This is a genomic window from Campylobacter sp. MIT 99-7217 (genome assembly GCF_006864365.1).
Classification (GTDB): domain Bacteria; phylum Campylobacterota; class Campylobacteria; order Campylobacterales; family Campylobacteraceae; genus Campylobacter_D.
In genome coordinates, this window is record NZ_QHLJ01000004.1 from 57,057 (window position 1) to 170,549 (window position 113,493).

120 protein-coding genes, 2 tRNA genes and 1 pseudogene (2 of these 123 running past the window's edge) are annotated in these 113,493 nt (G+C 34.2%); 49 read left to right on the forward strand and 74 right to left on the reverse strand.

Going from position 1 to position 113,493, the window contains the following annotated elements:
* The 8 genes from DMB92_RS04530 to DMB92_RS04565 form a co-directional block, all read right to left on the reverse strand.
* A protein-coding gene (locus DMB92_RS04530) for a metallophosphoesterase (protein WP_142681870.1) crosses the window boundary here: on the reverse strand, positions 1-924 show its 5' portion. 273 nt of this gene lie to the left of the window's left edge; only the first 924 of its 1,197 coding nucleotides appear in the window; it begins with the start codon at positions 922-924; its stop codon lies off the left edge, out of view.
* A gap of 8 nt (positions 925-932) precedes the next feature.
* Positions 933-1,142 (reverse strand): alkylphosphonate utilization protein, encoded by a 210-nt coding sequence (locus DMB92_RS04535; protein ID WP_142681871.1) that lies wholly within the window; start codon positions 1,140-1,142, stop codon positions 933-935.
* Between the two features lie 16 nt (positions 1,143-1,158).
* A complete protein-coding gene (queF, locus tag DMB92_RS04540) occupies positions 1,159-1,545 on the reverse strand; it encodes a preQ(1) synthase (protein WP_142681872.1) in 387 nt (128 codons plus the stop codon).
* Positions 1,546-1,681: 136 nt separating this feature from the next.
* Positions 1,682-2,620, reverse strand: coding sequence for a thioredoxin-disulfide reductase (trxB, locus tag DMB92_RS04545; protein ID WP_142681873.1), 939 nt, complete (start codon positions 2,618-2,620; stop codon positions 1,682-1,684).
* 153 nt (positions 2,621-2,773) lie between these two features.
* Positions 2,774-3,088, reverse strand: a complete 315-nt coding sequence (gene trxA / locus DMB92_RS04550; RefSeq protein ID WP_142681874.1) for a thioredoxin — start codon at positions 3,086-3,088, stop codon at positions 2,774-2,776.
* 60 nt (positions 3,089-3,148) lie between these two features.
* Positions 3,149-3,487, reverse strand: coding sequence for a YraN family protein (locus DMB92_RS04555; protein ID WP_142681875.1), 339 nt, complete (start codon positions 3,485-3,487; stop codon positions 3,149-3,151).
* Positions 3,488-4,750: a homoserine dehydrogenase gene (locus DMB92_RS04560; RefSeq protein WP_142681876.1), complete on the reverse strand. Its 1,263-nt coding sequence runs from the start codon at positions 4,748-4,750 to the stop codon at positions 3,488-3,490.
* A gap of 75 nt (positions 4,751-4,825) precedes the next feature.
* On the reverse strand, positions 4,826-5,014 hold the full coding sequence (locus DMB92_RS04565; protein ID WP_142681877.1) for a hypothetical protein: 189 nt from the start codon (positions 5,012-5,014) through the stop codon (positions 4,826-4,828).
* Between the two features lie 136 nt (positions 5,015-5,150).
* On the opposite strand from DMB92_RS04565, the gene DMB92_RS04570 reads away from it, so the two are divergent.
* From DMB92_RS04570 to DMB92_RS04580, 3 genes are read left to right on the forward strand one after another with little or no spacing between them, the layout of a single operon-like run.
* The gene (locus tag DMB92_RS04570; RefSeq protein WP_142681878.1) at positions 5,151-5,756 is read left to right on the forward strand and encodes a hypothetical protein; all 606 of its coding nucleotides are present in this window, start codon (positions 5,151-5,153) and stop codon (positions 5,754-5,756) included.
* Positions 5,753-5,956 (forward strand): hypothetical protein, encoded by a 204-nt coding sequence (locus DMB92_RS04575; RefSeq protein ID WP_142681879.1) that lies wholly within the window; start codon positions 5,753-5,755, stop codon positions 5,954-5,956. Before DMB92_RS04570 ends, DMB92_RS04575 begins: the two co-directional genes overlap by 4 nt.
* A gap of 8 nt (positions 5,957-5,964) precedes the next feature.
* Complete coding sequence (locus DMB92_RS04580) at positions 5,965-6,282, forward strand: V-type ATPase 116kDa subunit family protein (protein ID WP_142681880.1); 318 nt, start codon at positions 5,965-5,967, stop codon at positions 6,280-6,282.
* Between the two features lie 24 nt (positions 6,283-6,306).
* Here the strand turns inward: DMB92_RS04580 and DMB92_RS04585 are convergent, their stop codons facing one another.
* Together DMB92_RS04585 and dnaG are read right to left on the reverse strand one after the other, a co-directional pair.
* A complete protein-coding gene (locus tag DMB92_RS04585; RefSeq protein ID WP_142681881.1) occupies positions 6,307-7,509 on the reverse strand; it encodes an LL-diaminopimelate aminotransferase in 1,203 nt (400 codons plus the stop codon).
* Positions 7,510-7,589: 80 nt separating this feature from the next.
* A complete protein-coding gene (gene dnaG, locus DMB92_RS04590; RefSeq protein ID WP_142681882.1) occupies positions 7,590-9,371 on the reverse strand; it encodes a DNA primase in 1,782 nt (593 codons plus the stop codon).
* A 63-nt stretch (positions 9,372-9,434) separates the two neighbouring features.
* Here dnaG and DMB92_RS04595 point away from each other — a divergent pair, with 63 nt between their 5' ends.
* The 10 genes from DMB92_RS04595 to DMB92_RS04640 all read left to right on the forward strand — a co-directional run bounded on the left by DMB92_RS04595 (position 9,435) and on the right by DMB92_RS04640 (position 18,180).
* On the forward strand, positions 9,435-10,409 hold the full coding sequence (locus tag DMB92_RS04595) for a tetratricopeptide repeat protein (protein ID WP_142681883.1): 975 nt from the start codon (positions 9,435-9,437) through the stop codon (positions 10,407-10,409).
* The gene (rnhA, locus tag DMB92_RS04600) at positions 10,396-10,833 is read left to right on the forward strand and encodes a ribonuclease HI (RefSeq protein ID WP_142681884.1); all 438 of its coding nucleotides are present in this window, start codon (positions 10,396-10,398) and stop codon (positions 10,831-10,833) included. Before DMB92_RS04595 ends, rnhA begins: the two co-directional genes overlap by 14 nt.
* Positions 10,830-11,504 carry a ribonuclease III gene (gene rnc, locus DMB92_RS04605; RefSeq protein ID WP_142681885.1) on the forward strand — a complete coding sequence of 225 codons (675 nt, stop codon included), beginning with the start codon at positions 10,830-10,832 and terminating at the stop codon, positions 11,502-11,504. Before rnhA ends, rnc begins: the two co-directional genes overlap by 4 nt.
* Positions 11,501-12,589, forward strand: coding sequence for a chorismate synthase (gene aroC, locus DMB92_RS04610; protein WP_142681886.1), 1,089 nt, complete (start codon positions 11,501-11,503; stop codon positions 12,587-12,589). The genes rnc and aroC overlap by 4 nt, the downstream gene beginning before the upstream one ends.
* The gene (cutA, locus tag DMB92_RS04615; RefSeq protein ID WP_260604752.1) at positions 12,590-12,907 is read left to right on the forward strand and encodes a divalent-cation tolerance protein CutA; all 318 of its coding nucleotides are present in this window, start codon (positions 12,590-12,592) and stop codon (positions 12,905-12,907) included.
* A gap of 111 nt (positions 12,908-13,018) precedes the next feature.
* Positions 13,019-14,836, forward strand: coding sequence for a threonine--tRNA ligase (thrS, locus tag DMB92_RS04620; RefSeq protein ID WP_142681887.1), 1,818 nt, complete (start codon positions 13,019-13,021; stop codon positions 14,834-14,836).
* Positions 14,833-15,351, forward strand: coding sequence for a translation initiation factor IF-3 (gene infC, locus DMB92_RS04625; protein ID WP_142681888.1), 519 nt, complete (start codon positions 14,833-14,835; stop codon positions 15,349-15,351). The genes thrS and infC overlap by 4 nt, the downstream gene beginning before the upstream one ends.
* Positions 15,352-15,363: 12 nt before the next feature.
* Positions 15,364-16,590 carry an Eco57I restriction-modification methylase domain-containing protein gene (locus tag DMB92_RS04630; protein ID WP_142681889.1) on the forward strand — a complete coding sequence of 409 codons (1,227 nt, stop codon included), beginning with the start codon at positions 15,364-15,366 and terminating at the stop codon, positions 16,588-16,590.
* A complete protein-coding gene (locus DMB92_RS04635) occupies positions 16,571-17,089 on the forward strand; it encodes a GIY-YIG nuclease family protein (RefSeq protein WP_185900162.1) in 519 nt (172 codons plus the stop codon). The genes DMB92_RS04630 and DMB92_RS04635 overlap by 20 nt, the downstream gene beginning before the upstream one ends.
* Positions 17,089-18,180 (forward strand): DNA adenine methylase, encoded by a 1,092-nt coding sequence (locus tag DMB92_RS04640; protein ID WP_142681890.1) that lies wholly within the window; start codon positions 17,089-17,091, stop codon positions 18,178-18,180. Before DMB92_RS04635 ends, DMB92_RS04640 begins: the two co-directional genes overlap by 1 nt.
* 19 nt (positions 18,181-18,199) lie before the next feature.
* Here the strand turns inward: DMB92_RS04640 and DMB92_RS04645 are convergent, their stop codons facing one another.
* From DMB92_RS04645 to DMB92_RS04685, 9 genes are all read right to left on the reverse strand, one after another.
* Complete coding sequence (locus tag DMB92_RS04645; RefSeq protein ID WP_142681891.1) at positions 18,200-19,468, reverse strand: citrate synthase; 1,269 nt, start codon at positions 19,466-19,468, stop codon at positions 18,200-18,202.
* 93 nt (positions 19,469-19,561) lie between these two features.
* The gene (locus DMB92_RS04650) at positions 19,562-20,740 is read right to left on the reverse strand and encodes a cation:proton antiporter (protein ID WP_142681892.1); all 1,179 of its coding nucleotides are present in this window, start codon (positions 20,738-20,740) and stop codon (positions 19,562-19,564) included.
* A 134-nt stretch (positions 20,741-20,874) separates the two neighbouring features.
* Positions 20,875-21,933, reverse strand: a complete 1,059-nt coding sequence (locus DMB92_RS04655) for an RsiV family protein (RefSeq protein ID WP_142681893.1) — start codon at positions 21,931-21,933, stop codon at positions 20,875-20,877.
* Positions 21,934-21,942: 9 nt separating this feature from the next.
* Positions 21,943-23,010 (reverse strand): peptide chain release factor 1, encoded by a 1,068-nt coding sequence (gene prfA, locus DMB92_RS04660; protein WP_142681894.1) that lies wholly within the window; start codon positions 23,008-23,010, stop codon positions 21,943-21,945.
* 6 nt (positions 23,011-23,016) lie between these two features.
* Positions 23,017-23,280 (reverse strand): 30S ribosomal protein S20, encoded by a 264-nt coding sequence (gene rpsT, locus DMB92_RS04665; protein ID WP_142681895.1) that lies wholly within the window; start codon positions 23,278-23,280, stop codon positions 23,017-23,019.
* Positions 23,281-23,398: 118 nt separating this feature from the next.
* Positions 23,399-23,890 (reverse strand): phosphatidylglycerophosphatase A, encoded by a 492-nt coding sequence (locus DMB92_RS04670; RefSeq protein WP_142681896.1) that lies wholly within the window; start codon positions 23,888-23,890, stop codon positions 23,399-23,401.
* Position 23,891: 1 nt separating this feature from the next.
* Positions 23,892-25,052: a sulfate adenylyltransferase gene (locus DMB92_RS04675; RefSeq protein WP_142681897.1), complete on the reverse strand. Its 1,161-nt coding sequence runs from the start codon at positions 25,050-25,052 to the stop codon at positions 23,892-23,894.
* Positions 25,030-25,917, reverse strand: coding sequence for a response regulator (locus DMB92_RS04680; protein ID WP_142681898.1), 888 nt, complete (start codon positions 25,915-25,917; stop codon positions 25,030-25,032). The genes DMB92_RS04675 and DMB92_RS04680 overlap by 23 nt, the downstream gene beginning before the upstream one ends.
* Positions 25,914-27,029, reverse strand: coding sequence for a bifunctional 2-C-methyl-D-erythritol 4-phosphate cytidylyltransferase/2-C-methyl-D-erythritol 2,4-cyclodiphosphate synthase (locus tag DMB92_RS04685; protein ID WP_142681899.1), 1,116 nt, complete (start codon positions 27,027-27,029; stop codon positions 25,914-25,916). Before DMB92_RS04685 ends, DMB92_RS04680 begins: the two co-directional genes overlap by 4 nt.
* A gap of 175 nt (positions 27,030-27,204) precedes the next feature.
* Between DMB92_RS04685 and DMB92_RS04690 the strand changes: the two genes are divergently transcribed.
* The gene (locus tag DMB92_RS04690; protein ID WP_142681900.1) at positions 27,205-28,311 is read left to right on the forward strand and encodes an Mrp/NBP35 family ATP-binding protein; all 1,107 of its coding nucleotides are present in this window, start codon (positions 27,205-27,207) and stop codon (positions 28,309-28,311) included.
* Between the two features lie 43 nt (positions 28,312-28,354).
* Here the strand turns inward: DMB92_RS04690 and DMB92_RS04695 are convergent, their stop codons facing one another.
* The gene (locus DMB92_RS04695; protein WP_142681901.1) at positions 28,355-30,622 is read right to left on the reverse strand and encodes an autotransporter outer membrane beta-barrel domain-containing protein; all 2,268 of its coding nucleotides are present in this window, start codon (positions 30,620-30,622) and stop codon (positions 28,355-28,357) included.
* A gap of 166 nt (positions 30,623-30,788) precedes the next feature.
* Between DMB92_RS04695 and DMB92_RS04700 the strand changes: the two genes are divergently transcribed.
* The gene (locus DMB92_RS04700) at positions 30,789-31,949 is read left to right on the forward strand and encodes a tetrahydrodipicolinate N-succinyltransferase N-terminal domain-containing protein (protein ID WP_142681902.1); all 1,161 of its coding nucleotides are present in this window, start codon (positions 30,789-30,791) and stop codon (positions 31,947-31,949) included.
* Between the two features lie 88 nt (positions 31,950-32,037).
* Here the strand turns inward: DMB92_RS04700 and DMB92_RS04705 are convergent, their stop codons facing one another.
* From DMB92_RS04705 to lgt, 7 genes are read right to left on the reverse strand one after another with little or no spacing between them, the layout of a single operon-like run.
* Positions 32,038-32,340 carry a hypothetical protein gene (locus tag DMB92_RS04705; RefSeq protein WP_142681903.1) on the reverse strand — a complete coding sequence of 101 codons (303 nt, stop codon included), beginning with the start codon at positions 32,338-32,340 and terminating at the stop codon, positions 32,038-32,040.
* Between the two features lie 44 nt (positions 32,341-32,384).
* Positions 32,385-34,214 (reverse strand): dynamin family protein, encoded by a 1,830-nt coding sequence (locus DMB92_RS04710; RefSeq protein WP_142681904.1) that lies wholly within the window; start codon positions 34,212-34,214, stop codon positions 32,385-32,387.
* On the reverse strand, positions 34,204-36,399 hold the full coding sequence (locus DMB92_RS04715; RefSeq protein WP_142681905.1) for a dynamin family protein: 2,196 nt from the start codon (positions 36,397-36,399) through the stop codon (positions 34,204-34,206). Before DMB92_RS04715 ends, DMB92_RS04710 begins: the two co-directional genes overlap by 11 nt.
* A gap of 30 nt (positions 36,400-36,429) precedes the next feature.
* Positions 36,430-37,155: a fumarate reductase iron-sulfur subunit gene (locus tag DMB92_RS04720; RefSeq protein WP_142681906.1), complete on the reverse strand. Its 726-nt coding sequence runs from the start codon at positions 37,153-37,155 to the stop codon at positions 36,430-36,432.
* Entirely contained in the window at positions 37,148-39,139 is a 1,992-nt protein-coding gene (locus tag DMB92_RS04725; RefSeq protein WP_142681907.1) for a fumarate reductase flavoprotein subunit, read from the reverse strand. The genes DMB92_RS04720 and DMB92_RS04725 overlap by 8 nt, the downstream gene beginning before the upstream one ends.
* A 12-nt stretch (positions 39,140-39,151) precedes the next feature.
* Positions 39,152-39,901, reverse strand: coding sequence for a fumarate reductase cytochrome b subunit (locus DMB92_RS04730; protein ID WP_142681908.1), 750 nt, complete (start codon positions 39,899-39,901; stop codon positions 39,152-39,154).
* 51 nt (positions 39,902-39,952) lie between these two features.
* On the reverse strand, positions 39,953-40,783 hold the full coding sequence (gene lgt / locus DMB92_RS04735; RefSeq protein WP_142681909.1) for a prolipoprotein diacylglyceryl transferase: 831 nt from the start codon (positions 40,781-40,783) through the stop codon (positions 39,953-39,955).
* Between the two features lie 103 nt (positions 40,784-40,886).
* Between lgt and DMB92_RS04740 the strand changes: the two genes are divergently transcribed.
* A complete protein-coding gene (locus tag DMB92_RS04740) occupies positions 40,887-41,648 on the forward strand; it encodes a hypothetical protein (protein WP_142681910.1) in 762 nt (253 codons plus the stop codon).
* Positions 41,649-41,722: 74 nt separating this feature from the next.
* Positions 41,723-42,433: a tetratricopeptide repeat protein gene (locus DMB92_RS04745; protein WP_142681911.1), complete on the forward strand. Its 711-nt coding sequence runs from the start codon at positions 41,723-41,725 to the stop codon at positions 42,431-42,433.
* Here DMB92_RS04745 and DMB92_RS04750 read toward each other — a convergent pair whose 3' ends face one another.
* Both DMB92_RS04750 and DMB92_RS04755 read right to left on the reverse strand, forming a co-directional pair.
* Complete coding sequence (locus DMB92_RS04750; protein WP_142681912.1) at positions 42,434-43,090, reverse strand: potassium channel family protein; 657 nt, start codon at positions 43,088-43,090, stop codon at positions 42,434-42,436.
* Positions 43,087-44,430: a TrkH family potassium uptake protein gene (locus tag DMB92_RS04755; protein ID WP_142681913.1), complete on the reverse strand. Its 1,344-nt coding sequence runs from the start codon at positions 44,428-44,430 to the stop codon at positions 43,087-43,089. The genes DMB92_RS04750 and DMB92_RS04755 overlap by 4 nt, the downstream gene beginning before the upstream one ends.
* A 180-nt stretch (positions 44,431-44,610) precedes the next feature.
* Here DMB92_RS04755 and DMB92_RS04760 point away from each other — a divergent pair.
* A tRNA-Phe gene (locus DMB92_RS04760) sits at positions 44,611-44,686 on the forward strand.
* 41 nt (positions 44,687-44,727) lie between these two features.
* Here DMB92_RS04760 and DMB92_RS04765 read toward each other — a convergent pair.
* The 10 genes from DMB92_RS04765 to moaC form a co-directional block, all read right to left on the reverse strand.
* The gene (locus tag DMB92_RS04765; protein WP_142681914.1) at positions 44,728-47,085 is read right to left on the reverse strand and encodes a flagellar protein; all 2,358 of its coding nucleotides are present in this window, start codon (positions 47,083-47,085) and stop codon (positions 44,728-44,730) included.
* Between the two features lie 44 nt (positions 47,086-47,129).
* The gene (locus DMB92_RS04770) at positions 47,130-47,846 is read right to left on the reverse strand and encodes a hypothetical protein (protein WP_142681915.1); all 717 of its coding nucleotides are present in this window, start codon (positions 47,844-47,846) and stop codon (positions 47,130-47,132) included.
* Positions 47,847-47,867: 21 nt separating this feature from the next.
* Positions 47,868-48,560 carry an ATP-binding cassette domain-containing protein gene (locus tag DMB92_RS04775; RefSeq protein ID WP_142681916.1) on the reverse strand — a complete coding sequence of 231 codons (693 nt, stop codon included), beginning with the start codon at positions 48,558-48,560 and terminating at the stop codon, positions 47,868-47,870.
* Complete coding sequence (locus DMB92_RS04780) at positions 48,550-49,284, reverse strand: ATP-binding cassette domain-containing protein (protein WP_142681917.1); 735 nt, start codon at positions 49,282-49,284, stop codon at positions 48,550-48,552. The genes DMB92_RS04775 and DMB92_RS04780 overlap by 11 nt, the downstream gene beginning before the upstream one ends.
* A complete protein-coding gene (locus DMB92_RS04785; protein ID WP_142681918.1) occupies positions 49,271-50,056 on the reverse strand; it encodes an ABC transporter permease in 786 nt (261 codons plus the stop codon). The genes DMB92_RS04780 and DMB92_RS04785 overlap by 14 nt, the downstream gene beginning before the upstream one ends.
* The gene (locus DMB92_RS04790) at positions 50,053-50,991 is read right to left on the reverse strand and encodes an ABC transporter permease (RefSeq protein ID WP_142681999.1); all 939 of its coding nucleotides are present in this window, start codon (positions 50,989-50,991) and stop codon (positions 50,053-50,055) included. The genes DMB92_RS04785 and DMB92_RS04790 overlap by 4 nt, the downstream gene beginning before the upstream one ends.
* A 21-nt stretch (positions 50,992-51,012) precedes the next feature.
* A complete protein-coding gene (locus DMB92_RS04795) occupies positions 51,013-52,563 on the reverse strand; it encodes an ABC transporter substrate-binding protein (RefSeq protein ID WP_142681919.1) in 1,551 nt (516 codons plus the stop codon).
* A gap of 97 nt (positions 52,564-52,660) precedes the next feature.
* Positions 52,661-53,776 (reverse strand): hypothetical protein, encoded by a 1,116-nt coding sequence (locus DMB92_RS04800; protein WP_142681920.1) that lies wholly within the window; start codon positions 53,774-53,776, stop codon positions 52,661-52,663.
* 10 nt (positions 53,777-53,786) lie between these two features.
* On the reverse strand, positions 53,787-54,050 hold the full coding sequence (locus DMB92_RS04805; RefSeq protein WP_142681921.1) for a DUF493 domain-containing protein: 264 nt from the start codon (positions 54,048-54,050) through the stop codon (positions 53,787-53,789).
* Positions 54,028-54,501, reverse strand: a complete 474-nt coding sequence (gene moaC, locus DMB92_RS04810) for a cyclic pyranopterin monophosphate synthase MoaC (protein ID WP_142681922.1) — start codon at positions 54,499-54,501, stop codon at positions 54,028-54,030. Before moaC ends, DMB92_RS04805 begins: the two co-directional genes overlap by 23 nt.
* Before the next feature lie 94 nt (positions 54,502-54,595).
* Here moaC and DMB92_RS04815 point away from each other — a divergent pair, with 94 nt between their 5' ends.
* Together DMB92_RS04815 and DMB92_RS04820 are read left to right on the forward strand one after the other, a co-directional pair.
* Positions 54,596-54,766: a highly acidic protein gene (locus tag DMB92_RS04815; protein ID WP_142681923.1), complete on the forward strand. Its 171-nt coding sequence runs from the start codon at positions 54,596-54,598 to the stop codon at positions 54,764-54,766.
* Positions 54,767-54,837: 71 nt separating this feature from the next.
* Positions 54,838-56,154: an MFS transporter gene (locus tag DMB92_RS04820; protein ID WP_142681924.1), complete on the forward strand. Its 1,317-nt coding sequence runs from the start codon at positions 54,838-54,840 to the stop codon at positions 56,152-56,154.
* Here DMB92_RS04820 and DMB92_RS04825 read toward each other — a convergent pair.
* The 3 genes from DMB92_RS04825 to DMB92_RS04835 all read right to left on the reverse strand — a co-directional run bounded on the left by DMB92_RS04825 (position 56,148) and on the right by DMB92_RS04835 (position 58,497).
* Positions 56,148-56,624 carry a cysteine permease gene (locus DMB92_RS04825; RefSeq protein ID WP_142681925.1) on the reverse strand — a complete coding sequence of 159 codons (477 nt, stop codon included), beginning with the start codon at positions 56,622-56,624 and terminating at the stop codon, positions 56,148-56,150. The two genes, DMB92_RS04820 and DMB92_RS04825, sit on opposite strands and share 7 nt — an antisense overlap.
* Before the next feature lie 5 nt (positions 56,625-56,629).
* A complete protein-coding gene (locus DMB92_RS04830; RefSeq protein ID WP_142681926.1) occupies positions 56,630-57,502 on the reverse strand; it encodes an HDOD domain-containing protein in 873 nt (290 codons plus the stop codon).
* Positions 57,503-57,717: 215 nt separating this feature from the next.
* Positions 57,718-58,497 carry a HugZ family heme oxygenase gene (locus DMB92_RS04835; RefSeq protein WP_142681927.1) on the reverse strand — a complete coding sequence of 260 codons (780 nt, stop codon included), beginning with the start codon at positions 58,495-58,497 and terminating at the stop codon, positions 57,718-57,720.
* Positions 58,498-58,707: 210 nt separating this feature from the next.
* Between DMB92_RS04835 and DMB92_RS04840 the strand changes: the two genes are divergently transcribed.
* From DMB92_RS04840 to DMB92_RS04860, 5 genes are all read left to right on the forward strand, one after another.
* On the forward strand, positions 58,708-59,688 hold the full coding sequence (locus tag DMB92_RS04840; protein WP_142681928.1) for a FecCD family ABC transporter permease: 981 nt from the start codon (positions 58,708-58,710) through the stop codon (positions 59,686-59,688).
* The gene (locus DMB92_RS04845) at positions 59,685-60,473 is read left to right on the forward strand and encodes an ABC transporter ATP-binding protein (protein WP_142681929.1); all 789 of its coding nucleotides are present in this window, start codon (positions 59,685-59,687) and stop codon (positions 60,471-60,473) included. Before DMB92_RS04840 ends, DMB92_RS04845 begins: the two co-directional genes overlap by 4 nt.
* The gene (locus DMB92_RS04850) at positions 60,473-61,279 is read left to right on the forward strand and encodes an ABC transporter substrate-binding protein (RefSeq protein WP_142681930.1); all 807 of its coding nucleotides are present in this window, start codon (positions 60,473-60,475) and stop codon (positions 61,277-61,279) included. The genes DMB92_RS04845 and DMB92_RS04850 overlap by 1 nt, the downstream gene beginning before the upstream one ends.
* A 138-nt stretch (positions 61,280-61,417) precedes the next feature.
* Entirely contained in the window at positions 61,418-62,620 is a 1,203-nt protein-coding gene (locus tag DMB92_RS04855; RefSeq protein WP_409513393.1) for a putative transporter, read from the forward strand.
* 34 nt (positions 62,621-62,654) lie between these two features.
* Positions 62,655-63,695: an ATP-binding protein gene (locus DMB92_RS04860; RefSeq protein ID WP_142681932.1), complete on the forward strand. Its 1,041-nt coding sequence runs from the start codon at positions 62,655-62,657 to the stop codon at positions 63,693-63,695.
* A gap of 30 nt (positions 63,696-63,725) precedes the next feature.
* Here DMB92_RS04860 and DMB92_RS09535 read toward each other — a convergent pair whose 3' ends face one another.
* The 3 genes and pseudogenes from DMB92_RS09535 to purM all read right to left on the reverse strand — a co-directional run bounded on the left by DMB92_RS09535 (position 63,726) and on the right by purM (position 67,059).
* Positions 63,726-64,658 (reverse strand): methyl-accepting chemotaxis protein, encoded by a 933-nt coding sequence (locus DMB92_RS09535; RefSeq protein WP_409513394.1) that lies wholly within the window; start codon positions 64,656-64,658, stop codon positions 63,726-63,728.
* A 210-nt stretch (positions 64,659-64,868) separates the two neighbouring features.
* Positions 64,869-65,744: pseudogene (locus tag DMB92_RS09540) on the reverse strand (cache domain-containing protein); the annotation flags it as partial.
* A gap of 325 nt (positions 65,745-66,069) precedes the next feature.
* Positions 66,070-67,059: a phosphoribosylformylglycinamidine cyclo-ligase gene (gene purM, locus DMB92_RS04870; protein ID WP_142681934.1), complete on the reverse strand. Its 990-nt coding sequence runs from the start codon at positions 67,057-67,059 to the stop codon at positions 66,070-66,072.
* Positions 67,060-67,119: 60 nt separating this feature from the next.
* On the opposite strand from purM, the gene coaE reads away from it, so the two are divergent.
* The gene (gene coaE / locus DMB92_RS04875; protein ID WP_142681935.1) at positions 67,120-67,704 is read left to right on the forward strand and encodes a dephospho-CoA kinase; all 585 of its coding nucleotides are present in this window, start codon (positions 67,120-67,122) and stop codon (positions 67,702-67,704) included.
* On the opposite strand, the gene ccoS is transcribed toward coaE, so the two are convergent.
* Positions 67,699-67,905, reverse strand: coding sequence for a cbb3-type cytochrome oxidase assembly protein CcoS (ccoS, locus tag DMB92_RS04880; protein WP_142681936.1), 207 nt, complete (start codon positions 67,903-67,905; stop codon positions 67,699-67,701). The genes coaE and ccoS overlap by 6 nt on opposite strands.
* Positions 67,902-70,250: a heavy metal translocating P-type ATPase gene (locus DMB92_RS04885; RefSeq protein ID WP_142681937.1), complete on the reverse strand. Its 2,349-nt coding sequence runs from the start codon at positions 70,248-70,250 to the stop codon at positions 67,902-67,904. The genes ccoS and DMB92_RS04885 overlap by 4 nt, the downstream gene beginning before the upstream one ends.
* Before the next feature lie 116 nt (positions 70,251-70,366).
* On the opposite strand from DMB92_RS04885, the gene rho reads away from it, so the two are divergent.
* Entirely contained in the window at positions 70,367-71,659 is a 1,293-nt protein-coding gene (gene rho / locus DMB92_RS04890; protein ID WP_142681938.1) for a transcription termination factor Rho, read from the forward strand.
* A 2-nt stretch (positions 71,660-71,661) separates the two neighbouring features.
* Positions 71,662-73,212, forward strand: a complete 1,551-nt coding sequence (locus DMB92_RS04895; protein ID WP_142681939.1) for a DNA polymerase III subunit gamma/tau — start codon at positions 71,662-71,664, stop codon at positions 73,210-73,212.
* Here DMB92_RS04895 and DMB92_RS04900 read toward each other — a convergent pair.
* From DMB92_RS04900 to DMB92_RS04910, 3 genes are read right to left on the reverse strand one after another with little or no spacing between them, the layout of a single operon-like run.
* Positions 73,209-75,341 (reverse strand): heavy metal translocating P-type ATPase, encoded by a 2,133-nt coding sequence (locus DMB92_RS04900; protein WP_142681940.1) that lies wholly within the window; start codon positions 75,339-75,341, stop codon positions 73,209-73,211. The genes DMB92_RS04895 and DMB92_RS04900 overlap by 4 nt on opposite strands.
* Positions 75,341-75,544 carry a heavy metal transport/detoxification protein gene (locus DMB92_RS04905; protein ID WP_142681941.1) on the reverse strand — a complete coding sequence of 68 codons (204 nt, stop codon included), beginning with the start codon at positions 75,542-75,544 and terminating at the stop codon, positions 75,341-75,343. The genes DMB92_RS04900 and DMB92_RS04905 overlap by 1 nt, the downstream gene beginning before the upstream one ends.
* Positions 75,541-76,479 (reverse strand): cation diffusion facilitator family transporter, encoded by a 939-nt coding sequence (locus DMB92_RS04910; protein ID WP_142681942.1) that lies wholly within the window; start codon positions 76,477-76,479, stop codon positions 75,541-75,543. The genes DMB92_RS04905 and DMB92_RS04910 overlap by 4 nt, the downstream gene beginning before the upstream one ends.
* Positions 76,480-76,579: 100 nt before the next feature.
* On the opposite strand from DMB92_RS04910, the gene thiD reads away from it, so the two are divergent.
* From thiD to DMB92_RS04925, 3 genes are read left to right on the forward strand one after another with little or no spacing between them, the layout of a single operon-like run.
* Positions 76,580-77,401: a bifunctional hydroxymethylpyrimidine kinase/phosphomethylpyrimidine kinase gene (thiD, locus tag DMB92_RS04915; RefSeq protein ID WP_142681943.1), complete on the forward strand. Its 822-nt coding sequence runs from the start codon at positions 76,580-76,582 to the stop codon at positions 77,399-77,401.
* A complete protein-coding gene (gene thiE, locus DMB92_RS04920) occupies positions 77,398-78,012 on the forward strand; it encodes a thiamine phosphate synthase (RefSeq protein ID WP_142681944.1) in 615 nt (204 codons plus the stop codon). The genes thiD and thiE overlap by 4 nt, the downstream gene beginning before the upstream one ends.
* Positions 78,009-78,653 carry a uroporphyrinogen-III synthase gene (locus tag DMB92_RS04925; RefSeq protein ID WP_142681945.1) on the forward strand — a complete coding sequence of 215 codons (645 nt, stop codon included), beginning with the start codon at positions 78,009-78,011 and terminating at the stop codon, positions 78,651-78,653. The genes thiE and DMB92_RS04925 overlap by 4 nt, the downstream gene beginning before the upstream one ends.
* Here DMB92_RS04925 and DMB92_RS04930 read toward each other — a convergent pair.
* Positions 78,643-79,566: a glycosyltransferase family 9 protein gene (locus DMB92_RS04930; RefSeq protein WP_142681946.1), complete on the reverse strand. Its 924-nt coding sequence runs from the start codon at positions 79,564-79,566 to the stop codon at positions 78,643-78,645. The two genes, DMB92_RS04925 and DMB92_RS04930, sit on opposite strands and share 11 nt — an antisense overlap.
* 277 nt (positions 79,567-79,843) lie before the next feature.
* Between DMB92_RS04930 and DMB92_RS04935 the strand changes: the two genes are divergently transcribed.
* From DMB92_RS04935 to DMB92_RS04955, 5 genes are all read left to right on the forward strand, one after another.
* Positions 79,844-80,914, forward strand: coding sequence for a Cj0069 family protein (locus DMB92_RS04935; protein ID WP_142681947.1), 1,071 nt, complete (start codon positions 79,844-79,846; stop codon positions 80,912-80,914).
* A 266-nt stretch (positions 80,915-81,180) separates the two neighbouring features.
* Positions 81,181-81,711: a DUF308 domain-containing protein gene (locus DMB92_RS04940; protein ID WP_142681948.1), complete on the forward strand. Its 531-nt coding sequence runs from the start codon at positions 81,181-81,183 to the stop codon at positions 81,709-81,711.
* Entirely contained in the window at positions 81,711-82,916 is a 1,206-nt protein-coding gene (locus tag DMB92_RS04945) for a DUF2157 domain-containing protein (protein WP_142681949.1), read from the forward strand. Before DMB92_RS04940 ends, DMB92_RS04945 begins: the two co-directional genes overlap by 1 nt.
* A complete protein-coding gene (locus DMB92_RS04950) occupies positions 82,903-83,403 on the forward strand; it encodes a GDYXXLXY domain-containing protein (protein WP_142681950.1) in 501 nt (166 codons plus the stop codon). Before DMB92_RS04945 ends, DMB92_RS04950 begins: the two co-directional genes overlap by 14 nt.
* A 24-nt stretch (positions 83,404-83,427) precedes the next feature.
* Entirely contained in the window at positions 83,428-84,798 is a 1,371-nt protein-coding gene (locus DMB92_RS04955) for an MATE family efflux transporter (RefSeq protein ID WP_260604754.1), read from the forward strand.
* Here DMB92_RS04955 and ybeY read toward each other — a convergent pair.
* The 5 genes from ybeY to dapF all read right to left on the reverse strand — a co-directional run bounded on the left by ybeY (position 84,770) and on the right by dapF (position 87,458).
* Positions 84,770-85,195: an rRNA maturation RNase YbeY gene (ybeY, locus tag DMB92_RS04960; protein WP_409513395.1), complete on the reverse strand. Its 426-nt coding sequence runs from the start codon at positions 85,193-85,195 to the stop codon at positions 84,770-84,772. The genes DMB92_RS04955 and ybeY overlap by 29 nt on opposite strands.
* Before the next feature lie 30 nt (positions 85,196-85,225).
* Complete coding sequence (locus DMB92_RS04965; protein ID WP_142681952.1) at positions 85,226-85,615, reverse strand: hypothetical protein; 390 nt, start codon at positions 85,613-85,615, stop codon at positions 85,226-85,228.
* 90 nt (positions 85,616-85,705) lie between these two features.
* Positions 85,706-85,930, reverse strand: a complete 225-nt coding sequence (locus DMB92_RS04970; protein ID WP_142681953.1) for a hypothetical protein — start codon at positions 85,928-85,930, stop codon at positions 85,706-85,708.
* 99 nt (positions 85,931-86,029) lie between these two features.
* Positions 86,030-86,734 carry a glucosaminidase domain-containing protein gene (locus DMB92_RS04975; protein ID WP_142681954.1) on the reverse strand — a complete coding sequence of 235 codons (705 nt, stop codon included), beginning with the start codon at positions 86,732-86,734 and terminating at the stop codon, positions 86,030-86,032.
* Positions 86,709-87,458, reverse strand: a complete 750-nt coding sequence (dapF, locus tag DMB92_RS04980) for a diaminopimelate epimerase (RefSeq protein ID WP_142681955.1) — start codon at positions 87,456-87,458, stop codon at positions 86,709-86,711. The genes DMB92_RS04975 and dapF overlap by 26 nt, the downstream gene beginning before the upstream one ends.
* Before the next feature lie 131 nt (positions 87,459-87,589).
* On the opposite strand from dapF, the gene DMB92_RS04985 reads away from it, so the two are divergent.
* Together DMB92_RS04985 and obgE are read left to right on the forward strand one after the other, a co-directional pair.
* Entirely contained in the window at positions 87,590-88,795 is a 1,206-nt protein-coding gene (locus tag DMB92_RS04985) for a saccharopine dehydrogenase family protein (RefSeq protein WP_142681956.1), read from the forward strand.
* Positions 88,796-88,890: 95 nt separating this feature from the next.
* Positions 88,891-89,922, forward strand: a complete 1,032-nt coding sequence (gene obgE / locus DMB92_RS04990) for a GTPase ObgE (RefSeq protein ID WP_142681957.1) — start codon at positions 88,891-88,893, stop codon at positions 89,920-89,922.
* Between the two features lie 42 nt (positions 89,923-89,964).
* Here the strand turns inward: obgE and DMB92_RS04995 are convergent, their stop codons facing one another.
* Together DMB92_RS04995 and DMB92_RS05000 are read right to left on the reverse strand one after the other, a co-directional pair.
* Complete coding sequence (locus DMB92_RS04995) at positions 89,965-90,666, reverse strand: NAD(P)-dependent oxidoreductase (protein ID WP_142681958.1); 702 nt, start codon at positions 90,664-90,666, stop codon at positions 89,965-89,967.
* 27 nt (positions 90,667-90,693) lie between these two features.
* Entirely contained in the window at positions 90,694-90,903 is a 210-nt protein-coding gene (locus DMB92_RS05000; RefSeq protein WP_142681959.1) for a molybdopterin-binding protein, read from the reverse strand.
* A gap of 133 nt (positions 90,904-91,036) precedes the next feature.
* Here DMB92_RS05000 and dapB point away from each other — a divergent pair, with 133 nt between their 5' ends.
* From dapB to DMB92_RS05030, 6 genes are all read left to right on the forward strand, one after another.
* Complete coding sequence (gene dapB / locus DMB92_RS05005) at positions 91,037-91,765, forward strand: 4-hydroxy-tetrahydrodipicolinate reductase (RefSeq protein WP_142681960.1); 729 nt, start codon at positions 91,037-91,039, stop codon at positions 91,763-91,765.
* Positions 91,766-93,106, forward strand: coding sequence for an amidophosphoribosyltransferase (gene purF / locus DMB92_RS05010; RefSeq protein ID WP_142681961.1), 1,341 nt, complete (start codon positions 91,766-91,768; stop codon positions 93,104-93,106).
* Between the two features lie 2 nt (positions 93,107-93,108).
* On the forward strand, positions 93,109-93,825 hold the full coding sequence (locus tag DMB92_RS05015) for a class I SAM-dependent methyltransferase (protein ID WP_142681962.1): 717 nt from the start codon (positions 93,109-93,111) through the stop codon (positions 93,823-93,825).
* 168 nt (positions 93,826-93,993) lie between these two features.
* Entirely contained in the window at positions 93,994-96,105 is a 2,112-nt protein-coding gene (locus tag DMB92_RS05020) for a methyl-accepting chemotaxis protein (protein WP_142681963.1), read from the forward strand.
* Between the two features lie 131 nt (positions 96,106-96,236).
* Positions 96,237-96,611 (forward strand): NINE protein, encoded by a 375-nt coding sequence (locus tag DMB92_RS05025; protein WP_142681964.1) that lies wholly within the window; start codon positions 96,237-96,239, stop codon positions 96,609-96,611.
* A gap of 11 nt (positions 96,612-96,622) precedes the next feature.
* On the forward strand, positions 96,623-96,844 hold the full coding sequence (locus tag DMB92_RS05030; RefSeq protein ID WP_142681965.1) for a hypothetical protein: 222 nt from the start codon (positions 96,623-96,625) through the stop codon (positions 96,842-96,844).
* A gap of 16 nt (positions 96,845-96,860) precedes the next feature.
* Here DMB92_RS05030 and pyrC read toward each other — a convergent pair whose 3' ends face one another.
* The 4 genes from pyrC to DMB92_RS05050 are packed head-to-tail and all read right to left on the reverse strand — an operon-like array spanning position 96,861 to position 100,003.
* A complete protein-coding gene (pyrC, locus tag DMB92_RS05035) occupies positions 96,861-97,859 on the reverse strand; it encodes a dihydroorotase (protein WP_142681966.1) in 999 nt (332 codons plus the stop codon).
* On the reverse strand, positions 97,849-98,097 hold the full coding sequence (locus DMB92_RS05040; RefSeq protein ID WP_142681967.1) for a replication/maintenance protein RepL: 249 nt from the start codon (positions 98,095-98,097) through the stop codon (positions 97,849-97,851). Before DMB92_RS05040 ends, pyrC begins: the two co-directional genes overlap by 11 nt.
* Positions 98,097-98,453: a diacylglycerol kinase gene (locus DMB92_RS05045; protein ID WP_142681968.1), complete on the reverse strand. Its 357-nt coding sequence runs from the start codon at positions 98,451-98,453 to the stop codon at positions 98,097-98,099. The genes DMB92_RS05040 and DMB92_RS05045 overlap by 1 nt, the downstream gene beginning before the upstream one ends.
* A gap of 14 nt (positions 98,454-98,467) precedes the next feature.
* On the reverse strand, positions 98,468-100,003 hold the full coding sequence (locus DMB92_RS05050; protein ID WP_409513396.1) for a phosphoethanolamine transferase: 1,536 nt from the start codon (positions 100,001-100,003) through the stop codon (positions 98,468-98,470).
* 135 nt (positions 100,004-100,138) lie between these two features.
* Here DMB92_RS05050 and DMB92_RS05055 point away from each other — a divergent pair, with 135 nt between their 5' ends.
* Positions 100,139-100,897, forward strand: coding sequence for an exodeoxyribonuclease III (locus DMB92_RS05055; protein WP_142681970.1), 759 nt, complete (start codon positions 100,139-100,141; stop codon positions 100,895-100,897).
* A gap of 14 nt (positions 100,898-100,911) precedes the next feature.
* Here DMB92_RS05055 and DMB92_RS05060 read toward each other — a convergent pair whose 3' ends face one another.
* The gene (locus DMB92_RS05060) at positions 100,912-101,475 is read right to left on the reverse strand and encodes a manganese efflux pump MntP family protein (RefSeq protein WP_142681971.1); all 564 of its coding nucleotides are present in this window, start codon (positions 101,473-101,475) and stop codon (positions 100,912-100,914) included.
* Between the two features lie 154 nt (positions 101,476-101,629).
* On the opposite strand from DMB92_RS05060, the gene DMB92_RS05065 reads away from it, so the two are divergent.
* From DMB92_RS05065 to DMB92_RS05080, 4 genes are all read left to right on the forward strand, one after another.
* Positions 101,630-101,704 (forward strand) — tRNA-Glu (locus DMB92_RS05065).
* 66 nt (positions 101,705-101,770) lie between these two features.
* Positions 101,771-102,169 carry a hypothetical protein gene (locus tag DMB92_RS05070; RefSeq protein ID WP_142681972.1) on the forward strand — a complete coding sequence of 133 codons (399 nt, stop codon included), beginning with the start codon at positions 101,771-101,773 and terminating at the stop codon, positions 102,167-102,169.
* A gap of 9 nt (positions 102,170-102,178) precedes the next feature.
* Entirely contained in the window at positions 102,179-102,727 is a 549-nt protein-coding gene (locus DMB92_RS05075) for a TM2 domain-containing protein (RefSeq protein ID WP_260604756.1), read from the forward strand.
* Positions 102,728-103,315, forward strand: a complete 588-nt coding sequence (locus DMB92_RS05080) for an IMPACT family protein (RefSeq protein ID WP_142681973.1) — start codon at positions 102,728-102,730, stop codon at positions 103,313-103,315. It abuts the gene before it with no gap.
* Here the strand turns inward: DMB92_RS05080 and cmeU are convergent.
* From cmeU to ccoN, 11 genes are all read right to left on the reverse strand, one after another.
* The gene (gene cmeU / locus DMB92_RS05085) at positions 103,312-103,563 is read right to left on the reverse strand and encodes a CmeU family protein (protein WP_142681974.1); all 252 of its coding nucleotides are present in this window, start codon (positions 103,561-103,563) and stop codon (positions 103,312-103,314) included. The genes DMB92_RS05080 and cmeU overlap by 4 nt on opposite strands.
* 12 nt (positions 103,564-103,575) lie before the next feature.
* Complete coding sequence (hemJ, locus tag DMB92_RS05090; protein ID WP_142681975.1) at positions 103,576-104,022, reverse strand: protoporphyrinogen oxidase HemJ; 447 nt, start codon at positions 104,020-104,022, stop codon at positions 103,576-103,578.
* Positions 104,023-104,087: 65 nt separating this feature from the next.
* Positions 104,088-106,901: a RecB-like helicase gene (locus tag DMB92_RS05095; RefSeq protein ID WP_142681976.1), complete on the reverse strand. Its 2,814-nt coding sequence runs from the start codon at positions 106,899-106,901 to the stop codon at positions 104,088-104,090.
* Positions 106,898-109,261: a PD-(D/E)XK nuclease family protein gene (locus DMB92_RS05100; RefSeq protein ID WP_142681977.1), complete on the reverse strand. Its 2,364-nt coding sequence runs from the start codon at positions 109,259-109,261 to the stop codon at positions 106,898-106,900. Before DMB92_RS05100 ends, DMB92_RS05095 begins: the two co-directional genes overlap by 4 nt.
* Positions 109,258-109,821 carry a hypothetical protein gene (locus tag DMB92_RS05105; RefSeq protein ID WP_142681978.1) on the reverse strand — a complete coding sequence of 188 codons (564 nt, stop codon included), beginning with the start codon at positions 109,819-109,821 and terminating at the stop codon, positions 109,258-109,260. The genes DMB92_RS05100 and DMB92_RS05105 overlap by 4 nt, the downstream gene beginning before the upstream one ends.
* The gene (locus DMB92_RS05110) at positions 109,818-110,396 is read right to left on the reverse strand and encodes a hypothetical protein (RefSeq protein WP_142681979.1); all 579 of its coding nucleotides are present in this window, start codon (positions 110,394-110,396) and stop codon (positions 109,818-109,820) included. Before DMB92_RS05110 ends, DMB92_RS05105 begins: the two co-directional genes overlap by 4 nt.
* A 94-nt stretch (positions 110,397-110,490) precedes the next feature.
* The gene (locus DMB92_RS05115; protein ID WP_142681980.1) at positions 110,491-110,709 is read right to left on the reverse strand and encodes a DUF4006 family protein; all 219 of its coding nucleotides are present in this window, start codon (positions 110,707-110,709) and stop codon (positions 110,491-110,493) included.
* Positions 110,709-111,587 (reverse strand): cbb3-type cytochrome c oxidase N-terminal domain-containing protein, encoded by an 879-nt coding sequence (locus DMB92_RS05120; RefSeq protein WP_142681981.1) that lies wholly within the window; start codon positions 111,585-111,587, stop codon positions 110,709-110,711. Before DMB92_RS05120 ends, DMB92_RS05115 begins: the two co-directional genes overlap by 1 nt.
* A complete protein-coding gene (locus DMB92_RS05125) occupies positions 111,587-111,850 on the reverse strand; it encodes a cytochrome c oxidase, cbb3-type, CcoQ subunit (RefSeq protein ID WP_142681982.1) in 264 nt (87 codons plus the stop codon). Before DMB92_RS05125 ends, DMB92_RS05120 begins: the two co-directional genes overlap by 1 nt.
* A gap of 5 nt (positions 111,851-111,855) precedes the next feature.
* The gene (gene ccoO / locus DMB92_RS05130; RefSeq protein ID WP_142681983.1) at positions 111,856-112,521 is read right to left on the reverse strand and encodes a cytochrome-c oxidase, cbb3-type subunit II; all 666 of its coding nucleotides are present in this window, start codon (positions 112,519-112,521) and stop codon (positions 111,856-111,858) included.
* 12 nt (positions 112,522-112,533) lie between these two features.
* Positions 112,534-113,493, reverse strand: partial view of a cytochrome-c oxidase, cbb3-type subunit I gene (ccoN, locus tag DMB92_RS05135; protein WP_142681984.1) — the 3' portion only. The gene runs 510 nt beyond the window's last position; the window shows 960 of its 1,470 coding nt (coding positions 511-1,470); its start codon lies beyond the right edge, outside the window — the gene reads right to left on this strand; the stop codon is at positions 112,534-112,536.

Sequence of the window (113,493 nt, forward strand, 5' to 3'; positions counted from 1 at the left end):
TCTAGCCTCTTTTGGAAAATAATTCAACCCTCCATGCGAGCAAAAGACCTTTTTTTCATGAAATTTATAATAAAAGCATTCCTTAAGTAAGGGATAAAAAGATCGTGCGTCTTTTGGAGCAAGCTTTTCTTTTTTTAAATCTTTGATAGTGTTTTCATTAAATTCTTTTGAGTTTGAGTTTTCTCCTCTTGCCCATTGTATCAAATGTCTTTCGTGATTTCCCTCGAGAAAAACAACATTTGGCAAATCCTTGATCTTTAAAAGCCATTTTAAAACCTTACCATTTTCAATACCTCTATCAAGATAATCGCCCAAAAATATATAAAATTCATCTTTTCTAATACTTGGAATAGCCTTTTTCAAAACGCTGAAACAACCTTGAATATCGCCTATATGATGAATTTTTTTGTAAGAACTAAGATCATGAATTTGATACAATATAGTTTCAAAATTTTCAGGATCTAAAATCTTGTATTTTTTTGGAATTCTCTCCTCCCTAAGTCTACGATCAACTTCATATAAGACTTGCTCAGGGATAAAAACACCACTTGTTTGGGCGCGTTGTAAATTTATGTGCCGTGTTTGTTCTAAAGAGCCTTGAAAATCAATAATATAAAACTGATACCTATACTTATCGCACAAGTCTTTATATCTTTTTAAAAGAGAATTATTTAGTATATAAGAATGAACGACACAAAACTCGCCCTTTTGCATACGCATTTGCAAAAAATCAAATAAACTTTGCAAAACTACACTAATACTTGAATAATTCAAGCTTTTAAAACCATTACTTAAGTAATGATAGCCGTTTGCTAAAAATCGTAAGTGATCAAGGTCTAAAAGATAGTCCTCAAGCTTATTTTGAGCGATAAATTCCTCTTGCCCATAAAAATAATTTCCCCTCAAAATAACTAAAGTACGCAAATTTTTTCTCAGATCTTTTTTAAAAATTCAGTTTTCAAAACAAGAGTACCAAATTTATCAACCCTTGCTTCTATCTCACTATCTTTAGAAGTGAGCTTGATATTTTTGATCGTTGTTCCTCTTTTTAGCGTCGTGCTTGCACCCTTTACCTTAAGATCTTTAACAACGCTTACGCTATCGCCGTTTTTAAGCTCTGTTCCATTTGAATCTTTTGCCATTTTTATCCTTTTGCATTTATCTTGGAACGACTAGATCGCTTCTACATTCTATGCTAGTATGCACATTTCCACGCGGATTAAATTCACCCACAAGCTTTATCCATTTTGGCTTTAATTTATCTTTTAAAACAGAATAAATTTCATTTATACTTGCTTCATGGCTGATATTTTTATACATGAAAGAATTGATATAAATTTTAATCGCCTTTAACTCAACCACCCATTTATCAGGGATATACTCAAGATGAAGCGTCGCAAAGTCAGGATAGCCACTTCTAGGACATAAACAAGCAAACTCAGGCAGGGTAATTTTGATGATATAATCATTTTCAGCCTTATTTTCCCAAAGCTCTAAATCCTTTTCTATGTCAAATTCTTTAATCTCTTTTTCCCCATAACGCATAAATTTTCCTTTATTAAAATTAAAGCGAAATTATAACTAAAAAATTTTAAAATATTTTTACTTTTTAAACTAAAATGATTTGAATGTAGAAGCGTTTGATCTTGTATATTGATTAAGGCTAGAAACTAGCCTTAAATCAATGCAAGCTTTCTATATAAGCCATAGCACTAAGTGCGGCTACAGCACCGTCTCCTGCTGCACAAATGACTTGTTTTGGCGCATCTTGTCTAAGATCGCCAGCTGCAAAAAGCCCTGCGACATTTGTTTGCATTTTAAGATTTACGCTAACTTGTCCGCCCTCTTGCATATCGCAAAGAAAGCTTCCATTTTCTTGCTTTAAAATTTCATTACGCACATTAAGTCCCACAAAGGTAAAAATTCCCGGAACCTTAAGATCTCTTATAGAGCCATCTTTTAGCTTAACTTTTACACCACAAACGCCGCTGTTATCGCCATACACCTCATCAATACTTGCATTTGTGATAAATTCAATCTTTTCGTTTTTCTTTGCTTTTTCAACGGTGCTTGGAGCTGCACGAAACTCATCTCTTCTATGGATAAGATAAACTTTTGAACAAATATTTGCAAGGTATTGTGCTTCTTCAAGAGCCGTATCGCCACCGCCTAAAACAGCTACTTCTTTATTTTTGTAAAAAAAGCCATCACAAGTTGCACAAGTGCTTACGCCTTTGCCAAAAAACTCATCTTCTCCCTTAAATCCTGCTCTTTTAGGTGCTGAGCCGGTGCAAACGATCACAGCCTTAGCCTGCTCAGTTTTTCCGCCCTCAAGCAAGATAGTAAAGCTTCCATCAGCATTTTTGCTTACCCTTTCAACACCTATCATTTCATGTTTTAAGCCAAAACGCATACATTGTTCATTCCAAGGCTCCATAAAAGAAATTCCGTCCATAACTTTTGCTACGCCCGGATAATTTTCTATTTCAGAACTTGAAGTGATTTGCCCACCGGGCATTCCCTTTTCAAACATCACGACATTTTTAAGTCCGCCTCTTGTAGCATAAAGTCCAGCACTAAGTCCAGCAGGACCTCCGCCAATAATCGCTAAATCTAACATAGTCTTTTCCTTCAATCATAAAATATTTTTGGGATATTATAGGGATTTTTTATTAATAAGTAATAAAATTTATTAATTAATATAAAATAAAATCAAGCAAATTTATAAAAAGTAACATAAAAATATCCCTACAAGCGTAGGGATAAAAACTAATTATAGCAAAGAGTTGAGCTTATCAGTGATAGCTTGCTTGCTTTGAGCACCAACTAATTGATCAACAACTTGTCCATCTTTTAAAAAGATAAGAGTAGGAATGCTTCTTACGCCATATTCAGCACCAAGTTCGCTTTCTTCATCTGTATTGACCTTGCAAATTTTAGCCTTGCCATCAAAGTCATTTGCAAGCTCATCGATAAACGGAGCAAGCATTCTGCAAGGTCCGCACCAAGGCGCCCAAAAATCAACTAAAGCCACACCGCTTTTAGCTTCGTCAAAATTTGCTTTTGTTAGTTCTATGTATTTTCCCATTTTTTCTCCTTTAAAATTAATTTGAAATCATATTTTAAACCAAAAAAGCAAAATATAAACTTAAAAAGTGATATTTTCTCTAAAATCTATCCTATTTTTTTCTATACAGATCAAATCAAGCTGAAAATCCCACTTAAAGCCGTGTTTTAGCATGTAAAAATCAATAGTCTTTAAAAGTTTTTCATACTTTTTTGCGTCCAAACGCTCGCTAACTTCATAGTCATTTTGCGTAAATTTTACTTCTATGAAATGCAAAATTTCATCTTTTTTAGCGATGATATCAATTTCTCCAAATTTAGAATGAAAATTCCTCTCCAAGATCTCAAATTTGTTCTGCTTTAAAAACTTACAAGCCTTATCCTCGCCCAAAATTCCACTCAAATACTCTTTAAGTCCCATTTACTGCTCAATGCGTATCATAAAAGGCTCAGCTTTCATAAATTCTTGTTTTTTTAGAATTGCAAGGAAATTTTGAACGCTTTTTTCAAAGGTGTGATGTGTGGTAAAAAACAAGGTGCTGTAAATTTCATCTTGTTTTGGCTTTTGTAAAAAGCTATCGATTGATATAGCATTTTCGCTCATAAGCTGCGTGATCTTAGATAAAACGCCGATCTTATCCTCCACCTTTAGCCTTAGATAATACTTTGTGCAAATTTCATCTTTTGGCACTAAGGTATAAGAAAGCTCACTAACAAAGCCAAGCACTGATTTTTGCTTGTTTGTCCTTGCAAATTCCATAAGATCGCTTATTACAGCACTTGCCGTGGCATTTCCCCCAGCTCCAGCACCATAATAAAGGCTTTCTTCAAGCATATCCCCGCCAACACTGATCGCATTCATCACGCCATTTACCTTTGCAAGCATTTCATCTTTAGGGATCAAGCAAGGATGAACGCGAAGTTCGACCTTGTCTTTTTGTGCCTTAGCTATGCCCAAAAGCTTGATCGTATAGTCAAATTCACTTGCAAAATACATATCCTCAGCCCCGATTTCATCGATACCTTGTATCAAAATATCCTCAGGCTTTGCCCTAACCCCATAAGCTATACTTGCAAGGATCAAAAGCTTGTGTGCAGCGTCAAAGCCCTTTATATCAAAGCTTGGATCAGCCTCAGCATAGCCTAGGTTTTGTGCTTTTTGAAGTGTGTCTTTGAAATTTACCCCACCTTTACTCATCGCACTTAAGATGAAGTTGCTTGTGCCATTGAGTATGGCTTTTAGGCTTAGGATATTGTTCGCACTTAGCCCTTCTTTTAAGATCTTGATGATAGGAATGCCACCTGCAACGCTTGCTTCATAGCCTAAAAAACTATCCTTTGCTAAGGCTTCAAGCTCGTAGCGATGATAGGCTAGCATGGCTTTGTTTGCTGTTACGACGGCTTTTTTACGCTTTAAAAGCTTACTTACTATCTCAAAAGGCGTTTCAATGCCTCCCATAAGCTCAGCAAAAATGTCTATGTCATCTCGGTTTATCACCTCTTCTATATCCGTGCTTATGGGAACTAAAGCATTTGGCTTCTTGCTTTTGGCAAGAGCTATCACAGGCTTTATGCTCACTCCACATCTAGCCTTGATGATCTTTTCATTTTCTATCAGTGCCTTAGCAACGGCACTTCCTACGACTCCATAGCCTAAAAGGGCGATTTTTAGTTCTTTTTGCATGATATGCCTTAAATTTATGGGAATTTCTAGGCGTATTTTAGCATAAAAAACAAAACCTAGCTTTGCTTTTGCTTCTTAGCCTTTGATAGTCTTGATTAAATCTTTAATTTCTTTATCGCAAAGCTCGTCTTCTTCTATTCGTTCAAGCATCTTAAAACCAGCTTCGATAATGGCAAAAAGCTCAGGTTTAGTGTATTTGTAGCGTTGTAGTGTCCTTGTGGTGATTTTAAGAATTCTTGCTTTATCTCTTTGAGTATATTTCATTAGTTTATAGCCTTGAATTTTTTAAAAATTTATTAGAATTTTTCTTTAAAGCAAACTAAGACAATAAGTCGTAAATTTATAAAATAATAAGAAATAATTTCGTATAATCAAGTTTTTAAATTTGCAAGGAGTAGAAATGAAAAAATTATTAAGGGTCTTTAGTATTTTTGTGGTTTTTTGTTTGTTGGGTTGTTCTATTTTAGATGAGCCTAATTCTTACAAGAAATCAAATGAGCCTAGTTTTAATCCTCATATAAATCCAAATGCAAGTTATGAATACAAAAATAGTGGCTTTGTTAAATTTTATGAGTCTTTTTATCTTGCTGATTCTTTAAAAGAATGTTATAAAAATATGCCAGAGCTATTTTTACAAGCAGGAGAAGAACCTATGCTTGTAAATTCGGTAGATAATGGAAAAGAATTTATTCCTCCTAATAATTTCTCAAAAAGATACGAATATATTCTTATAGGAATATCAAGTTATGCTTCTAATTTTTATGGCGAAGCACAAGAAGCCTTAGAAGTAGCTAAGGTTTTAAGGGCTAAATATGTAGGCTATGGCACAAGATTGCTTAATGAATATGACACGGTGCAAGGACAAAAGGTGCAAAGAAAAGCAATGGAAGCTGTATTTTTAATCGGTATGCCAAAAAATGAGTTTTCCTTTGAAACTTTCGCACAAAAATGTCCTTTACTAGATGAGGAATTATATGAAAAATTTCAAAAAAGGAATAAAAAATGAAAAAAATTTTATTTATATCAAGTTTAGTGCTAATTTTTATAGCACAAAGCAAGGCTTATTTTATAAATGGTAAGTATTTTACTCTTGAAAAATGCGAGTATGGAAATCTTGGTTATGAGTATGGCAACGTAGGCTACTATAAATCAAGCGACGGAGAAAGGGCTAAGGTCTTTTTTGGCACTTCTTGGTGTGAGTATTGAGTAGCTAAATGAAAAATTTACTTGCTACGCTTTTTGGCTTTGTCATTCTTAATTTTATTATTTATGCAGCTCAAGAGCTTTATCATTATAATGATGTGAAAAAATGCGAAGCAATGGAAAATGAAATGGAAATTTTAAAAGAACAGATAGAAAAATACGAACTTTTAGCGGACAAATACAAAAAAATCGATGAGATAAGTTATAATCAATACTCAAGGCTTATTGATGAATACAACGAACTTGCAAAAGATTATAACGAACTAGCTAAAAGTGCGTATTCTAGGTGGTGGCTTTTGCCTATACCTATAGGACATAAAGCCTTTTAAATTTCAAAGGCTTAAATTTAAGCCTTATTCTTTCAAATACTTCTTGATATTTCTAGCAGCTTGGCGGATGCGGTTTTCATTTTCTATTAGAGCTATTCTTACATACTCATCGCCAGCCTCGCCAAAGCCAAGTCCGGGACTTACTGCCACACTTGCCTTTTGTAAAAGCTGTTTTGAAAACTCAAGGCTTTTAAGGTGCATTTTGCTTGGTGGGAGCTTTGCCCATACAAACATGCTTGCACGAGGCTTTTTTAAGCTCCAACCAGCATTATCAAAGGCATCAAGCAAGACATCAAGCCTTTTAGCATAGGTGCTTCTTATGTCCTCAACGCATTCTTGAGGTCCGTCTAAGGCTATGGTCGCTGCTACTTGTATAGGCGTATACATGCCATAGTCAAACCATGATTTTATCTTTTTCAAAGCTGCCACTAACCTTTTGTTACCAGCGACAAAGCCCACACGCCAGCCAGCCATATTATAAGACTTTGAAAGGGTGTAAGTTTCCACAGCTACATCTTTTGCACCCTCGATCTCCAAGATAGAAGGCGTTTTATAGTCCTCAAAAGTAAGATCTGCGTAAGCTATATCGCTGATGATATAAAATCTTTCTTTTTTAGCCAAGGCAACAAGCCTTTCATAAAAGCTTTTTTCAGCCGTTATGGTGGTAGGGTTGTGAGGGAAATTTACGACTACAAATTTAGCCCTTGGAATGCTTTCATTAAGCGTTTTGCTAAGTGTTTCAAAAAAAGCGTTTTCATCAAGCTCGAATTTGTCATTATACTCTAAGCCCATTTTTGTAACATTGCCCCCAGCGATGATGAAAGCTTGAGTATGGATAGGATAAGCAGGAGTTGGCACTATGGCTACATCGCCGGGATTTATAACAGCTCTTGCTAAATTTACAAAGCCTTCCTTGCTTCCCATAGTCGCCACCACTTCGCTTTCAGGATCAAGCTCGACGCCGTATTTTCTTTTATACCAATTACAAGCTGCAAGGCGGAGCTTAAAAATCCCAGCCGAGACAGAATACCCGGAAGTTTTGTCTTTGTTCGCACTTTCGCAAAGTTTGTCGATGATGTGTTGAGGCGTTTTGCCGTCAGGATTTCCCATAGAAAAGTCTATGATATCCTCGCCTGCTCTTCTAGCAGCCATTTTGATCGCATTTACTTCTGCGAAAACATAGTTTGGAAGTCTTTCTATGGTATTAAAACGAATTTCATCAAACATAATGCACCCCTTAAATTTGTTAATTGTAGCTCATTTATCTAAAATTTGACTTTAAAAACACGAAAAACAAAAGCCTTTGTCTAAAAATTCTCATTTATACTAAGATCAAAATCATATTTTTGAAAACGCCGCCAAATTTCACTTAGCTTTGATTCATCTTTTTCTTGCTTGATAAAAATGAGGCTTTGAAGAAAAAAGGTTAAAAACTCCTCTTCTTCATTGAATTTTTTTCTCATTTTGTCGCTGTTTTTATCCAAAAAAATATACATTTGTTTTTTAAGTCCCAAGCTAAAGCTTAAATTTGAAATTCTATTTAAAAAGCCAAGATTGATCTTGCAAATAGCTAGAAAAAACTGCGTTCTTGTTTTTAAAGCCTGTATGCTTTCAAACTCAAGCATTTCTCGTATCAAACTATCTTCAATCCCAGCTTGATCAAGCACCTTTTCTAAGGTATTTTTATGTTTAAAGCAAGCAGTATCGCTGATTTGTAAAAAAAATTGTTGATAGCTTTTGTTTTCGTATAAGAATTTAAAAATTTCAAACTCGGCTAGATTGAGCTTTTCTAAATTTATTTTTTCAGGCTTTGAGCTTAAAAGCTTGGGGCTTGATTTTTGTTTTTGTACTAGCTTGATGAAATTTGATTCAACGCCAAGTAAATTTGCAACCAAGCTCGTATAAGTTTGCGCTACAAGGGGTTCGAGCAAAAAGGTGTATTTTTGGATAAGCTCAAGGGCATTTTGCTTTTCAAGAGCTGTATTTAAGCTCATCTTAGAAAGACTTTGCCTTATAAAAAACTCTCCAAGCTCTATACCCATATCAAGCATATCAAACAAAGCCTTGCTTTGCCCACTGCTTACAAGCTCGGCTGGATCTTTTCCGCCCTTTAAGATCACAACCTTGCCATCGATCTTATGAAGACTTAGCAAATGAGCTGATCTTAAGGCAGCATTAAGCCCTGCTTCATCGCTATCAAAGCAAAGTATGACCTTGCTTTCAAGCCTTTTGATAAGAGGTAAATGATCCTTAGTAAGAGCTGTTCCAAGCACAGCTACGGCGTTTTTAAGTCCAGCTTTATGAAAGGCAATAGCGTCCATATAGCCTTCGCAAATGATCATTTCTTTTTTTTTGATGATCTCATCTTTAGCAAGATGAAAGGCGTATAAAATGCGAGATTTATCAAAAAGACGGCTTTGTGGAGAATTTACATACTTAGCCATATTTTCAGCATTTAAAGTCCTACCTCCAAAGCCTATCAGCAAGCCCTTATGATCGTAAATGGGAAAAGAAATTCTTTGTATAAAGCTAGCATACACTTCATGAGGATTTTTTTGCTTGATCGCTCCTACTTCAAGGGCATCTTTAAAATCTATATTTTCATTTCTTAAAAGTCTTAGAGTTTCTTCGTTGCTTGGAGCAAAACCTAGCTCAAATTTTTTTATGTCCTCATCATCTAAATTTCTTGCATATAAATACCTCAAAGCTTCTTGGTGTTTGACAAGCTGGGATTTATAAAAGGCATTAAGTAGGGGCAAGATATGTAAAAAGGACCTTGTGTCTTCTTTTTTTTCGCTTGTATAAACAAGGGAAAAATTACTCCATGAAGCCACTTTTTCCACAGCTTCAGAAAAAGAACTTCGCTCTATATCTTGGACAAATTTAAAAACATCACCGCCTGCTTTACAAGCAAAGCAATGATAAAAGCCTTTGATCTGATTAATATGCATGCTTGGATTTTTATCATCATGAAAGGGACACACGCAAACAAAGCTTGCACCTTGCTTTCTCACTTCCACAAAATGAGAAATCACATCAACGATGTCAGCCTTTGATCTTAGCTCTTCTATACTTCTTTTTGAAATCATTGATAAAATTATATAAAGTTTTAGTATAATTTGACTTAAATTTGAGATATTAAAAGAAGCAAAATGGATTTTTTCTTTGTAGAATACCGCGATCCTGTCGTAGGACTCATCGTACTGATAGCCTTGATTTTGTTTGTGGCTTTGGGACATTATTTTTATAAAATGTTTGCGATTAAAGATGAGGCTAAAAATATCAACAATTTCATCAAACAATTTGAGATCAACAACGCCCACAAAGATCTTTTAAGAGCAAGTAGCCTTAGTCTTAACAATCTCATCTTTTTAGCCACTGTTTTTACCAAAAGTGGGGAATTTGAAAAAGCAACGCAAATTTACCTCATCGCCTTAGAAAAAACTAAGGATAAAGACGAACAAGAGCTTTTGTTTTACGATCTTGCGCAGGTTTATTTTAAGGCTGGTTTTTTGCAAAGAAGCGTTGAGGTCTTGCTCAATGCCCTTAAAATCCGTCCTCGCAATGAAAAGTCCTTAAAACTTCTTCGCATAGTCTATCTTAGACTTAAACAATACAAGGAAGTTTTAGAGGTTTTAGAATGCTTATTTGAGCTTGGTTTTGATGTGGAAGATGAAAAAAACTTCGCTAAAGCCTTGATGATCAAAGAGGGTAAAAAAAGCGAGCAAGAAAAGCTTGATGAGAGCTTGAAGCTTGATTTGAAATATGAAATTTTAAAACGATTTATTTTTGAAAATTATAAATTTGATATCTTTGTTCGGTTTGATCTCATCGTGGATTTGCTTTACAGAAGAAAGGAAGCGATTTTTATAAATGATCAAAACTACTATGAGCTTTTTTGCGCTCTTCATCTAACAAAAGAAAATAAAGCCCTTGTATTTAAAAACTCAAAACTTAAAATGCTTAAAATTTTAAAAGATAATAATTTCAAAGCAAGGCTAAGTTTTTCTTATATGTGCAAGGAGTGCAAAAATCAAATGCCTATCTTTTTTTATCACTGCCCAATTTGCTATGAATTTAACAAATGTCAAATTTTTTATGAGTTAAGAGATGATGAAAAAAATTGAAATTTATACAGACGGCTCTTGTCTTAAAAATCCGGGTTTTGGAGGCTGGGCTTATATCTTGCGTTATAAAAACAACGAAAAAGAAGGCTTTGGCGCACAAGCTGATACGACAAATAACCAAATGGAACTTCGTGCTATCATAGAGGCTTTAAAAGCCTTGAAAGAACCTTGCGAAATTTCACTTTTTACGGACTCAAATTTAATGGTGCAAAGTATCAATGAATGGCTTGAAGGCTGGATAAAAAAGGATTTTAAGGGCAAAAAAAATGTTTCTTTATGGAAAGAATACCTAGAAGCTGCCAAAACACACCATATCAAAGCTTTTTGGATAAAAGCACACAACGGACATGATGAAAATGAAAGGTGTGATTTTTTAGCAAGAACTGCGGCTTTAAATTTAGCCAAAACAAAGGAAAATGAATGAAAGATTTTAGCCTGCTTGAAAAAAATATAAACTATAAATTTAAAGACAAAGAGCTTTTAACTAGAGCTTTGACGCACAAAAGTATGAAAAAACCTTACAGCAACGAAAGGCTTGAGTTTTTAGGCGATGCGGTTTTAGATCTCATCGTGGGGGAGTTTTTGTTTCATAAATTTAAACACCAAAATGAGGGCGATTTATCCAAGCTAAGAGCTGCACTTGTAAATGAAAAATCTTTCACGCAAATAGCTAATAATCTTTGCTTAGGGGATTTTATCTTTATGTCAAATGCTGAGGAAAATAATGGAGGAAGAACGAAAGCTTCTATACTTTCTGATTGTTTTGAAGCCATTATCGCAGCCATTTACCTAGAGGCTGGCTTTTTAAAAGTAAAAGAGATCATCTTAGACTTGCTTGAGAAAAATTTTCCTCAAATTGACGCTCATCACTTGCTAAAAGATTATAAAACAAAACTTCAAGAACACACCCAAGCTCTTATGGCTGGAACGCCTGATTATGAGCTTGTGCGTGCTTTTGGACCTGATCATCAAAAACAATTTGAAATCGCACTAAAAATCAATGGCAAAGAAATGGCAAGGGCTATTGCAAATAGCAAAAAAGAAGCACAACAAGAATGTGCTAAAATCACACTTGAAAAGTTAGGAGTTTTATGAATACCTTTGGAACGAGGCTTAAATTTACAAGTTTTGGAGAATCACACGGAAAGGCAGTAGGTTGCGTGATTGATGGCATTCCTGCTGGGCTTAAATTTGACTTTGATTTTTTGCAAGCTGAGCTTGATAAAAGAAGACCCGGGCTTAATAAATTTGCCACACAAAGAAAGGAAAGTGATGAAGCTTTGGTTTTAAGTGGGGTTTTTGATGGGATTTGCACGGGTTCGCCCATAGCTATCGTTGTTTATAATGAAAACCAGCACTCCAAAGACTATGAAAATATCAAGGATATTTTTCGTCCCTCACATGCGGATTTTACTTATTTTCATAAATATGGCGTTAGGGATTATAGAGGTGGTGGGCGTGCAAGTGCTAGAGAAAGTGTAGCTAGAGTAGCAGCTGGAGCTGTAGCAGCCATGCTTTTAAAAGAATTTGATATCAGCGTTTTGAGTGGGGTTTTTGGGGTTGGAACTTGTGTTTCAGCCTTGAAAAATGAAGAATTTGACTTTGAAAACGCAAGCAAAAGCGAAATTTTTGCTCTTGATACGAATTTAGAAGAAAAATTTAAAGAAGAAATTTTAAATGCAAGAAATGCTAAAGATAGCGTAGGTGCGAGTGTTTTTACAAGGGTAAAAAATTTAAAAAAAGGACTTGGAGAGCCTTTATATGATAAGCTTGAAAGTAAGCTAGCTCACGCTTTAATGGGGATAAATGCCGTAAAAGCTGTAGAAATAGGCGAGGGCATAAACTCAAGTCGCCTTAGAGCCTCTCAAAATAATGACTTGATGAGGGATAATACCTTTTTAAGCAATCACTCAGGAGGCTTGCAAGGGGGCTTAAGTAACGGCGAAGATATAGAGCTTAAGACTTATTTTAAGCCTACACCCTCGATATTTTTACCTCAAGAAAGTTCAAATTTATACGGCGAAAATGTCATCTGCGAGCTAAAAGGCAGACACGATCCTTGTGTGGGAGTAAGAGGAAGCGTTGTTGTGAATGCTATGGTGCGTTTGGTGGTGGCTGATTGCCTGCTTTTGCATGCAAGTGCAAATTTAGCAAATCTTAAGAAAATTTATGGAAATTAAATGAAAATTCGTATCATAAAAACAACTTTTTCAAGCAAAGAAGAAGCAGAGAAAATCACTCAAATTTTACTTGAAAAACGCCTTGTAGCTTGCGTTCAAAGCAGTAAAATCAAAAGTTCTTATCTGTGGCAAAACAAACTTTGTCATGATAAAGAAATATTACTTAGCATAAAGACAACAAAAAGGCTTTGCAAGGAAGTAAAAAGGCTTATCATAAAACTTCATTCTTATGAAACGCCTCAAATTCTTACACTCAAGCCAAAAAAAGCAAATAAGGCTTATAAAATTTGGCTTGAAAGCGTGCTTAACAAAGAATAAAATGAAAATTTAGCCTTTTTTCCTAAAAAGAGACTAAATTTAAAAAAATCTTAAGCCTTTCAAGTTAAAATTATGTTTATTTTTAAAAACTAGGAGTTCAAAAAAACTTATATGAAAGACATCATCGCTTACAAAGATAGTGATAAAATCATCGATACACAAAGCATAGGCTCTTACAGCAATTCTAATAACTACGAACCCATTTATTTTAGCAATGATGAAGCAAGTCTTGAGGTGATCCGCCATTCTTGCGCACATTTGATGGCACAAGCCATTAAAAGCTTGTATCCTGAGGCTAAATTTTTCGTGGGTCCTGTGATAGAAGATGGCTTTTATTATGATTTTAGGGTTTCGCACAAGATCAGCCAAGAGGATTTAGAAAAAATCGAAAAAAAGATGAAAGAGCTAGCCGAAGCTAAGATAAACATCGAAAAATACAGCATTAGCAAGGAAGAAGCTAAGGCTAAATTTAAAGATGATGATTTAAAGCAAGAGGTTATGCTTCGCATTCCTGAAGGGCAAGTTGGCATTTATAAACAAGCTGAATTTGAGGATCTTTGTCGCGGTCCTCATGTGCCAAATACAAAATATTTAAGATTTTTCAAGCTTACAAGGATAGCAGGGGCTTATCTTGGAGGCGATGAAAAAAGAGAAATGCTTACAAGAATTTACGGCACAGCCTTTGCGGATAAAGAAAGCTTAAAAGAATACCTTTTTGTCATGGAAGAAGCCAAAAAAAGAGATCATAGAAAGCTTGGAAATGAGCTTAAGCTTTTTACTTTTGATGAACAAATTGGCGGAGGTTTGCCGCTTTGGCTAAATGCTGGAGCAAGAATGCGTTCAAAGCTTGAGCATATTTTGTATAAAATTCACCGCTTAAGAGGCTATGAGCCTGTTCGTGGTCCTGAGCTTTTAAAGGCTGAGGCTTGGAAAATCAGCGGTCATTATGAAAATTATAAAGAAAATATGTATTTTACTCAAATTGATGAGCAAGAATACGGCATTAAGCCCATGAACTGCGTGGGTCATCTTAAAATTTATCAAAGCGAGCTTAGGAGTTACCGCGATCTTCCTATAAAATACTTTGAATACGGCGTGGTTCATCGCCACGAAAAAAGCGGGGTCTTGCACGGACTTTTTAGGGTGCGTGAATTCACTCAAGATGATGCACATATTTTTTGTATGCCAAGCCAGATTAAAGAGCTTGTGCTTGAAATTTTAGACTTTGTAAGTTCCTTGATGAAAGCCTTTGGCTTTAGCTATGAAATGGAAATTTCAACCAAGCCTCAAAAGGCTATAGGAAGTGATGAAATTTGGGAGCAAGCTACAAGGGCTTTAAAAGAAGCTCTTGATGAGCAGGGGCTTAAATACGGCATTGATGAGGGTGGCGGCGCTTTTTATGGTCCTAAAATTGATATAAAAATCACAGACGCACTAAAAAGAAAATGGCAGTGTGGCACGGTGCAAGTTGATTTTAACTTGCCTGAACGCTTTGAGCTTGAATACAGCGCAGCTGATAATTCAAGACAAAGACCTGTCATGCTTCACAGAGCTATTTTAGGTTCTTTTGAACGCTTTATAGGCATTTTGACAGAACACTGTGCTGGGGAGTTTCCTTTTTTCATAGCACCTACTCAGGTGGGTATCGTGCCTATTAGCGAGGCTCATTTGGCTTATGCAAAGGAGATTAAAAAAGAGCTTTTGTTTATGGGCGTAGATAGTGAAATTTATGATAAAAATGAAAGTTTGGCTAAGAAAATCCGCACAGCTGAAAAGCAAAAACTGCCGATGATCTTGGTTTTAGGCGATGAGGAAGTGGCTAAAAAAAGCGTTGCTTTAAGGGATAGAAGGGCTAAGGAACAAAAAAATCTTAGCTTAGCTGAGTTTTTAACTTTAGTAAAGGAGAAATTAAATGAGGTGCATTTTTGAGTAAGGAAAAAGAAGTTTTGCTCAACGAAGAAATAAGAGCAGATGAGATCCGCTGTATAGGCGATGATGGCAAGGTTTATGGGATTATTAGTAGTGATGAAGCACTTGATATAGCAAATGGCCTAGGGCTTGATCTAGTCATGATAGCCCCTGATGCCAAGCCTCCTGTTTGTAAGATCATGGACTTTGGTAAATTTCGCTATCAGCAAGAAAAAAAACAAAAAGAAGCAAAGAAAAAACAAAAGGTTATCGATATAAAGGAAATCAAACTTTCCATAAAAATCGCTCAAAATGATATCAATTATAAGGTAAAACACGCTTTGGAGTTTTTAGAGCAGGGAAAACATGTGCGTTTTCGCGTCTTTTTAAAGGGGCGTGAAATGGCAAATCCTGAAGCAGGTGTGGCTATCTTAGAAAAAATTTGGACTATGATAGAAAATGTGGCTAGCAGGGACAAAGAGCCAAATTTTGAAGGCCGTTATGTAAATATGCTTGTAGTACCAAAGAGGACTTGAAAAAGGCTAATTATGCTTAATAATTTTAATGAAATTAAAAATTATTTTGACGCCTTAAATTTAGATACAAATCATTTTGAAAATTCCAATGATATTTGCACCCCTATGGACTGCGTGAAAGAAATGTTTGATTCTTTGCCTGAAGCTTTTTGGGATAAAAAGGATTTAAAAATTTTAGATTCTTGTTGTGGGAATGGAAATTTTCACGCTTATGCAGTTTTAAAAACCGAATTAAAAAATTTATATTTTAATGAAATTAATCAAAAAAGAATTCAAAATTTAAAGGCTTATTTTGGAAATGATATTAATCTTAGCGTGAAGGATTTTTTAGAATTTAACGAGGCTCCAAGCTATGATTTAGTTGTTTCAAATCCTCCTTATGCTAAATTTAATCAGGGCAAAAGGGTTTCTAAAAATCATAATTTAAGCAGGGATTTTATAAAAAAGGCTTTAAGTTTAACTAAAGATGGAGGCTATATACTTTTTATAGTGCCAAATAATTGGATGAGCTTTGCTGATAGAAACACCTTGCCGCAAGAACTTTGCAAGTATCAATTTATAGTATTAGATATTAATGGTGCTAAAAAATATTTCCCAAAAGTTGGCTCGTCTTTTACATGGTTTTTGCTTCAAAAAATACCAAATCAAAAATCTTTCAAGGTAAGAAATCATTATGTTTTTAAAGATGAACAGGTTGTATTTTTGGATAAAAATATCAATTTTATACCCTTATATTATTCGAATTTAGTAAGAAGCATTATCAATAAAACCCTAAATGATAAAACTCTTCCAAAATATAAAATCCAAACAAGTAGCAATTTACATAAATATACTCAAAAAGCTTTTTTAAGCCCTATTAAAGATGAAAAATTTAAATATAAGATCATACACACTCCCTCTCAAACGGTTTATTCAAAAAAAGAACATAAATATCAAAATGGATATAAGGTTTTTATCTCTTTAACCAATCAATATGAAAGTTTTATAGATGAATGTGGAATGACTCAATCCATAGCCTTTATAAGATGTAAAGATTTGCCTGAGGCTAAAAGGATTAAAGAAGAGCTTGATGAGCCTGTATATAGGTTTTTAAATAATATTACAAGATATGGAAATTTTAATAATGTTAGAATCTTGCAAAATTTTCCTCTACGAAGTAGTTTTAGCTTAAGCAAGGAAGAATTAAGCTTTATTGACAAATTTAACGAGGTGTATTACAGTGGCAAAAGCAAAAAATAAAAACATAGTTCCCATTAAAAATTTAGACCAGCTTGAAAAAGAGATAAATTTCGATAGTTTTGAACTTAAAAACGAGTTTATACATATTTGCAATCTAAGGCCTAATAAAGACCAAGAAAGACTTGATATAGAGATTTTAGATGAGCAAAAATGTAAAGAAAAGGGCTTTGTTTATATCTTTGTTATTAAAAATAAGATTTTTAAAATAGGGCAATCAATTACAAATATCAAGGGTAGAATCCAAAGTTATAATTGTGGTAAGGTAGAATATAGGATAAATGGCACCAACTCCACTACAAATTATTTTGTCTTACAAAGTTTATTGAGTATAAATGAACTTGTTGAAGTTTATGCCTTTTTTCCTCCAAAGCCTACTTATATTATCTTTGGACAAAGCTTTACTGATTCTTATCCTCCAAGCAAAAAGGCTGAAAATATTATTATTAAAAAATTTAAAGAAGAGCATAAAAAATTACCCATTGGTTGTACTCAAACCTAATGAAAGAAAATCCAGCCTTTTTAAAAGAACAAATCATCACTTATTTGGGCAATAAAAGAGCCTTGCTTGATTTTTTAGCTAAGGGCTTTTTGTATGCTAAAAAAGAGCTTAAAAAAGATAGGCTCATTTTTGGCGATCTTTTCAGTGGCTCAGGCATAGTAAGCCGCTTTGCAAAGGCACATTCTAGCTTTATTTTGGCTAATGATTTGGAGGCTTATTCAAGGCTTATTAATCTTTGTTATTTGGAAAATAAAAACGAAAATTTAGACCAAGAGCTTGATTTTTATCATCAAAAATTAAATGAAAATTTAGTGCTTGAAAAGGGCTTTATCTCAAGGCTTTATGCTCCAAAAGATGATGAGGCTATAAGGGCGAATGAAAGGGTTTTTTACACCAGCAAAAATGCTATGTTTTTAGATAGTATGAGGCAAAATATAGATAAAATTGTGCCCTTAAATTTAGCTCATTTTTTCATCGCCCCTTTGATTTATGAAGCAAGCGTTCATGCAAACACAGGCGGGGTTTTCAAAGGCTTTTACAAGGATAAAAGAGGTCTTGGTAAATTTGGAGGCGAGGCTCAAAATGCCTTAAAGCGTATAAAGGGGCAAATGAGCCTTAAAAAGCCCATTTTTTCAAATTTTAATTGTGAGTTTAGGGTGGAGCAAAAAGAGGTCTTAGCCCTTGCAAAAGAACTTCAAAAATTTGATCTTATCTATCTTGATCCTCCTTATAATCAGCATCCTTACAGCTCAAATTATTTTATGCTCAATCTAATCGCTAATTATAAAGAACCAAAGGAGCTTTCAAGGGTATCTGGCATACCAAAAAACTGGAATAGAAGCGCCTTTAATAAGGCTAAATTTGCTGAAGATGTGCTTTTTGAGCTTATTTTAAGCTTAAAGGCAAAGATTATTTTGCTAAGTTATAATTGCGAGGGCTTTGTAAAAAAAGAAAGCTTTGAAAAAAGGCTTAACAAGCTTGGAAAATGCTTTGTTTTAGAACAAGACTATCCAACCTTTAGAGCAAGTAGAAATTTAAGGCAGAGAAATATCAGCACAAAGGAGCAACTTTTCGTGCTGAAAAAAGCTTAGCAAGGGCTTTAACCCTTGCTTATATCATCTGTGTTTTTCCTAGATAAAGCTGTCTTGGACGAACAATTTTAAGAACTTCTTGTTCTTTTTGTTCGATCCACTGTGCAATCCAGCCCGGCGTTCTACCGATAACAAACAAAGTCGCAAACATTTCATTTGGAATACCTAAGGCTTTAAGTATAAGACCACTATGAAAATCCACATTTGGATAAAGATTTCTTTGGACGAAATAATCATCACTCAAAGCTATTTCTTCTATCCTAGAAGCAACTTTGATCAAATTCGTATCAATACCAATTTCATCAATAAGCTGATCTCTTAGCTTCTTAAGCACCTTTGCTCTTGGATCAAAGCTCTTATATACTCTATGTCCAAAACCCATTAAACGGAAAGGATCATTTTTATCTTTTGCCTTTTTAATAAATTCATCGACCCTGTCCACAGTGCCTATTCTTTCAAGCATACGGATCACGCCCTCATTTGCTCCCCCATGAGCATGACCCCAAAGAGCACCAATACCTGCACTAATACATGCATAAGGGTGAGCATGAGTTGAACCAACTCCGCGTACAACAGAAGTTGAAGCGTTTTGTTCATGATCAGCATGAAGCATAAAAACAGTATCTAAAGCCTTTATTTCGATAGGACGAAGCTCCACATGATCATAAGGATAAGTTCTTAGCATATAAAGGAAATTTTCTGTAAATCCACGATCTAAATTTGGATAAGCCATAGGAAAGCCGTTTTTGTAACGATAAGCAGTAGCGACTAAGGTAGGAATTTTAGCCACTATCCTTGCTGCCATTTCCATGTATTCTTCTTTAACATCCATATTTAAATGATCAGGATAAAAAGCACTTAAAGAAGCTACAGCTGCTTGCAAAACAGCCATTGGGTGAGCATTATCAGGAAAAGCATCGAAAAGCTTATGCATGCCCTCATGGATAAAAGAACGCTTCTTAAGCTCATATCTAAAAGACTCAAACCTCTGTGGATTTGGAAGCTCTTTATAAAGCAAAAGATGAATCACATCTAAAAAAAGTTTATTTTCAGCAAGCCATTCGATAGGATAACCCCTGTGCATCAAAATACCTTTTTCTCCATCGATATAGGTTATCTCTGACTTACAAGATGCCGTAGAAGTCAAACCCTCATCATATGAAAACATACCGGTTTGTTTATAAAAACTTGACATATCAACAACATTTGGTCCTACACTTGAATCAAGAACGGGAAATTCGTAGCTTTTGCCGTTAGTATTGTCTGTGAGTGTTACAGAATTTGACATTTTTGCTCCTTTTTGTTTTTATTATAGCAAAAAATGCCTTATGAATACAGAAAATTTAAAATGAAAAATAAATTTTTGGGCAAAAAAGTAACTCTACTTACTTTTTTCAACATTAGCTACGATTTTGATGAAACACATTACCACTATAGCCTGAAGAACAGCCGTTAAAATAAGAGTTGAATACAATACATCACTGATAAGCTTTGCACTTAAAGCTAGCGTAGCTGTAGCGATAAGTAAGGTAAGTGGCATAGAATGACTAAGAGCAAATAAAAGAGTATTTCTACCGCCTAATTTTTTGAGAAAAACACCAGAGCTAATAACCCTTAACCCTATCATAGCCACAAGCAAAATGAAGGAGTTTTCAAGAATCTCCACATTAAACAACATCTCAAGTTCAAAGGTTGAACCTATATAAATAAAAAATACAGGAATTAAAAAGCCATATCCAAAACTTGAAAGCTTGCGTTCTAAATCGTGTTTGTGATCAAAAAAAGTAGCAATAAAAGATCCGGCAACAAAAGCTCCAAGTGCGATTTCAAGTTTTGCTGCGATCATCATCACAATCACTAAAATAAAAATTGCCATACAAAATCTTATATCCTTCTCACTATTATCCTGCCAAGGCATTAAGACGATTTTAAGCTGAGGATACCACCAAAGTATGATTTTTAGAAGCTTGAAACTCAATAAACAAAAAGCTAAAAATAAAACCAAGTAAAGCAAATTTTGTGTGATTTGCCATAAAGTAGTATTTTCTTGCAAAAAAGCACCCATAATGGTAAGCAGTATAATGCTTACTACTTCAGCCAAGGTGGCTACGATCATAGAGATATTAAGCCACTCGCAATCCTTGCCAAATTCCTTAAACAAAATCGAAAGCAAACCCACACTCATCACAGGTAAAATAACAACGAACACATAAGTCGTTCCATAAAAGCTAACCAAGCCAACAGAAATAAGATAAAGCAAAGCAATATAAATCAAAGAACGCCTAAAAAGACTCTTTTTCATACCAAAAAAAAGCTTTAAATTAACCTCCATTCCAGCAATAAACATAAGATAATAAAAACCAACATTGGCTAAAAGCTTAAAATTTTGGCTATCTCCAACAAAACCTAAAAAGCCAAAAATAGCCCCCAAAATAATCTCTGTGGCTGAAATAGGCAAACGCAAAAAATTTGCAATATAAGGCGAAGTGAGTAAAATCACAGCAATAATAATAAGAATTTTTAAATCAATCAAAGCTTGAGCATCGATAACACTATGCAAACGCAACCTCTCATCTTTAAAACTTTTAAAGTCCGCAAAACTTGGTCAAAAAGCATCTATAAACCAAAGTTTAAAAACACGCATTCTAACAAAAATTTTTTAAATCAAGTTTAAGCTACAATGCTGTTTGCTACTTACTCAAACAAATAAGCCAAAGGACTTTTTTCATTAATAAAAGGTTTAAGCTCCTTAAATCCAAGCCTAAGATTAATATGACCCATAGCATAAGAAGCTAGTTCGTAAGGTTGCCACACAAGCTCAAGCCCTTCCTCATCGACAAAGAAAGTAGGAGTTAGCTCAAAATTATCATAATTTAAATCATAGCCATATTTTTCATCTAAGGATCTTAAAATAAATTCTAAAAAAATTTCATCTTGAGTATCTTTAAATAGATCTTTTGTTGAGTTTGAAAGCTCCTCGCCACTTTCCAAAGAAAATATCCTAGAACCTATAAAGCTTAAGCCGTGATTACCGCCAAGATATTCGTATTGATTAACTAAAAATAAAGCAATCTTGTCATCACTAAAATAAAGTTTATGATCATTGATAAATTCTACATTACTTTCATTTGAAAAACCTTGCTCTTTAAAAAAATCCTCCTGCTCTTTTTGGGCAAGTTGTCTTAGCTCTTGCAAATTTGAAACATTAAAGGATAAATTTGTATTAAGCTTTGAAACAGCTTCTTTTTCAAGTTTTGTACTATATGGTATAAATATAAAATTATCCTGCCTATGAAAAGATAATTTTTCCCCATTTATAAAGGTTTCTTGCTCAAAATCTTGTTTAATAAAATGAAGCTGATTAAGCTTTTTATCACTTAATTTTAAATCCATATCAAAGATCAAACCTTGAGTATCAAGCTTTGCCTTTAACCCTAAAATATCATCATCAAAATAAAAATTTCCTTGAAAACTTTGAGGTAAATACAAATTTTCAAGAGTAAAGCTTTTATTTTCGTCCATAAAGCCTTCAAAAAAGCCTTCAAATTGTGAAAATTTAGCTCCAACAGAATAAACATTTTCCTTAATTTTTAGAATTTCAACATACAAATCATACTCTTTAGAACCAACCTTACCCTCAAAAACATAAGACACGCCCTCATTAGGCTGTAAATTTTCCAAAGCTTGCCAGTCTTTATTTTGCGAGCTACAAGCAAGAAAAAACATAGTAATAAAGATCAAAAATACTCTCATAAAAATCCTTTATTCATTTTCATTTTCCAAAGCCAAAGCTTGATAATGAGCGATCAAAGGCTCGATCAGCTCATCAAATAAGCCATTTTCCATTATCGCATCAAGGCGGTAAAGCGTTAGGTTGATACGATGATCACTGATTCTATTTTGTGGATAATTATAAGTTCTAATACGCTCACTTCTATCCCCACTTCCTACCTGAGACTTCCTTGTTAGACTTTCTTTGGCTTGTTGCTCTTGCATTTTCATATCATAAAGCCTAGCTTTTAACACCTTCATCGCCGCTTCTTTGTTTTTGTGCTGATCTTTTCCGTCTTGATTTACAACAACAAGTCCCGTTGGTAAATGCGTGATACGAACGGCAGAATCAGTGGTATTTACGCTTTGTCCTCCATGTCCGCTACTTCTCATCACATCGATTTTAAGTTCATTTGGATTGATTTGAATTTCTATATCATCAACCTCAGGCATGATAGCAACTGTTATAGCTGAGGTATGCACCCTACCTTGAGACTCAGTTGCTGGCACTCTTTGAACGCGGTGAGTTCCGCCCTCAAATTTAAGCCTTGAGTAAGCTCCCTCGCCTTTTATCAAAATGATAATCTCCTTAAAGCCTCCAGCACTTCCCTCGCTTGAACTTACAATCTCCATTTTATAGCCACGAAGTTCAGCATATCTTGTATATGCCTTAAGTAAGTCCCCAACAAATAAAGCCGCCTCATCTCCTCCTGTGCCTGCACGAATTTCAAGAAAGATATTTCTTTCATCGTTTTCATCTTTAGGCAAAAGTAAGATTTTAAGCTCTTCTTCGATTTTGGGTTTTTGCTCTTCTAAATTTTTAAGCTCTTCTTTGGCTAAATCGCTAAATTCAGCATCGCTGAGTAAGGATTTATTTTCTTCGATTTGATTTAAGATAGAAAGATATTCTTTGGCTTTTAAAACTATGGGTTCTATTTTTTTTTGCTCTTTAGAAAGTGCAGTCATTTTCGCAATGTCTGCGACGAGAGTAGAATCGCTAAGAAGAGCATTTAGCTCCTCATAACGCTTAAAAAAAGGATCAAGCTTAGAAGCTAGCATTAAGGACTAAGAAATTTTATTGACTAAAAGAGCCAAGCGACTAACACGACGCGATGCGGTTTGTTTTTTCAAAAAGCCACGGCTTACCATTGCGTGAATGCTTTTGTTTGCTATTTTAAGAGCTTCGTTAGCTTTTTCTTTATCATTTGACTGAGCAGCCTCGCGAACGGCTCTTGTGATATTTTTAAGTCTTGTTCTGTAAAATCTATTTCTTTCAGTTTTTTTGATGGTCTGTCTTGCTCTTTTTTCAGAGGATTTGTGGTTTGCCATTTGTTTCCTTTGTCAAAAATAAAAAATGAAATTTAAAGGATAATTATATATAAAAAATATTAAAATTAAATTAATTTAAGCAAAATTTTATATATTTTCAAAATAAATTCAAAATAACTTAAAACAAATCTTGAATTTTTATATCCCAAAATAAAAGATCAAATTTAAGTAAAATTCCGCAAATAACAGCGGACAAAAGTCCTGCAAAAAGTCCTGCAAGCATATCATCAAGCATTACTCCAAGCCCACCTTTGACTTTTTTATCCACCTTGCCGATGATAGAAGGTTTTGTGATATCAAAAAATCGAAATAAAACAAAGGAAAGCACAAAGGCAAAAACACTTTCTCCAAAAATAGCCAAAGCAAGAAACACTCCAGCCACCTCATCAATGACGATATGTTTATCATCGTGTATCCCACTTGCCTTTTCATACTCATTAATCACGCTAATAGAAGCTATAAAGATCAAAAACGAAAGCAAAAATAAGGTTTGAATGCCTAAGTATTTGATGATAAAAAAAGCAGGGATCAAAGCTACTAGCGTTCCAAAAGTGCCAGGAGCCTTACTTACGCAACCTGAATAAAAAAAAGTTAAAAATAATTTTTGCATTTTATACCACAAAATGAGCTTGATGAAGCCTTAAAAGCTGACCATAAAATTCTTCATCTTTCTTGTGTTCCAAGATAGCTCCTGTTGGAAACAAGTCATTATAAATTCTTTGCATATTTTTAAAGCGATTTGGAAAAATTTGACTCAAAATGATTGATGAGACCTCTTCTCTCATAAAAATTGCTGGGGGAATGATCCCATGCCTTAGAAGCTCTTTTAAAGACCTTGCATTAAATTTAGCATGATGATGCGCTCCGTGTGGGCAGGATTTGGTACTGACTAAAATTTTACATTTTTCACAAAAAACAAACTCAGGCAAAATGACAACCTCTATCCCATAATCCCTAGCAAATTCATCAAGTATAGTTTTGGCTTGATTTTGATCATAGTGCATGCCAAGTCCCGTGTGATTTTGTCCAACTATCATCTTAGAACAGCCCAAACTTTTAGCAATAACACCCTCAAGTGCTGGATTTAGATGGGCGTGAAAGATATCAATATGTCTTAAAGGAAAAACAAAAATATGTTCATGAGGAAAATAATTTTGTATAACTTGATCAAGATACGCTTTTTTAAGCTCAAAATCAAAGCCATTTTCTTCATAAGATTCTATTAAAAAAATAACAACCAAATCAGCCTTATCAATGGTCCAACTAAAAATACGCTCATGACCCCTGTGTAAAGGATCTAAGCTTGTTACTAAAGCAGTGATTCTTTGGGCATTAAGCCTTTGTTTGACCTCGTTAAATTCCTCTTTAATTTTTTTGATATGAGAATCAAAAATTTCAAATTCTCCACTGATACAAATTTTACCGACATTATCAAGGGAGCAAATATGAGGTTCAAAGATATTAGTAACTTGTTTATTGTTTTTAAATTTGCTTTCAAGTTTTAGCTCTCCAACGACTCTTCCCTCACAGACAAGGTTTAAAATATCGCCCTTTCTTGCATGCAAAACAACCCTATCATCAAATTTAGGAGCAAAGGTTAGTGCATAAGGAGCTTTTTTGCCGTCTATTTTTCCATATTTTATAAATTCATCTTTTTCTTTTTCATTGATCAAACGCGTGCAAGTTCCAAGCATTTGCTCTTTTATGAGGCATAAAAGCTCATATTCGCTTTTTTGCAAGATGATATTTTTATTTTTTCTTTGTGAGTCCATATTTTTTCCTTTTTTCCCATAAAGATTTGCGTGAAATCCCTAGTTTTTTCGACAAATCCGTATCAGGAAAAACACTTTGATAATTTACAATAATAAATTTAACATACTCATCAATAGTAAGAATTTCATTTTTCTCTTTTGGATTTTTATCATCATGACTAAGCTCAAGCGTATGTATATCCGCATGTTCAATCTTTTCATCACTAAAAATCAAAACATTTCTTTTTTTACTTTCTAAAAGAACTCTTTGCTGATCCTCAGTTTTAAGGCTTTGAAATTTATCTAAAAAATATAAATTATTTTCTTTGTAGCGTTGAAAAAGATTATCTAAATTTGAAATATTTTCAAGATTAATATAATTTAAAAACAATTCATGAGCCTTTGCATAATGAAAAGCAAAAAAATCAGCATTAATTTGCTTGCGTGTTTTCAAGATCAAAGGAAGCTTGATTTTTTTATAGTCAAAATGAGAAATTTTAGCCTCACTTAACTTTGAGTTGATATAGGCAAGATAGGATTGATTTGATTGCTCTAAGGCTCTAAAATACTGATGGTGTTTGATTTTACGCAAAAGTTCTTCTATCATAAAAGGCTTTTGTATATAATCACTCACACCAAGCTTTAAAGGCGTTACAACAGTATCAACGCTGATATAAGAAACAAGCAAGATGATGATACTATTTCTACGCTTTTCTGCAAATTTTAAAAAATCACTCACAGCCGAAGAAAGTAAAATCACTTCATAGTGCTTATTTTCAACCTGAGAAACAGATGCTGCGATGTCGCATTGATACCCAGCATCACCTAGTTTATTGCTCATGCTTTGTGCTAGATAAAGCTCATTTTCTACAATTAAAACTTTCATATTTTCGTCCAATCAAAATATTTTAAATTTACACTACAAAAAACGGCAATGCCTTCTTTTCTCCCAACAAAGCCCAAATGTTCAGTTGTTGTTGCTTTGACATTCACTCTAAATTCGCTTAGATCCAAATTTTTAGCTAAATTTTGAGCGATTTTTTCTTTAAAGCTACCTATTTTTGGAGCTTGTGCGATGATAGTAAGATCAACATTGACAAGCTCAAAACCAAATCCCCTAACCAAGGCATAACATTGCTTTAGCAGATTCATAGAATTTGCGTTTTTAAATTTCATATCCGTATCAGGAAAATGCTCGCCTATATCGCCAAGCCCAGCTGCTCCTAAAAGTGCATCCGTTAAAGCATGTGCGATCAAATCCCCATCAGAATGAGCCTTAACGCCCATTTCTTCATGCACACAAACCCCACCTAGTATCAGCTTTCTTTTTTCACCAAATTCATGCACATCAAAGCCATTTCCACTAAAAAATTCATTTGCAGGAGCTTTAAGCTGAAGCTTTTTAAGATCTTCTTTGTAAGTGATTTTTCTCGTATTTTCATCACCCTCAACAAACCAAACCTTACCTCCAACTCTTGAAATAGCCGTGCTATCATCTGTAAATTCTTCATCTAAATTTAAAGCTTTTAAAAGCAGACTTGTGCGTGAAAGTTGCGGGGTTTGTATCAGTTTGATCTTTTCTCTTTGCAAGGCTTCATCGCCGTAAAGAGTCGTATCGCACACCTTTAAAGCAGGGGTAATGCAATCAGCCTTATCAATGTTTTCAACTAATCTCAAAAACAAATCCTTATCCACCAAAACCCTTGCCACATCACTCACCATAACAAATTCACTTTGCACTTTTTCAAGGGCATTTTTTAAAGACTGAGCCCTTGTTTTTCCACCCTCAACAAATTCATAAGAAGGAGCAAATTTTTTCATATAAGAAATGTTACTAGAAGTAACAATTATCTTTTTAAAAGGGAAAAAAGAGCTTAAATTTTTTGTAGCAACCAGCCATAAAGGCTCATTATCTAAACGAATAAACTGCTTTTTTACAGGGAGATTAAACCTTGTAGAATCCCCAGCTGCAAGCATTATCAAGCTAATATCAGGCATTTATATCCTCAAAAAAATAAAAATTGTTACTATATTATACACAAAAAAACTTTATTTAACTTTTATTTGTTTTTAAAATTACAATTTAGGCTAAATTTAATAATGTAAAAAAGCTAAATTTTATGATTTTTGAGTAAAATTTGGCTTTAAAAACTCTTATTTTAAGGAATGTATCATGATAGAAAAGATTAAAGAAAGATTATCTAAGGTAACCTATCCCGGTTTTAAAAGAGATATAATGAGTTTTAATTTTGTTAAAGACATTCAAGTACAAGATGAAAAAGCCTTTATACAAATCGAGATAGTCTCAGCAAATAAAGAAGTTGCCAAAGAACTTCAGCAAGGCGTTGAAGAAGCTTTAAAGGATTTAAATTTAAAAGAACTAAAGCTTGAGATCAAACAGCCAGAACCTCCAAAAGAAAGGAGTAATTCTCAAAGTGGTAAAAATATCGCTCCGCAAATCAAAAATTTCATCATGATTTCAAGCGGAAAAGGTGGGGTTGGAAAAAGCACCACGAGTTTAAATTTAGCCGTATCCTTAGCAAAAATGGGTAAAAAAGTTGGCTTGCTTGATCTTGACATTTATGGACCAAATATCCCAAGAATGCTTGGACTAAGCGAACAAAGACCTGAGGTTATAGGCACAAAGATTAAACCCATGCAAGCTTTGGGCGTGCATATGATGAGTATGGGCGTTTTGATCGAGCAAGGACAAGGGCTGATGTGGCGTGGAGCGATGATCATGAAAGCTGTCGAGCAACTTTTAACTGATGTGCTTTGGGACGAGCTTGATGTATTGATCTTAGATATGCCTCCAGGAACTGGTGATGCACAAATTAGTGTCGCACAAAACATACCTATAACAGCTGGAGTTTGCGTAAGTACTCCGCAAATGGTTTCCCTAGATGATAGCAAAAGAGCGCTTGATATGTTTGAAAAGCTTCATATACCAGTAGCTGGCGTGATAGAAAATATGAGCGGATTTTTATGCCCTGATAATGGCAAAGAGTATGAAATCTTTGGAAAAGGTGGTGCTGTAGAACTTGCGAAAGATTATAAATGCGAGGTCTTAGCACAAATTCCTATCGAAATGAGCATAAGAGAGGGTTCAGATAGCGGAAAACCTGTGAGCTTTTATCTGCCTGAAAGCGTGAGTGCAAGAAGATATCAAGAAGCTGCTGAAAAAATTTGGAATTTCATCGAAAAGGTAAATCAAGAAGGCGGAGCAAATAACGCAGCCATTCAGCCCGTGATGAATGGAAAAAGTGCTTGCTCAAGCTAAAATCTAGCTTTTATATCCCTTGGAAAAGGGATATAAATTGAGCTTAGTAATTGTATTTAAGTCCAAGTTGTCCGCTTAAATAAGTTTCATTTTTCTTATCAACCTTACCTGCTAAAATTTGTTTCGCACCAAGACCTAAATTTGCACTAAATTTCTCGCTAAAATCAATACTTCCACCAAGTATAAGCTGGGCATAAGTTTTCTTTTTATTATCAGCTTCTACACTCGTAAAAAAGGCGTTATTTACAGCTAAATTTGCTGTATAATCCCCGCCTTCATTATAAACAAATTGTTCTATCTTAGGGCTAGCAAAGAAATAAGAGCTTTCACTCATATAAGCTCTTAACTCAGCTCCAAGCTCTGCACTGATAGAATTATTTGTGATTTTATCGATATTTTTAGCAATAAGCCCTGCTTGAGTATATCTTGGAGTATGACTAAGATAATAATTTGCTCCCACAAAAGGCTTCACAGAAAAGCTCTCACTTCCAAAAAGCTTACCTAAATTTGCTGATAAGCCTAAATTTGTCCCCATAAAATCAGCCTCATACACTCCTGTTATATCAAGACTATTTTGTCTTGTAGGGCTAACTTGAGTATAAATTTTTATATGAGTTTCCATATCGCTTGCAAAAGTAAAATTTGAGTAAATTCCTACTTGGAAATTATCACTTTTCTGCTCTAAATTTTTATCTTTTATCTTTGCATTTGCATAACTAAAATAAATCCCCCAAAGTGCATTTTCTCCTATCTTTTCAGCACCAACAGTAGCTCCTGTCATAGCACCGCTATTGCCATCTATGATATTATTTCCACCAAAAACATTAGCCCAAATACTTTGTGAATTTTCGCTTACATAAGACATCTTCATATCACTTGCGATTTTATTTGAGCTGGCAAATCTTAGCTTACTAAGCTTAGAAGCGTAGTTTCCATAAGGATTATTAAGCATAGCTACTCTTTGTCCTATGGACACATCATTAGCTACATTCATGCTTGTATTTACACCACTTACACTACTATTTAGATTGCTCACGCTTTTGCCTGTATTTTCGGTATTTTCTTTGATATTTTTAGCCAGCTCAATCCCTCCTCTACTGACCAAATCAGCACCTATACCATTAGGCAAGGCTGATGCTATAGAGCGAAGAGCTAAAACAGCTGTTTTATCCTCAGTGCTTAAATTTGGAGCTACTAAATTAACATAAGCTTCATCATCAAATAACCCACCGCTCGCCTCAGCTTTATCAATAAGATCTTCAAGCTTGATTTTTTCATTTTCTAAAGATTTTTTAGCCAAATCCCATTCTGCTTGAGTCTCTCCGCCAGCTAAATCCTCATCTCCAGCTTCTATCAGGCTTTCTATGGATTTTATATCTAATTTAACTTGATTTAAAGGATTTTTTGCTAAATCATTAAGCTTAGAACTCATCACAAGGCATTTTTGCCCAGCACAATCAACCACGGCTAAATTATAATTCAAAAATTTTTCCGCTCCTAAAATATCATTAAAATCAACCCTAGCAAAAAGAGTTTTCACATCATAAAGACTTAATTTCGCTCTTGTTGCCTCATCAACATGATCAAGCAAGTTTTTAAAGAGCAAAATATTTGCTTCATTGCTTGATAAGTCATTAAAACTTTTTGCTTGCATAAGAGTGGTATTAGAAAATTCTAAATCGCTAAAATTAAGTCTTGGTACGATAAATAATGAATTTTCGATATGAGCATTTTGACTAACCCTTATAGAAGTTCCATAAATCCAAAGAGATGTTTTCTCAGCTTCAAAATCTCCATTGATTAAAAGATCTCCTCTTAAATTTCCCATTCCCGGTAAATTTCCATTATAAACTTCGATAGATGATTCTTTACCTGTATTGTTAAAAGATGGGGTGGTAGTGCCTGATAAATATAAATTAGCATTGATCACAGAAGCTCTATCTATATACAAAGATATATCATCAACACTTATATCATTTGCCGTAGCACTGAGGTTACTAAGATAGACGCCGCCACTGTGATTATTAACAAGCTCAAGATCGTATTGTTTGTCTAGATTTATATTTAGGGCATAATCGCTATAATTAGCTGTATCTTCTAGTACTTCAGGAAAATCATCAATTTGAAAATTTATCTTCAAATTATCGTTTTTATAGGAATTTTTAAGACTTGTTGTTTTGTTTGTCACATCAAAATAATCATTAATATTTGTTTGATTTGTTAGAGTAAAATCAGCACCAAAACTTGTTGTATAAAGCAAACTTGCCACACTAAAACTAAGAAAAATTTTTTTCTTCAGTCTTCTTTTCATTCAATCTCCTTTTTTAAGTAAAATAGCTACGATTATACCCCCCCCCCTTAATATTTCCTTAAAAAATGTTTAAATTTAAAAATTTCTAAAATTTAAAAAGCTAAATAAATTTTCAAGCCCTTTTTGTTATAATGCTTATTTTTTAAAACTTAAAACAAGGACTAAAATGATAAATTCTAAAGATGATTTTATGCTTTTGCTAAAACAAATCGAGCAAAGACCAAACTACAAAAAACCAAAAGCCTTTGGTATCGCAAGGCTTGACAGAGGACAACTGAACAAAAACAAAATTCTACAAGCAAGCTTTGGACTTGTAAATTTCGAGCAAAACTACGGCTCAGCGGCGGTTCTTTTGGAAAGTTTTATGCAAAGAGGCGTTGAGATAGACTTTTCTCAAAGCGAATTTGTGATGAGCCTAAGCATGGCTGATATCGACTTTGCTCTTGAGTGCTTTAAGCCTTTTTTGGACGAGGACGGACATCAAAATATCGAGCTTTTAAAGCTGGTTAAGGATAAATTTAAAGATGATGAATTTGCCTTTGTTTGTATGTTTGAGGATAAAGAGCCGCAAAGTGTGGAGTGTATTTATCTTAAGCTTTATTTGCTTTCTTTGAAAAAAGTGCCTTTGAGAAGCTTAAATTTAAACGGGGCTTTTGGCAAGCTTTGCAACGCTGCTTGGAGCGATAACAAGCCTATCGAACTTGAATGGCTAAGAGCAAATGAAATGCGTCTTAAAATGAGCAATCAATACCCAAGGATTGATTTTGTCGATAAATTCCCAAGATTTTTAGCCCACATTATCCCAGAGGATAATACGAGAATTTTAGAAAGCTCTAAGGTTCGAATGGGTGCGGTGCTTGCAGGAGGCACGACTATAATGCCAGGAGCTGCTTATGTGAATTTTAACGCAGGAACTACAGGTGCTTGCATGGTAGAAGGACGCATTAGCTCAAGCGTGGTTGTGGGTGAGGGTACTGATGTTGGCGGTGGTGCTAGTATTTTAGGCGTTTTAAGTGGCACAAGTGGCAATGCTATCAGCGTCGGTAAGGCTTGTTTGCTTGGGGCAAATTCGGTTACCGGCGTTCCTTTGGGGGATAATTGCATAGTTGATGCGGGCATTGCTGTGCTTGAGGGAACAAAATTCGCACTTAAAGATAAAGATGAGCTTGCAAAACTTAATCCAAATTTTGACTTTTCAAAAGAAATTTACAAGGGTATCGAGCTTTGCGGTTTAAATGGACTACATTTCCGCCAAGATAGCCAAAGTGGTAAAATGATCGTAGCTTTAAATAAAAAGGCTGTGAAGTTAAACGAGGCTTTACATTAATACTAATCAAGGCTTAAGCCAAATGAAAGCTTAAGCCTTAAAATACTGATAAATTCTTATTTTACCTCGATTTATCCAAACCAAGCTTTTATCTTGCTTGATTATTTTTATCGATCAAGTCAAAAAGCTTGTTGATCTGATTTTTTTCTATCTGCTTAAGCCCATCTTCATAAACTTTTGTTTGAGCGTAAGAAATAAAGCTATTTTTAGCCTTTGAGATATCAAGATCTAAATTCTCAAAAGAACTTGTTTTTTGTTCTTGCTCCTCTTCTTCTTTTTTGAGCTTATTTAAAGTGGCTTGAAACTCATCTGCGTTCAACTCTTTTTCTTTGATCTTTGAAGAGGTGCTAAATACTCTATCATAAGAGTTTTCATTGATTTTGTCTAACATATTTTACTCCTTTTTGCAAAATATAAGCAAAAAGCATTCCAAAATCACAGAGTATTTAAATTTTCTTTCACTTTTAAGATCAGCTCCAAACGGCGTTTAAGCTCTTTTTTTTGATCCAAAATCAAGCCTCTTTTTTCTTTAATAAGCTTGGTTATACTTTCAAAATACTGCTTTATGATCCTTGAAATCACCGGTTTATCCACAAGCAAAGCCTCAAATTCGTAAACATTAAGCTCAGTTAAAACCCTTTCATAAATTTCACTTTTTTTAGGATAAAACAAAGAAAACTCCGTGCTATCAAGCTCGTAAAATGTGCGACTTTCATTGATCTTACGACTAAAAAAGCTAAGGGTGAGCTTGGTGGCGTTTTCGTAGTTTGCAAAGGCTTTGAGATTAAGCTTTTCTAGGAAAAGATCAAGTTCTAAGGTATTTTTAAACAAAGCATTTTCAAAATCCTTTAAAAAATGCTCCTCGCTTGCATTACAAAAGGCTCTTAGCTCGCCAAAATTTGCCTCACTTTGCAAGATATCATCTTTTTGGATATTTGAAAACCTAGCTTTGAAAAGCAAAATTTCATTTTGCAAGCTTTCAAAGCTTGTATTCAAGCCTTGTTTAAGATCTTTAAAAGAGCTTTCAAGCTCAAATTTGATCTTTTTAAACTCCTTATTCATCACATCAGTATGATAAAACATCGCTAAAAACGCATCATCGCTTGAAATAAAAGGCGTTTTATACTCAAATCTTGCATACAAATCTTTTTTCAAAAAGCCCTTAGCCTCCTTGTAATAAAAGGCTTCCTTTTCTTTTACAAAAGTAAAAATCTCAGTTGAAATCCGCTCGCTTATGCCCTTTAAAAGATCTAAAATTTGATGATTTAAAATCTTCACCCTAGCAAGCATTTGCAAAGAAAACTCTTCTAAATACTGCTCATAAGCCTTAAATTTAGCCTCAAGCTCATCAAAAACGCTTTCAAAAAGTGCATTTTCTTGCTCTAAAATTTCACAAATTTCAAGTAGCTTTCTTTGGGTAAAATCTTGCTTTAAAGCCTTTGTATCAAGGCTTTTTAAGAAATTTAGCAAGGCGTTAAAATTTGAATGCTCATAACTTTTTTCACTTTGTGCCTGCTTACAAGAAATGGCAATGACTTCTTTAAAATACTTTGAAAACACGCTTTTAGCATAGTTTAAGACATTTTCAAGCTCGGCTTCATTAAGCTTATCTTTTTGATTTAAAACGCAAATGCTAGAGCTTCCCAAGAGCCTTAAATTCGCCTTTATCGCATCTTCTTCGCTTTTTTTGCCTGCATTATCAATAAGGCTTAGCCAAATGGCTGCGTGCGTGTTTTTAAGCTCTTCAAAGGTCGTTTGCGTATCTATTTCATTAGCATTAAGCCCCGGAGTATCCACAAGAATGATATTTTCAAGCAAAGAAATAGGTGCGTAAAGGTGCAAACTCTTAGCTTCTTTTAAGCCCTTTCTTTGATCAGTATAAAGCTCAAGCTTGCTTATATCGGTGATTTCATCGCTTCCATCTTCAAATTCAACCCTCAAAAAATACTCTTTTGCAAAGTGTAAAAAAGTGGGCTTAAAAGTAACAGGCACAGCACCTGTGGGCAAAACTTCTTTTTTTAAGATCAAATTTAAAAGGCTTGATTTTCCGCTTGAAAACTGCCCGATGATCGCTACTTGAATATTTCTTTCAAGGCTAAAAACAAGCTCTTTAAGCTCCTTTTTCAAAGCAGAACTCAAATGCATAAAAGGCTCATTTAAGCTTTGACACAAAGCCTTAATGCGTCCTTCAAAACTTTCATCAAAGCTTTGCTTGTAAGCCTTTTCATAAGCGTTTATAAAATCATTTAAGATATTAATTTGCATTCAAAAGCTCCTTTGAAAGCTCGTTTAGTTTGGCGATTTTTTCTAAATTTGCTTCAAGGCTTAAATTTGAATTTAGGCTTTTATCGTTTAAATTTTGCAATGTTTTTTCAAGGCTTGCAAGCTTCTCATTTTGTAAGTTTTCATGAATTTTAAGCCTTTGTTCTAAAAAGTAAAAAAAGCTTGCGTTAATGTTTAAATCCTTTAAAAGCTTTTCAAGCTCAAAGCTTTTAAAGCCCTCATTTATGCACTCATCTAGGTTTTTTTCAAGGATATAAATTTCATTTTTTTCCTGAATGATTTGTGAAATTTGCATTCTTAAAAGCATAAATTTCTCATCACTAAAAATATCTTCTATGCTCTTGCTAAGCTTGGTTTTAAACTCCTCAAAGCCATTTTCAAAATCATCTTTTAAAAAGTCATATTTTAAACTCAAATTCATCTTTAAATCATCGATTTTTTTGAGATTTTCAAATTTTATCTCCCTTAAAATATCGCTAATGCCATCTTTTACGCTGATATCAACGATATTTAAAATGCGTGTAAGATTTGGTTTTAAAGACTTTTCTTTGAGATATTTTAGCTCATCAAGCAATCTTTGCTTAAGCTTTTTAGCCAAAAGCAAGAGTAAATTTTCCACGCCAAATTTTGTATTTTCAAGTTTTAAAATGCTTGCTTTAATCTCATCTTTTGCCTTTAAAAGTGCTTCTTTTTGAGCTTTTAGCTCTAAAAATAGTCCTTGACTTTGCTCGTGAAGTCCTTGGGTGCTTTCTAAAATAAGCTTGTTTTGAAGCTCGTAAGCATTTAACGAGTTTTTAAGCTCTAAAAGCAGTTCTTTTTTATAAGAAGCAAGCATAATCTTGCTTTTTTCGCCCCTAAAAAGCTCTTTAAACAAATACTCCTCAAGCTCCTTAAGACCACTTTTTTCAAAGTCTTGTTTGCTTGCTAAGCCCTTATAAAAATCGCTCGCCCTTTTTGCGCTCACACACAAAAAATCAATCTTTTCAACCAAATTTTCATTCACGCCCTCAAGGCTTAAAAGCCTTTTTTTAAGGCTTTCTTTGGTGTAGCTAACCACCTCATCAAGCTCTTTTTGACTGAGCAAATCAGCCTTAGTTAGCACAATCAAAAATTTACTAAGACGAGAGTTTAAAAGGCAGGAAATAAGAAACTCAGAATCCTTTTGTGTAAGGCTTTGCGAGGCATTCATAAGGTGGATTAAAAAATCACTTTCTTTGAGGTATTCTTGAGTTAGGATTTCTCTTTGAACCACCACATCATCAAGTCCGGGAGTATCTACAATGCAAATATTTTCTTTTAAAAAGCTCAGTTTGCTTTGAATTTCTATCTTTTTGATAAGGGCTGAAAGTTCATTTTTAGCCGAACTAAAATGCTTAAGCTGGGCTAAAGAGCTTTCCTTGATCAAGCCCTCATCTTTTACAAACTCGCTTAAATCAAGCCTTTTTTCAAGCCCAGCTAAAAAAGCCTTTAAATCCTCGTTAAATTCAGCATTTTTAAGGATATTGTCCCATTCTTTTTTATCCCAAAAATAAATTTTTACCTCGTTTGAATCTCCGCCTTTGAGTATCGTTAAATTCGCCGTTTCAGGGATATTTGAAACGCCTAGAAAATCCTCTTTCAAAAGAGCGTTTAAAAGGCTTGATTTGCCAGCATTCATCACGCCTGTAATGGCTACATTAAACTGAAGGCTTTTAAATTTCTTTAAAATTTCTTCAAGCCTTTTTTTTGCAAACTCATCAAAACAAAGCTCCAAAAGGCTTAAATTTATACTTTCAAGCTCTTTTAAATCGCTCTTAAAAACAGCCTTTGCGGATTTTTTATCAATGTTTAGCTCTTGAATGAATTTTATTATCAAGGAATTATTTGAAATTTTTTCTAAAATTTTTAATGCTTTTAAAAGATCTTCTTTGTCTAAAAAGCCTTTTTTAAGTAAATTTAGCGTGCAAATTTGAGCATTTTGGAGATTAAAAATATCCACTCTTAAATCAATTTTTTTAAAAATTTCATTAAATTCTTTTAAGAGAAAATATCTTTCATAATTTTCATTATTTGCACTTAAAATAATAGCCGCACTTGCTTCATCAAGAGCGTTTTTATCTTTAAAATTTGCTTCAAAGTCCAAAAACTGCAGGTGATTTTGCCAAAGTTGTTCAAGGAGTTCTTTCATAGGAGTTTCCCCTTAAAAAAGGGGAAATTGTTATTTGTTTCTTTGAGCCACAAGTTGTCTTCTCATGTAAGCAATTTTACTTTGAAGTGGCAGCTGTTTAGGGCAGTTATCCTCACAAGCAAGCAAAGACATACAACCAAAAACGCCATCATCATCGCCCACAAGCTCGTAAAAATCCTCTACACTTCTATGATCGTGTGGATCTTGCAAATAACGAGCTGTTCTTAAAAGCCCTGTTGCTGCGATGAAATTTGGACGCATAAGCTTGGTTGCACAGCTTGCAACGCAAATTCCACACTCGATACAACGATCAAGCTCAAAAGTTTCATCAGCCACGGCTGGTTCGATCTTTTCTTCTATCTTGGAAATATCGGTTTCTTTTTCGTTATGCACCCAGCTTTCCACTCTTTTACACATAGCCTCAAACCACTCGCCTGTATTTACGCTCAAATCCTTGATATGTCTAAACGCTGGCATAGGCATAAGCTCTATAACACCATCTTCATAGTCTTTTGTCAAGGTCTTGCAAGCAAGTTTTGGAACGCCGTTGATCATCATCGCACAACTTCCACAAATTCCAGCCCTACAAACAAAGTCAAAGCTAAGATCAGCGTCCATTTTTTCGCGGATCAAAGTAAGGCAAACAAAAACCGTCATAAAAGGAGTTTCCTCAAGCTCATAGCTCACAAAATGTGGCTTTGAAATTTTGCTTAAAGGGTTATATTTAAACGCTTTTATTGTTAATTTTCTACTCATAATCCACTCCTATTCTTTGATTTAAGGCTTTGTATTTTGGCTGTAATTCATAAGGCATTAAAGCGTGCTGAATTTCATGACGGCTTTTGCCCTCGCTTTCCATTTTTTCGCGAATCGTATCAACTTCAGCTTGTCTTTTTTCGCTGAGTGGATTTTCGATGATATTACCTTTTGCGCCGTATCCTCTAAAGGCTGGTGGCATTTCCATTTTCATAATGTCAAGCTCATCATATTCTACATGTGGTAGAGTATCGCCTTCTTTCCACGAAGTAAGCGTTCTTTTCATCCAGTTTAAATCATCTCTTTTTGGATAATCCTCTCTGTAATGTGCACCCCTGCTTTCTGTCCTTAAAAGAGCACCATAAGCTACGCAAAGAGCGACTTTAAGCATTCTTGGAACTCTGTAAGCTTCTTCAAGCTCTGGATTTGCAGCGTCAAGTTCTTTAGCATGAACCTTTACATCTAAAGATTTTTTATAAAGTTCTTCAAGCTCATCAACAGCTTCTTTTAATCCCTCGCCTGTTCTAAAGATAGCCACTTTATCCCACATGATTTCTTTCATTCTATTTTTGATCTCAAAGACATTGTGTTTGCCCTCTTTTTGAGTAAGAGACTTAAGATAATCATACTCTTTGCTTAGAAAATCCTTGACTAAATTTGTATCAATGCTTTCGCCGTTATTTTTACAATAATCAGCAAAATAATCTCCCACAATCATACCCGCAACAACGGTTTCAGCACATGAGTTTCCACCCAAGCGATTAAAGCCGTGCATATCCCAGCAAGCTGCTTCTCCGCACGCAAAAAGACCATTTAACCACTGACTTTCGCCTGTTGGCTTGGTGCGAATTCCACCCATAGAATAATGCTGCATAGGTAAAACCGGAGCCCAACCCTTAGGACCCTCATCAGCTGGATCAATGCCATTAAAGGTTTTGCAAATATCTTGAACATCGCGTAGATTTTTTTCCACATGAGCGCGTCCTAAGATCGAAATATCAAGCCATAAATGATCCCCATAAGGACTTTTTACGCCTTTTCCTTTGCGGATATGTTCCATCATTCTACGACTTACAACATCACGGCTTGCAAGCTCTTTTTTTTCTGGCTCATAATCAGGCATAAAGCGATATCCATCAACATCACGCAAAATTCCACCATCTCCACGACAACCCTCAGTAAGCAAAATTCCACTTGGAACGATAGGGGTTGGGTGAAACTGCACCGCTTCCATATTTGAAAGCCTACAAAGACCTGTTTCAAGAGCGATAGCTGCACCTGTTCCCTCGCAAATCACCGCATTTGTAGTTTGTTTGTAAATTCTACCATAGCCACCTGTTGCTATCATGGTGCCACGAGCCACATAAGCGATAAGTTGTCCGTTTGTAAGATCTCTTGCGATAACGCCTATACATCTTTTGCCATCGTGCATTACACGCACAGCTTCCATTCTGTCGATAATTTTAACTTGATTTTTAATCGCCTCATTTGCCACACCATAAAGCATACAATGCCCTGTTGCATCGGCTATGAAACAGGTTCTCCACTTTTTAGTTCCGCCAAAATCCCTTGCGTTGATAAGTCCGTGTGCTTCTTCTTTTTCTTCTATTACCGTTTTTTGAGCGTTGATAACAACTGTTCTAGGTCCTTTTGTAACCCTAGTCCAAGGAACGCCCCATGCTGCAAGCTCACGCACTGCTTTTGGAGCTGTTTGAGCAAACATTCTTGCTACTTCTTGATCACAACCCCAATCGCTTCCCTTAACTGTATCTGCAAAGTGCAAATCTTCATTATCGCCCTCGCCTTTTGCACCATTTCCCAAACTTGCTTGCATACCGCCTTGCACAGCAGCTGAGTGCGAGCGTTTTACCGGGCAGATACTTAAAAGAGTTACACTTTGCCCACTTTTTGCTACCTCAATGGCTGCTCTAAGTCCTGCTAAACCACCACCTATAACCAAAGCATCGCTGTATTGTATATTCATAATATCTACTCCTTATTGATTTTGCATATAGGTTGGCACATAACGAGAACCTACTTGATGATCACTTAAGCCTACTTTCAAATACGCTACCATAGTAAGCAAACCAAGAACGATAAAAAATACACTCACAGCCCATTTTAAAGCCTTAAGTTTTTTGCGACTTTTTCTTGCATCACTTCCTTCAAACCAACCCCATTTAACACAAAGCCTATAAAGTCCTATACCTCCATGAAGTTCTACTGCAAAAAGCAAGATGAGATAAAAGGGCCACATTTGAAGCATTCTCTCGCCTGAACCGTAAGGATCTATAGTTTGCGGATAAAAAAACATCATTCCCAAATGAAAAGACGCAAAAAAGAATAAAATAAAGCCTGTGATAAACTGCACAAACCATAAATTTGTATCCCCATGTTTAATCAGCTTCATTTGTGTACGCAAAATTTGGTATTGCCTAAAATTAATAGGAAATTTCCTAACAGCTGCTCCTGCATGCACAATAAACACCACAAAAACAATGAATACAATACAGGATACCACCCAAGGCTGAGGTTCGCCAAAGATAAAGTTTCCTTCAAACATCTTAGCAATTTGATACATAAAATCATTACTGATGATGATAGTTGAGACAAAAAACATATGCCCCCACATAAAAAGCCCCAAGAAAAGTCCTGAAGCACTCTGGATAAAATCAAGCTTTGCTGGGAGCTTGCTCTTTTTACCCTCCTCACTTCGACCCAAAAAACCCTCGATAATTTGGCTCATTTTTTCTCCTTTGTAAATTATCAAAATTGAGAAATTATAGTACTATAAGCCTTAAAAGAATTTAAATTTTTTGTTTAAATTTGATTTAAGATAAATGTAAAGTAAATAAGTTACAAAAAGCAAAATGATACTTAAAATTTGTCCCATACTTAAATTTAAAGCCAAAAGCCCAAGATTAAAATCAGGTTCTCTAAAAAACTCGCAAATAAACCTTGCTACGCAGTAACTTGCCATATAAATAAGTATAAGCTCTCCATCAAATTTTTTCTTATATCTTGCAAAATAAATAATGATAAAAATAACAATTCCTTCTAAAAAAGCCTCATAAAGCTGAGAAGGATGTCTTAAAGCTCCATCAACAAAGATCCCCCAAGATACATCGGTAATGCGTCCAAAAAGTTCTTGATTTAAAAAATTCCCTATCCTGCCAAAAGTATAAGCCAGAGGCACAGAAAGTGCGACTAGATCAAGATAAAGCCATAAATTTTGTTTCTTTTTTTTACAAAATATAAAAGTTGCGATAAAAAATCCCGCAACAGCACCATGAAAGCTCATTCCACGAATGCCTACAAAATTGCCATTTTGATCAAAGGGATTAAAAATTTGCCAAGGCTTTGTAAGATACCAAAGCGTATGATCATCATAAATCAAAATATAACCAAGTCTAGCTCCTAAAATCACCCCAAGTTCAACCCAGATAAAATAACTATCAAGCATTTTATCACTGATTTTGATCTTATCTTTTTTAACAAAATATTTTGCGATAAAAAGTGCCAAAAGCAAAGCAAAAATATACATCAAACTATACCAATGCACCTTTAAACCAAATAATTCAAAAGCAACTACATCAAAATTTGAATAAATATTTTGCCAAAATTCCATACATAAAACCTTAATTTTTTAAATCAAAGTCCAAAATATAGCAAAAAAACACTTAAATTTGATATAATCATAAAATATTAAAATCATCAAGGTTTGTTATAATATGAAAAATTTGATTTGCTTATTTTTTATTTTATTTTTTGTTTCTTGTTCAAACTCAAATTTTACCTATATGCCCTTGCCAAATTTCAAGGCTCAAGTGAAAGAAAGTGGCGCTGATTTAACAGCTAGTGTTGAGCTAAAGGATATACAAATTCAAAGAGTAAGTGAGTATTCTAACGAATTTGAAAGCTCTGTTTTAAAAATCCGTATTGATGAGGAGATAGAGCTTTTAAAAGAAAGGCTCAAAAGCCAAAGTGAAGCTATTTTGCGTACTAAGGGTTATAAGGTGGTAAAAAATAATGCTGATTATGAGTTTTCTAATACGCTAAGCATTATCATCAAGGAAAGTAATATACAAAAAAATAAAGAACTCCTAAGTGGAGAAGCTATAAATTCAGATCTTAATATCAGTTTTCATTCTGAAATGCTTTTGCGAAATAAAACTAATTCTGCTCATACAAAAATTTCAAGTCAAACCAGCCTTCAAGATCCTATAAACATCAGTTATCCTTTTCAAAATGATCAGGGCGTACAAATGTTTAAAACAACAATCAGTAGCGTTGCAACGCAGATCAATAAGAGCTTAGAACACGAGGTTTTTGAAATAGATAAGATCTTTATATCTTTTTACAAAAACAGCCTTACCACTCTTTATCACAATCTCAAAAGTCATGATAATGCAAATGAGGATAGTCAAATTCCATATGATGATGGACAAATTGATTCTACAATTCATGAAGATGGGGTAATTATCTTTGAATAGCTTGGAAATGAAAACCTTGCTTGAGAGCAGTAATCTAGTTTTAATATTAACCATGATACAAAAAAGGAAATGATATGAAAAAAATCTTTTTTCTCAGTGTATTTACGAGTATTTTATTTGCAGCGGTAGTAAATTTAGACGAGGGCTTAAAGGCGTATGAAAACAAAAACTATAACAAGGCTCTAAGTATATTCAATGAGTTATGCAAGAAAAACTCAAGTGCCAAGGCTTGTTATTCTATCGCTTTTATGTTTGAAAATGGCGAGGGCGTTGATCAAGATAATGAACAAGCAAAAAGTTATTACAAACTTGCTTGTCAAAACAAGCTCTCTTCAGCCTGCTTTAATCTTGCCTTGCTCATGATAGAAGATGAAGATGATGAAAATGAAACCAATCTCACTCTTTATAGAGCTTGCTCCTTAAGTCATAGCCTAGCTTGTGAAAGACTTGGTATCATTTATGAAGCTAAAAAAGATGGGGATTTAGCCGTTGAGTTTTACACGAGAGCTTGCCAGCTTAAAAATGCACCGGCTTGCTTTAGGCTTGGGGATCTTTACAAAAAAGGCTCTTTAGTCAAACAAAATACAAGAACAGCTATAAGAACTTATGAAAATGCTTGTGAGCTTAAATTTGGAGAAGCTTGTTATGTAGTGGGTAGGTATCATCAAGAGGAAAAAAAGGATAACACTCTTGCCAAAAGATACCTTGGAAAAGCATGCGATCTAAACCACCTAGAAGCTTGCGAAGCTTATAAGCAAATCAACACAGCAGCAGATACACGCTGATCATTTGACTGAGGAGTTTTCCTCAAGCTCCTTTGCCGTACCAAATAAAATAATGCTATCTCCCATATAAGCCGTAGTTGTTTCAAGCTCAGGCAACAAATCCCAATCCCCTGTTCCTCTTCTAAAACCTATAACCCTCATATTTTGTGCAATATTTTTTAAACTTTTTCCAGCAAGCTTATCTGTAATTTGAATTTTTACAGCACGAAGAACATTAGCAGAAAGATCAATCACTTCAAATTCAGGGTGGATTAAAAACTCTTTTGCAAGTCTTGTCGCACTTTCTTTTTCTGGATAAATCACCTTTAGTGATCCAAGTTTAGATAAAATTTGTCCGTGAATTTGAGAGGTTGCTTTTGCAATCACAGTTTCAACGCCTATATCTTTTAAAGCCATAAGAGTTAAGATACTTTTTTCAACATTTTCTCCAATGCTTACTATGACCACATCGATATTATGAAAACCTGCTTCTTTTAAAGCTGTTGTATTTGTAGAATCTAAAATATAAGCACAAGTTGCCCTATCTTGAAGCTGAGTTAATCTTTCTTCCAATCTATCAGCGATGACAACGCTTTCTCCAGCATTAATAAGCTCCGTTGCTACAACCGAACCAAATTTACCAAGTCCTATAATCCCGTATGTTTTCCCACTTTTCATAAATAAACCTTTCCTTGTGGATATTTAATATATTTATCCTTTTCTTGAGTAAAAATCGCCATTAAAAAGGCAAAAACACCAATACGACCACTGATCATTACGGCAATGATCACTAGTTTACTTGGATCACTAAAAAGTGCACTCAAAGAAAGAAAATGCCCATCTCCTACCGAAACTCCAACAGTAGCAAAGGCTGAACTTGTTTCAAAAAGAACGGCAATAAAACGATAATTACTCTCTAATAAACTCAAAGTTAGAGCAAAAATCACGATATACACCCCAGATCCAACAGCTATCACGAAAGCTTTTTTAATCACATCATCGCTTAATTCTGTATTAAAAACCCTCACGCGACCATTTTTGATAACCCAATAAGTATAAATCAAAAGCACTGCCACAACAGTAACCTTAACACCTCCAGCCGTTCCACCAGGTCCGCCACCAATGATCATAAACATAGAGCCAAAAAATAAACTTGCGTCCTTAAAAGTGCTAATATCTAAGGTGTTAAATCCTGAAGTTCGGTAATTTACCGCCGTAAAATAAGAACTTAAAATCTTATCAAAAAAAGATAGCTCCCCAATACTTCTTGGATTATTATACTCAAAACAAAAAACAATAAGTGTAGCACAAAATATAAGAAAAATAGTTGATACAAGCATAATTTTTGTATGCAAACTTAGACTTAAAAGCCTTTTTCTTTGAAATAAATAAAGCTCTAAAAGCACAAAATAACCTATCCCGCCAATAATAATAAGCCCACTAATAACAAAATTTAACCAAAAATCACTTCTATAAGGTATAAGTCCTGTTTCTAAGGTGCTAAATCCCGCATTATTAAAGGCATTAATAGAATGAAAAAAGCCATGCCACAAAGCCTCTTTAAAATCCATATGCAAAGCAAAGCAAAGTGTAAGTAAAACTCCGCCTATAAGCTCAGCAAGAAACACAAATAATAAAATTTTCCTAAGAAAATCAATAACCCCTTCCATATGAGGATAAATCAATGCTTCTTTAAGCATATTTCTTTCAGCAAAACCTATTTTTTTACGGATTAAAATATAAAAAAATATTCCAAGTCCCATGTATCCAAGTCCGCCAATTTGAACCAAAAATAAAATCACCAGCTGACCATAAAAGGTAAAATCAAGAGCTGTATTTTTAACTATAAGTCCTGTCATAGAAACAGCTGAAGCACTCGTAAATAAAGCATCGATGAAGCTTATATCAACCTTGCTCATGCCATCAAGCTTAAGCAAAAAAGCTCCCAGCAAGGCAAGAATGATATATCCAAAAAGTAGCCAACGAACACTTCGTCTATCAAAATTAATTTGCTTCAAAAAACAAACTCCAAATAAAAAGTAAATTTTTTAAAAACATTAATTTTAACACAAAATAATAAAATTTACCTTGTTTTTAGACAATATGCTTTCATTTTCATAAGCTTTTTTAAATTTTTATTTAAGTTTTTATTTTATTTTAAAAATTTTAAGATATAATTTTGTTTTCACTCAAAAAGTGGTTGGATAGCTCAGTCGGTAGAGCAGCAGACTGAAAATCTGCGTGTCGGCAGTTCGATTCTGCCTCTAACCACCATTAAATCTTGCATTGATATCCCATGTTCTAAATTTAAAAATTTACTGCAAGGCTTGTATTTTTTCTGTACATAGGTTTTTCCAATCAGACTGCACATCAATACCTATACAATTTTGCAAACTTGCATTTTGCTCAGCTCTATTATTTAAATTTTCATAAAACTCACTTTGGGCATAAAAAGCTCTAGCCTTATCTTCTGGTTTTAGTGCTTTGATTTTAAGAAGATCTTGAAGCACACTCAAAGCTTCAGTGCTTTGATTGCTATCTTTTAGAGCTGAAAGATAGATAAATTCAAGCTGGGGAGAATACAAATTCACGCCTTTTAAATTTTGATAATTTATAGCCTTGGGTGCATAGCTTAAGATACTTGTTCTTAGATTATGATTAGAACAATACAACAAAAACTCATAATATAATTCAACCATTTTAAAGCTCATAGGAAAACTTTCTAAGCTTTCTAAAAGAGCGACAGCTGCATTATAATCTTCCCTACGAAGTAAGGCTAAAAATTTAAAATAATACGCATTAAATTTTTCATCATCACTTTTTAAGGTTCTGGAATTAATCACACTATCGCTTAACTTAATAGCCTCGTCGTAGTTTTTATCACTAAGATCAAGCTCAGCCTTTTGAAGATCGTAATAAATCTCATCTTCCATTCTATTTTTGTCTATATACGCCTTAGCTTGTTCTATTTTTTGCGTTCTTTTAAAACAAGTGAGCATTTGCTTTTTATTTGGTATTTCCTGACCTATCTCATAAGCTACAAATTCATCAAATAATGCCACAGAGGCTATACAATCATCTCGCAACAAAAGAGCACTAAGCTTTGCTGTGGCTGCGTTACTGAGCATATTTTTAAGTTCTTGATTGTTGTATTTTTCAATCTCATCTTTATAATCAATAACCGCATCTGTGTTATTTTCATCAAAATACAATTTCACATCATAAAATAAAGCTTTTGCCGAGATTTCATTGCCGTATTTACTCATAAGTTCTTTATACCTTTCATGTAAAAAAGTTGAGTTATTATCAGCTATATTAAAAAACACATTATCGCTTGCTTCTTGTATCAAAGGTGTAAATTCGCCATTTGGAAATTGATCGAGATACATATCAAGATAGCGTTTTGCCTTTTGATAATCATGAGTATTGCTTAAAGCTAAAGCCGTATTTTTCAAAACCTGTTCATAATCTTCATCTATACTCTCAGTTCCCTTATATGCAAGCTCATAAATTTGAGCACTCAGCCCGTATTGCTTATTATCATAAAAAGCCTTTGCTAAATTTGTAGCTCTGGCTCTGTCTTGACTAAAATAGTTTGGATTTGACTTGAGTATTGTTTGGGCTTGTTCTATGGCTTTATTCATTTGCCCATCAACGACTTCATTTCGTGCCAAACTCACACCAGCACGACTTGCAAGATCCAAATCCTTGGTATTAAAATAAATTTGTTCATAAAAAGTATTTGCCTCTTCTCTTTGCCCAAGTCCTTGTATATAATCAGCATAATCAAGAGTCCCAAGCTCGGTAAAATAATGTCCCGGATGCTCATCTCTTAAAATTTGCATAGCATAATCTGCATTTGACCTTTGCTCCAAAGCCATGTAAGTTCTCATTGATATATACAAAGATTCGACATAATTTCTATCATTGCTAAAACGCCTGTTCCAAGCTTTAATCTCTTCTATAAGTTGTTCGAGTTGCTCTTGATTTCTAAAATCAGGCGTATAGGTATAAAGCTGATTTTCAGCCCTGATCTTATAAAACATAAACTCGCTCATAAAAATACTACTTGGATAGCGAGCGATAGCATTATTTGCATCTGTAACAACTTGGGTATAATTTTTCTTATCATACTCCTCTTTTATGCGTATAAAGGTATTTATATCCGCACTTTGAGGGATATGCACGGGATTTGAATTTAAATCCAAAGCCCCTATGAAAGGAGTATCATTACTTGAAAAACTAATATCAAAATCAAGCCCATCATACTGCCTTACAAAAGGCAGTTCTTTAGAAAAAACAAAGGTAAAACTTGTAGAATTATTATCAGAAAAACTTTGAACCTCTTTTGAATTATAAATTTCTTGAGAAAGATCATAAATTTTAGCTGGAATTTTTGGATAAACAAAGATATTTATACTTTGATCAGCCTTAGTAAAATTAATATCAAAGGCTTCAAAACTTTGATTTTTAAGCCCTGTTAGCACCTCTCCATCAATTTGACATCTAAAATGCCGATCTTCTTCCACGATCACTTCTTCACACACAAAAGCTTGAGAATCTCGAAAATGAAGAACCCAAAACGGAACAGAATGATCCTCGCCTGTATTCAGCACTATATCAAAACCAAAAGCACAAACAAAGCTTAGAAATATCAATCTTACAATTTTCATAGCAAAATTATATCCACAAAAATTTAAAATAAAGCAACAAGCTTTTACAAGTTTTTTATCTGCGAAATTTGTGCTTTTAAAAAATCATAAGCTTGCGTTTGAAAATCACAAAAGGCTATAATGCCCTGCAAGCTTTCATTAAGTTCTATCTTGCAAGTCCTTTCAAAAAAAGGCGTTTGAAGTAGAATTTCACTTTGATCCTTTGTTTTTGCAAGTTGTAAAAACTGCTTTGAAGCTTGTAAATTTGAAACCTTTGCATTAAAAAGCACTAAGCCATCGTAGTTATCAAGCTCTTTAAGTTCTTTAAATTCACTCAAAACCTCAAGTTCGCCCTCATCTTCATCGCTATTTGCCACCTTGAGTTTAAATTTCTTACTTAAAAAATTTATAAAAAATACAATATTTTCATAGTCCTTATGAAATTTCAAATTTGTATCAAAAACAATATATTCAGCACCTTGTAAAAAATCCAAAAGCTCGCTTGCTTCTTCTTCTCCAAAGCAACTTTCAGCACTTAAATACCCCTCATCTAAGCTCAAAAATTCCTTTTCAAAACCAAGCTTTGCAAGCAAGGCTAAAACAAAGGCTGTGCTTGCGATCTCGCATTTAAAAAAACTTGCCTTAAAATCCCTATCTTTAAGAGCTGAAACATAAACATTTGCCTCGTTATTGATCTTGTCAAAAAAAGACCTTTTTTTCAAACTTGGCATATCTAAAAAACACAATGCTTTTTTATCTTTTGTATATTTTTCTAACTTCATTTTAAAACCTTTGGGGCTATTTTACTTAAGTTTTTCTATATCAAAGCTTAGATTGAGTTTTTTTGGCTTAAATTTCTCAAAAAGCCCTTCTTGGTGCGTGATGAAAATATAACTTATAGCTTCATTTTCTTGTCTTTTTTTAAGATAAGAAAGGATTTTTTTACTTGCTAGGCGGTCAAGCGAGGCACTTAGCTCATCTAAGATAAGAAAATTTGGCTTTAAGATCAAAGCTCTTAAAAGCCCAAGCCTCATAGCCTCTCCCGTGCTTAAATTAGCAGATCTTAGCTCAAGCAAGCCCTTATCAAGCTCAAAAAGTTCTAAAAGCCTAACAAGATCTTTAGGATCTTTTTTTAAATTAAAATTTTCATAGACCTCAAAGAGCAAATTTTTAACCCTTTTGTGAGGATTTAGGGCAAGTTTTTGTTCTTGAAAGACATATTGAATTTTCTTTCTTAAAAGCCTTTGTTCTTCAAAGCTTAAATTTAGCAAATTTTGCCTGTTTAAAAAAAGCTTGCCAGAACTTGGCTTTTCAAGCATAGCAATGATCTTTGCTAGGGTGCTTTTTCCGCTTCCACTTTCTCCTTTGATGAGTAAATTTTCTCCTAAATTTAAACTCAAACTAAGCTCTTCAAAGAGAAAATTTTTTTCCTTTTTAAGATAAAAATGCTTTCTTAGCTCATAAAATTTAGAGATCTTAACAAGCTCAAGCCTCATTAAAATCCCTCAAAAGCTCTTTTGCATAAGCAGATTTTGCCTGCTTAAAAAAGTCTTCTTTCAAAGCAAACTCAGCCACCTTTCCCCTTTCAAGCACCAAAATTTCATCACTTAGTTCTTTGATAAAATGAAGATCGTGCGAGCTTAAAACCAAATTTAGTTTTAGATCCTTTAAAAGCTCTATTAAAGCTTTAGAGTTTTTCTCATCTAAAAAGCTATTTAGCTCATCACAAAGAAGCATTTTAGCCCCACAAGCTAAAACTAGGGCAATTTGCACCCTCATAGCCATTCCCCCACTTAATTCATGAGCATAAGAATGCCAAATGAGCTCCTTTTTTTCTAAATTTAACCTTTCAAAATGCTCAAAAGCCAGCCTTTTAATCTGCTTTGAATCAAGTCTTGTATGAGTTTTCAAAGTGATATTAAAAATTCTTCCTATATCAAGATGAGGATAAAAGCTTGCCTTAGCGTCTTGAAAAATAAGGGCTATGTTTGAGCGAAGCTTGCTTAAATTTTGTTCTTTTAAGATATCCTGTCCTTGCACTTTTAAAAGCTTAGCACTTAGGGTGTTTTTTTCAAAAAGCTTGATAAAACACTTCATAAGGCTTGTTTTACCGCTGCCACTTGCTCCTATAATGCCAAGGTTTTTATGGCTTTGAAAGCTGATATTTTCTAAAATTTGCTTGCTTCTTATTGTTAAATTTAAATTCTCAACCTCTATCAAAAGCTAGTCCTTTTTGGGCTAAATTTGCAAGGCTTAAAAGAGGCATGATAAGCATTAAAAGAGCAAGCAAAGGAAAAATAATCTGCCACCAAGAACCTGTGAAAAAAGCCTTGCTCGCCTCATTTAAAAGAGTGCCTAAGCTTGCTTCTCCAAGTTTTACGCCAAGATTAAAAAAACTTAGCGTTGCTTCATTGCTTATGGCGTGGGCTATGTTGAGTATAAAAAGGATCAAAATCAGGCTAAAACTTGCTGGCATAAGCTCTTTTAAAAGAGCCTTAAATTTAGTGCTTCCAAGTGCTATGGCACAAAGATAAAAATCGCTTTTGCTAAGGCGTTTAAGCTCGCTATCAAGGCTTTTTGCTATGATACACCAATGAGTTAGGGCAAGGATTATTATCATAGTGCTTAAATTTCCTTCAAAAAAGCTTTGAAAAAACATTACCAAAAGTAAGGTCGGAAAGGCTAAAAAGGCGTCTAAAATCCTCATAAAAAAATTATAAAAATAAAGTCTTGCTAAAAAAACATAAAAAATAGCGATAAATAAAGCCAAAAAAGAAGACACAAAGCCCACTAAAAAAGAAATTCTTAAAGCCAGTGCAAGCCTAGTAAAAAGATCTCTTCCAAGGCTATCAGTGCCAAAAAAATGCTCTAAACTTGGGGCTAAATTTATAGCTTCAAGATTGATTAAATTTGCATTATCACTAAACAAAGGCACGGCTAAAGCGTATAAAAAACATAGGGATAAAGCAGCTAAAGACAAGCTTATTTTCAAATCAAAGCCTTTCTAGGATTTATCATCATGGCTAAAAGTTCTGTTAATAAATTTATAAAAACCACAGCAAAAATGCTTAAAACACTCAAAGCCAAAATCACAGGATAGTCCTTAAAAAGCACACTTTCAATAAAAAGTGCTCCAACTCCAGCATAAGAAAAAACCTGCTCTATCACATAAGCATTCATCAAAAAGCCCACAGCACTTGCTCCAAAATAAGTAATGATAGGAGACAGGGCATCTTTTAACACAAAATGAAAATAAATGCGTTTTTTGCTAAGCCCTCTTGCAAAGGCTGCTTCTATGAAGCTTTGATTTAGGCTTTGTTTAAAAGAAGTTCTTGCTATCCTTAAAAAAAGAGCCAAATGGCTTAAAACAAGAGCTAAAACAGGCAAGATGAGGTGTAAGAATAAATCATTTAAGCTTTCTTCGAAAAAAGGCTTACTCGTGCCAGAACTTGGCAAAATCCCCAAATACACACTAAAAAATAAGATAAGCACTAAGGAAATCGCAAAGCTTGGCAGGGCAAAAAAGCTAAGACAAAGAGCATTTAAAGCCTTGTCAAAGAAGCTATTTTCATACATAAGGGATAAAAGTGCCAAAAAAATAGAAAGCAAAAACAAAAGTACAAGGGCTGTAAGGGCTAGTCTTAGGCTATTTGGAAAAGCCTCTTTTAAAAGCTCATTCACACTTTGACCGCTCAACAAAGAATGTCCAAAATCAAAACTCAAAGCTCTTTTAAGCCAGCTAAAATACTGCTCTAAAAGGGGTTTATCTAAATTTAAATTGCTTTGTATTTCTTTTTGTAATTCCTTGCTGATATTTTGAGGCGAGCTTGCAAAAACCACGCTACCCTTGCTAAAATGCACCAAAGCAAGGCAAAAAAAAGAAAAAATTATGCTAAGAAATAAGGCCCAAAATAGCCTTTTAAGGATCAAAAAAAGCAAGTTTTTACCTCAAAGCTTTTTCCACTCATATAAATTCCAAGTAAAACCAAGCCCGTGATGTCCTAAAATATGAGGCTTTATGCCCTCAATCTCACTTTTAAAAGCTAAGGCAAAGTCCAAATACACCAAAAACAAAAAGGGAGGATCTTCTTGCAAAGCCTTGATAAATTTAGCATACTCAGCCTTTCTTTTAAGTTCATCAAGGCTAGTTCTTGCCTCTTGTAAGCTTTGATCGACTATTTTATTTTTATAATGTCCAAAATTCCAGCCCTCTTCATTATCCTGAGAGCTTTCAAAGACTCTAAAGGTGTGCAAATCAGGATCATTTGGGCTTCCCCAGCCCACTAAAAAGCTATCTATTTTAGTATAATCAAAGCTCCCACTTGGCTTTGCAATAGCCTTTAACTCAATGCCAAGCTTTGAAAAATCACTCTTTAACAAATTTACTAAAGCCACACGCAAAGAATCATTACTCATAGCATAGGCTTCAAAACTAAGCTCAAGCCCATCTTTTTCCAAAATGCCTCTTTGATTTTTCTTCCAGCCTGCCTTTTGTAAAATTTGCTCTGCTTTTTTTGGATCGTATTTAAAATCTATAAAGTCCTTTGAGCTTGCCCAGCTCTTTTCTAAGGGCTGATTTGCCTTGCTTCCAAGTAAATGAAGCAAGTTTTTAACAATGCTTTCTTTATTAACAGCGTAATTTAAGGCTCTTCTTACTTCAATTTGCTTTAAAACAGGGTGATTGAGATTATACATTAAGGCTCTATAATCTGCGCTTTTTTCTATCAAAAGCTTAAATCTTTTATCATTTTCAAAGCTTTTTACGCTCTCAAAGCCTATCAAACCAGCGTCAATTTCCCCACTTTTAAGCTGGGTGCTAACTAAATTCGCATCCTTTATAAATTTAAAAATGAGCTTTTTACTTTGCACCTTGCCTAAGTGGTAGTTTTCATTTGCTTCAAAGCTTATAAACTCTCCTTTTTTCCACTGCTTAAATTTAAAAGCTCCTGTTCCTATGGGATTTTGATTAAAACTTGCTGTGTTAAGATCCTTTCCTTGCAGTAAATGGCTTGGAACTATACCAAGACTTAGGACATTAAGCATTGCTACAAAGGGCTTTGAAAGGGTGATTTTAAGCTCATAATCATTGATGATCTCAACGCTTTTAATGTCTTTAAAATTGATCTTTGCAGCAGAGTTAAGCTTAGGATCTTTGAGTGCTTCAAGGCTAAATTTCACATCTTTTGCACTAAATTTAACCCCATCATGCCAAAAAACATCTTGCCTTAGCTTAAAAATGTATTCTAAGCCATTTTTACTAATGTGCCAAGAAAGGGCTAAATCAGGGGCGATTTTCATATTTTCATCAAAACGCGTTAGTCCTGAAAAAATTTGAGCCAAAGCCTCATCATGATCCTCGCTAAAAAGAGGATTTAAACGCAGAGGTTCATTTTCAACGCCGATGATCAAAGTATCCTTTGGGGTCTTTGCAAGGGCTAAATTTGCACTTAAAAGGCTTAAAATGAGAACTTGAAATAAGAATTTAGAAAAAAAAGACAAGCTATACTCCTTTTTGTCTTAAATTTTGTTTTAAGATTTTTATCAATTATAGGAGAAAAAAACTTTTTTTGTAAGCCTCTAGGGGGGATAAGAAAAATTACTTTTTGATCAAATTTTTAGCCCTTTGCCACAAATTTATGCCAAGTTGCTTTGCCTCGCTTAGATTAAAATCCTTGTATTTTTCAGAAACAACCTTTTCTAGATCTGTGATTTCTTTTTTAAAGACATTGATTTTATTTTGCGTGAGCTTGCTAAAATCATCGATTTTTGGATTTTTCTTAAGATCGTTTATGGCTAAGACAAGTTGTTCTCTGCTTTCACTAGCAAGCCTTTTTAGTTTCGCAAACAAAGTATCAAGCTCATTTTCAAGCATATCTTGAAGTATATCTTTAGCAGGATTTACCTGTTTTTGAACGCAGGTTTTTAAAAGCAAGATATATTCATCTTCTATACCCACAAGTTCCTTTTCTTTAAGACTTAAATCCTCTTCCAAAAGGCAGTAAGCAAAGCTTTTTTTAAACTTTTCTATCCCAAGTTCGATACCCTCTTGCACGCCCCTAACTACGCCCTTACAAAGTGCTTTTGAGTAGCTTAGATACTCATTAGCTAGCTCAAAAGCTGTATTCAGTATGATTTGTGAGCTTTTTAAAATTCTTTCTTTTTCAAAATTTCCCTCAAAAATAGCCCCATAAATCAAATGCTTAGAAATTTCGCTACTCATAAGCTCTATATCCTCGCCCTTTTCAAGCATAGTGATAAAGGCACTTTCAGCTGTTTCTTTTAAAATTCCAAGTGCTTCAACCTCATATAAAAAAGCCTCATTAATGCCATTTGTTACCTCATCTTTGAATTCTGATTTTTCAAGATTGTTCTTAAGCTCGTAGAAATTTTTACTGATTTTGTTTTTGATGAGATTTTTTTGCTGATCGATCTTGCTTTGAAGTAAGGATCTTTCTTCAAGGTATTGATAAAGCGTATTTTGATCGCTGTTAATTTTTGATTTGATGATTGCTTTGATCACCTTTGTAGCATTTTCTTGATTGAGCAAATCAAGCTTTTTTAAAACGCCTAAAAACTCTATCAAAAGTGCATTTACGGCTATGTTAGATGAGCTTTTGCTAATGAGATTATAAGTTAGATCTTCTATGATCAAACCAGCCTTTTCTTTGCAGTTTAAAAGTGTATTTTCAAATATAATCAAACTATTTTCCATGATTTTCCTTTCACAACACAAATTTAGCTTTTGCTTTTAATTTTTCAAAAATTTCAAGTCTATCTTTTTTGCTATCTACATAAACGCTAAGCAAGTAGCTTTGGTATTTGCCACTTGTGCTTGAGTTTGAATGCTTGTATTTAAATTCCCTTTGTCCTAAAATTTCTTCAAAGCTCTCGCCAGCTTTAATCCCGACATCAAAAATCACCTTATAATCCCAAAAAGTAGGGTAATTGATGATAGGCTCTTGCTTAAGATCGCATAAATTTACCACTTTTACCCCCTTCTTTGCTTTCAAGCACGATTTGGCTGATTTGCATACTTTTATCAATGGCTTTTACCATGTCATAAATCGTTAAAAGCCCCACGCTAACTCCTGTTAAAGCTTCCATTTCAACGCCTGTTTTGCCCTCGCATTTAACCAAAACTTCAAGCTTAAAACCGCACAGTTCCTGAAGCTCCACTATATCCGTTTCAACCTTAGAAATCATTAGCGGATGGCACATAGGGATCAGCTCGCTTGTTTTTTTAGCCCCCATGATCGCCGCTACAACAGCAGTTTGCAAAACAGGACCTTTTTTAGCGGTGTTTTCTTTGATAGCCTTGAAAGCTTCTTCATTCATCGTGATGATCCCACTTGCCTTTGCTATTCTTTGTGTGATATTTTTTTCGCTGACATCGACCATTTTTGGGCGATTTTTTTCATCTAAATGAGTTAAATTCAAAATGTTTTCCTTATAAAAATTTAAAAAATTATAGCAAAATGAATAAAATTTAAGCTAAAATTATCAAGATAAACTTTAAATTTAAGGTAAAATAATGAACTACGAAGATGATGATTTCTCAAATTTAGACGATGAGGATATTTTAAGCTATGATGATGAAGAAGAGCAAGAATATGCTAGGGGAGAAAAGAGAAATTATAACTACGATGATGATGATTACAGCTTCGATGATGACTTCGAAGATGACAGCTATGAAATGGACTAATTTTATACTAAATTAAGTTTTATAAAGTTATAATCAAGCTTTCACAAAATTTACAAAGGAGGGCTTGATTTATGAAAGCTACAAAACAACTTAGCAGGAAAGAAGTAAAAATTCTAGGGCTTTCATCTTTGGGTGGAACTTTGGAATTTTATGATTTTATCATTTTTGTTTTCTTTGCGGGTATCATTTCTCAGCATTTTTTTCCAGCTGAACTTAGTGATACTTGGAAACTCATCAACACTTATGGAATCTTTGCCGCAGGATACTTAGCGCGTCCTTTGGGTGGCATTGTTATGGCACATTTTGGGGATAAATTTGGGCGTAAAAATATGTTCATGCTAAGCATTTTACTTATGGTTATCCCAACCTTTGCCTTAGCTATCGTGCCAACTTATGAAGTCATAGGCTTTGTAGCACCGATTTTTTTGATTTTGGTTAGAATTTGTCAGGGCATTGCTGTTGGTGGAGAATTGCCCGGAGCTTGGGTTTTTGTGCATGAACACGCTCCACAAGGGCAAAAAAACACTTATCTTGGCTTTTTAACAGCCTCTGTTACGGCTGGAATTTTGCTTGGCTCTCTTGTGTATTTGCTCACTTACAGCCTTTTTGATAGCAAAGAAGTGCAAGAATGGGCTTGGCGTGTGCCTTTTGCTTTGGGTGGGGTTTTTGGTATTATTTCTGTTTATTTGCGTCGTTTCCTTGAGGAAACTCCTGTTTTTCAGCAAATGAAAAATGATGATTCTTTAGTTAAATTTCCACTTAAAGAAGTGCTTAAATACTCTAAATTTGGCGTTGTTATCTCTATGCTCATCACTTGGGTTTTAACTTGTTGTATTTTGATTTTTATACTTTTAATGCCAAATTTCGTAAGCTCAATGCCTGAATTTGCTTTCACGCCTTTTGAAAAAACTTATTTTCAAATTTTAGGGCTTGTAGCCATAGTAAGCTCTATCATTTTAAGCGGCGTGCTTGCTGATAAATTGCCTCCGCATAAGGTTTGCATAGCCTTTGCTCTTGGCTTTGCTTTTTTTAGCTTTTTGTTTTTTATGGAACTTTATGCTGAAAGTAAAAGCATTGTAAGCGTCATCGCCTTATACTTTTTAACCTGCTTTTGTGCTGGGATCATGAATTTTTGCCCTGTTTTTATGAGCGATGTTTTTGAGCCTCGTGTGAGATTTAGCGGAATTTCTTTTGCTTATAATATCGCTTATGCTATAGCAGGTGGCTTTACTCCACAGCTTGCAAGCTATTTTCATACCTATGCTTTGAAAAATCCTCAAAGCCTCATAGGAACTTATGGGCTTAGTGCTTATGTGCTTTTAGTCGCACTTGTAGCCTTGATCTCCGCTTTTTTAATGGCTTCAAGATATAAACAAAAAGCTCAGTAATATCCCACACACAAGCTTGAAGTGAGTTTTATCCTCTTTTCAAGCGGTGTGGGGCTAAAAAAATGACATTTTTCGATATAAATGTATTTATCATAGCTTAAATTTAAAAGATCGTAAAATGCCTTTAAATTGACAAATTTTATCCCACAAATTTCTTTTAGCTCGAGCAAATGATAAATTTGCGAGTTATTTTTTTCTACCAGATGAGAAGGTGCAAGCGTGGTAAAAGAACAAAAAGCGCTCGCAAGCGTAAAGCCATTTAAATCATCGCAAGAACTTAAAGCTTGGTAGTGTTTTGGCAATATACAAGATTTATGTAAAAAAATGGTTCTTGTGCCTTGATACCTAGCTACATACGCATTTTTCCAAAATTTATAAGCATTTTTTGAAATATTTGCAAATTTATGAAACTGAGCATTTAAAACATAATCATTCAAAAAAGCATTTGGCGGTAAAACAATGCTAGTCATAAAAACTAGATTTCAAGTGCTTGCTTGAGATTATTCCTTGCAAAATCAGGTAATTTAGATGTGAAATTATCAATATTAAAATCCACGCCCTGAGTCTTTGCCTCTTTGATAAGATTTAAAGCTACATTAATTTTAAATACTGAACCACCATCATAAGGCGAAAAGATATGATTTGTAATCGCTAGAGCATAGGCGCTTTTTTTGATTTTATTTTCAGCCGCATGCGGAGTATTAATAAAACAAATCGTTTCAATCAAACTTTCATCAAAGCCCCAGCGATAAAATAAAAATCCAAGAAAAGAAATATGATCAACACCTAAAAAATCATTCTCTACCATATCTATATTTTGAAAATTATGCTCCTTTAAGGCACGCAAAAAATCTTTATCTTTCTTATTTTCAATCAAGAAATTTGAGAAAATAATCATACCAAATCTCAAAAGCATAGCACAAGGGATAAGAAAATATGAAAGTTGTTTATCTTCATGAGAAAGCCAATCAGAGACAAATTGCACTTCGGCACTACAATTACTCAAAAATTTATCTGTATTTAAACCATAAGCTGAAACATCAGCTTTCTCTCCCTTCAAAGAATCAGCTACGATCATATTTTTAACATTGACAGCACCAAGCAAATTTACAGCTTGCTGTATAGTAGTGATTTGACGAGAAAAGCTATAAAATGGCGAATTCGCAAGTTGCAAAAGTTTAGCCGTTACAATAGGATCGCCCTGAATAATCTCTGCAACTTTATTGATCTGAAGATGAGAACCCTCCTGTTCTACATAAAGTTTTAAATCTCTCACGGTCTTAGGTAGAGGAGGAAGCTTTTGCACCTGCTCTAGCAAGAGTTCATTCATATCTTGAGCTTGTTCCATATCTGTCCTTCTTTCATATCAACACAAGAAAAATATATAATTTTTAAAATGTTATAATTATAACTCATTTTTGTTTCCTTGTAGTTTAAATTTTTAAAAAAATCATCTTTTATAAAATATTCCTTAAAAAATTTAAAGAATAAACAAAAACATCGTCATAATTTTTTATGCAAAAATATGTGAAGATTCAAGCAGGTAAAAAACCTGCTTGAATATTAGGAATGAGAATGTCCACCAGCTCCGTGAGCCTTGCCGTGTCCATGAGGTTTATGCGGATTGTTGCCCTTTACATGCTCAAGTTCGCCATTTGCATGAATTTTATAAGCTTGCCCAAAGCCCTTAACAAAGCTTCCTTCCTTATAATTTAACTTCACAAGATGAAAATCAAGCATATTTCTGATCATCTTAATCCCGCCATCAGAATCATTTTGTCTTTCAAATTCATCATAAATGGCATCAAATTCAGCTCCTCTAGGTAAAAATTCGGCTTCAACGCGATATCTTATCCTTTTTCTTAGGATCATCGACGCTGCTTTTTCCTCATCTTCAACAAACAATACTTCTATGTTTTTTGGATTTTCTTTGATACTCTTGTAGTGATCGGCAACCTCGCTGATATAGATATAATCTCCTTTTTGAGTTTGTACCAAAGGAGCATAAGTGCATTCTACACCATTTGCACCCTGAGTTGCTAAACAAACTGAACCAAAGCCAGCTTTAAATTTATCAAGTTCGGCTTGAATTTTATCAAGTGTTTTTTTAACGCTAGAGCAAAGTTCTATGATAGCATCTTTTAAAGTTTCTTCATTTGCCTTTTTTGGAAAAGGAATACGCAAATCTTTTCCCCCATTATAAACAATATCAAGACCTTCAAAATCAACACCTTTCAACTCTACCTCACTAACCTCATCAACCGATGCATACTTTTTACATAAATCCACTAAATTTTCTTTATGATGTCCGTTCATATGAGAAATAATACTTTCAAAACTCATCTTTAAAACTCCTTTTTTGGTTTTATGAAAATTAAATTACAGATGATAACGAACATTGCTTTAATAAGAGCTTAAAATATATAAAATATAAATTGTAATTCTCAATATTTAAATTTAAAGAAAATTTTAAACAAAAAAAGTATAGAATTCATAAAACTTTAAAATAACATAAAATTTCACAAAAACACTATAAATGGACAAAAGGACAAAATGCTTTTAAATCGTATATTTTTAACCTATGCCTTAATACTATTTGCTTATATAACCCTTTTTTTCATCTCTTTAATGATAGGAGAAGTAAATTTAAATCTCATAGATATTTTTACAGCACTCTTTACAAATGAAGATGAGACTTTATCTCTTATCGTTAATGAATCGCGCCTACCAAGAATCATCATGGCTATACTCATAGGAATGCTTCTAGCAAGCTCAGGAAGCGTAACGCAAACCGTTTTTGCAAACCCCATAGCCGATCCTTATATCATCGGCATAGCTTCAGCTGCAACCTTTGGAGCTGTTGTGGCGTATATGTTTAAAATTCCTGATTATTATTTTGGAATTTTTGGCTTTGTTTGTTGTTGTGTTTTTTCTTTGGGAATTTTTAAAATTTCAAAAAGAGCGTCTATTGCTACCTTGCTCATCATAGGCATTGCTGTATCTTCTTTTTTAGGAGCAATCACTTCTTTATGTATTTATTTTATAGGAGAAGATTCTTTTAGGATAGTAACTTGGCTTATGGGATATCTTGGGCTTGCGAGCTGGGATAAGGTTTTGATCATAAGTTTGCCTTTGATTTTTTGTTTGTTGTATTTTTATTTTCATAAAAATGAGCTTAATATCATTTTAAGTGGCGATGAAGAAGCAAGAAATTTAGGCGTTGATGCTGAAAAGCTCAAGATAAATTTGCTCATCGTCTCTTCTTTTGCGGTTGCTTTTGCGGTTGCTTTTAGTGGGCTTATAGGCTTTGTGGGACTTGTTATCCCTCATATTATCCGCTTAATGCTTAGAAATTACAACAATGCCATCGTTTTACCACTTTGCACCCTACTTGGTGGGCTTTTTTTGCTGCTTTGTGATACCTTGGCAAGAACGATTATAGCTCCTGTTGAACTGCCTATTGGAATTTTAACAGCCTTTTTTGGTGCGCCTGTATTTTTATACCTTGCTCTGAAAGTAAGGAGGTTTTTATGAGTGCTGAGTTAAATTTACGCATTCATGATCTTTGCTTTGATTATGGTCATGTTTGTATGCTAAAAAATATCAATTTAGAAGTTTTTAGTGGGGATTTTTTGGGTATTTTAGGACCAAATGGTTCTGGAAAAAGCACCCTAGTAAAAAATATACTTGGGATCTTACATGCAAAAAGTGGAGAAATAGAAATTTTTGGTAAAAATCTCAAATCATACTCTATCAAAGAACTTTCCAAAATCATAGGCTTTGTTCCACAAAAATCAGCCCTTTTTGTGCCTCTTTTAGTCGTTGATGTCTTGCTTATGGGAAGATACTCACAGCTAAAGCATTCTTATTCTAGCTATGATGAAAAGGATTTACAAGAAGTTGAAGCTCTTGCAAAAAAGCTTAATATACAAAATTTTCTTCAAAGAAATATACTTTCTTTAAGTGGGGGAGAATTTCAAAGGGTACTTCTTGCAAGAGCCTTGCTTAAAAAACCTAAAATTTTACTTCTTGATGAGCCAACAAGTGCTTTGGATTTAAACTATGCCTTGGAACTTTTAAGCGAATGTGAGAATTTGCTGAAAGAACAAAATATCAGCGTGGTCGCTATCTTACATGATTTAAATTTAGCAAGTCTTTTTTGCAACAAAATCATCTTTTTAAAAGACGGAGAACTTCGCTATCAAGGTAATGTTCAAGAACTTTTCAAAAAAGAAATTTTAAAAGAAATTTATGATTTAAATTGTGAAGTTTTATATCATGATAACAGACCTTATATCTTAACTTTAAAGGAAAAATAATGAAAAAGATTGTTATATTTTTCTGCCTTGCTTTTACTCTTTTATGGGCAAAGCAAGAACGCTTAGTTGTGCTTGATCCAGCGAGTATAGAAATTATTTATATGCTAGGTGCTGAAGAAAGTATCAAGGGTATTGCGACCTTGCAACAATCAAATATCTATCCTGAGGAAAAAACTAAAACACTCGAAAGTGTAGGAACTTTCTCAAATCCTTCTATAGAAAAAATAGTCGCTCTAAAGCCAAGCTTAGTGATTTTAAGTTCTTATTCTTTAAAGATAGAACAAAATTTAAAACAACTTGGACTAAAAACCATTTATCTTGAAGCAAAAAGATTTGATGATATGTATAAAAATATACAAACCCTAGCCAAACTCCTAGATAAACAAAAAGAAGGAGAGGCTCTCATTGCAAAAACTAAAGAGGAATTAAAAGGCCTCAGCCAAAATCCTATCAACAAAAGTGGGATTTTTCTTTTCTCAAGTAATCCCCTCATGGCTTTTTCAAGTAATTCTTTAATCGCTGATATTTTACAAATCATCGGCATTAAAAACCTCACGCCACAAAGTCAAATACAAAGACCTATCATATCAAGTGAATACATTTTGACCCAAAACCCTGATATGCTGATCTTAGGGATTCAAGCTACAGACATTGACGAACTTACAAGGCGAAATCCTTTGCTTAAATCCACAAAAGCTTATAAAAATAAGCGAATTTATGTGTATCCAAAAACGCATACCCTACTTCGTCTTAGTCCAAATATCATCGATCAGATCAAAAATTTAAAAACCGCCTTAGAAAAATAAAGTAAAGCCTAAAGGGCTTTACTATCTTAAGACTTTAAATTTAATAATAAATATTATATTATAAACTTGAATTAATTTTATTTATACTACAATAAGATTTTTTATTTTCAAGGAGCTAATTTGTTTAAATCCTTTTTTATGTCGGCTAAATGGGCTTTATGGGCTTATTTGGGGCTAGCTTTGTTGCTTGCTTTTTTGTATTTGCAAACCAGCTTAAATGTAGCCATAAATGAATGGTATAAAGACTTTTATGATGTGCTTCAAAAGCCAAAAATAGAACAAAAGCTTGAGGGCAATGCCCAAGAAGAACTTAACACAAGTAAGAATTTAGAACAGATCCAAAAGCAAGAAGAACTCGCTGCAAGCAAGCTTGAAAACTCAAATTTCTTAAACAAATCCTCGCTCATTTTTTATCAATATCTTATCCGTGAATTTTTCGATAAATCAAGCATTAGCGGACAGGATTCTTATAGTATCGATGATTTTTATTTACTTGTGGGCGTTTTTTTATGTATAGCCTTGCCTTATGTTTTAATAGCAACTATAAATATTTATTTTGCAAGTCTTTATGCTTTAAAATGGCGTGAAGCTATGACCTTTGAATACCTTAAATTTTGGAAAAATAAAGATGACAACATAGAAGGAAGCTCGCAAAGAATTCAAGAAGATATTTATAATTTTTCTAAGATAGTAGAAAGTCTTGGGCTTGCCTTTGTGCGTGCTTTGATGACGCTAATCGCATTTATCCCTATACTTTGGGCATTGAGCGAGCCTATATCTAAGGCTTTGTTTGTAAATTTAAGCGATGAAAGTGCTTTTAGCTTTCTTAAGTCTATCGATGGGCTTTTGGTTTATGTGGCTTTGTTTATTTCTCTTGGAGGGCTTTGCATTTCTTGGATCGTGGGCATAAAACTGCCCGGACTTGAGTATAACAACCAAAAAGCTGAAGCTGCTTTTAGAAAAGAACTTGTTTTTGCTGAAGATGATCGTAAAAAATACGCCAGCGAACCTACCATGATAGAGCTTTTCACAGGGCTTAAATTTAACTACAAAAGACTTTTTTTGCATTATGGGTATTTTAATATTTGGCTTATTTTATTTGAGCAAATGATTGTTATCGTTCCGCTTCTTATCGTTGCTCCTTCGCTTTTTGGAGGGGTAATCACGCTTGGTATTGTTATGCAAATGAATAATGCTTTTGATCAGGTTCGAAGCTCTTTTTCTGTTTTTATCACAAATTGGACAAAAATCACAGAACTTAGAAGTATCCACAAGCGTTTAAGTGAATTTGAGATCAATATAGCCTATAAAAAATCCAAAAAGCTCAAACGCCAAGGCTAAATTTTTGCTATAATTTCCTTTAAAAAAGGAAATTATGAAAGTTTTACAATTTTTCTATGATCACACACAGCAATTTAAAACAAGCTATGAAAGAAAGTTGAGCTTAGAAAGAAAAAATACCCTCATCAAAGGAGCAAAGGCTTGCGGCAAAAAAGCCTTTCTTTGCAACTTCTTAAGTTCTTTTGAAGCAAAAGAAATTTTGTTTTTAGACTTTGAGGATTTACGCTTTGAAGTGCTAAGTTTAAAGCATTTACAAGCTTTTTTAGAACAAAATCTACAAATCAAAATTCTTGTTTTCGAGCATGTGGGTAGGGATTTTTGTTTTGATTTTTCTAAGTTAAAAAATATATGTGTTTTTGTTACAAGTGAATTTAAGGATTTTAAACTTAAGGGCTTTGATGAATTAGAACTTGATTTTTTAGACTTTGAAGAGTTTATCAGCTCTTTAAAAACTCAAAATTTTCACTCTTTGCTGAGCTTATTTTTGCAAAATGGGCGTAGTGTTGGCGTAAATGATGATTTTTTAAAAGCACATTTTAGTTCTTTAGAGCTTGAAATTTTAAAATTTATTGCCTTAAATTTAGGACTTGAATTTAGCGTGAATGAGTTGTATCAAAACCTCAAACAAAGGCTTAAAATTTCTAAAGATAGTCTTTATAAAAGTGTAGAAAATTTGCACAATAGATATATTTTACACTTTGTCAAACATAATGAAAAAAATCTTAAAAAAGTCTATTTTACTGACTTTGCCATGAAAAATCTTTTAAGCATTAAAAAGGATTTTAAGCAACTTTTTGAAAATCTTGTTTTAAGTGAGCTTTTTAAATTTAAAGAAGAACTTTTTTACGATAAAAACTTTGATTTTATACTTCATTCAAAAAAGTTAGGCTTCATTTGCACGCCTTTTTTGGATACTGAACTCATTAAAATAAGGGCTAAAAAAATTCTTTCAAAAGCCTTACAAATGCAAATTTTTCATATCATTTTCATCACTCTTTCAAATGAGGAAATTTTTTATGAACAAGGCGTGAAATTTGAACTTATTTCTTTTGAAAAATGGGCTTTGGGTTTTTAAAATCAAATTTTCAAAAACCCATAAGATGCATTAAAACTTCTTACTTTGCACATCAGCAAGTATATCCTTAGCGCTTTTTTCAACACTCGTGCTGATCAAAGAAGCCTTATCAGCTATTTGTTTATTTTCGCTTGTAAGATCCTTAATATGTGTTATAGAATCATTGATTTGCTCTATACCTACGCTTTGTTCTTTGATAGAATCAGACATATCATTTATAGACTGATTAAGTAAGCTTGTGCTTGTTGAAATTTCACTTAAAGAACTTTGTGTTCTTTCAGCAAGTTTTCTAACCTCATCAGCAACAACGGCAAAGCCTCGTCCATGTTCTCCAGCCCTTGCAGCTTCAATGGCAGCATTAAGAGCAAGTAAGTTGATTTGATCAGCTATATCGCCTATGATACCTGTAACATTTTTGATCTCATCGCTTTGTTTGATCACCCCATCACTTTTATCTGAAATACTTTGCATGGAAAGTGAAATTTGCTCAACTGAAGCTTGGGCTTGATAAAGTAAAGAATTCGTTGAATTTACTCCTTGCATAAGTTTATCAACCATGACATGAAGTTCACTCGAGCTTTCTTCTAACTTGGTACTAAAATCAAGAGATGTTTTCAACATAGAACCCACCTCGCTACCTAGATGATTTATCCCGTTTAGCAAAACCTTAGCATCTTTTACATAATCATCTTCTTGTGTTATCCTTGCTGTAAAATCATTAGCCGAGTATGATTTTAAAATCTTTCCTATATTTCCTAATAAAAGATTCCAAACACGCAAAGCTTCATTGAGTAAATCAATAGATCTTTGAAGCTCTGGATTATCTGATTTTATTTGAACTTGACCTGACATATCGCCCTTTTTCATTTCAAAAACAACCTTTTCAAGAGCAAGAACAGCACTATGATCCATGTCTTGTCCCCTTTGTATACTCACGATATTTTCATTTATAGTCAAAGCCATTAATCCAAGCTCATCTTTTGAGTTGATTTGTATAGCCTTAGCACTTTTATTTTCACGCCTCAAATAAGCAAAAAAGCTTAACAAACCTTCTTGAAGCTTAGCAATGTCATTTTGAAATTTCCTAGCTATAACAAGGGCTAAAATAGCTCCAAGTATAAGCAATATAACCAAGGCATAAAGGTTAAATTTAATGTTTTGATTTAAAAACTCATAAAATATATCTTCTGGAATTTCTCCAGCCAAATACCAATGTAAATTTGGTAAATACTCGTTGACCAAGATACGCTTTTGCCCCTCAGCATTTTCAAAATGAAGCACCACATTATCCTGCGGATCTAAAATACGCTCAACAGTGCTTGCTGGATATCCTAAATTTTTAAGATTTTTCCCCACCATAGAATAATCAGTATGAGCCCTAATCTCTCCGCTTGAATCAGTAAGCATAATATTTCCATTTTCTCCAAATTTTTGCCTACTCATAAAATCAATAAATCCTTGCATATCAGCAACAACTCCGGTTATAGCTATGACTTTGCCATTTTTATCAAAAATTTTATAATTTACAAAAAGTGATATTTTTCCTGAGTCTCTTTGTGTATCTACATTTAAGGCATAATCATCTTGAGTTTTTATGAAATCAAGCACCCAGCCATCTTTTCCTCCCTCAGAAATATCAGCCTTATTTTTCGCATTTGATGAATAATAATGCTGGCTTTCAAGAGTGATCAAAAAAGTATCTAAAACATTAAATTCTTCAACAATGGCTCTTTGATTTTCAAAAAAATCAGGCAAAAAATCCTCATTTTCTCCACCTTCGATCCAAGCTTTGATAAAATGGTTATTTGCCATGGCTTGTGCGATGTAGATATTAGGGCGAAGTTGAAGTTTAATCTGACTTGAAATGATCTCAAGCATTTGAGGTAAGGTCTTTTTACTGAGTTCTTCTTTTGTAAATTCCTTGGTATTAAAATAATTCAAATACACAAGCACACTTGCAACCAAAAGTATAGCCAAAGAAATAGCAAACATAAGCTTTGTTTTAAATGAATGCAAGGTATCAACCTTAAAATGAGCTTTGGAAACCATATTTATCCTCCTTGAAATGTTAAAAAATATAACTATTCTTACAAAGTAATCAAGAATACTTCTCAATACAATATTATGTTTTAAATAGTATATTCTTAGTATTATAAAATACAAATTCGGAATTTTTTCTTAAAATTTACCCCCCCCCCCCCCCCCGTAATTTTTAAATTTTGTTACATTTTTTTACATAAAAATTTAATTTTTGAGAAGTAAATACTCAAAATTAAGCATATTCAAGGATAAAAACATTTTGTATAAAAATAAAAAGAAATTTAAAGAAGAAGTAAAATACACTAATAAATTTTAATATATCTTATCAAAAAGTTTATTCTAAAACCACGCCCTCATTGATCACAACTTCGCCGATGATGAAGGCGTCTGAGTTTTCAAGAACCTTTGAAATATTTTCAGCACTAACCACAAGCACAAGACCAACGCCCATGTTAAAGCTTCTATACATTTCACTTTCCTCAACGCATTCGCCGATTTGATAGAAAATTTCAGGAGTTTTTAAATGGTGTTTTCTAATCACCGCACCCATTCCTTTTGGAAAAATACGAGGCAAATTCTCCACCAAGCCACCGCCTGTGATATGTGCAAGAGCATTGATGAAAGGTTTTAGCTTCAAAAAGTCTTTGACATAAATTCTTGTAGGCTCTAGCAAGATATCAATGAGGCTTTTACCCTGTATCTTGTCATCAAATTTCATTTTTAAAGTCTCAAAAAGCACCTTTCTAGCTAAAGAATAGCCATTTGAGTGAAGCCCAGAGCTTGGCAAGCCCAAAAGCAAATCTCCATTTTTTACAAATTTACTTCTATCAATCTCATCTTCCTCAGCCATGCCAACAGCAAAGCCTGCTAGATCAAAGTCATCTTTGTTATACATTCCGGGCATTTCGGCTGTCTCGCCTCCTATCAAAGCACATTTTGCTTCCTTACAACCTTGTGCTATACTTGAAACAACAGCCCTTGCAACCTCTACATCAAGCTTAGCCGTAGCGTAATAATCCAAGAAAAACAAAGGTGTAGCAAAGTTGCAAATCAGATCATTCACGCACATAGCAACAAGATCTTGCCCTATGGTGTCATATCTTTTTGCATCAATAGCTAAACGAAGCTTAGTGCCAACCCCGTCTGTTGCTCCCAAAATCACAGGCTTTTTAAAGCCAGCAGGCAAGCGAAAAGCCCCAGAAAAAGAGCCTATACCACCGATGACATTTTCATTAAAAGTTTCTTTAACCTTTGGTTTAATAGCTTCAACAAAAGCATTTCCATTATCTATACTCACACCAGCATCTTCGTATGAAATTTTCATTTATTTTTCCTTAAATTTAAAAGGGTATTTTAGCTAAAAAAGTTTTAATAAGGACTAAAGATGAAAAATGCTTTTTTTGTAACTGCTAGCATAGCCTGTGGCAAATCAAGCTTTATGAAAATGGCTCAAGATAAGGGCTTTAACACAATAAACGCAGATTCTATCGCTCATCAAATTTTAGAAGAAAAGGCAGAACAAATCGCTACGCTCTTTAAAGATCATCATATTTTAAAAGATCAAAAGATCGATAGAAAAGCCTTAGCTTTGCTTATATTTAGCGATGAAAAAAGTAAAACAAAGCTTGAAAACTTCATGCACCCACTCATAAAAGATGAAATTTTAAAACAAGCCTTAGTTTTGGACGCCAAAAATAAAGCTTTTTTTATAGAGCTTCCTCTTTTTTTTGAAAATACAAACTATCAAGGTTTGGGAAAGAGTATCTTGATCTACGCCCCGAAAGAACTAAGCCTTCAAAGACTTATGCAAAGAGATAAACTAAGCAAAGAAGAAGCATTAAAAAGGCTCAATGCTCAACTTGATATAGAGATAAAAAAGCAAAAGGCTGATTTCATCATCGATAACAGCAAGGATCTAGTTCATTTTCAAGAGCAAAGCGAAATATTTTTTAATTCTCTAAATTTATGAGTCTTGTTTTCTTTTTAAAGCCTCTTTTTTACGCCTATCAAGCTCGATAGCATCGTGCAAAGCTTCTTCGCTATCATTAAGCGTGGTGAATTTATAATCATCATCAAACTGCTTGTTTTTAATCCCCCACAAAAAAGCTAGCAAAGCGATAGCAAAAGCGATGATAGAAACACTTATCATCATTATGATCACACCATTCATTTATTTATCCTTAAAGCATTTAAAATAACTATTATACTACTAAAAGACATAGAAAGAGCCGCGATTAAAGGATTTATAAGCCCTAAAAAAGCTAGAGGTATGGTAAGGGCGTTATAGGCTATGCTAAGGGCTAAGTTTTGCTTGATGATTGTAAAGGTTTTTAAGCAAAGCCTTATCGCCTCTTTCAAAGAAAACAAATCATTTTTTAAAAGCAAAACATCAGAGCTTTCAATAGCCAAATCAGAACCCTCCTTTAAAGAAATAGCCACAGCAGCGTATTTTAAAGCTAGGGCATCATTTACCCCATCTCCAACAAATAAAACCCTATTATTAAGACTTAATTCCTCAACAAAGTTCATTTTCGTTTCAGGCAAACAAGAAGCTTTAAAATCTTGCACTCCAAGCTCATCAGCTATCTTTTTAACAGCCTTGTAATTATCCCCTGAAAGTATGTAAATTTGCATTTTAAGGCTTTTAAGGTAAGAAATAAGCTCTTTTGCACCCTGTCTTAGTAAATTTTTTAACTCAAAATACGCCAAAACCTGCTTATTTTTTGCGAAAATAAAATGTGAATTTTCAAATTCTTTACAAACAATGCCATTTTCACGCATAAAATCAGCACTTCCTCCCAAAAACTCATCTTCGCCCAAATACGCCTTTATACCCCTTGCAGCAATATTTTCAACCCTTATAAAATCAAAATGCTTGATCTGTGTTTTTTGTTTCAAAAACTGAGCAACGCTCTTTGCAACAGGGTGCTTTGATAAATTTACAAAGCCCAAAAGCTCTTCTAAGCTTATAAGCTCATCGATAAAAAACTGATCAACCTCAAGCTTACTTTGGGTTAAAACCCCTGTTTTATCAAACACAGCAACATTGCACTTGCTTAAATCCTCTATCACAGAAGCATTTTTAAAAAGAACCTTTTGTTTTAGAGCTTTGCCAAGTGCTACGAGATTACTAACAGGCGTTGCAAGAGCCAAGGCACAAGGACAAGCGATAATCAAAACAGAAATGGCATTGATCAAGGAATTTTCAAAAGAAGCATGTTGATAAAAAAACCAAAATAAAAAGCAAAGCAAAGCAAGACTTAAAATGGTGCGTGAAAAATAAGCACTGATTTGATTAACAAGGCTTTGTATCTTTGCCTTTTTAAAATTTGAAAGCTCGAGCAAATGAATGATTTGTGCAAGTTTAGAATCCTCATAAAGCTTAGTTGCTTCATACTCCAAAACCCCATCAATCACTATACAAGCAGAAAAAACCTCCTTACCCTCGCTGATAAAAACAGGTTCATTTTCCCCACTCAAAGATGAAGTATCAAGGCTTGCTTCGCCCTTTTTGCAAATTCCATCAATAACGATTTTATCCCCACTTTTAAGCTGTATCAAATCGCCTATTTTGACCTCTCTTGCTTCTTTTAAAGCAAAGCAAGTTCCGTTAAAAACTAAAACCTCGCTAACCAAAAAGTCATTCAAACCATCGACGATATCAAGGGCGCGTTTTTTGCTAAAAACTTCTAAGTATTTGCCTATGAACACAAAACAAATAATCATCGCCACAGAGTCAAAATACACCTCCCCTGCCCTTGAAAACATCGCCCAAAGCGAGTAGAGATAAGCAAGACTTGCCCCACTTATGACTAAGGTGTCCATATTTAAGCTTTTATTTTTAAGAGCATTGAAAGCACTTTTATAAAAGCTTGAACCCGTATAAAAAAGCACAGGGCTTGCAAGGATAAACTCAGCGAAATTTAAAATATCCTTGATCTCCCTATCCATTCCGCTAAAAAATCCAGCATATTTTGCGACCGCTATCCACATCACATTCATCACGCAAGCTATGGCTACAACAAGTTTTGCGTAAAATTCTCTCTTTAATTCATTAGCTTTTTTTTCTTGTTTTAAGGGATCATATGCACTTGCTTCATAACCTATACTTTGGATAAGTTCTAAAATTTTCCTTAAGGAAATGAGTTGTGGATCAAAAACTACTCTTGCCTTATGAGTAACAGAATTTATATCAACCTCAAGCACTCCAGCTTCTTTGATCAAAACCTTTTCATTAAGCCAAACACAAGCAGAACAATGAATACCATAAATCAAAAGATAAATTTCATCAAAGCCCTCCTTTGTTTTTTTTACAAAATGGGTATAATCTTTTATTTCTTTTGAGATATTCACAGGGGCTAAACTTTGATGAGAAAGCCTTTCATAAAAGCCTTGCAAACCCTTATCGTGTAAAATTTCAAAAACGCTCTTACACCCTGTGCAACAAAAATAATTTTCCTCAACCTTGATCATTTGCTCTTGCTTAAAATCAAGTTTGCAATGAGAACATTTCATAATTTTTATTCTTTTCTAAGCTAAAATATTTTTATAATTATAAGCAAAATTTGACAAAAATGTATTTTTTTTCTAAAATCACATTTTTAATTTACTGCTAAAATCTACGAGGACTTATGGAAAATAACAAAAAGCAAAGAACACACATACCTGTTGAGGGGTATAAGATAGAAGATTTAAAGTTACTTGACTTAGAAAGTTTGATCAAAATCGCCAATGAATGCGAGATAGAAAATCCTAGAGAATTACGCCGTCAAGAGCTTATCTTTGAAATTTTAAAGGCTCAGACCAAAAAGGGCGGATTTATATTATTTACAGGAATTTTAGAGCTAAGCCCTGAGGGATATGGCTTTTTAAGGGGCATGGACTCAAATTTAAGCGATAGCGTTAATGATGCTTATGTATCAAACTCACAAATTCGTAAATTTGCTCTAAGAGTTGGAGATATCGTAACAGGACAAGTAAGAGAGCCAAAGGATCAAGAAAAATACTACGCCTTGCTTAAGATAGAAGCTATCAACTACCTACCCTTGCAAGAAGCCAAAGAAAGACCACTTTTTGATAACCTAACTCCTATTTTTCCAACCGAAAAAATAAGACTTGAATACGAAGCAACCAAGCTTGCAGGACGCGTTTTGGATCTTTTTGTACCTATAGGCAAGGGTCAAAGAGGGCTAATTGTCGCACCTCCTAGAACGGGTAAAACCGTGCTTATGAAAGGATTAGCTGCTGCTATTGAAAAAAACCACCCTGAAATGCATTTAATCGTGCTTTTAGTCGATGAAAGGCCAGAAGAAGTTACTGATATGCAGCGTTGCGTAAAAGGCGAGGTCTTTAGCTCGACCTTTGATCTGCCTGCTTATAATCATGTCAGAGTAGCTGAGCTAGTCATCGAAAAAGCAAAAAGAATGGTTGAAATGGGCAAAGATGTTATCATTTTGCTTGATAGTATCACGCGTTTAGCTAGGGCTTATAACACCGCTACACCAAGTTCTGGCAAGGTTTTAAGTGGGGGAGTTGATGCAAATGCACTTCATAAGCCAAAACGCTTTTTTGGAGCAGCTAGAAATATAGAAAATGGAGGCTCGCTAACGATAATAGCAACCGCACTTATCGATACAGGCTCAAGAATGGACGATGTGATTTTTGAAGAATTTAAAGGCACGGGAAATAGTGAAATTGTGCTTGATAGAAACATATCAGATAGAAGAATTTATCCAGCCATCAATATCATCAAATCAGGTACAAGAAAAGAAGAGCTTTTGCAAGGCGTGGCTGAGCTTCAAAAAATTTGGGCTATTCGTTCAGCCATTTCGCAAATGGACGACATAGAAGCCTTGAAATTCTTATACTCAAAAATGCTTAAAACAAAAGATAATATCGAACTTTTATCTATAATGAATGAGTGAAAATGCAACAAGCCTTAGCCATAAAATATCGCCCCAAAACCTTTGATGAACTTGTGGGACAAAAAACGGTCTCTCAAAGCCTAAAATATGCCTTAAATTCAGGAAGACTAGCTCATGCTTATCTTTTTTCAGGGCTTCGTGGTAGCGGAAAAACCTCGAGTGCTAGGATATTTTCTCGTGCTTTGGTGTGCGAGCAAGGACCAAGTGCTACGCCTTGTGGTGAGTGCAAGCAGTGCCTTGCAGCTTTACAAGGAAAGCATATTGATATCATCGAAATGGACGCAGCAAGCAACAGAGGACTTGAGGATATACAAGGACTTATCGAGCAAACCAAATACGCTCCTTCCATGGCACGCTTTAAAATTTTTATCATCGATGAGGTGCATATGCTTACTCCTCAAGCTGCAAATGCACTTTTAAAAACCCTTGAAGAACCGCCTGCTTATGTGAAATTTATCCTTGCAACAACAGATCCGCTTAAACTTCCTGCAACTGTGCTTTCAAGAACCCAGCATTTTCGCTTTAAACAAATTCCACAAAGCGAAATTTTAACGCACTTAGAAGAAATTTTAAAAAAAGAAAGCGTAAGCTTTGAAGAAGGGGCTTTAAAATTTGTCTCAAGAAGTGGCAATGGCTCGCTTCGCGATACGCTTACCCTTTTAGATCAAGCCATCATCTTTTGTGAAAATAATATCACGACCTCAAAAATCACTGATATGCTAGGCTTCTTAGATCCTTTAAAGATCAAGGAATTTTACTCAGCTATCTTAAAAAAAGATAAGGATAAGGTTTTTGAGTTTTTAAAAGATTTGCAAGATTATGAAGCAAGTAGCGTGATTGATGAAATGCTTTTTTATCTTAAGGAAAGTTTTTTTGCAAAAAGTGCTGAGTTTTCAACCCTCGTTTATGAGAGATTTTTTAGAATTTTATCGCGTGCAAAGGCTATGCTAAATATCAGTGATGATGATGGTTTTGTGCTTTGTGTCATGGCTTTTATGATGATGGAAGCAAGTGCTTTAAAAGAAATCGATGAACAAATCGCAGAATATGCACAAAAAAGTCCAAAAACCCCTCAAACAAAATCAAACAAGGACTTTAATATAAATTTAGTCCAAGAAGAAGAGCAAAACCCTTATCAAATTTTGCTTACAAGCATTTATGATAGGGATTTTTCTTTAGGGCAAAGCTTTGAAAGAAGCACGAAATTAATAAGCTTTAATAATGAGGTTTTGCATATTAGCTCAAATGCCAAAGATCAAGATAAAAATACGCTTAATCAAGGCTTTAAGCTTATACAAGAACTTTTTGCAAAAAAATTTCCACATACAAGGCTTAAGATCAGCAAGGAAGAAGGCTCAAATTTAAATATAGACGAGAGCAAGTTACAAGATCTCATGAAGCCCATTCAAAACCAAGAAAAACCAAAAGAAAAGCTTGATTTAAATTCTCATTTTGAAGATCTTAAAAAAGATGCCAAAAAGCACGATCCGCAAGATGAAGCCAAAAAGGCTTTAGATGAGCTTTTTGGACAACCTCAAATAGGCCATGACTAAGTAAGATTTTTCCTCAGTCTTAATGAGTTTAAAACCACACTTATAGAACTAAAACTCATCGCCAAAGCTGCTAAATGCGGACTTAGGCTGATAAACGATACAAAGCCTGCTGCTATTGGTATGCAAAGTATGTTATATAAAAATGCCCAGAAAAGATTAAGTTTGATGATTTTCATTGTTTTTAAAGAAAGTTTATGTACATAGGCGATTTTACTTAGCTCATCTTTGATCAAGATAAAATCCCCTGAACTTTTTGCCATAGCACTTGCACTACTCATCGCAATGCCCACATCTGCAAGAGCTAAAGCAGCACTATCATTAATCCCATCGCCAACAAATAAACTAAGCCCTTGTTTTTGATAAGATCTTACACTTTCAAGCTTTTGTTCTGGGCTTAAATTTGCTTTAAAATGAGTGATATTTAAGGCTTTAGCACTATTTTCAACGCTTTTTTCATTGTCTCCACTTAAGATGATATTTGTGATTTTTTGTTCCTCAAAATACCTTATCAAATCCCTAGCATCAGCTCTTAAAGCATTTTTAAGACACACAACTCCTAAGCAAAGATCATTTTTTGCAAAATACACAAGTACAGGAGCTTCTTGCTGATTTTCCCTAACAAAATTTCTTGTAGCTTCATCAATGATGATATTTTCTTCTTTCATTAATTTTTCATTACCTGCTACAAATTTATCCTCATCATGATAAATAATACCTTTTCCTGCTAGACTTTGCACGCTTGCTTCAAGCTTTACAAGAGGTTTTTTTGCACTTTGTATTAAAGCTTTTGATATGGGGTGAGCATTAAGACTTTCGATTTGAACAAGCTTTTCAAAGTTTTCTTCACTAAGATTACTCTTAAAAACACTCAGTTTTTCTTCACTTAAAGTGCCTGTTTTATCAAAAAGAGCAAATTTGACCTTGCATAAAAGCTCCAAAGCTTCAGGTTTTTTGATAAAGATAAAATTTCTTGCCGCATTTGATAAGGCTGTGATCAAAGCAATAGGTGTTGCAAGCCCCAAAGCACAAGGACAAGAAATGAGCAAAACAGCACAAGAGTGTAAAAAAGCTTGATTAAGATCATTTTTTAAAGCATAAAAGCCAAAAACACAGACTGAAAACACTATGATAAAGCCCACAAAATACGCTGAAATAACATTTGCGAGCCTAGCAATAGGCATTTTAGAAGCACTTGCCTTAAAGATCAAATCCCTAATCTGCTCTAAAGTACTATCAATCGCCCTTTTTTCAGCTCTCACCACAAGCACACCACTACTTACCAGCACGCTTCCAGCAAGCACTGCTTCGCCTTTTTTCCGCACAACAGGCACAAATTCGCCATTTAAAAAACTCAAATCAAGCTCAGCAAAATCACTTTCTATAATCCCATCAACACAAACACTTTCCCCACTTTTAACCAAGATCTTATCGCCGATCTTTACAAAAGAACTTGAAATTTCTTCTAATTCTTCATTATCCTTGATCAAGGTGGCTTTTTTTGTGTCTATGCTTTGAAGCTTTTTTTGATATATATCAGCCTTAAATTTCGCATTTTCTTCTAAAAATTTTCCAAGTAAAACAAAGACAATGATCATGCCAGCACTTTCAAAATAAAAACCCTCGCCCTCAAATACTCCAAAAAACACAAGTAAAGAATACAAAAATGCGACAAAACTTCCCAAAGAAATCAAGGAATTCATATCTAAATTTTTATTCATTAAAGCCTTAAAAGCATGGATAAAAAAACTTCTACCACAATAAAAAACCACAACAAAGGCTAAAAAAATTTGCACCAAAGCTGAAATGTCGCCTTTTACAAACATCTCAAGATACATCAAAACAAGGCAAAGTCCTATGCTCAAAAAAAGGTTGATCTTGAGCTTTTGAAGCTCTTTTATCTTAAGTGTATCAAGACTTTCATCATCATTTAAAACCTCAAATCCTAAGGCATTGATCTTTTGGATAATTTTAGCTTTCAAATCAAGACTTTCGACAAGAAAAACCCCGCTTGAATTCGCATAAGAAACACTACTATCCTTAACGCCCTCAAGCTTTTTGCAGGCTTTTTCTATGCCATTTGCACAATTTACGCAAGTCATTTTGCCAATTTTAACCCTAAATTCTTGCATTATTCAACTTTTTTAAGCACTTCAAAACCAAGCTCACTAAGCTCTTTTTTAAAGCTTTCAAGCCTAGTTTCATCTAAATTTAAGCTCAAAACTCTAGGCTGAACACTTAAATCCACATCGATTTTGCCAAATTCATCTTCAAGTGAGGTTTTGATCAAATTCGCACAATTTTGACAATTCACATTCGCAACTTCTAGTTTCATTTTTTCTCCTTAAATAATGGTTGTATGGTCGTATGACCGATTTCAAATTTATCTAAAAGCGTGTGAGAAAGCCTTTTTGCAAGCTCTTCAAATTCAGCCAAATCCTTAACCCTCACACCAAGGTGCATAGTAGCTACAAGCATTTTACTTGTAATTTGAGTAATGTGTATATCGATGATTTCGCTGATTTTTTCTTCTTTTAAAATTTCTTCCTTAACCTCATCGATATGAATGGGCGAGCTTTCAAGCAAGACATTTGTGCTTTGTTTTAAAAGCTTAAGCGACCATCTTAAAAGCATGAAAGAAAGGATCATCGCCAAAATCGTATCCACAAAAACAAAGCCTGTAAAATACACCACAATACCGCCCACGATCACCACAACAGAACCCAGCAAATCACTCATCATATGCAAAAATGCTGATTTCATATTGACATTGTCTAAATTTGCACTTTTAAACATCATCAAAGCATTTATGCCATTAACCAAAAAGCCACAAATTGCGACGATGATCATCGTTTTTGCGTCAATTTCGCTTGGATTTATAAGCTTTTCAACAGCTTCATAAATGATAAAAAGCGCTGATAAAACGATAGTTAGAGCATTTATAAAGGCAACTAAGACCTCAAGGCGAAAATAACCAAAGGTTTTTTGCTCATTTTGCCATTTTTGCGTAGCAATGATAGCCAAAAAAGAAAGTCCCAAAGCAAAAACATCTGAAAACATATGCAAGGTATCGCTTAAAAGTGCCAAAGAGCCTGAAAGTAACGAGTAGATAAACTGGATAAGCATCATGGAAAAAGTCATGATGAAAGAAATTTTTAAGATCTTTTTATCCATATATCTTGCATCAGCGTGGTTATGATCATGATCATGCCCTTCGTGATCGTGCTTATCTTCCTTTTTTAAGGGTTCATGAAAGAGATAATTTTGCATTATAAATCCTAAATTTCTTTAAATTTGATAAAATCTATCCTCAAATATTTTATCAAATTAAACTTAAATTTGCTATAATGCCTCATTTTAAGGAGTTGAAATGCAAGAAGCTATTGGAAGCAAGCTTACACCAATTTTAAGCATAGCAGGAAGTGATTGTAGTGGTGGGGCTGGGATACAAGCTGATTTAAAGACTTTTAGTGCTCACAAGCTCTTTGGAATGAGCGTTATTTTAAGCGTGGTGGCTGAAAACACAGCTAGGGTTATTTCAGTGCATAATGTGCCAAGTAGGATTGTAGATGAGCAAATATTAGCTATCTTTGAGGATATCCCGCCAGAAGCTGTTAAAATAGGCATGATAGGAAGTGTTGAGTTAATGCAATGCGTAGCTAATAATTTAAAGAAATTTAAGCCTAAAAATGTGGTGCTTGATCCTGTAATGTTTGCTAAAAATGGCTATGCTTTAATGCCTACTCAAAATTGTGAGTTTTTTGCTAAGAGTATGCTTAGCTTTGCTGATGTACTTACTCCAAATATACCAGAAGCGCAGTATCTATGCGGTTTTAAAATAGAAAATGAAGAGGATATGAAAAAGGCGGCTAAAGCTCTTTTTGATAAGGGAGCAAAAAGCGTTTTGCTAAAGGGAGGGCACAAAAAAGATGATGCCAATGATATTTTTTATGATGGGGCTAATTTTCACACCTTAAAAGCGCCTCGCATAGACACAAAAAATACCCACGGAACAGGTTGTACCCTAAGCTCAGCCATAGCCTCAAATTTAGCCCTTAAAAAAGATAAATTTGAAGCTATAAAAGAAGCAAAGGCCTATGTCTTTGAGGCTATAAAATATAGTCTAAATTTAGGCAAGGGACATGGCCCGACTAATCATTTTCACAGCCTTTTTAAAAAAGATGAAAGATGAAAAGCTTAGAACTTTATCTTGTAGCAAGTAAGGAAGATAAAAGCAAGGAAAGCTTTTTAAATATACTTGAACTTAGCATTAAGGCTGGAGTTAGTATGATTCAACTTAGAGAAAAAAAGCTTAGCTCAAAAGAGTTTTACGAACTTGGCTTAAGCGTGAAAGCACTTTGTGATAGCTTTAAGATCCCTCTTATCATCAATGATAGGCTTGATATCGCCCTAGCCTTAGATGCTAGTGGGGTGCATTTAGGACAAGATGATTTGCCCTTAAAAGAAGCAAGAAGGCTCTTAGGAGAGCAAAAAATCATAGGCTTAAGTGTACAAAACTTAGCTCAGCTCAAATATATAAAGGGGGCTAATTATCTTGGCTGTGGGGCTGTTTTTAAAACTAATACCAAAGAAGATGCCAAGCTAATAGGGCTTGAAAATTTAGCCTTGCTTTGTGAAAAAAGCTCTTTGCCTGTGTTTGCAATTGGAGGCATTAATGAGGGCAATATAAAAGAACTTAGGGGCATAAAACTAGCAGGAATAGCCGTAGTAAGTGCCATAATGAAAGCAGAAAGTCCCTTTGAGGCAAGCTTAAGATTAAAAAAAGAAGTTCAAAGTTTATGATCTATCTCTTTGCTAAGGCTAAATTTAAAGGCGTTGTCAGTATAGAGCTAAGCCAGATAAGCTTTAAAAAAATAAGAGCTAATTTAAACAAATATGAAGCCTTGATTATAAGCTCAAAAAACGCTCTTAAGGCTTTGAAAAAGAGTGAAAAAGAGCTAAATTTAGAGCAAAAAATTTACGCCATAGGACAAAACTCAGCCAAAAAAGCTTTAAAAATGGGCTTTAAAAATGTTAAATTTTGTAAAAAAGCAAATGCTAGGGATTTTTTTAAAGAATTTAAAGAGGAGTTAAGGAGGCTTAAAAGCCTTTATTTAAGGGCTAAAAAAATAGCCTTTGATATGAGTAAAGCCTTAAGGGCTGAGGGTGCAAGCTCAAAAAGCTTAATTTGCTATGAAGCCCTTTATAAAGAGCCTAGAAAGGATTTAAGCTTAAAGCGCCCCTGCGTTTTAATCTTTACTTCGCCCTTATCAGTTAGCTTTTTTTTAAAAAGCTTTGAGTTTAAAAAAGAAGATAAACTAGTAGCCATAGGGCAAAGCACAGCCAAAGCCTTAAAAGCAGTATGCAAAAATGAAATTTACACCCCAAAAAAAGCCAGTATAAAAGAATGCGTCAGGCTAGCAAGAAGTTTAGCTACTCCTTAAGCAAGGAAAAACCGGCATTTATCACAAGCTCGGGCTTTAAATCAACCATACATTTGTGATGCTTCAAAGGACAAACACGCTTCATACAGGGCATACAGGCAAGATCAAGGTGTAAAATCCTTGCGTTTTCGTTTTGCCAAGGCGAAGTTTGGCTAAATTTAGTAGGTCCAAAAATGGCTAGAGTTTTTATCTTATAAGCTGCTGCGATATGCATTGCGCCGCTGTCATTGCTGATGAAAAGATCAAGGGCTGAAATTTGCTGGCATAATTCTTTAATACTTGTTTTCCCACACAAATTCACACACTCGCAACCCTCTTTTAAAAGCAAATTCTCAATCTCAGCACAAATTTCACTCTCGCTTTGAACGCCAAAAATCAAAATCTTATGTGTATTTTTAAAAGCAAGAGCAGTTTTTGCAAAATACGCACTATCCCAACGCTTAGCCAAGCCGTATTTTGCACCCGGATTAAGCCCTAAAGTCTTGGTTTTTGGCAAGGGCTTAAAGGGTAAAAAAAGGCTAGTATCTTGCACCTTTAAATTTAAAGAATGTTCCATAAAACTTAGGTATTTAAGCACTTGATGAGAGTTTTTATCCTTATTTTTATCAAAGCAAAACTTATGCCTTGCTTGGATCATAAAAAGCATAAGCTTGGCACTAAAGGCTGAGCGAAAAGAAAAGGCATAATCAAAACAGCCCCAAATTCTGCTTAGTCTGTAAAAATTTAAATAACGCTTCTTAGGGCTTTGAACAAAAACCTGCACATTTTCACACTCTTTAAAAAGCTCGCAAGCCACACTTGAGCCAAAAATAACAAATTTTGCACCCTTAAAATGCTCAAAAATAGCCCTCAAAGCCACACTTGCCATGACGCAATCGCCAAGCCAAGTGGGAAGATTGATAAAAATTTTCATACAATTCCTTAAAAATAAAGCTAAATTCTAGCAAAAATTTAATCATTTTTCGCTGTGTTTTGAAAAACTATGATTTTCATTTGTAATGGTAGCTTTATCATTATAGTTTGCAAAAAATAAATGAAATTTATACGCTCGTATCTTTACAAGAATTTCGTTTAAATTTTACACATTTTAAACTTTAAATTTAAAATAAATCTCTTTCACCAAATAATTTTAATGAAAATTAAATGATTTTTTTTATAGAATAAAACTTGATTTTACAAAAGGAGCGAAAATGAAAAAAAATATCGTATTTTTCGAAGCTATTGGAGGTAGCGACAAGGGGCCTGATGGACATAGAAAAGATACTATGCCTATGGTAAATGAGCTAAAAAACAAGGGCTGGAATGCTGAGGTCATCTTTTTTAGTGATGAAATTTTAAAAGATGAAAAGCAAAGAGAGGCTATTTTTGAGAGGGTAAAAAAGGACTTTGATGGCTATGTTTCAAGGGTCAATCCGGGTAATATCAAAGAAGAAAAGCTTTATTTTGATGTTTTAAGAAGACTTTGTGCAGCAGGTCTTGTGGGCATGCCTCACCCTGATGCGATGATAGGATACGGTGCAAAAGACGCACTCACAAAGCTAGCAAGTACGGATTTAGTGCCAGATGATACCTATGCTTATTATGATGTGGCTAAATTTAAAGAGACCTTCCCAAAAAGCCTTGCTAAGGGCGAAAGAGTGCTTAAGCAAAATAGAGGCTCAACAGGAGAGGGTATTTGGCGTGTGCGTTTGCAAGATCCAAGTCTTTATAATAAACACACAAGCTTACCTCTTGATACAAAGATTATTTGCACTGAGGCTAAGGATAATCATAGCGAAAATAGAGAACTTGGCGAGTTCATGGACTTTTGTGAGCAATACATTATAGGCGATAACGGCATGCTAGTTGATATGACCTTCTTGCCTCGTATTAAAGAGGGCGAAATTCGCATACTCATGCTTTATAAAACCCCTGTTTATGTGGTGCATAAAAAGCCAGCTGAGGGAGGCGATGCCTTTAGTGCGACCTTATTTAGTGGGGCAAAATACCGCTATGATGAGCCAAAAGATTGGCAAAAGCTTATTGATTGGTTCTTAGTTCAGCTTCCTGATATTCGCTCTAAGCTTGGAAATTACGATTTGCCTCTTATTTGGACGGCTGATTTTATCCTTGATACAGACGCACAAGGTAAAGACAAATACATACTTGGAGAAATAAATTGCTCTTGCGTTGGCTTTACAAGCCCTGAGGAATTTATGGCAAAAATCGCTATCATGGTTGCTGATAATATCATTGACATAGTAAGCGAAAAAAAAGCCTAAACGCATAAGCCCTAAATTTAGGGCTTATGAAACCTTATCTTCGATCAAGCTAAATAATCTTTGCAACTTTTATATATCTCATATGTCTTGAGCTTGAATTGATCTACTTTTACAAACAAAATATTTATAAATTTTAAACACTAACTAAATAACTTGAAAATAAGATAACTTAATGCAAAAACTCAGTTTCTATATACACATTTTTAAGTGAAATTTAATCTTTTAAGCATTAAAATTCATCTTTTTAAAATGGAGTTGAATTAAAGATGAAAACTTTTGCAAGTGTGCTTTGGATCATTTTTTCTGTCTTATTGATCGTTACTGCTCTTATTGGTTTATTTACCCCTTTTGAAGTCTTTGTAAGTTTTGTTTTCTTTCTGCCTTTTTTGTTGATCGCTGGAGGAATTTCAAATATCGCCTATTATTTTTCTTTTAAAGAGCTAAATGGAGCAAATTTACTCTTAATGGACGGGATATTAAATCTTATATTCGCCTTTATTTTTATCGCCTTAGGCATTGACTTTGCAAGCTTGGTTACGATTTATGTTTTTGCTTTCATGGTGGCATTTAAAGGAATACTTGGCATAAGTTATGCTCTAGAGCTTAAAAAAACAGGTATTTCATCTTGGATATATAGCTTTATTTGGGCTATTTTAAGCATACTTATAGCGATCATTTTCATTGCTATGCCTAGCTTAGCAGGCATAACTATAGGCATTATGATTTCTCTTTTGGTTTTCTTTTTTGCACTTGCTTCATTGCTGACATTTTTTGGGGTTAAAAAGGTATTTTCTTGATGAGAGCTTATAAAAAACATATTCTAAAAACTGAGCTTGAAAAGCTGAGTGATGAGGGACTTATCAGCAATCTTCAAAAAGAACAAATTTTTTCAAAACTTGGGCTTGAAAAGAGTTCAAATTTAGCCTTTTTAAATATCTTAGCCTGCATTTTTCTAGGACTTTGTTTGATAAGCTTAGTGGCGTATAATTGGCAAAATTTATCAACTATTTTTAAAACAAGCTTACTTTTGATAACGCTTTTTCTTTCACATATTTTGTTATTTTTTCTTGCAAAAAAAGATTCTATTTATACGCAGGCTGTTGCTGTTTTAAGTGGTTTTATCTTGCTTGCAAACATAGCCTTGCTTTCTCAAATTTATCATCTAGGAGATAACACAGCCCTAGCCTTTTTTAGTGTGAGTATAGTGATTTTTATCCTCTCTTTTGCGTTAGGCTCTTTTGCCGTTTTTATGCAAGCGTATTTGTTTTATTTTATAGGCTTTTGTTTTAACATAGATCAAGATATTTATTCAAGTTCTTTTGGACTTGTTTTGCTTTTGGGCTTTGCTTTGGGTGTTTTTTATGAGAGCAAATTTTTACGCTTTTTTAACTTTATTTTTTTAATCATCTATGTATTTTATTCTCCATTTTTTGCATCATCTACTTTTTTAGATGCGAGGTTTGATAGTTTTATAGCTGTGCTTATTTTTCTTTCTTTTATCTTTTTAAGCTTTGATTTTAAAGCTTATAGAGCTTATTTTTATTTTGCTCTAGCCTTTGCTTTTTTGGCTTCAGCACTAAAAGCTCCTGCTGATATAATCGTTACTTTTGGCTTGCATTCAAATTTTACCCTTGTGATAAGTGTGCTTTTTGTACTTGCCCTTATAGCCTTAAATTTTTATAAAAAAAATTATTTTTTAGCTCTTATGTGGGCTATTTATTATGTTCTGCCCTTTATTTTTATTTTTATAAAATTTGATAACTTTGAAAATCTAACAAATTTTGTAACGATTATTTATAGCTTTTTTTCTCTTGCTCTAAGCATTTATCTTTTCAAAAAAGATTATAAAATTTTGGCACTTTTAAGTTTTTGTGCCTTAGCGATTATCCGTTATATTGATTTGATCGGGGATTACATAGGTGCTAGCATTCTTTTCTTTAGTTTTGCTGTGATTTTATTTATAGTTGCAAGAGTGCGAAGGAAAAATCATGAAAATTTCTAAATTCTTAATCTTTGCCCTAGCACTTCAATTTTTAGTCATCATAGCTATGTTTATCAATGCTTATTTACCTGTGTTTTTTGGGCAAGAACTAAAAGTAAGAGCAAGTGGCTTTGATCCAAGGGATTTACTTAGTGGTAATTATGTTTTGCTTGATTATGGGGTGCATTTGGAAGAGCCTTACTCCTATCAAGGCAAAGATACTTATTTTGTTGAGCTAAAAGATGAGGATCAAGATGGCATCTATGAGTTTTCAAAACCAAGTCTTGAAAAACCAAAAAATGCTCCTTTTATCAAAGCAAAGCTTAAAAACTCATGGCCTTATGATCTAGATCTTGGCATAGAAAAATACTTTGCCCCTGCACAAAAAGCCCTAGAGCTTGAAAGGGATTTACTCACAAATCAAGAAGCCATCGTTACTATAAAGATCTTTGATGGTAAAGCAAGGATAATAGATCTTTATGTGCGAAACGAAGCTTCTTTGGACTAAAATCATAAAAGTATAGGAATAAATTTGTCAATCGATCTTAAAAACCAAAATATCACAAAATTATACTTTAAATACTTTATCCCCTCACTTTGTGCTATGCTCGCCCTTTCAACCTACAATGTAGTTGATGGGGCATTTGTAGGACAAAAGCTAGGTCAAGACGCTCTTGCTGCTGTGGGCATTGCTTGGCCTGTTTTTCCTATGCTTATAGCCTATGAACTTTTATTTAGTATAGGAGCAGCCTCTCTTTGCTCGTATTATCTTGGAAAAAATGAACCTGAAAAGGCGAGGGAAATTTTTAGTTCTGTTTTTTATTTTGCTCTTTTAAGTGGAGTGATTTTAGGCTTTATTTTTTATGTGTATTGTGATGAGATAGTGATTTTACTAGGAGCTAGTGAAAAAATCGCCCCTTTAGCAAGTGAGTTTTTAGAAATTATCTTTTTAGGCTCTTTTGTCATCGTCCTTCACCCCTTGCTTGATATCTTTGCAATGAATGACAAGCGTCCTGTTTTAGCCATGATCGCTATGATAGTTGGTGCGATTAGCAACATAGCCTTTAATTATTTATTCATTTTTGTTTTGGAAATAGGCATAGCAGGATCAGCTCTAGCGACTATTTTAGGGCATTTTATGGGGTTTTTGATCTTGCTTTGGCATTTTGTGTTTAAAAGAGGGCAGGTATTTTTTGTTCTTAGTTTTAAGATCAAAGCTCTTATAAGAAGCACTCAAAATAGCATAGCCCAGGCAAGTGCAGAGCTTAGTGCTGCTTTGGTGCTTTTTATAGCTAATCACCTTCTTGTAGGTTTAGGAGGAGATAGAGCAGTGGCGATGTATAGCGTGATGATGTATAGCGGGATAGTTCTTTTTACCACTCTTCTTTCAGCCTCGCAAGCCATACAACCCATAGCGAGCTTTAATTTTGGAGCAAATATCAGATCAAGGGTTTTGAATGTGCTTAAATTTGGACTCTTGTTTTCCTTTGCTATGGGTGTGATTTTATATCTTTTATCTATCATGTTTAGCAAATATCTTGTGATTTTATTTTTACAAAAAGATGCAAATGGAAGCGTTGATATGGTATTTTTAAATGATGTCCAAGAAGCGATGAAAATTTATTTTGCAGGATTTGCTATGCTTGGTTTTAACATGGCAGCGGCAAGCTTTTTTCAAGCTATCCAGCGTCCTATAAGCTCTTTTATCATCACGAGTTGTTATACTCTGATCTTTGTGCTTATTTTCTTTACTATTTTACCAAATTTCTTTGGTTTAAAAGGAATTTGGACAAGCTATCCTTTGGCTCAATTTTGCTCTTTCATCATAAGTCTTGCGGTGCTTTTTTACGCCTTTAAAAAAGGAGGCTTAAATCCTAATCATTTCTCAAGATCAAGCTCTTAGGAAGTTTAAAAAACTCTATAAGCTCTTGTTCTTTAGCCCTCATTTGACCCTCATCAACCTCATGATCAAAGCCAAGCAAATGCAAGCACCCATGTATAAAAAGCAAAGATATCTCATCTTCCTTGCTATGCTTTAGCTGGGTAGCCTTTCTATGCACTTCATCAAGATTGATCACTATACTTCCAAGTAAAGAATTTTGAGGATCTAAAGCCAAAGCCTGAAATTCGCAAACAAAGGGAAAAGAAAGCACATCAGTTGTTTTGTCGATATTTCTTTGTTCTTTGTTGATGATCTTCATTTTTACATCATCAACAAAAACAAGTTCTATATCCTTAGGGCTAAGCTTTTTAGCTATTTTTTCTAAAAACTCATAGTTTATTTCATCTTCGCAAATGATCATTCAAAGCTCTTTAAATAACTAAAATTTTTACTTAAAAGAATTGAGCAAATTTTTAGCTGCTTGCTTTGCTGTTTCTTTAGCTGCTTCTTTTTTAACCTCTTTTTTTGTTTCTTCTATCTTTTGGCTTGTTTTATTTGAAAGATCTTCTTTTTGTTCTTTAATGATCTCATCTGTGCTTTTGCCTTGCATATAAGAACTTGCTGCCTTTGTTCCTTGTTCTTTAAGCAAAGCCTTATAATCAGTAGGATTTTCTTTTTCCTTTTGAATCTGTTTATCAAGAACTTTTTTACCTATCTCAACGCCTTGATTGATATTTTCTTTTGTTAAAAGCTTTTTAGCAAGCTGGGCTTCTTCTTGACTTAATTCATAAGCACTCAAAACACCAAAACATACAAAAAACAAAGTTAAAAATTTCATCTTTTTCCTTAGGAGTAAATTTAAAAAGAAATTATAGCAGAAAATGAATTTTTTGAGAAGCTCGAGCCCTAAAAAGCTCGAGAAAGGGAATTAGAATTTGTTTAACAACTTATTAACTTGTTTTCCAGCTTCTTCTTTAGCTGCACCCTTAGCTTCTTCTTTTTTCTCATTTGCTATATCTTTAGCACTTTTTCCGCTCATCAAGCCTCCAGCAACATCAAGAGCTTGACCCTTAGCAGCATCTTTTACCGCATCAGCAGCAAAAACTGAACTCACACCAAATGCAACAAGTGCAACAAAAAGTATTTTTTTCATTTACGATCCTTTCAAGTAAAATGGTAAGAGGATTTTAACAAAATAAACTTAATCATTTCTTTTTTTTTTTTTTTGAATTTTTGCAAAAATTTATAAAATTTAATCAAAGCGATCAAGTTCGTATTTTAAGATGAGATTTTTAAGTCTTTTTTCGTATTCACCTTTGATTTCTGAATAATTATGCAAGGTTTTTATGGCTTTTAATCCTGTTAATTTTTCATCATTTTGACGGTATTGTTGCCTTAAATTTCTAAATCCCTTATAAGCATCGTGTCTGTTTAAATTTAAAAGATAAGAATCCACACTTTCTTGCAAATCATCAAAAATTCTTATCCTATGACTTTTGCCCTTTGCTCTTTTTTTGGGAACTAAACCCTTTTCGCTCCAAGTCCATTCCCCAAAAAGATTATTCGCCTCTCTTGCAAAACGACTTGTTCCCATACCACTTTCTAGCATAGCTTGGGCTATACCCATAGACTTTGGAACGATATCAATTCTCCTTAAATAATCCTTAAAATCAAAAAGATTATTCACGCGATATTTATTTTTAAGCTCTATGATCTTTTCTATCTCTTTTTCATCAAGCTTTCTAAAACCATTTGGAGCATGTTTTTTAAAAAAGGCTTCGACAAAAGAACGCTCTTTAAGGATCTTTTCAAAAGAAACATCAAGTAACTTATCAAGTTTTTGAGAAAAAACCTTAGCCTTTTCTTCGGTATTTAAACGATAATACCCCTCATCAAAACCACCTTTGATTGCAAAAAGGGGCAAGCATAAACTAAGAAAGATTATAATGAGCTTCAAAACAACACCTCACTTTAGCCTTAAAATAAAGTTTTTCATCAAAAAATCTAAATTCGACATTTTCGCCACTTTTTGGTGTAATTGTCGCACTTGTTTTTACTTTTTTATCCAAATGAGCAAGATAAAAACAAGCTCCCATGCCTGTACCACAAGCAAGAGTTTCATCTTCAACCCCTCTTTCAAAGGTGCGAACCTTAAGATGAGTTTCATCAAGAATTTGAGCAAAATTAACATTTGCATTATATTTTTGTCGAAGCTTGCTACAAAGCTTTTTATCAAAAGTATTTATATCCTCACAAAAATGCACCAAATGAGGCACTCCTGTATCACAAAGTTGCCAGCAAATGCCATCATGCATAAATTTTTCTTGAACAAATCTAACTTTTCCCAAACAAACCTCGACCAAATCCCCATTAACCTTAGCTTCTATAAGCCCTGCTCCACTTAAAAAGCTCATTTCATTTTGAACCTTATTCACATGATGAGCAAAATGGGCTGCCGCTCTTGAACCATTACCACACATCAAGGCTTTTGAGCCGTCTTTATTATAAAAATCCCACTCAAAATCGTATTTTTCATGAGGTAAAATAACGATCATTCCATCAGCCCCAACGCCCTCATAGCGGTTACAAAGCTCCTTAGCAAGCATACTTCTATCTGCCTTATCTTGCTCATTAAAAATCACAAAATCATTTCCATTTGCACAATACTTATAAATTTTCAAAGTTTTAATCTCCTAAAGAATATTTTTATTGTAGCAAAAAATTCTAAAAAGACAATTTTATAGCCTTATTTTCTTTATTTTTAACATTAAATTTGCTACAATGTAAGCTTTATATTTTTCAAGGAAAAACAATGAGCAAACTTCTTATCATAGGAGCTGGCGGAGTTAGCAAAGTCGCTAGCATAAAAGCAGCGATGAATAGCGATACCTTTAGCCAAATCACCCTAGCAAGTAGAACCCTTAGTAAATGCGAGGAAATAGCTAAGATTATAAAAGAGCGTTTGGGAGTTGATATAAAAGTAGCTGAAATTAACGCTGATGACACTAAGGCTGTGGTAGAGCTTATCAAAAAAACAGGCTCTGAGCTTTTGCTAAATTTAGCTCTTCCTTATCAAGATCTAAGCCTTATGGATGCTTGTTTAGAAGCAAAAATTGCTTACATAGATACAGCAAATTACGAACACCCTGATCTAGCTAAATTTGAATACAAAGAACAATGGGCAAGGCATGAGAGCTTTAAAAAAGCTGGTATTATGGCTCTTTTAGGAAGTGGCTTTGATCCAGGCGTAACCAATGTTTTTTGTGCTTATGCTAAGCAAGAACTTTTTGATGAGATTCACTATATAGACATACTTGATTGTAATGCAGGAGATCACGGCTACGCCTTTGCGACTAATTTTAATCCAGAAATAAATTTAAGAGAGGTTAGCGCAAAGGGTCGTTACTGGGAAAATGGCAAGTGGATAGAAACAAAGCCTATGCAAATTAGTATGCAGTGGGATTATCCTGAAGTTGGGGTAAAAGATAGCTATTTGCTTTATCACGAAGAGCTTGAAAGCCTTGTAAAAAACATTAAAAGCCTTAAGAGAATTCGCTTTTTTATGACCTTTTCTAAGAGCTATCTTACTCACATGAATTGCTTACAAAATGTGGGTATGCTTGGCATTAAGCCTGTGCTTCATAAAGGAGTTGAGATTATTCCCATAGAGTTTTTAAAGACCCTTTTACCTGATCCAGCAAGTTTAGGAGAAAGGACAAAGGGCAAGACCAACATAGGCTGCGTTATTCGTGGGCTAAAAGATGGCAAGGATAAGCAAGTTTATATTTATAATGTTTGCGATCACCAAGCTTGCTACAAAGAAACCCTCTCTCAAGCTGTAAGTTATACTACAGGAGTTCCTGCTATGATAGGAGCAAAGCTTGTGGCAAAGGGTATTTGGAGTGGCAAGGGCGTGTTTAATATGGAAGAATTTAATGCTAAGCCCTTTATGGAAGAGCTAAACAGCCAAGGACTTCCTTGGAAGATACTTGAAATGAAGCCAAGTTTGGGCGAGTAGTTTAGGGCTTTAGCAAAACTAGAGTTTAAATTTCTTTATAAAAAACCACTTAACTCAGTTTTCATAAGTTCTTGTTTTATTTAAAGGGTTAGCACATGTTCATCGACAAAGTAAAACTCACATTAAGCTCAGGAAATGGTGGCAAGGGAGCTGTAAGCTTTCGCCGTGAAAAGCATGTGCCTTTGGGTGGTCCTGATGGCGGAGATGGCGGAGATGGCGGAGATGTGCTTTTTATCTGCGATAATAACGCTCACACACTTGCAAATTTCAAGGGCAAAAAAGAGCTAAAGGCTCAAAATGGCGAAGATGGACAAAGGCGTAACCGCACAGGAAAAAGAGGGCAAAACCTTGAGATCATCGTTCCTGAGGGAACTCAGGTTATCGATGATGAGAGTGGAGAGCTTTTACTTGATCTTGTTTTTGAGGGACAAAAAGAGCTTTTTTTAAAAGGCGGCAAAGGTGGGCTTGGCAATATCCACTTTAAAAATGCGACAAATCAGCGTCCAGACTACGCACAGCCGGGCATTAAAGGTCAAAGTAAATTTGTGCGTTTGGAGCTAAAGCTCATCGCTGATGTGGGGCTTGTGGGCTTTCCAAATGTAGGCAAATCAACGCTTATAAGCGTGCTTTCAAATGCAAGACCTGAGATAGCAAATTATGAATTCACTACGCTTACTCCAAAGCTTGGTGTGGTCGAAGTTGATGAGGATCATTCCTTTGTAATGGCTGATATACCGGGCATTATCGAAGGAGCTAGCAAGGGCAAGGGCTTGGGGCTTGAGTTTTTAAGACATATAGAACGCACGGCTTTTTTGCTTTTTGTGCTTGATCCTTTAAGAAATGATGATTTAAAAACGCAATTTGAAATTTTAAGAAAAGAGCTTGAAAACTTTTCAAAGAAGCTGTTTCAAAGAAACTTTGGGGTGATGATTTCAAAAAGTGATAGTGTAAATTTAGGAGCAGAATTTGCTGAAAAAATCGCAAATGAAACTATGGCTTTAAAAAAATACCTAGAAGCTCAAAACAATCCTCAAAGCTTTATTTTAGAGGTTTCAAGCCTTGAAAAAACAGGACTTAGCGAGCTTAAATTTAAGCTTTTTGAATGCAAAAACAAAACACAAGCCTAAGAAAGCTCGTATTTTGTTTATCTAAAAATCCAAAAGTAGAATTTACTCAGCAACTATACTCACGCGTTGCTTTTTATATCCGCCCTTAAGAGCAAGATCAATGATAGCCACAGCAATATCAGCGTAACTGCCTTTGCTCTCGCCCTTAGAATTGACAAAAAATTCATCTCCGCCAAGCGTGTATTTACCACTCTTCTTAGCTTCATAAACAAAGTCAGCTGGAGGGCTTACATAAGTGAAATCAAAATCTTGCTTACGCAAAAAAGCTAAACCATCAGCATGAGCCTTTGCTACGACCTTATAAGCTGGTGGAAAATCAGGAGTATCTTGAAGCATTAAACTATGTTTTTTATCCATATATAAGCTTCCAGCACCACCGACCACAATAAGCTTTTTATTTGTATCCTTAAACAAAGAAGCAAGCTTTGAGTAATATCTCTCAAATGATTTCGCATCAGAAGCACCAAAAGCACTGATAATCACATCAAAATCTTTCAAATCCTCTTTTTGTAGATCAAAGATATCTTTTTTAATGATAGTAGCATTCTTGGGTACTCTTTGGCTTGAATCTCTCACAAAAGCAACCACAGAAAGTTTTCTTGCTAAAGCTTCCTCAACGATCAAACTTCCAAGTCTTCCATTTGCTGATAAAACGGCAATTTTTTTATTTGCACCTGCTTTTTCAGCCGCAAAAGCAAAATGAACACAAACAAAGCACAAAAACCATGCTAAAAATCTCTTCATCATAAACCCTCACAAAAATAGCGTAAATTAATTCACGCCCACCATTACAGAGCTTGCTTTGATGATAGCTGTAGCTTCTTTGCCTGCTTTTAAGTCAAGTTCTTTGATAGAATCCATAGAAATACTTGCTGAAATAATATTTCCACCACCTATATCGATCTTAACGATACCATTAACTGCACCTTGCTCAATCTCAACGATTTTGCCCTTGATTTGGTTTCTTGCACTGATTTTCATCGTGTCTCCTTTAAATAAAATTTAATTCGGCGGAAATTGTAACATAACTTACAAAAATTTGCAATATAAATCAAAAAAAGCTTAATAGAAATTTTGATACAATATCATCTCATATAAATTTTTAAGGAAAACGATGACACAAATAGGCATCCACGGAGCAAATGGACGCATGGGAAAACAAATAGAACTTTGCTTGCTTGATGAAAAAAATGCAAATTTAGCCATGCTTTTTAACGAGGGGGATTCTTATGAAATACTCTTTGAAAAATCAAGCGTGATTATTGATTTTTCAGCACCAAGTGGGACAAAAAATTTACTTGAGTTTGCAAGAACAAGTCCTAAGCCCTTAGTTATCGGTACAACAGGACTAAGCGAAAAAGAAAAAGAACTTATGAAGCAAGCAAGTTCTTTAATGCCGATATTTTATGCAAGCAATATGTCTTTAGGCGTTGCCGTGTTAAATCATCTTGCAAAACAAGCAAGCACTATGCTTAAAGACTTTGATATAGAAATTTTAGAAATGCACCACCGCCACAAAAAAGATGCTCCAAGTGGCACAGCAATGAGCTTAGCACAAAGTGTAGCTGAGGCTAGAAATTTAAATTTACAAAGTGTTAGAATAAGTGGAAGAAATGGGATCATAGGCGAAAGAAGCAAAGATGAAATCGGTGTTATGAGTTTAAGAGGTGGAGACATAGTAGGAAGACACACCATAGGTTTTTATGAAAATGGCGAGTTTTTAGAACTTAATCACACAGCCACTTCAAGAGCTACTTTTGCTAAGGGTGCGATCAAGATCGCTTTATGGTTAAACTTACAAAATGCAGGCTTTTATGAAATGAATGATTTTTTAGGAATTTAAATGTGTGCAGTTGTTGGGGTGATTAATTCAAAAAATGCAAGCACTTATGCGTATTACGCTCTTTTTGCCATGCAACACAGAGGGCAAGAAGCAAGTGGCATAAGCGTAAGTAATGGAGAAAATATCAAAACGATCAAAGCAAAAGGAGAGGTTAATCAAGTCTTTAGTGAAGACATTTTAAACAAATTTCAAGGACAAATCGCCATAGGACATAACCGCTACTCAACAGCTGGAAATTCAAGCTTAAACGACGCACAACCTATCGCTGCTACTTGTATGCTTGGTGATATAGCCTTAGCACATAATGGAAATTTGGTCAATAAAAACGAAATAAGAACCAAGCTTATCAACGAAGGAGCAATTTTTCGCACAAACATGGACACAGAAAATGTAGTTCATCTTATCGCAAGAAGCAAAAAAAGCTCGCTTCAAGAAAGATTTATAGAAAGCTTGAAAGATTGCGTGGGAGCGTATTGTTTTGTTTTAGCAAGTGCTGATAAGCTTTTTGTTGCAAGAGATCGCTTTGGAGTAAGACCCCTATCTTTAGGAAGATTAAAAGATGGAGGATATATCGTTGCTAGCGAAACTTGCGCCTTTGATCTTATAGAAGCTAAGTTTATCCGTGATGTAAGACCGGGGGAAATGCTTATCTTTACACAAGGAAAAGAGGAATTTCAAAGCATAGAGCTTTTTAAAGCTGATCCTAGAATTTGTGCCTTTGAGTATATTTATTTTGCAAGACCTGATAGCGTGATCGAGGGTAAAAGCGTCTATGAAATGCGTAAAAAAATGGGCGAGAGCTTGGCTACTCATTTTAAACACAAAGCTGATTTTGTCGTGCCTGTACCTGATAGTGGGGTAAGTGCTGCTATTGGCTTTGCTAAAAAGCTTCAAATTCCGCTTGAAATGGCTATAGTTCGCAACCACTATGTAGGCAGAACTTTCATAGAGCCTACCCAAGAGCTTAGAAATTTAAAGGTTAAACTTAAACTAAATCCCATGAAAGCGGTTTTAAAAGATAAAGAAATCATCGTTATTGATGATAGTATAGTGCGTGGAACAACTTCTAAAAAAATCATCTCTCTTTTAAGACAAGCAGGGGCAAAAAAGATTCATTTTGCGGTTGCTTGTCCTGAGATCAAATTTCCTGATCTTTATGGTATAGACACACCTACTTTTGAAGAGCTTATCAGCTCTCAAAAAGATGTCGAGCAAGTAAGAAAGTATATAGGAGCAGATACGCTTAGCTTTTTAAGCATAGATGAGCTTGTGCAAAGTTTAGGATCTACGAGAAAATACTCGCTTACAAGCTTTAATGGGGATTATTTTATCAAAGATTAGCTATGAATTTATGGGATCAAAAAGCAAAAACTTATGCCAGATACAGCAAGGATTTAAATGAAATTCAAAAACAAAGTTTTGAAATTTTTAAAGACTTGGGCATTAAATTTGAAGATAAAACTCTCATTGATATAGGCTGTGGCACGGGCGTTTGGACGCTTCATCTAGCTTTTTTGGCTAAAGAAGTGCTTGCGCTTGATAGCTCTTTAAGTATGCTTGAAATTTTAAGTATGGATAGTCAAAATTTAGGGCTTACAAATGTTAAAACCACGCATTTGCAATTTGATGATTTTATCTTGCAAAATCCCAAAGCACGCTTTGATATAGCCTTTTTGAGCATGTCGCCAAGCTTGCAAAGCACTAAGGACTTTGAAGCTTTTATCAGCTTAGCGGATATAAAAATTTATTTAGGCTGGGCTAAATTTAGGCAAAGTGATTTTCTAGCACCCATTTTTAAGCATTTTAATGTAAAGCCTAAAAAAGTTCCTTATGAGAAGAAATTTCAAGATTTTTTAGATGAGAAAAATATCCCTTATAAAAGCTTTATTTTTGATGAAAAACGCATTGTGAAAAGAAGCAAAGAAGAAGCCTTGCAAAATGCTTTGTGGCATTTGAAAATGAGCGATATCAATGCAGATGAAAAAGAGCTTTCAAAGCTTATAAAAACGGAAGTTACAGAAACGATCAGCTCAAAGATCAAACTCTTGATCCTTAGCTGATCCTAATAAATTAACAAAAATAAACAATATTCATGGTTAAAGTGTGTAAATATGATACACAAAATTATAAAAACATTAAAAAATAGCTTTTTTATACTCCATTTTCTCATTTTTTTGATAAAATAGCAAGTTTATAAGATTTTGCAAAAAACAATCCAAGGAAATGACATGCTTAAATCCTTAAGTATAGGCACGAAACTCGTTTTATATGTTGGTATAGTGGTTATAGCAAGCTTAATCATACTTATTTCTAACATAACCTCACAAGTTGCTTCTTATATGGAACAAGAAGCTAGAATTTCTATATCTTTAGCCTCAAAAAGATATGTAAATTACATGCGTGGCATTCTTGATGAATCTGTTGTCCTGACCAAAGGAGTTGGTGCAACGATAAATAAGATCTTAGAACAAAACGATCAAGTTGATATAAAAACACTTGAATCTATACTAAAAAATACCTTTGATAGCAGTGCTTACGCAGCCTATACCTTTCTATACCTCAAGGATACTTCTATCATATCTGATTTAGAACATGCTGATAAAAGATATACAAGTTCTAGTGGAAAATTTGGTATGGTGTTTTTTGACACTACAACAGGTCAATATGATGGCATAGAAACGATGCAATTTAGCGATAATTTTAGCCAAATGGATATTATCAGCGACATACAACAAAATTCAAAATACGGCGAACATGATCATATTTATTTTGGACCTCCATCAAGACTTAATTTTGGTGGACAAGAATTTTTGGGTATGAACCTTGCCGTGCCTATCTTTGATAAATCTAAAAAACAAATCGGTGTTTTGGGCTATACTATGGACTTTTTAGAAATGTCTGAGACCCTACTTGATCCTAAGCTTGATTTGTATGAGGGAGATTTGAGGATTTTAATCACAGATCAGGGTATCATTACTATTCACAAAAATAATAATGCTATACTTAAAACTCTTCCTGAAATCAACCCAAATGCTACAGATAAGATTATTAACGCCATAAAAGAACACAAAGATATACTCATTGATGATTATATCGCTTCAACAGGAGATCTTTCTTATGCTACTGTAAGTAGCTTTTCAACCTTTGGGGATGCAAGTTATTGGAGCATACTTGTAACTACACCTCATAAGTCTGTATTAGAGCCTTTAAAAGAGCTTGAGCTTATTATTATTGGTATTGCAGTGGCTGTTTTGATTGCTATTTTGATCGTCGTGTTCTTCTGCGTAAGAAAGATAGTTGGTGCGAGACTACCTATTATACTTCATGCCCTAGATAGCTTCTTCCGCTTCCTCAACCACGAAAAAATAGAGGTAAAAGCTATTAGAATTCGTGCTAATGATGAGCTTGGAAAAATGGGTATGATCATTAATGATAACATAGAAAAAACACGCCTAGGTCTTGAACAAGATGCCCAAGCAGTAAAAGAGAGCGTTCAAACCGTTCAAGTCGTAGAGGGTGGAAATCTTACAGCGAGGATCACAGCAAATCCAAGAAACCCTCAGCTTATAGAACTTAAAAATGTTCTCAACCGCTTGCTTAATGCCCTACAAGCAAGGGTTGGATCTGATATGGACGAAATTCAAAGAGTGTTTAATAGCTACAAATCTCTAGACTTTACCACAGAGGTAAAAGATGCAAAGGGTGCGGTAGAAGTTACGACAAATGCTCTTGGTCAAGAAATCATCAAAATGCTTACTCAAAGCTCTGAGTTTGCAAATTCTTTAGCAAGTGAAAGCGAAAAGCTCAAAAACGCTGTTCATTCTCTTACCACCTCATCAAATTCACAAGCTGCTTCACTTGAAGAAACTGCGGCAGCACTTGAGGAAATTACTTCAAGTATGCAAAATGTTTCTCAAAAAACAAGTGATGTTATTACCCAAAGTGAAGAGATCAAAAATGTTACAGGTATCATAGGCGATATAGCTGATCAAATCAACTTACTTGCCCTTAATGCTGCCATTGAAGCTGCGAGAGCCGGAGAGCATGGACGAGGCTTTGCCGTTGTTGCTGATGAGGTTAGAAAACTTGCTGAAAGAACACAAAAATCTTTAAGTGAAATCGAAGCCAATACAAATTTACTTGTGCAAAGTATCAATGATATGGCTGAAAGTATCAAAGAACAAACAGCAGGTATAACTCAAATCAATGAAAGCGTAGCACAAATTGATCAAACCACAAAAGATAATGTTCGTATTGCTAATGAAAGTGCTGATATCTCAGATACAGTAAGCGATATAGCACACAATATCCTCGAAGATGTACAGAAAAAGAAATTCTAAATTTTATCCTAGTAAAAACTAGGATAAAAATTCTATAAAAAGCATAAAAATTCTCTAATTTTATAATTTATATTGAAAAAATAGCTTTTTTATATTATAATAACACCTTATTTTATGTTATAAGGAAAAATATGGACGCTAATGCTGTTTTAATGACTATTCAAGATAAAATCCCAGCTCAGTCCTTGCCTATGTTGCAAGAAAAGCTTAAAAATGCGAGCGAAGATAAACTTCAAAATATCTCTCTTGTTCCGCTTAAAAGTAGCATTATTGGGCTTATTTTAGGTATATTTTTTGGTGGTTTTGGTATAGATAGGTTTTATAAAGGCGATATAGGACTTGGCATAGCCAAACTTGCCTTATGTGTCATAGGTTGGTTAACTGCAGTTATTTACATAGGGCTTTTGCTTTTACTTATCGTATGGGTTTGGACTGTTGTGGATTATTTCTTAGTTTTCAAAGGGATCAAGCAGGATAATCTCAATAAAATTTTAGCAATACTTTAAAAGGATACACAATGATTAAAGACATAGTCATCACATTTGGACGCTTGATACTTGATATAGTAGCGGCTTTAAGTTTTATCGTTGCTTTCATAGTTTCTATCGTAGCAATGTTTTCAGTGGGATTTTTTTCAGGCTTATTTACGCTCATTAGCTCTTTTGTAGCTTTATTCCTTAGCTTTTTTATCATCTATCTTCTTATAGATATAAGAGATGCTCTTGTAAATAGAGTTTAAATTATGCCACCTGAGCTTAAGTTGCACTTACCTTAAATTTAAGCTCACTTCCTGCCATGAAAGGCACAACCTCGCCGTAGTTTTGCGGCACTTGCCATTTTTCTTCTTTAAGCGTGATAATTTTTTCTTTTGAAAACTCAAGCTTATGGATAGCACAAGCATTATCGCTGATAAATTTTTGCAAATTTGCCTCATTTGAATGCTTGCTAAAAAGCTCAGCCAAAACACTCAAAGCAACCGGCGCACTAAAAATGCCAGCCGCACAGCCACAGCATTCTTTATCGTTTTTTGAATGAGGTGCACTATCGCTTCCAAACATCGCCTTTTCATAGCCACTAAAAGCAAGTTTGCAAAGTGCTTGTTTATCCTCATATCTTTTGGCTATGGGCTTGCAAAACAAATGCGGTTGCATTTTCCCACCAACGACATCATCAAGAGTAAGCAAAAGATGATGAAGTGTGATCGTGGCGTACAAATTCTCATATTTTTCAAGCAAATCACAAAGCGTTTTTGTCGTGATATGTTCCATAACGATTTTTAGCCTTGGAAAATTTTGTGCCAAAGCTTCATAAATAGGAGCAAATTTAGCCTCTCTATCCATCACAAAATCATTTGTTTCCCCATGCACAAGTAAAGGAATTTCAAGCTCGCTCATCGCATTTAAGGTTGAAGCTAGGTTCTTTAAATCAAAATTTGCAACCCCATTTGCTGAGTTTGTCGTAATGCCTGCTGGATAAAGCTTGATAGCAAAAATTTCAGCCCTTGCAAGCTCTAAAAACTTCGCCTCATAATCCTTAAAAAAAAGCGTCATCAAAGGCGTGAAATTCGCATTTTCACAAAGGCTTGTTATCCTTTCTTTATAGGCTCTAAGTTGCTCTAGGTTCGTAAGTGGCGGGATTAAATTTGGCATGATAACGCCCGCTCTAAAATCTTTCGCAGAAAAAGGAGCTACCAGCTTTAGCATGGCTTCGTCTCGCAAATGTAGGTGCATATCTAAGGGATTTTTAATCTTCATTTTCATCTTTCACTTTTAGCTTATAAAGCCCATTTTTAAGGCGTTTAAAAAGCTTTTTTTCTTCTAGGAATTTAAAACTTGCGATGATAGTGGGCTTGCTTGTATTAAGCTCTTTCATCAATTCGTCTATTTTAACAAAAATAAAGCCGTTTTCATCAGCTTTTTCACAAAGAAATTTAAAGATTTCAAATTTCTTTTTACCAAAAATTTGCTCACATAAAAAATCAAACTTATCCATCAAAACCACAAATCAAATAAAATAAAAGCCCACATGATAGCTGCTAAACTTATGCTAAGACAAATCGCCCCACTCGCACAATCCTTAGCGATCTTAGCCAAGGGGTGAAAATCAGGGCTGCAAAGATCCACGCAAGCTTCGATAGCTGAATTTACGCACTCTAAAATAAGTATCAAAAACAAAACAGCGATCAAAAGCAAGTGAGCAAACAAATCAAGCCTTAAAAAAAGCGAAAAAATAATAAGAGGAATGATGATAAAAAGCTCTATTTTAAAAGATTTTTCATTTAAAAGCATAAATTTAAGCCCACAAAGTGCGTAGCCTGTGTTTTTGAAAAAATTGTATTTTGGTTTCATTTGCTTTTTCCTTTTTAGTCTAAATTTGGCTTAAGTTCTTGGCTGAAAAGATCATATTCTTGTTCATAAAGGCTAGTTTGCACACCAAAAAAGCCAAGCAAGGAGCTAAAAAGATTATCATGGCTGAGCTTTAAGTGCTTTTTACTGAAAGCATTTTGATTTAAACTCAAATCATTACTCCAAAAAACAAGAGGGATATGAGTTTGAAATTTAGGAGCTAGCAAATAAGGCATGCCGTGCAGATACACTCCATTTTCCCCCAAGCTCTCACCATGATCTGAAACATAGATCACTGAGCTTAAAAACTCTGTGTGAAGCTTGGCTTCATCGATGATTTCTTCAACCACATGATCGGTATATAAAATCGTATTATCATAAGTATTTATAAGCTCTTCTTCGGTGCATTTTTGAAGCTCATTTGTATCACAAGTTGGAGTAAATTTACGAAATTCCTTAGGATAACGCTTATAATAAGTTGGTCCATGAGAACCTTGCAAATGAACCACCACAAGCTCCATATTTTCAAGGCTCTCAAGCTCTTTTTTCACCTCATCAATCAAAAAGCCATCAAATTCATTTGAAAATTTACGGACATTGATTAAACGATCACATACGCCCTGACAACCTCCTGAGTTATTACCAAGCCAAGTAACCTTAACACCTAGTCTTTGCAAGATATCGAGTACATTTTCAGCGTATTCGCTGTTTGAGTGGGTTTTAGCCTTTGAACTTGAAAACATACAAGGCACACTTTTTGCCGTTGCTGTACCACAACTATAAAAATTCTCAAAAAATACAACACCCTCATCTGGAGTAAATTCATTTGTTAAATTCCTAGAATAATCCCCCAAAGAATAATTTGCCGCTCTTGCCGTCTCTCCAACAATTAAAATAAGAATTTTTTTCTGTAAATTTGGGCTTAAAACAGCGTCTTTTGCTATACTTTGAAGCTCTTTTTTAGGAAGTAAGTCTTCTTTGCTAAATTTAATGAAAGATTTGATTTGATAAAAAGGCGTGGTGTAAAACTCAGCTTCATAATTATTTCTAAAAAATGAAACAAAAAAGCTAGTCATTGGCAAGAAAATCGCAGCTATGATAAGCAAAGAGATCAAAAACATGCTCAAACGAAGTGCTAAATGCTTTTTCAAGCTTCCATAAACAATCTTTGTTTTAAGCAAGCAAAAACAAGGCAAAAGACCAAATAAAAAGATCCAAAATACCATAGAAAAGGAGCTTAACTCACTTACTTCTTTAATGTCTGTGCGAAAAATATTGCGTATCATCAAATGATCGATAATCACGCCATATTTCATCATAAAATAAGAACTTGCACTTGCTATCAAGACAAAAATGATCATCAAAAACTTTGCCACAAAAGGCAAGAAAAATACGGAAAAAACAGCCACCAAAATAAAAAAATGAAGCAAAATAAAAATAATATAATAAAAAAAACCCTTATCCTCAAGCCTTGAAAAAATAAACTCAAACAAAACAAAATTCATAGCCGTAAGATATAAAGCACTAAATAACACAAAATAAAACCAAGAAATGCGAAATGAAAGCCTTTTTTTCAAGTTTTTCCTTAAATCTAAAGTGAGGAATTTTAGCCATTTTATACAAATCAAGCCTTAATGAAACTTAATATAAATTTATGCTATCATTAGGGTTTGACTTAAGGAGTATAAATGAAACTGATTTCATGGAATGTCAATGGACTTCGTGCTATTTGTGATAAAGAAGCTTTGGCTTGGATTGAGCTAGAAAAGCCTGATTTTGTAGGCTTTCAAGAGATCAAAGCGTACGAGGATAAATTTCCAAAAAAAATTTATGAACTTCATTTCAAACATATCTTTTCAAATTCAGCCAAAAGGGCTGGGTATTCTGGCGTGATGAGCTTGTGTGATTTTGATTGTCAGACAAGTAAATGTAAGTTTTTTGACGATGATGAGGGCAGGGTTTTAGAACACCGCTTTGATGATATCGTGCTTTTTAATATCTATTTTCCAAACGGACAAAAGGACGAGGAGAGGCTAAATTTCAAGATGAAATTTTATGCTGATTTTTTAGAATACCTTAAAAAGCTTTTAAAAGAGGATAAAAAAATCATCATTTGTGGCGATGTCAATACCGCACATAAAGAAATCGATCTTACTCACCCCAAAGCAAATGCGAAAACTTCAGGCTTTTTGCCTATGGAAAGGGCTTGGATAGATGATTTACTTTCGCTTGGTTTTATCGATACTTTTAGGCACATAAATGGCGATATTAAGGAGCATTACTCGTGGTGGTCTTATAGAATGAGGGCTAGAGAAAAAAATGTGGGCTGGAGGATTGATTATTTTTTCATTTCAAAAAATTTAGAAAAAAAGCTCAAAAATGCCTTTATAAGAACAGATATTTTTGGCTCAGATCATGCACCTGTAGGCATAGAGCTAGATATTTGAATTTCTTGTGGTATTTATTCAAAAAATAGGTGTTCAAGTAAAATTTTAAGCCCAAGTAAAACAAGCACCAAACCGCCCAAAAACTCGGCTTTGCTTTTAAATTTAATGCCAAATTTATTGCCGATTTTAAGTCCAAAACCAGCAAAAATGAAGGTGATCACTCCGATAAAAAGTACGCAAAGCCATAAATTAACCTTCAAAAAAGCAAAGCTTACCCCAACAGCTAGTGCGTCAATGCTTGTCGCTACAGCCAAACCAAGCATGATCTTAAAGCCAAATTCATTAGAATTAGTATCACAGGCTTCTTTTTGACGGGATTCTTTGATCATTTTTAAACCTATGATACTGAGTAAAATCGCAGCTATCCAATGATCAATTTGTTCCACAAAAGAAGCAAAAGAAATACCAAAAAAATACCCAATCACAGGCATTAGAGCTTGAAAACCACCAAAATACACTCCAACGATCATATAATGCTTAAATTTCAGTCTTTCAACACTAAAACCCTTGCACAAAGATACAGCAAAAGCGTCCATAGACAAAGCACAGGCTAGGATAAACAAACTTGTAATGTCCATAATTTAACCTTGATTTGGGATAGTGAAATTTAACGAAAAAAAGCTAAAAACATGATTAATTTTGTAGTAATTTTGTATTATTTATTATTAAGTTTTTATTAAGTATTAAAAGTGTATAATCTTGCTTTTAATTACGCATTAAGCTTTCTAAGCTGGCCCATTCGTCTAGCGGTTAGGACATCGCCCTTTCACGGCGGTAACACGAGTTCGAGTCTCGTATGGGTCACCACTCCTTTCAGCAAATTTTTATCTTATTTTTTATAAAATTCCAGCTATTTTATCTTGAAAGGAAATTATGAGCGATACTCGTTTTTTGCTTTTTACTCAGCTTAAAGATAAGGTTCCAAACGATAGTTTAACTCAACTTAAAGAAAGTCTTGATAAAAGCAGTGAAGAAAATTTAGAAAAACTTGTCTTTTTAAAGCTTAAAAATCCGCTCCTTGCTCTTGTTTTAAGCATCATTTTACCCGGCATAGATAGAATTTATAAAGGCGATTTGGGCTTGGGTATCCTTAAAATTATCATAACTCTTGTAGCTATTGTATTGGGTGCAAATGATAGCGAGGAACTTTTGATTATAGCTATTTTTGTAATGATAATTTATTATGTATGGTGGATAGCAGATATGTTCTTAGTTTTTAAGGGCGTAAAAAAAGATAATCTTCTTAAAATCTTTCAAATTTTAAACTCCTAAGGAAAAATAATGACAAATACAGACATTTTATTTATGCAACTTCGCGACAAAGTACCAAACGATAGTGTTTCTTACCTTAAAGAAAGTCTTGATAGTGCTTCACAAGAAAAGATTGAAAAGCTTGCCTTTCTTCAGGTTAAAAATCCTATTACAGGATTGATTTTTTCACTTGTTTTAGGAACTTTTGGTGTTGATAGATTTTATAAGGGAGATAAGGGACTAGGTATTGCTAAGATTCTTTTATTTTGGGGTTCTTATATACTTTTAATTTTTTTTATGATCACTTCTGCTACGAATTCTTTTGAACCATATTCTAGTTTTGATCTTTATAATGATAGATTTAACCCTTATACTGGTTTCGAGCCTTATGATGATGGAGATGATTTTATAAATGTTTATACAATCGGCTTAGCTTGTTCTGCTATTTGTCTTCTTCTTGCGTTTATTTGGATGCTTGCGGATATTTTTTTAGTATTTTTTGGGATAAAAAAAGATAATCTCAAAAAAATTTTTGAACTCTTAAATACAAAAAAAGAGGATTTAAGCGAACAAAGCTAAATGAAAACCATTTGTTCAACAAAAGAAGCTAGGATAGAGGTTAAAAAGTCAAGTTTCATAGCCTTTTTATGTGCATTTAAAGAATTTAAAACCCTACTTTTAAATTTAAAAAAAGAACACCCAAAAGCCGTGCATTTTGTCTATGCTTATCGCTTTTTAAACGAACTTGGACAAATCATAGAGGATAAAAGCGATGATAATGAGCCAAGGGGAACGGCTGGAATGCCTTGTTTAAATACCTTAAGAGGAGCTTTGCTCGTTGATAGTGCTGTGATCGTGGTGCGGTATTTTGGGGGTATAAAACTTGGCACAGGAGGACTTGTAAGAGCCTATAGCGATGCGTGTAATGCTGTGATAAAAGATGCTTCTTTGCAAGATTTTGAGCTTAAAAAGTATTTTACGCTTGAAATAAGTCTAAGCTTGCTTGCTAAATTTGAGCATTTTTTTAACAAAGAAAATATCATTTTTACAAAAAATTTTCGCGAAAATGATATTCTTCTTAAACTCGAGCTTAGCCCTAAAGAAAAAGAAAAACTTGTATATTTTTTACAAAATCAAGCAAGAAAATTTAGCCTACAAGAAGCCTAAAAATTTCTATTTAAATCCTCATCTTTAATCTCATAAGCTTTATAAAGACTTGGCAAAAGTTTTCTTATCTTGTAATCAAATAAATGAAAATGCTCATACACTTCTTTTAGATCAGCATTTTTTGCCTTTGAAAAATCAAATACATCAGTATTTGAAATTTTAGGGATATTGTTATCAAAAAACTCATAAAATTTAGCCCTCGCCTCAAACAAGGCGTTTAAATTTTCAACCACTCTTTGTTTATCCATGAACACTCCTTTTTATAATACACCAACAACAGCAAAAGAAACCACTATGCCTATAAAAAGCAAGGTTGGCACTTCATTATACGCTCTAAAAAATTTTCCACTTTTTTTACAGGTATCATTTGCAAACTGCTTAAGATAGCGGAAATTATCAAAATAATACACAAGCAAAAGCAAGGCGAAGCTAAGTTTTGCGTGCATATGTGGCATTTTCATAAGCAAGGGATTTAAAGCTATCATCAAAAGCCCACTAAGCAAGGTCGCAAGCATAGCTGTAGTGTTTATACCCCAAAAAAGCTTTCTTTCTTGTATCTTTACAACACTAACAAAGCCTTCATTTTGTATATTTTCAGCATGATATACAAAAAGACGAGGAAGATAAAAAAGCCCTGCCATAAAAGAAACAAAGCCAAGATAGTGAAAAGCCTTGATCCACACATAATGCTCAAGTAAAAAGTTCATTTTTTTCCTTTATTTTTATTTCAAAAATTATAGCTAATGAAAAATTTAAGCTTTATTAAGTCTTCTTATACTTCTAAGATTTTTATCTCATCTTCCAAACAATAAAACAAAAAAGCCCTTGTTGTATCTTTTTTGAGTATATGAGTGATTGCTCTTTTATAAAAACTTAGTTGCTTAATATGCTCATCTTCAAAGCTTTGCCCTGTTTTATAATCAATAACAAAGACTTCTTTATTTCCAACACAAAGTAAGTCAAGCTGTTTGATTTGCCCCTCAAAACTTAGGCTTTGTTCCTTAAAAAGCTCCTTATTTTTAATCAATTTTTGAAAATCCTCATTAAAAAGCAAGGCTTTAGCTCTTTTAAAGATAGAAGTTAAAGCCTGCTCATCTAAAAAATGCCTGTATTTTTTAGCCATTTGCTCGTAAATAAGATTTAAATTTTGCCCCTCTTTTATATCAATATGCTGCATTAAAAAATGAAAAGCCTCTCCAAAAAAGATTTCCTTGCTCCTTGTTTGCTCTTTGTTTGAAAGCTCTTGCAAAGGGATTTTCTCAAAGGCTTCAAGTTCATCTAAAAGCTCTTTTTGAGGCTTAATTTCATGCTCATCAGCTATAATTTCTCCTCTTTGCTGGCAGTCTAAATTTAAATAAAGCTCGCTGTTAAAATAGCTAAAATGTTTTGGTGGATTTTTTATGATGATGAGATTATTTTTTGCCCTTGTCATAGCCACATAAAGGGTATTAAGCTTATCCTCAGCGTCATTTTTTTTGCTTTTTTCTATAAAATTTTCAAAATCACTCTCTTTAGTTCTTGAGCGAAATTTATCCCTAATGCGAAGCTCTAAGCCCTTTTCAATATCAAATTCAAAGAGCAAATTATCCTTATTTGAATTTTCTCTTGTTGAAAGACTATCAAGCAAGATCACGCTTTCAAACTCAAGTCCCTTTGATTTATGCAAGGTCATTATACTAATGCCTAAATTTTCTTCATTTAAGATCTTTTCACCGCAAGGCTCAAACAAAAGTTCGAGGAAATTTTCTTTCTTACTTGCGTATTCTAAAAACTGGATCAAGGCTATATCACTTAGATCTAAACCAAGCTTTTTGATAAGATAAAGACAAATGCTAGCTGGATTTTCATATAATCTTAAACTAAGCTTAGCAGGGATAAAAAGCCTCTTTTTAAACTCCTCTAAATCGCTAGCCTTTGTGGCTCTTTTGAGTGAATACTCTTGCATTAAAGAAGCTGGATTTAGCAAACTAAGGCATTGTTCAAGATAAAGTTCATCGCCAAAAACGCAGTATTTCGCATAGCTTAAAAGCAAAGCCACACTGGCTTTATTTGCAAGATTAATATCGCTTTGCGTAAAGGCTTTGAAATGATGCGTTTTTAAAAACTCCACAAGCTCGTCAGCATCAGCATTTTTCCAACACAAAATGCAAAGTTTGTTTAAATTCACTCCCCTTTCTTTTAAAAAAACAAGTTCTTCAAACACAGCTTCAAAAATTAGCTCTTTTTTTAACTCCTTGCTTTCTTCTTTAATAGTAGCAATCTTAACAAAGCCTCCTTTTTTGCTTGGCAAGGATTTTTGAGGCTGATAATTTGGATATTTTTGCATAAAAACTTCATTTACAAAATCAACCAAAAGAGTATGGCTTCTGTAATTTGTATCAAGCTTATCAAGCTCAATGCTCTTAAACTCACTTTGCAAAAGATCAAAAAGCTCTTTTTTAGAGCTTCTAAAGCGGTAAATGCTTTGCTTTTTGTCCCCAACATAAAAAAAGCTTCTTTCTTTTTTCGTTCCTTCTCCTGAAAGAAGCTCGGCAATAAGGGGCTTTAAGATTTCATACTGCACAAGATTTGTATCTTGAAACTCATCGATTAAAAGATGAGAAATTGCTCCATCAAGCCTAAAATAAATCAGCTCACTGCTCTCACTTTGCGTAAGCTTTAGGGTATTTTTAGCTACATCATTAAAGCTTAAAATGTTTTGGGCTTTATTTGTTCTTATTTTTACCTCTTCAAAATGCTTTAAAAGTCTTAGAATTTGAGAGATTTTAAAGGCTTCAAGCTCTTTAGCATAGCTATTTATAGCCTCTATGAGCAAGGCTCTTTTATTCATAAAATGCTCATCTTCTTTTATTTTTTCAAAATAGTCATTTTCGAATTTAGAAATTAAGGGCTTTTCACACAAGGAAGCTAGATCAGCCGAGCTTTCAATACCATCAAGCTGGAAATTCTTTTGATAATTTGAGTTTGTGCTTAAATTTAAAGCATAGCTTTTAAGCTCTAAATAGCACTGATTGACTTGTTTTAAATTAGGAAAAACAGCCTTTGTAAGCTCAAAATCATAAATATTTTGATACATTTTTTCCAAATCTTTAAAAAAGCTTTTATCCACTCTTTCTAAATAAAAGGCTAAATTTGAAAGCTCTTCTTCATTTAAATTTGCAATAAAAGCATTTTTCACCTCAAGCTCCTCAGCCCTAATAGCAAAATCACTCATCAGCCCTAAATTTAAAGAAAAGGCTCTAAGCACTTTAGCAAAAAAGCTATCAAAGGTTGAAATTTTTAACTCAGCTCTAAAAAACCTAGCTTTTTTTTGATCTCTTAGGCTTAAGATCTCTTCTTTTTCTTTTGCTAAAAGCTTGCAAAGTTCGTTTAGCTCGGCACTTTTTTCTTCTTTGTGTAAGTTTAAAAAAGTGGAGATTATCCTTTCTTTCATCTCGTTTGCAGCCTTGTTTGAAAAGGTTAGGGCTAAAATTTCATTGATCCTTGCTCCCTTTAACATAAGAGCGATAAAGCGGACACTTAGAGCAAAGGTTTTTCCACTGCCAGCACTTGCTTCTAGGGCTAAAAATGGTTTAAATTCGCTCATTTTAAATCCTTTTCATAGATGAGCTTATAAGGGCAATACTCATTTTTTTGCTCATTTTCAAAACAAAGTTCTTCTTCAAGTTCGCTTTTAAGTCTTTTTAGTGTTTCTTTTAGCTCATCAAGGGTTTTAGTATCTTTGCCCTTATCTTTTTTCATATTTTGCAAATCATAAAAACAAAATTCAGCCTTTTCATCAAAAAGTAGTTGATAAAAGGCTGGCTGAAAGGATTTTTCTGGGATTTTTCCACTTTTATAATCAATAATGAGCTTAAAATTTAGCCCCTCATCTATGCGGTCTATAATGCCTTGAAGTGTGATTTTTTCATCAAGCTTTCTTTCAAGCTTATATTCTGTGTGTAAAATTTTAAAGCCTTTAGAAAAATGTTCTTTTTCAAGCCTTTCAAAATCCTTAAATCTTAGCTCAAGTCGTTTTAAATCAAGCCTTGAAAGCTCTGTTTTTTTTGCCTGCTCTTTTAATAAACTCATAAATCTTTTAAAATCAAAATCATTCTTTGATCCTTGATAATAAAGTTCTAAAAGCTTATGTAAAAAAATTCCTATATTTTTAGGCTCAAAGCTCAAATTCAAAGCCCTAGCTTCTTTAATGCCTAAAATATACTTATAAAAAAAGCTTCTTTTATGCTTTAAAAAAAGATCTAAACGGGTAAATGAAAGCTTTTCTTTAAACAAGTCATATTTAAGACTTGGTGCTTTTAGGGGATTTAAATCAAGTTTTTTTGGTGTTTTTGTGTATTGTAAGGCACGCAAAAAAGCAAGGCTAGAATGGGTATTTTCTTCTTTTATATTTAATCCTAGCTCATCTAAAAAGCGAGCTTTTAGCCTCTCTTCATTTTCCACATAGCAAAGGCTTACACGCTTAGCATTTTTCATCAAGCTTTCATAATAAAATCTTTGTAAATTCTCTCTATTTTCAGCACTGATAAGCCCAGCTTTTTTACGCACAGCCTCATTTAAAAACATAGCACTTGCACTTCTTTTTGGGATAAACTCATCATTAAAATCAACAATAATCACCCCATCAAAACAAAGCCCCCTGCTTTCTAAAAGCCCCATAACAGTAACAGCCCCACCTCCAACAAAGCTTTGCTTTAAAGAAGAAAGCTTCATAATAAAAAGCTCCAAAAGCTCTTTAAGGCTTAGTTTTTCAAATTCTAACAAGCTTTTAATGAAAAAAAGCTCATTTTGAATTTGATCTCTTATTTCTAGGCTTTCATCTTCAATAAGACTTAAGATAAAAGAAGAAAAATACTCAAAATCCACCTCTTCTAAAAGCTCTTTTTTAAGCTCCTTATATACTTTAAGATCAAAGCTTTTTAAAAGGGTATTTTTAAGATCAAAGCTTGTTTTTTCATCACTAAAATAAGCCTCATTTTCATCATAGCTAAAATTATCGTCTATAAGAGCATTATATAAGGCTTTAAGCCTTTGATAAAAAAGACTTGTTTTTATAGAAATCCCACTAGCAAAATTAAGCATATTATATCTGTCAAAAAGTCTTAAAAGCTCACAAAAACTCTCATCAGGAGTGATAAGAGCTATCTTTGAAGGCTCTATGCCAGCTCTTACGAACTTACTGATCTCATTAAAAACAAAGCTAACTTGCAAGCTTCTTAGCTCAAATTTTTGCACACTTACAAAGCTTGCTTGATGTGAAAAATCCCCCTCTAAGCTAAGCTTTTTTGTGTTTAGATCAAAGATATAAGCCTTATTTTTTTCAAGCTCAAGCTCTTTTAAAAAGCTCAAGCTCTTTAAAAAATCAAGATTAAATTGGCTCGTTTTAAAATGCAAACTAAGGGGAAGTTCTTTGCTGATAAGCTCTAAAAGCTCGCTTTCAAAAGGAGATAAAAAGCCATCCATATAAAAAACTATGCTTTCGTAATTTTTTAAAAAGTCTAGATTGAGCTTGAAATTTTTAATCAAGCTTAGCTCATCGTATAAATTTGCTTTTTCTAAATTGCAAAAATAATTTTTCAAAAGCTCATCTAAGATATCTAAATGCTCATCATATAAGGCGTAAAGATCTTGATTTTTAAGATCCTTGATCTCTTTTTTTGCAAGGCAAAGTTCTTTAAAAAAGGAAAATAAATACTCATAATTTTTCAAAAAGGCAAAAAAATTGCTTGGGATCTTAAGCACTTCCTCGCTTTTTTTACACTGCTTGCATGCTTTTTGCATTAAAAGCAAACGCTCATACTCGCTTGCCTTAAATTTATCACTAAGCAAAAGGCTTGCAAAAAAATCCCTCACGCTAAAAGCCTTATCAAGCAAGGCATCCTTATTTTTTTGTTCCTCATAAAAGGCTTTTAATGCCCTATTTGTAGTAAAAACAAAGGCTTTCATGGTAGTATGAGTTCGAAATTTTTAAAGCCGATTATTTGCTCATTTTGTGCTTTTATTTTTACTTGATACCTACCCTTGTTTAAGCCACTTAAATCAAGATTTATAAGTCTGGTGTTTGATTTTGTATCGGAAAGTAAGGCAGAACTTGCATTTTGTTCTTCAAAAAACTCAAAAAATTTATCCTCTTTGCTTGTATGTGGGCGTGTGAGCTTAACCGTGATATTAAGATCTTTAGCCTTAAACCTTTGCTTATCTTGTTCTACAATAAGAATTTGTAAGCGTTCATTTTCTACCACATAGGCTTCTTGTTTTCTTTTTTTATTAACAAGTTCTTTTTTAAGCTCATCTTTCAACAAAATAGCAAAATTTTCATCAAAGATTTTTTGTTTTTCTTCGATCTGGCTAAAATTATCCTTAACGCTTTGATACTTTTCAAAATAAAAATCATCTTCATGCACGGGATAATCACTCGCGAAAATAATAGTCGCTATACAAGCTAAAACTATAGCAAAAAGAGAAAGCAAAATGCCATAAGGCCAAAAAGTCTTTTTTTTACTCATCGTATCCTTTTCCTTTTCATACGACCTTGAACAAAATACAAAACAGCGATCAAAATAAAGCCGTAAAATATAATCCGAAGTATATTTAAAGTGTCTCTGTTTGCATTACCTACCGAGCTTTCAAGCTTTACATTAAAATAAGCTGCTACTTGATCGATAATATCGGCATAGCCATTTAAAATAGAGGCATTGTAAATATCCTTACCCTTTGTAGAAGCCAAGATAGGAACAATAGAGCGATTTAAAACCTCATTTTTATCAAAAAATACTGAAGCTTCTTTACTTGAGATAATATCCACCTTTCTAGAACTTTTTGAAAGAGCAAGCAAGATATAAGGGGAATTTAGTTTATTTTCTATCTGCAAAAGTGCTTCAAGGCTTGTGTCATCTCCTATGGCTACAGCTACAAAAACTCCTGTTTTATCATATAACTCCTCGCCCATACTTTGCAATTTTTCAACAACCTTTAAATTTAGGGTTTCTTTTTCATTGACAAGCACATGATCTAAGGAAAAAACAAAACTTGGAAAAAATAACAAGGCGGCTAAAAAACCGCCTTTAAAGAATTTACTCATCCTATTTGAAGATGATTTGCTGTCAAAACAGCCCAAGCAGTAATAGCAGCAGAAAGTATCAAACCCGCAATAATCAAAATTTCTAAGCTTTTAGTCATTTGATATCCTTTATGATAATGTGTTGTTCCCTTGTAGAACCAAATTGTTTGATTTCATTTGCTTTTTCAAGACTATAAGGCTTTTGCATAACATTTTGCTGAGTTTTAACGCCCCAAATGCTTAGTCCCACCAAAATCGCAAGCAAAAGAACAACAGCGATCAAAAAGCCCGCAATCCCATCTAAACCAAAAACACATCTATTTGTATTTTCCATTATTCACCCCTTGAAAGAGAAATCACATATTCGCTTACAGCTTGCTTTTGGATTTCATTTAAGATACTTGAGCTAAAGGCTGGCATAGTTCCTATATGACCTGCTTTACCGCGGTTAAGCACTTCCTCAACAAAAGCTGGCGAACCATACTTAGTAAGATCAGGAGCCATAACCTCACCACCGATCACACCTGTGCCATCTTCGCCATGACAAGTTACACAAGTTGCAAAAACTTCTTTACCGCGTTCAACCAAATTTTCATTTTTTGTTTTCTTGATAGCTGAAACCTCTTTTGCCACATAAGCAACAACTGCTGGAATATCTTCTTGAGCTATACCAAGTTCAGCTGCTGGAGTCATTTCTCCCATGAGATAGTTCATACCCTTAGAACCCTTAGTAACCACATCTAAAAGCCCTTCTTCGCTACCCCAAATATTAAGATCTTGAGCCTTGCCATTGATACCATCAGCAGTAATGCCATGACAAGATGAGCATTGAACCAAAAATAAATTTTGTCCCATAGCAATCTTATCATCAGCTGAAAGATTTTTAAATTTTTCTCCAAAATTGGCGTTATGTGCAGCAACTTCATTATTGTACTCGCCAATTTGTGAATATGAATTTAAAGGATAGCCCCATAAAAAATACCAAATCGCCCACACAAGTGTTAAAACAAACACTACAGCCCAACCGGTTGGGATATGATTTTTAAGCTCGCCAATCCCGTCCCAAGTATGCTCACTAAGCTCTGCATTTTCTTTTTTTACCTTCATTTGCTGGAACATTCTAGCCACAACAACCAAAGTAATCAAAATAATAAGAGCAGCACCTATCAAAGACAATAAATTAACATTATCTTGTAAATTTAACCATTGCATTAAGCACTCCTTTTTTCTTCTAAAACTTTATCGCTAAGTTCATCATCTAGGGCAAGTTTAGCGTATTTTTCATAATTTTTATCGCCCTTTTTTTCAGCCCTATAAAGATGAAACCAATAAGCATATAAAACCACCACCATAAAAAACATCAAAAAGAAAAAGCCATAAGCTTGGAAAACTTCCCATCTTTCTTTATCGATATCGCTTAAATTTAAGGTAATGATATCAAGCAAAACATTAAAAAAAATTTTAATATTCTCCATAAATCCTACTTCAAGCTATTTAAATAAGCGATCAAAGCGACGATTTCTTTAATCTCGCCCCTTTCAAACGCAGCCTTAACTTCAGGATCTTTCATCTGTGCAACTATGGCTTCAGCTTGGGCTTTTACTTCAGCTTGAGCTTCTTCCCAAGTACCAAGTTTTGTTTGTCCTTCAACATCGTAAGGCACATTAAAAACTTCCTTTTGAGTAAGTGCTGATGCATAAGCTGTTTCTATATCAGCCATCTTTTTAAACATATGCTTATAAGCTGGCATGATAGAAGTTGGAACTACTGAAGTTGGATCAAACATGTGATTTTCATGCCAATCTGTTGTTCTATAGTTTCCAACCCTAGCTAAGTCAGGTCCTGTTCTTTTTGAACCCCACAAAAAAGGTCTATCATAAGCAAATTCCCCACTTACAGAATACATACCATAACGATCTGTTTCTGATTTAAAGGGACGAATAAGCTGAGAATGGCAGGCATTACAGCTTTCATTGATATAAACTTGACGACCAGCAAGTTCTAAAACACTATAAGGCTTTTTACTTTCTAAAGGTCTTGCATTATTTGCAAAACCCGGCAAAACCTCTACTACACCTGCATAGGCAATCACAACAAAAACAGCCACAGCAAAAAAGAATGGATTTTTTTCTAACCAACTAAACATTTTCTCTCCTTTTTACGCTGCCATAGGCGAAGCACTTGTTGGTTCTTTTTCAAGCGCTCTTCCTGAGAATATTGATTTATAAACATTGTAAGTAAACATGAAAAATCCTACAAGATATAAAAGCCCACCAACTGCTCTAATCCAATAATAAGGAATAATAGCATCCACAGTATCAATGAAAGTATAAAGCAAGTTACCATAATCATCAGTAGCTCTCCACATCATACCCTGAGTAATACCAGCTATCCACATTGAAGCAAAATAAAGCACTATACCTGTAGTTTGTATCCAAAACTGAGCTTCCATTAAAGATTTGCTGTAAAGTTCTTTTTTAAACATTCTAGGAGTCATATGATAAAGTGCTGCCATAGTCATAAAGCCAACCCAGCCAAGTGTTCCATCATGAACATGCCCCGGAATCCAATCTGTAAAATGAGCAAGAGCATTTACTGATTTGATAGAAAGAATTGGTCCTTCAAGAGTTGAGAACATATAAAAAGTTGAAGCTAAGATCATAAATTTAATCAACGGACTTTCTCTAAGTTGTTCCCATTCGCCTTTCATTGTAAGCAAAATGTTGATTGCTGAACCCCAAGAAGGTAAGATCAAGACAATAGAAAAAATCGAACCCATAGTTTGCATCCAATCAGGAACAGTAGAATAAATCAAATGGTGTCCGCCAGCCCACAAATAAACGAACATTAAGCCCCAAAATGCAAATAATGAAAGCTTATAAGAAAAGATCGGCTGTCCGCTTTCTTTTGGTAGGAAATAATAAATTTGAGCGATAATTCCCACGGTGAAAACAAAGGCAACAGCGTTGTGTCCATACCACCACTGAACGAGGGCATCATTTGTTCCAGCATACATAGAAATACTATGCCACCAATTTCCCATTCCACCACTTACAAAATAAGTAGGAACTTCCATATTGTTGAAAAGATAAAGCATAGCAATACCAAGAAAAGTAGC

What these genes read in the sequence shown, in the direction of transcription:
- DMB92_RS04535 (WP_142681871.1), bottom strand. Translation starts at nt 1,142, where the DNA reads ATGGCAAAAGATTCAAATGGAACAGAGCTTAAAAACGGCGATAGCGTA.
- queF (WP_142681872.1), bottom strand. Translation starts at nt 1,545, where the DNA reads ATGCGTTATGGGGAAAAAGAGATTAAAGAATTTGACATAGAAAAGGAT.
- trxB (WP_142681873.1), bottom strand. Translation starts at nt 2,620, where the DNA reads ATGTTAGATTTAGCGATTATTGGCGGAGGTCCTGCTGGACTTAGTGCT.
- trxA (WP_142681874.1), bottom strand. Translation starts at nt 3,088, where the DNA reads ATGGGAAAATACATAGAACTAACAAAAGCAAATTTTGACGAAGCTAAA.
- DMB92_RS04555 (WP_142681875.1), bottom strand. Translation starts at nt 3,487, where the DNA reads ATGGGACTTAAAGAGTATTTGAGTGGAATTTTGGGCGAGGATAAGGCT.
- DMB92_RS04560 (WP_142681876.1), bottom strand. Translation starts at nt 4,750, where the DNA reads ATGCAAAAAGAACTAAAAATCGCCCTTTTAGGCTATGGAGTCGTAGGA.
- DMB92_RS04565 (WP_142681877.1), bottom strand. Translation starts at nt 5,014, where the DNA reads ATGAAATATACTCAAAGAGATAAAGCAAGAATTCTTAAAATCACCACA.
- DMB92_RS04570 (WP_142681878.1), top strand. Translation starts at nt 5,151, where the DNA reads ATGAAAAAATTATTAAGGGTCTTTAGTATTTTTGTGGTTTTTTGTTTG.
- DMB92_RS04575 (WP_142681879.1), top strand. Translation starts at nt 5,753, where the DNA reads ATGAAAAAAATTTTATTTATATCAAGTTTAGTGCTAATTTTTATAGCA.
- DMB92_RS04580 (WP_142681880.1), top strand. Translation starts at nt 5,965, where the DNA reads ATGAAAAATTTACTTGCTACGCTTTTTGGCTTTGTCATTCTTAATTTT.
- DMB92_RS04585 (WP_142681881.1), bottom strand. Translation starts at nt 7,509, where the DNA reads ATGTTTGATGAAATTCGTTTTAATACCATAGAAAGACTTCCAAACTAT.
- dnaG (WP_142681882.1), bottom strand. Translation starts at nt 9,371, where the DNA reads ATGATTTCAAAAAGAAGTATAGAAGAGCTAAGATCAAAGGCTGACATC.
- DMB92_RS04595 (WP_142681883.1), top strand. Translation starts at nt 9,435, where the DNA reads ATGGATTTTTTCTTTGTAGAATACCGCGATCCTGTCGTAGGACTCATC.
- rnhA (WP_142681884.1), top strand. Translation starts at nt 10,396, where the DNA reads ATGAAAAAAATTGAAATTTATACAGACGGCTCTTGTCTTAAAAATCCG.
- rnc (WP_142681885.1), top strand. Translation starts at nt 10,830, where the DNA reads ATGAAAGATTTTAGCCTGCTTGAAAAAAATATAAACTATAAATTTAAA.
- aroC (WP_142681886.1), top strand. Translation starts at nt 11,501, where the DNA reads ATGAATACCTTTGGAACGAGGCTTAAATTTACAAGTTTTGGAGAATCA.
- cutA (WP_260604752.1), top strand. Translation starts at nt 12,590, where the DNA reads ATGAAAATTCGTATCATAAAAACAACTTTTTCAAGCAAAGAAGAAGCA.
- thrS (WP_142681887.1), top strand. Translation starts at nt 13,019, where the DNA reads ATGAAAGACATCATCGCTTACAAAGATAGTGATAAAATCATCGATACA.
- DMB92_RS04630 (WP_142681889.1), top strand. Translation starts at nt 15,364, where the DNA reads ATGCTTAATAATTTTAATGAAATTAAAAATTATTTTGACGCCTTAAAT.
- DMB92_RS04640 (WP_142681890.1), top strand. Translation starts at nt 17,089, where the DNA reads ATGAAAGAAAATCCAGCCTTTTTAAAAGAACAAATCATCACTTATTTG.
- DMB92_RS04645 (WP_142681891.1), bottom strand. Translation starts at nt 19,468, where the DNA reads ATGTCAAATTCTGTAACACTCACAGACAATACTAACGGCAAAAGCTAC.
- DMB92_RS04655 (WP_142681893.1), bottom strand. Translation starts at nt 21,933, where the DNA reads ATGAGAGTATTTTTGATCTTTATTACTATGTTTTTTCTTGCTTGTAGC.
- prfA (WP_142681894.1), bottom strand. Translation starts at nt 23,010, where the DNA reads ATGCTAGCTTCTAAGCTTGATCCTTTTTTTAAGCGTTATGAGGAGCTA.
- rpsT (WP_142681895.1), bottom strand. Translation starts at nt 23,280, where the DNA reads ATGGCAAACCACAAATCCTCTGAAAAAAGAGCAAGACAGACCATCAAA.
- DMB92_RS04670 (WP_142681896.1), bottom strand. Translation starts at nt 23,890, where the DNA reads ATGCAAAAATTATTTTTAACTTTTTTTTATTCAGGTTGCGTAAGTAAG.
- DMB92_RS04675 (WP_142681897.1), bottom strand. Translation starts at nt 25,052, where the DNA reads ATGGACTCACAAAGAAAAAATAAAAATATCATCTTGCAAAAAAGCGAA.
- DMB92_RS04680 (WP_142681898.1), bottom strand. Translation starts at nt 25,917, where the DNA reads ATGAAAGTTTTAATTGTAGAAAATGAGCTTTATCTAGCACAAAGCATG.
- DMB92_RS04685 (WP_142681899.1), bottom strand. Translation starts at nt 27,029, where the DNA reads ATGCCTGATATTAGCTTGATAATGCTTGCAGCTGGGGATTCTACAAGG.
- DMB92_RS04690 (WP_142681900.1), top strand. Translation starts at nt 27,205, where the DNA reads ATGATAGAAAAGATTAAAGAAAGATTATCTAAGGTAACCTATCCCGGT.
- DMB92_RS04695 (WP_142681901.1), bottom strand. Translation starts at nt 30,622, where the DNA reads ATGAAAAGAAGACTGAAGAAAAAAATTTTTCTTAGTTTTAGTGTGGCA.
- DMB92_RS04700 (WP_142681902.1), top strand. Translation starts at nt 30,789, where the DNA reads ATGATAAATTCTAAAGATGATTTTATGCTTTTGCTAAAACAAATCGAG.
- DMB92_RS04705 (WP_142681903.1), bottom strand. Translation starts at nt 32,340, where the DNA reads ATGTTAGACAAAATCAATGAAAACTCTTATGATAGAGTATTTAGCACC.
- DMB92_RS04710 (WP_142681904.1), bottom strand. Translation starts at nt 34,214, where the DNA reads ATGCAAATTAATATCTTAAATGATTTTATAAACGCTTATGAAAAGGCT.
- DMB92_RS04715 (WP_142681905.1), bottom strand. Translation starts at nt 36,399, where the DNA reads ATGAAAGAACTCCTTGAACAACTTTGGCAAAATCACCTGCAGTTTTTG.
- DMB92_RS04720 (WP_142681906.1), bottom strand. Translation starts at nt 37,155, where the DNA reads ATGAGTAGAAAATTAACAATAAAAGCGTTTAAATATAACCCTTTAAGC.
- DMB92_RS04725 (WP_142681907.1), bottom strand. Translation starts at nt 39,139, where the DNA reads ATGAATATACAATACAGCGATGCTTTGGTTATAGGTGGTGGTTTAGCA.
- DMB92_RS04730 (WP_142681908.1), bottom strand. Translation starts at nt 39,901, where the DNA reads ATGAGCCAAATTATCGAGGGTTTTTTGGGTCGAAGTGAGGAGGGTAAA.
- lgt (WP_142681909.1), bottom strand. Translation starts at nt 40,783, where the DNA reads ATGGAATTTTGGCAAAATATTTATTCAAATTTTGATGTAGTTGCTTTT.
- DMB92_RS04740 (WP_142681910.1), top strand. Translation starts at nt 40,887, where the DNA reads ATGAAAAATTTGATTTGCTTATTTTTTATTTTATTTTTTGTTTCTTGT.
- DMB92_RS04745 (WP_142681911.1), top strand. Translation starts at nt 41,723, where the DNA reads ATGAAAAAAATCTTTTTTCTCAGTGTATTTACGAGTATTTTATTTGCA.
- DMB92_RS04750 (WP_142681912.1), bottom strand. Translation starts at nt 43,090, where the DNA reads ATGAAAAGTGGGAAAACATACGGGATTATAGGACTTGGTAAATTTGGT.
- DMB92_RS04765 (WP_142681914.1), bottom strand. Translation starts at nt 47,085, where the DNA reads ATGAAAATTGTAAGATTGATATTTCTAAGCTTTGTTTGTGCTTTTGGT.
- DMB92_RS04770 (WP_142681915.1), bottom strand. Translation starts at nt 47,846, where the DNA reads ATGAAGTTAGAAAAATATACAAAAGATAAAAAAGCATTGTGTTTTTTA.
- DMB92_RS04775 (WP_142681916.1), bottom strand. Translation starts at nt 48,560, where the DNA reads ATGAGGCTTGAGCTTGTTAAGATCTCTAAATTTTATGAGCTAAGAAAG.
- DMB92_RS04800 (WP_142681920.1), bottom strand. Translation starts at nt 53,776, where the DNA reads ATGGAAAATAGTTTGATTATATTTGAAAATACACTTTTAAACTGCAAA.
- DMB92_RS04815 (WP_142681923.1), top strand. Translation starts at nt 54,596, where the DNA reads ATGAACTACGAAGATGATGATTTCTCAAATTTAGACGATGAGGATATT.
- DMB92_RS04820 (WP_142681924.1), top strand. Translation starts at nt 54,838, where the DNA reads ATGAAAGCTACAAAACAACTTAGCAGGAAAGAAGTAAAAATTCTAGGG.
- DMB92_RS04825 (WP_142681925.1), bottom strand. Translation starts at nt 56,624, where the DNA reads ATGACTAGCATTGTTTTACCGCCAAATGCTTTTTTGAATGATTATGTT.
- DMB92_RS04830 (WP_142681926.1), bottom strand. Translation starts at nt 57,502, where the DNA reads ATGGAACAAGCTCAAGATATGAATGAACTCTTGCTAGAGCAGGTGCAA.
- DMB92_RS04835 (WP_142681927.1), bottom strand. Translation starts at nt 58,497, where the DNA reads ATGAGTTTTGAAAGTATTATTTCTCATATGAACGGACATCATAAAGAA.
- DMB92_RS04840 (WP_142681928.1), top strand. Translation starts at nt 58,708, where the DNA reads ATGCTTTTAAATCGTATATTTTTAACCTATGCCTTAATACTATTTGCT.
- DMB92_RS04845 (WP_142681929.1), top strand. Translation starts at nt 59,685, where the DNA reads ATGAGTGCTGAGTTAAATTTACGCATTCATGATCTTTGCTTTGATTAT.
- DMB92_RS04850 (WP_142681930.1), top strand. Translation starts at nt 60,473, where the DNA reads ATGAAAAAGATTGTTATATTTTTCTGCCTTGCTTTTACTCTTTTATGG.
- DMB92_RS04855 (WP_409513393.1), top strand. Translation starts at nt 61,418, where the DNA reads ATGTCGGCTAAATGGGCTTTATGGGCTTATTTGGGGCTAGCTTTGTTG.
- DMB92_RS04860 (WP_142681932.1), top strand. Translation starts at nt 62,655, where the DNA reads ATGAAAGTTTTACAATTTTTCTATGATCACACACAGCAATTTAAAACA.
- DMB92_RS09535 (WP_409513394.1), bottom strand. Translation starts at nt 64,658, where the DNA reads ATGGCTTTGACTATAAATGAAAATATCGTGAGTATACAAAGGGGACAA.
- purM (WP_142681934.1), bottom strand. Translation starts at nt 67,059, where the DNA reads ATGAAAATTTCATACGAAGATGCTGGTGTGAGTATAGATAATGGAAAT.
- coaE (WP_142681935.1), top strand. Translation starts at nt 67,120, where the DNA reads ATGAAAAATGCTTTTTTTGTAACTGCTAGCATAGCCTGTGGCAAATCA.
- ccoS (WP_142681936.1), bottom strand. Translation starts at nt 67,905, where the DNA reads ATGAATGGTGTGATCATAATGATGATAAGTGTTTCTATCATCGCTTTT.
- DMB92_RS04885 (WP_142681937.1), bottom strand. Translation starts at nt 70,250, where the DNA reads ATGAAATGTTCTCATTGCAAACTTGATTTTAAGCAAGAGCAAATGATC.
- rho (WP_142681938.1), top strand. Translation starts at nt 70,367, where the DNA reads ATGGAAAATAACAAAAAGCAAAGAACACACATACCTGTTGAGGGGTAT.
- DMB92_RS04895 (WP_142681939.1), top strand. Translation starts at nt 71,662, where the DNA reads ATGCAACAAGCCTTAGCCATAAAATATCGCCCCAAAACCTTTGATGAA.
- DMB92_RS04900 (WP_142681940.1), bottom strand. Translation starts at nt 75,341, where the DNA reads ATGCAAGAATTTAGGGTTAAAATTGGCAAAATGACTTGCGTAAATTGT.
- DMB92_RS04905 (WP_142681941.1), bottom strand. Translation starts at nt 75,544, where the DNA reads ATGAAACTAGAAGTTGCGAATGTGAATTGTCAAAATTGTGCGAATTTG.
- DMB92_RS04910 (WP_142681942.1), bottom strand. Translation starts at nt 76,479, where the DNA reads ATGCAAAATTATCTCTTTCATGAACCCTTAAAAAAGGAAGATAAGCAC.
- thiD (WP_142681943.1), top strand. Translation starts at nt 76,580, where the DNA reads ATGCAAGAAGCTATTGGAAGCAAGCTTACACCAATTTTAAGCATAGCA.
- thiE (WP_142681944.1), top strand. Translation starts at nt 77,398, where the DNA reads ATGAAAAGCTTAGAACTTTATCTTGTAGCAAGTAAGGAAGATAAAAGC.
- DMB92_RS04925 (WP_142681945.1), top strand. Translation starts at nt 78,009, where the DNA reads ATGATCTATCTCTTTGCTAAGGCTAAATTTAAAGGCGTTGTCAGTATA.
- DMB92_RS04930 (WP_142681946.1), bottom strand. Translation starts at nt 79,566, where the DNA reads ATGAAAATTTTTATCAATCTTCCCACTTGGCTTGGCGATTGCGTCATG.
- DMB92_RS04935 (WP_142681947.1), top strand. Translation starts at nt 79,844, where the DNA reads ATGAAAAAAAATATCGTATTTTTCGAAGCTATTGGAGGTAGCGACAAG.
- DMB92_RS04940 (WP_142681948.1), top strand. Translation starts at nt 81,181, where the DNA reads ATGAAAACTTTTGCAAGTGTGCTTTGGATCATTTTTTCTGTCTTATTG.
- DMB92_RS04945 (WP_142681949.1), top strand. Translation starts at nt 81,711, where the DNA reads ATGAGAGCTTATAAAAAACATATTCTAAAAACTGAGCTTGAAAAGCTG.
- DMB92_RS04950 (WP_142681950.1), top strand. Translation starts at nt 82,903, where the DNA reads ATGAAAATTTCTAAATTCTTAATCTTTGCCCTAGCACTTCAATTTTTA.
- DMB92_RS04965 (WP_142681952.1), bottom strand. Translation starts at nt 85,615, where the DNA reads ATGAAATTTTTAACTTTGTTTTTTGTATGTTTTGGTGTTTTGAGTGCT.
- DMB92_RS04970 (WP_142681953.1), bottom strand. Translation starts at nt 85,930, where the DNA reads ATGAAAAAAATACTTTTTGTTGCACTTGTTGCATTTGGTGTGAGTTCA.
- DMB92_RS04985 (WP_142681956.1), top strand. Translation starts at nt 87,590, where the DNA reads ATGAGCAAACTTCTTATCATAGGAGCTGGCGGAGTTAGCAAAGTCGCT.
- obgE (WP_142681957.1), top strand. Translation starts at nt 88,891, where the DNA reads ATGTTCATCGACAAAGTAAAACTCACATTAAGCTCAGGAAATGGTGGC.
- DMB92_RS04995 (WP_142681958.1), bottom strand. Translation starts at nt 90,666, where the DNA reads ATGAAGAGATTTTTAGCATGGTTTTTGTGCTTTGTTTGTGTTCATTTT.
- DMB92_RS05000 (WP_142681959.1), bottom strand. Translation starts at nt 90,903, where the DNA reads ATGAAAATCAGTGCAAGAAACCAAATCAAGGGCAAAATCGTTGAGATT.
- dapB (WP_142681960.1), top strand. Translation starts at nt 91,037, where the DNA reads ATGACACAAATAGGCATCCACGGAGCAAATGGACGCATGGGAAAACAA.
- purF (WP_142681961.1), top strand. Translation starts at nt 91,766, where the DNA reads ATGTGTGCAGTTGTTGGGGTGATTAATTCAAAAAATGCAAGCACTTAT.
- DMB92_RS05015 (WP_142681962.1), top strand. Translation starts at nt 93,109, where the DNA reads ATGAATTTATGGGATCAAAAAGCAAAAACTTATGCCAGATACAGCAAG.
- DMB92_RS05020 (WP_142681963.1), top strand. Translation starts at nt 93,994, where the DNA reads ATGCTTAAATCCTTAAGTATAGGCACGAAACTCGTTTTATATGTTGGT.
- DMB92_RS05025 (WP_142681964.1), top strand. Translation starts at nt 96,237, where the DNA reads ATGGACGCTAATGCTGTTTTAATGACTATTCAAGATAAAATCCCAGCT.
- DMB92_RS05030 (WP_142681965.1), top strand. Translation starts at nt 96,623, where the DNA reads ATGATTAAAGACATAGTCATCACATTTGGACGCTTGATACTTGATATA.
- pyrC (WP_142681966.1), bottom strand. Translation starts at nt 97,859, where the DNA reads ATGAAGATTAAAAATCCCTTAGATATGCACCTACATTTGCGAGACGAA.
- DMB92_RS05040 (WP_142681967.1), bottom strand. Translation starts at nt 98,097, where the DNA reads ATGGATAAGTTTGATTTTTTATGTGAGCAAATTTTTGGTAAAAAGAAA.
- DMB92_RS05045 (WP_142681968.1), bottom strand. Translation starts at nt 98,453, where the DNA reads ATGAAACCAAAATACAATTTTTTCAAAAACACAGGCTACGCACTTTGT.
- DMB92_RS05055 (WP_142681970.1), top strand. Translation starts at nt 100,139, where the DNA reads ATGAAACTGATTTCATGGAATGTCAATGGACTTCGTGCTATTTGTGAT.
- DMB92_RS05060 (WP_142681971.1), bottom strand. Translation starts at nt 101,475, where the DNA reads ATGGACATTACAAGTTTGTTTATCCTAGCCTGTGCTTTGTCTATGGAC.
- DMB92_RS05070 (WP_142681972.1), top strand. Translation starts at nt 101,771, where the DNA reads ATGAGCGATACTCGTTTTTTGCTTTTTACTCAGCTTAAAGATAAGGTT.
- DMB92_RS05075 (WP_260604756.1), top strand. Translation starts at nt 102,179, where the DNA reads ATGACAAATACAGACATTTTATTTATGCAACTTCGCGACAAAGTACCA.
- DMB92_RS05080 (WP_142681973.1), top strand. Translation starts at nt 102,728, where the DNA reads ATGAAAACCATTTGTTCAACAAAAGAAGCTAGGATAGAGGTTAAAAAG.
- cmeU (WP_142681974.1), bottom strand. Translation starts at nt 103,563, where the DNA reads ATGGATAAACAAAGAGTGGTTGAAAATTTAAACGCCTTGTTTGAGGCG.
- hemJ (WP_142681975.1), bottom strand. Translation starts at nt 104,022, where the DNA reads ATGAACTTTTTACTTGAGCATTATGTGTGGATCAAGGCTTTTCACTAT.
- DMB92_RS05095 (WP_142681976.1), bottom strand. Translation starts at nt 106,901, where the DNA reads ATGAGCGAATTTAAACCATTTTTAGCCCTAGAAGCAAGTGCTGGCAGT.
- DMB92_RS05100 (WP_142681977.1), bottom strand. Translation starts at nt 109,261, where the DNA reads ATGAAAGCCTTTGTTTTTACTACAAATAGGGCATTAAAAGCCTTTTAT.
- DMB92_RS05105 (WP_142681978.1), bottom strand. Translation starts at nt 109,821, where the DNA reads ATGAGTAAAAAAAAGACTTTTTGGCCTTATGGCATTTTGCTTTCTCTT.
- DMB92_RS05110 (WP_142681979.1), bottom strand. Translation starts at nt 110,396, where the DNA reads ATGAGTAAATTCTTTAAAGGCGGTTTTTTAGCCGCCTTGTTATTTTTT.
- DMB92_RS05115 (WP_142681980.1), bottom strand. Translation starts at nt 110,709, where the DNA reads ATGGAAAATACAAATAGATGTGTTTTTGGTTTAGATGGGATTGCGGGC.
- DMB92_RS05120 (WP_142681981.1), bottom strand. Translation starts at nt 111,587, where the DNA reads ATGCAATGGTTAAATTTACAAGATAATGTTAATTTATTGTCTTTGATA.
- DMB92_RS05125 (WP_142681982.1), bottom strand. Translation starts at nt 111,850, where the DNA reads ATGGAGAATATTAAAATTTTTTTTAATGTTTTGCTTGATATCATTACC.
- ccoO (WP_142681983.1), bottom strand. Translation starts at nt 112,521, where the DNA reads ATGTTTAGTTGGTTAGAAAAAAATCCATTCTTTTTTGCTGTGGCTGTT.